The following is a 113,580-nucleotide window of genomic DNA, read 5'->3' as shown; positions in this document are numbered from 1 at the left end:
AAGCAGACTGCAAATGTACTGAATTTCATGTAATCAAAAACGCTGCCTGCGCGAAGCGCAAACAGAAGATACGTTCACTGACGCGGGGTCAGAAAACGTAACGATTACAGGTAACAATCAGCACATCGCACCTCAGGAAGAGTAAGTTGAACGGGTAATAACCATCCGCAGTGTAATGCGGATTGGATATTAATTAAACGAGTTTATCCGGTTTATTTGCAGAAAATCGCCGCGCAAATCAGACTACGATGCTCTGCAAAAACCGCAGCGCGATGGCACAACCGAAGATAATCAATACCCCCCCAGCGATACGCTCTACCCACAATATCCCTCTGGTTAACCATCGCTGGATCTGCGGCAAACCGATGAACATCACGATCAGCAGATCCCAAAACAGGACCACGCTGGTCATCCAGATCCCGCTCATGGTTTGTTGCAGCAGCGTCACCGACGGGCCGAGCAGGGCGGTCATCAGCGCCAGATAAAACAGTGCATTTTTGGGATTGAGCAATGATGAACCCAATCCCAGCAGCAGCTGTTTGCCAAATCCCGGACAGGTAGACCGGGCGTCCGCTCCGGTCAGCGTTTGCGGGCGGCTGCGTATCAGCAGGCTGCCAATCCACAACAAATAGAGCGCACCCAGCAGTTCAATAACCGTAAACAACAGGGGAAGCTGGCGCAGGATCCCCCAACCGATAATCGCCAGCAGGATATACAGCCCGTTGCCGAAAGCGATCCCCACGCACAGCCCGGCGCTGCCGCGCATCCGGTAACGTACGGCATAACCGACCAGTAAAAAGAAGTCCGGTCCGGGGCTGAGCAATGCGACAAAATGCGCCAGCGCCAGCGCGGGGAAAGCAGAAGGAAAAAGTTCAGTAAGCAACGACATAGCGACCTCAGAGAATGAATCTGAGATCACCGTACGTCTGGCGCAGCGCTAATTATTGTCTGATATTGATCGTCCCAACGCGTACTGGCGCGGTGTGGCTGCGGTGTAGCGAACAAAAGTGCGATGGAAATGGCTCTGGTCGGCAAACCCGCTCTGGTAGCCGACATCGGCAATCTCGTCTCCAGCCCGCAGACGCTGGCGGGCATAGTCAATCCGCAGAATGTTCAGATAACTTCCCGGCGTCAGCCCGGTGTCCTGCTTAAAAGTACGGATCAGCGTCTCTTTACGTATGTGACACTCATGTGCCAGCTCATCGAGTGAGGGCGGAGCGAGCAGGCTGGACTGCAAGCGCTCGCGCAGATACTGGCTGGTGGCGCTTAGGTTTTCTGGTGTTACCGACTGCAATGGCAGCGAGTGCAGCAATTTTCGTGCAGCATCTGTTATTAGCGTCGTTTGCCGTTGCGGCACGAGTGCCACAAGGTGCATATAACGCTGGAATATTTGCGCATCGCGGATAACGGGAGCACGCGTGCAAAGCAGTTGATTGTTGTTCTGCACAGCCAGATTAGCCAGACACCACCGGGCATCAAGGTAAAGCATGTGGTAGCTGCGAAACTGCCCGTTGACGGGATTACAGCTGTGAGGCACCAGCGGCGGGATCACAATCAGATCGCCCACCTGCAGATGGTATTCTTCGCCATCGCACAGACAGCACGTTTCCCCCTCGAGAATTGCCCCAATCGAGAGCTGAGAGTGGTGATGACGCTTATAGGCCTGCTGGCTTTGCCAGGTGCTGCGCAGCTCCAGCCACGGCAACTGCTCATCACGCCAGAACGATTGTGGAATATCCCGGGTATGCGTCACATCGAGTCCTCCATGAAAGTGATGATTTGTTATAGCACAGGCAGAGTGGTGAAAAAGTGGGAATGTGCATTGAGATAGCGATTCTGCGTGATGTGTTCCAGACAAATGCAGACGTTACATAAGGACGTATTTATCCCGGAAATCACCTCGCAAAGAGAGAAAGTTGCAGATGAGGGGACAGTTTTACGGCGCTACAGTTACGGCATCTTATTTCCAGGTGATGGATCGCCATGAACAAAGCTCCCACTTCAACACCGCACGATGCGGTTTTTAAAACGTTTTTACGCCACCCTGAGACTGCCCGGGATTTCCTACAAATACATCTTCCCGCCTCGCTACGCGAGCTTTGCGATCTTCAGACGCTGAAACTCGAGACAGATAGTTTTATTGAAGAAGATTTACGTGCGTACTATTCCGATGTGCTGTGGTCGGTGAAAACCACGGATGGGGATGGATATATTTATGTAGTGATTGAACACCAAAGCACACCGGATGCGCATATGGCATTCAGACTGATGCGCTATGCGATAGCGGCTATGCAGAAACATTTAGATGCCGGGTACCAGCAATTGCCGCTGGTGGTGCCGATGCTGTTCTATCACGGCGCTAAAAGCCCGTACCCTTATTCACTGTGCTGGCTGGATGAGTTTGCCAACCCGAAGCTGGCTCGTAAGCTGTATGCTGCGGCGTTTCCGCTGGTGGATATTACGGTCATACCGGATGACGAAATTGTGCAGCATCGACGTATGGCGCTGCTGGAGTTAATTCAAAAACACATCCGTCAGCGCGATCTTATGGGGCTGGTTGAGCAAATTGTTTCCCTGCTACTTACCGGACTGACTAATGACAGCCAGATAAAGACGCTGTTTAATTATATTTTACGAACTGGCGATGCACCTCGATTCAGTGAGTTTATTCGTGGGGTTGCTGAACGTTCACCGCAACATAAGGAGCATTTGATGACGATCGCGGACAGATTGCATGAGGCAGGGCTACAAAAAGGCAGGCTGGAAGGGCTACAGGAAGGACGACAAGAAGGAATTATAAAGGGGCGACATGATGAGGCACTGCGTATTGCTCGCACCATGCTGGCAGATGGCATTGATATCAGCACAGTACAAAAAATTACCCGGCTATCCGCTGAGGATATGTAGGGCTTAAGCCATTAGAGATGACTTAAACCGCCTAATCGCCTGCCCGGAAGCACCGGGCGCTTCGGTTTACTCTATCGCCGTTTTTACCGCCTCGCCGAGCTTTTGCATCACTTCCCGATGCTTCTCGTTTGGCGGCAACGCACAATTGATGCGCACGCAGTTGCGATACTTTCCGGATGCGGAGAACAGCGAACCCGGCGCAACCTGGATTTTCAGGCGACAGAGCTGCTTAGCGACGCAGACCATATCGACCTGGAGCGGCAGTTCGACCCACAGCATAAAGCCGCCTTTCGGGCGGGTGACGCAGATCCCGCAGGGGAAGTATTCCCGTACCCAGCAGGTGTAGATTTCCATATTGCGCTGATAAATCTGGCGCATACGCCGGATATGCCGATGATAATGACCTTCGCGCACAAAGGAAGCCGCTGCCAGTTGCGTAGCGGGAACGTTAGTTCCAATGACGGCGTACTTCATGTGTAGCAGCTTGTTGTAATAGCGACCGGGCACCACCCAACCCACGCGCAGTCCGGGGGCGACGGATTTGGTAAACGAACTGCAGAGTATTACCCGACCGTCGCTGTCCCAGGAGTGGATCGTGCGCGGGCGTGGGTACTCCGTTGCCAGCTCGCCATACACATCGTCTTCAAAAATAACGATGTCGTGCCGCTGGGCGAGGGCGAGCACTGCCCGCTTACGCGCATCCGGCATAATGAATCCGAGAGGGTTGTTGCAGTTGGGAACCAGCAGCACACCTTTGATCGGCCACTGATCCAGCGCCATCTCCAGCGCTTCAATGCTGATCCCGGTATCCGGATCGGTTGGGATCTCAATCACCTTGATCCCAAGGCCACGCAACAGCTGCATCGTGCCGTAATAGGCAGGCGATTCAACGGCGACAATGTCTCCGGGCTGGCAGACCGTCAGCAGCGCCAGCGACATTCCGCTCTGACTGCCGCTGGTGATCACAATATCATCTGCATTGACCACCGAACCGCCATCCAGCATCAGTCGCGCAATCTGCTGACGTAGTTCGCGGCATCCGGAGATTTCATCGTAGCCCAGTATCGCGCGCAGGTTGTGCTGCGCCACGCGGCTGAGTTCACGCCACAGCGGCTTCAGGCTGGGTTGATCAATGTCGGGCACGCCGCTGCTAAACGGGATTATCGATTTGTCCGCGTTGCCCTTTAGCATATCCAGCACCTGATCCCATTGCGTTATTTCGACCGGACGCTGCACCGGGCGCGACATCGGCGGCACGGGCGGCTGCGCTTTTTGTGGCGCGACAAAATAACCGGAACGTGGCTGCGGTGTGATCAGCTGGCGCTGTTCCAGCGTCTGATACGCCTGCTGGACGGTGCTGATGCTCACCCCGTGCTCCTGGCTCAGGCTGCGAACCGAGGGCAGTTTTTCGCCATGGCGATACAGCCCCTGCTCAATGCGTTCGGCCAGCAAATTGGCCAGATGTTGGTAACGCGTCATGCTGTATCCCTCATGGGTACCATACAGATTAAAAAACCAGTACAGATTAGCGTGTAAAAAGCGATGCAGAACTCTTTTTAACCAATCTGTATGTTAAATAAAAGTACTTTGTGAGTCTGTATTGTTTTGGGCTAAATCCGTGAAGATAAAGCCTCTGGCAAGGCGGGGAGGCAAGGTATGGAATTTCACGAGAATAAAGCAAAACAGCCGTTTATTGGGTTTGTATTGATCTGGCGGGCATACAAGGCGTGGCGGCTGCGGGCGCAAACGCGGCGCGTATTGCAACAGATGAGTGATGAGCGGCTGCGGGATGTCGGGCTACGACGCGATCAGGTGGAGTGATTTTCTTTTATCGACAGAGGCTGGGGCTTATCTCCCGGCCTTTTTATATTCACCGTATTTATCAATTCATGCTTCTGGATAACCTGTTCCTTGATACTTATCCTGATAAGTATTATTTTCTTTTCAGCGATGAGGGGAAAGTAAGATGACTGAAGATGAACTGTTTGCCCGCCGTCCAATGGGAATGCGCATGGCAATGGTGGTGCGCCAGTGGCGGGCCATTATTGATGCTGCCATCACCGATACTGGCCTGACGCAGTCCAGCTGGACGGTACTGATGCAGCTGTATCAACTGGGAGACAACGTCTCGGTCAGCGAACTGGCACAAATGCAGGGCATTGAATTGCCGCCGCTGATGCGCACCCTCTCACAGCTGGAAACGCAGGGGTATCTGCTGCGTTCCACATCGCCTTATGACAAACGCATCCGCCTGCTAACGCTGACCGCGCAAGGCCGCTTAAGGCTTGAAGAACTTAACCGGGTGATTGAGACATATCAACATCGCGTCACCTGTACTATTCCTGAAGCGGAACTTGCCTCCTTCAGCGCGACCTTAAATCAACTCGCCTGCAATTTGCGGACAATCCGCGAAGAAGACAATCAACACTAAAAAACTATGATGACCCCAGAACAAAAATTTGCCCGTTGGGTAAGGGTGAGTATTGCCGCTTTCCTGGTAATATTCGCCTGGTTTATCGTTGCCGATATCTGGATCCCGCTGACGCCGGACTCCACGGTGATGCGCGTGGTAACCCCTGTTTCCTCACGCGTTTCCGGCTACGTCTCGCAGGTGCATGTACACAATAATAGCCAGGTGAAGAAGGGCGATTTGCTGTACGAACTGGATCCGACGCCGTTTATCAATAAGGTCGAGGCTGCGCAAATCGCCCTTGAGCAGGCGAAGCTGAGCAACCAACAGCTGGATGCGCAGATAGCTTCCGTGCGCGCCAACCTGCGCACCGCGCAATTCAACGCCCGTAACGATAAGACCACCTTAGACCGTTATCAGCGCCTGAGTGCCATGCAGAACGTGTCGCAATCCGATCTCGACAAGGTGCGTACCGCCTGGCAGACCAGCGAGCAGTCGGTGGCGGCGCTCAATGCCAGTATTCAGAACCTGCTGATCCAGCGCGGCGAGCGCGATGATAAGCGTAACGTGACGCTGCAAAAATACCGTAACGCGCTGGAAGAGGCGCAACTGAACCTCGGCTGGAGCAAAGTGTATGCCCAGACCGACGGTACGGTGAGCAATCTCCAGCTTAGCCCCGGACTTTACGCCACCGCCGCCACGCCGCTACTGGCGCTGGTCAGCCACCAGACCGATATCGTGGCCGACTTTCGCGAGAAAAGCCTGCGCCACACTCGGGTAAATACCGATGCCGCCGTGGTGTTCGATGCCATGCCGGGCAAGGTTTTCTCTGCTCGCGTTACCAGCAGCGATGCCGGTATTCTGGCGGGCCAGGAGCAGGTGAACGGCCAGCTGTCGCAGCCGGAACAGTCCACCCGCTGGGTGCGTGATGCCCAGCGTATGCGCATTCACGTCGCGCTGAACGAACCGCTCGACACGCCGTTACCGACCGGGGCGCGCGCCACGGTACAGCTGTATAACAGCGAGGGGATGTTCGCCCGCACCTTTGCCGGGGCGCAGATCCACCTCGTCAGTTGGCTGCATTATGTCTATTAACACGCTGGCCCACGTCTTTACGCCGCACGGGAATATTGTCTATACCGCCAATGATTTTCGCCAGACCCTGCGTATCTCCGTTGCCGGGACAATCGCGCTGAGTATCTCGACCTTCTACAACGTGCAGTACGGCGTATTTTTTGTGGTTTATCCGCTGATGCTGCTGTCGCTGGTGCCGGTATTCAACCGCCATGTGGCAACACAGTTCGTGTTCAGCGCAGCGGTAAACTGCGTTGAAATGGTGCTGATTGTCGGTTATCTGTCGCAGTGGCCGCTGATGATGACGCTGGTGGTATTCGGCCTGTACGTGATGCGTTTTCGTTTTATGAGCAAAGGCCCGCTGTTTCTGCTCGGTTCGATGGGCGTGGTATGCCAGAGTACGATGCTCAACTTTATGAGCTATCCCACCACCAACTGGCATACGCTGATGTTCTCCAATATGGAAGCCTGCGTCATGGCGGTGGCGCTGAGCGCGCTGCTGCATTATCTGATTCCGGACGTGGAACCCCGCCAGCCACCGCCGCGCATTGAGAAAGATGCCGCCCGGGTGCGCCATGAATCGCTGCTTTCCGGCACGGTGGCGACGATGATTTTTGTGGTCTTCCAGATCTGCGATTTGAGTGATTCGCTGTCGGCGCTGATGGCAGGCATTTTGATCCTGTTTCCGATGCACTATCGCGGCGCGGTGATCAGCTCGATCTGGCGTGTGGTCGGCGTGGTGCTGGCCTGTCTGTATATTCTGCTGGTGCAGTTGCTTATCTATGATTTCAGCAATCATATGGTGCTGATGATGCCGCTGATTGGCCTTGGGCTGGCATTCAGCGCCCGCCTGCACGTAATGGAAAAAGTCGGCGCGGGCGTGGGGTTTGCCAGTATCACCACCATCGGCATTATGTTTGGCCAGAACCTGCACCCGGATCAGGACCTGGTGTTCAGCGATCTGTACCGCATCACCTCCGTCACCGTCGCGCTGGTGGCAACGTTAACCATGGTGTTTCTGGTGCACCGGGTGTTGAACTGCTTTGCCGCGACGCGGTTTGTGATTATCGAGTGAGTGGGGAGTCAGTGCCGAATGGCGGCTAAGCCTTATCCGGCCTTCAAAATTCAATTCCTGGTCGTCAAATTGTGAGGCTATTTCCAACAATCCAGGTATAATTGTAAGATAATTGTATATACGTTTTTGTATATACAATTAGGGATAAAATACATGCCAATGGAGTTTGAATGGGATGCAAACAAGGCGCAAAGTAACTACCGTAAACATGGTGTTCGCTTTGAGGACGCAGTATTGGTTTTCGACGATCCCCGGCATTTGTCCAGACAGGATCGTTATGAGAACGGTGAGTATCGGTGGCAGACCATAGGGATGATGTATGGTGTGGTGGTCATTCTGGTTGCCCATAGCGTTAGGTTTGAAAGTGGCGTTGAAGTCATTCGTATCATCAGTGCCAGAAAGGCAGACAGTAAAGAGAGGAATCGTTATGAGCATGGTTAAACATAAACGCGGCAGCGTATCCGCGCTGAGTGCTCAGCATGAGGCTGAACTGAAGGCGCTGGCGAATAAACCGGATGATGATATTGATTACAGTGACATTCCCGTGACCGAAGATAAGCAGTGGTCAGAGGCTAATCGCGGTAAGTTTTTCCGTCCGTTGAAAACGCAGGCATCGGTGCGAATTGATGCCGATGTGATGGAGTGGCTAAAGCGCCCCGGGAAGGGTTACCAGACGCGGCTGAATGCTATTTTGCGCGAGGCTATGTTGAGAGAGCAAAACAAGAAATAGTCTTATCCCGGGGCAGTAAGTACCGGATGGCGGCTGCGCCTTATCCGGCCTATGGGAAGGTGGAATTTCCAGGCCCGGTAAGCGTAGCGCCACCGGGCAATTCAGCAGGAGATTACTTCTTCAATCCCGCAAACGCTGCTCTAATCTCATCTTCCGGCAGGTTAATACCGATAAACACCAGCAGGCTGTGTGGTTGTTCGTCGCCCCACGGGCGGTCCCAGTCGGCGCTGTACAGGCGCTGGACGCCCTGGAACAGCAGTCGGTTCGGCTCGCCTTCAATCCACAGCATGCCTTTGTAGCGCAGTAGCCTCTCGGCGGATTCCAGCAGCAGGTTTTCCATCACTCGCGACACGTCGCTGATGTTGACCGGGTAATCCAGCTCGACGACGATCGAGGAGATATCGTTTTGCTTGTCGGCAATAAAGTGGAAGCGCGGTTTGGCGCTGACCACGTTCTCTTCCAGCATAAAACCGTTGGTGTCGAACAGCAGGGAGAGGTCGATGTCACCATGCGTCACGGTGTAAATCGGCGCACGGGCGTTGATGCGCGCCAGGCGTTCATGCAGTTTCTCGCTAACACCAGCGACGTCGGTTTTGGTCAGCAGGATGCGGTCAGCATAGCCTACCTGCGACTGGGCGATGGTGAACTGGTTCATCTGTTCATCAGCATGTACCGCGTCAACCAGCGCAATTACGCCGTCCAGCAGGTAGCGTTCGCAAATCACTTCATGGGAGAAAAAGGTCTGGATAATCGGGCCGGGGTCGGCCATGCCGGTGCACTCGATCACCAGACGGTCGAAATTGATGGTGCCTTTGTCGAGGTTATCGAGCAGGTCTAACAGTGCGTATTCCAGTTCACTGGAGCGGGTACAGCAAATGCAGCCGTTGGTCAGGGTTTTGATCTGCGTGGCGCGATCGCCAATCAGTTGATCGTCCACCGAGACTTCGCCGAATTCGTTTTCGATAACGGCAATCTTGTAACCGTGCTGCTCGTTGAGAATATGGCGCAGCAGGGTGGTTTTACCCGCGCCAAGAAAACCGGTGAGTAGGGTAACTGCAATCGGGGTCATTCACTTCTCCTTCTAACAGCAACTGCTTCCGCCGCTACCGTAGCGGGCTTCCTGGCGCTCGCGGAAGAATTCTTCGTAGGTCATGTACGGCTTATCGGGATGGTTGGTCTTCATGTGCTCGACGTAGTTGTCGTAGTCCGGAATACCAATCAGCATCTTCGCCGCCTGACCGAGATACTTTTTTGCCTGACCTAAAGTACCAAACATTCTATCGTCCTGTTAATGAATAAAGCCGGATGGCGGCTTGCGCCTGATCCGGCCTACGTTAACTGCGGCACTAAGTGATCCTGGCCAGGTAAGCGTGCGCCACCCGGCTTCAGGTTAGTGGTGTGAAGAGGTCTTCACGCCGCCTTCCGGCACCGGTACATACGGTGTCTCTTTATCAGAGCGACCGTTGATGGAGCGGGCTTTCTGCCAGGTACGGAACCCGTAGAAAATGATGCTGTACACCACCACCAGGAACAGAATACTCAGACCTGCGTTGGTGTAGTTGTTGATGACGATGTGGTTCATGTTGGCAATCTGCTGCGCGGTCAGTTCGCCGCCGTTAGCAATCTTCTCTTTGTACTGACTCGCCATGAAGAAGAAGCCTTCCATCTGCGGGTTGGTGCTGAACAGTTTCAGACCCAGCGCCCAGGTGGTGCAGATAAGCAGCCATACTGCCGGAACCACGGTAACCCAGATGTATTTGGTGCGCTGCATTTTAACCAGCACCACGGTGCCGAGAACCAGCGCCACGGCAGCCAGCATCTGGTTAGAGATGCCGAACAGCGGCCACAGGCTCTTAACGCCGCCCAGCGGGTCAACAACGCCTTGATACAGCAGATAACCCCACAGGCCGACGCAGCCCGCAGTACCGATGATGCCCGCAACCAGAGAATCGGTTTTCTTCAGGAACGGCACGAAGTTACCCAGTAAATCCTGCAGCATAAAGCGGCCAGAACGGGTACCGGCATCCAGTGCGGTCAGGATGAACAGCGCTTCAAACAGAATACCGAAGTGATACCAGAAGCCCATATCAGCCATCGGCAGCACTTTGTGGAACACGTGAGCGATACCCACGGCCAGCGTCGGTGCGCCACCTGCGCGGTTCAGAACGGACGGTTCACCGATGTCTTTCGCGGTCTGCAGGATCTGCTCAGGCGAAATCACGAAGCCCCAGGAGCTGACGGTCGCTGCCGCATGTGCGGTAACATCTTTCAGCTGCGCCATAATCAGCGGGGCGTTTTCGCCGCTCATTTCATGCAGGTTCGGCATGGTGATGCCAAGGCCCGCAGGCGGGGTGTTCATCGCGAAGTACAGACCCGGTTCGATGATAGACGCAGCAACCAGCGCCATAATCGCCACGAAGGATTCCATCAGCATCGCACCATAACCGATAAAGCGCGCATCGGTTTCACAGGCCAGCAGCTTCGGCGTGGTACCGGAAGCAATCAGCGCGTGGAAGCCAGATACCGCACCACAGGCGATGGTGATGAACAGGAACGGGAACAGAGCGCCTTTCCACAGCGGGCCAGTACCATCAACGTACTGCGTCATTGCCGGCATTTTCAGTTCCGGGTTGAGGATAACAATCCCCACCGCCAGACCGACGATAACGCCGATTTTCAGGAAAGTAGCCAGATAGTCGCGCGGGGCGAGGATCAGCCATACCGGCAGCAGCGCAGAGATAAACGCGTAACCGATCAGGGTAAAGGTGATGGTGGTGTCTTTAAAGGTCAGCGCCGGGCCCCAGTACGGGTCGTGCGCAATCACGCCGCCGAAGTAGATTGAGGCTACCAACAGCACAATACCAATCACCGACACTTCACCCACACGCCCCGGACGCAGGAATCGCATGTAGATCCCCATGAACAGTGCGATAGGTACGGTTGAGCAGACGGTGAACACACCCCACGGGCTTTCCGCCAGCGCTTTTACCACGATCAGCGCCAGTACCGCGAGGATGATGATCATGATTAAGAAGCAGCCGAACAGCGCAATGGTTCCTGGGATCGGGCCCATCTCTTCTTTGATCATCTCACCCAGAGATGCGCCGTTACGGCGGGAAGAGATAAACAGCACCATGAAGTCCTGCACCGCACCGGCCAGCACGACGCCTGCCAGCAGCCACAGCGTACCGGGCAGGTAGCCCATCTGCGCAGCCAGTACCGGCCCAACCAGCGGACCCGCACCTGCGATAGCGGCAAAGTGGTGACCAAACAATACGTTACGGTTGGTTGGAACGTAGTTCAGACCGTCATTGTTGATGACCGCCGGCGTGGCACGCGTCGGGTCAAGTTTCATCACCTTTTGGGCGATATAAAGGCTGTAGTAACGATAGGCCACCAGATAAACAGAAACTGAGGCGACCACGATCCACAGGGCGCTGATGTGTTCACCCCGACGTAATGCCACTACCGAGAGGCAGAATGCACCGATGATTCCGAGAATCACCCAGGGTATGTGCTTGAATAACTTTTTCGTATCCATAGTAAAACCTGGTTTTTTACCCGTCATACTTCAAGTTGTATGTGCGTTGGCTTCATTCGCTCACCCCAGTCACTTACTTTTGTAAGCTCCTGAGGATTCCCTCATTTGCCGCCTTCTTACAACTCGAATTATCTAGGGTACCTATTAATAATTGGCCGAAGCCGCGTGGGTTTGATCTTGTGTTTGAGGAGGTTATTTGACTGCTATGTTGGGGGGATCTTGCCAGAGAATTACGCGCGTAAAGTAAGGTAAATAAGTGAGCGGTTGTATGTCAGCTTAAGCGGTCCCAAATGTCAGTGAGCGGTAAGTAGTGGGGATGAGCGGGGAAATTTATGTGATTGAGATCACTAATAAACCTATTTAGATCTTTGGCTGGCGGTGGGCATCGACGAATCGTCGATGCTGAGATCGATTCAACTAGCACGAATTTCATAAAGTTTTCCCTTTCCAGGCCGAAAATTCTGACATCTGTCTAGCGGAAAGAGAAAACATGTTAAAACGAATGAAGATTGTTACCAGCTTACTGCTGGTATTGGCGCTGTTTGGCCTTTTACAGCTCGCCTCGGGCGGCTTGTTTTTTAACTCACTTAAGAATGACAAAGAGAACTTTACCGTTCTGCAAACCATTCGCCAGCAACAGTCTGCGCTGAACGCCACCTGGGTTGAGCTGCTGCAAACGCGTAATACCCTGAACCGGGCGGGCATTCGCTACATGATGGATCAGAGCAATATCGGCAGCGGCGCGACCGTTGCCGAACTGATGCAGGTAGCCAGCACGGCGCTGAAGCTGACGGAAAAAAACTGGGCGATTTACGAGTCGCTCCCGCGCGATCCGCGCCAAAGCGAAGCCGCGTTCCAGGAGATCAATCGCACCTATGACATCTACCACGGCGCGCTGGCGGAGCTGATCCAGTTATTGGGTGACGGGAAGATCAACGCGTTCTTTGATCAACCGACGCAGAGCTATCAGGATGGCTTTGAGAAGCAGTATATGAGTTACATGCAGCAGAACGATCGCCTGTATGACATCGCGGTGGAAGATAACAACAGTTCTTACAGCCAGGCGATGTGGGTGCTGATCTGCGTGCTGATTACCGTACTGGCGGCGATTATTGCGGTGTGGTTTGGTATCAAACTGACCCTTATCTCCCCAATGAACCGTCTGATCGACAGCATTCGTCATATCGCCAGCGGCGATTTGGTGAAACGTATTGAGGTGGAAGGTTCCAACGAGATTGGACAGTTGGCGGAAAGCCTGCGTCACATGCAGGGTGAGCTGATGAATACCGTGGGTGACGTACGTAACGGCGCCAACGCGATTTACAGCGGGGCCAGCGAGATTGCGATGGGGAATAACGATCTCTCTTCGCGTACCGAACAGCAGGCCGCATCTCTGGAAGAAACTGCGGCCAGCATGGAACAACTGACGGCGACCGTGAAGCAGAACGCCGAAAACGCGCGTCAGGCCAGCCATCTGGCGCTGAGCGCTTCTGAAACCGCGCAGAAAGGCGGCAAAGTGGTGGATAATGTTGTGCAAACCATGCGCGACATCGCTTCCAGTTCGCAGAAAATCGCCGACATTATCAGCGTTATCGACGGCATTGCCTTCCAGACTAATATTCTGGCACTCAACGCCGCGGTAGAAGCCGCACGGGCGGGCGAGCAGGGCCGTGGATTTGCGGTGGTTGCGGGTGAAGTTCGTAACCTGGCCCAGCGTAGTGCGCAGGCCGCGCGCGAGATTAAGAGCCTGATTGAAGACTCGGTCAGCCGTGTGGATGTGGGTTCAACGCTGGTTGAAAGCGCCGGTGAAACCATGGATGAGATCGTCAATGCGGTAACCCGCGTGACCGATATCATGGGTGAAATCGCCTCTGCTTCTGATGAACAGAGCCGCGGTATCGACCAGGTCGGTCTGGCTGTCGCTGAGATGGATCGCGTGACGCAGCAGAATGCCTCGTTGGTGGAAGAATCCGCCGCCGCCGCTGCGGCGCTTGAAGAGCAGGCCAGCCGTCTGACTCAGGCCGTTGCCGTGTTCCGTATTCAGCATGACCAACAGCGCGCGCGTGACGTTGCCGCCGCTAAACCGGTTTCAACGGCCCAGCCGCGTAAAGCTGCGGTAACGGATGCCGGGGATAACTGGGAAACGTTTTAAACCTGTGATGCCGGATAAGGCGTAGCCGCCATCGGGTAATCAACGCAACATCAGGCGCATGGCGCAGCGTAGTTCGTACGTCTGCCCGTGCGCCGCTTCTTCAGCTCTTTTTTCGCGCAATTCCGGCGAAAGCGTCTCGTCAGCCAGCATTTCAAATCCCAGTCGCGCGTACAATGGCGCATTCCACGGCACACCGCGGAAGGTGGTTAGCGTGAGCGACGTATAACCTTTCTCACGCGCCTGTTTGGCAACATAGTCAAGCAATCTGCGGCCAATTCCTTTTCCCTGCCACTCCAGATGCAGTGAAAGTTCAGCAATAAACAGCGATGACCCCAGCGCTTCGGCAACCAAAAAACCGACCGGACGCGCATCGACCAGCGCCAGCCAGCTCATGCCTGCGGCGGCAAATGCCCGATGCTGAGCAGCCGATATAATCTGGTCGTCAGCAATCCACGCCAGTTCGGGGATAAGTAAAAAACGTTGCCCCGCAGATCGTTCGATGGCGGGAAGAGCGGCAGTGTCTGCCAGAATAGTCGCGCGCAAGGTGATGTTCATACGAGGAGCATAACATGCCCGATAAGCGCGGTGTTATCGGGCATCTGAAGGATTAATCTTTACGCGGATCGCTGATGGGTTGGCGAACCAGGAAGATGTAGGCGAGGGCGCCCACCATGGTGACGCAGCCGCAGATGATCAGCGCCAGACGGAAAGAGTTGGTGGTATCAACAATAAATCCGGTGACGATCGGCGCAAACGACGCGCAGATAAAACTGGCAAAGTTCTGGATACTGCCCACGGAAGCGGTCATGCGTGAGGCGACGGCGACGTGGATCAGGCCCCAGCACGAGGTGCCGGCGAAGTGGATACAGAACAGCGCCATACCGATCAGTAACACGGCGGCCATCGACGTTGTGGCCTGCGGCACGACGAAGGTGAAGGCTGCTGAGCAGAACATCCCGGCGATAATACAAATCTTACGGCTCTTAATCGGCGCCATACCGCCTTTTACCAGCCAGTCGGTGACAAAACCGTTAATCAGCATGCCGGCTGCGCCAAACAAGAACGGGATCGCCGCCATTAAGCCGGTGCTTTTTAAATCCAGGTTGTAGGAGGTCTGTAGGTAGCCCGGCAGCCAGGCCAGGTATAGCCATGCGGTATAGTTGATGCCGCTAAAGCCCAGCATCATGCCCCACATAGTACGGTTGCGAAACAGGCTGCGCCATTCGGCAAAGCTCAGCGGATCGCGGCGGGCATTGACGCTGCCGGCGTTCAGGTACGCTTGTTCCGTGGCGCTCAACTCAATTTGCTCGCGGTTGCGATACAGCATGTACCAGCCGATGGCGAGGAAAATACCCAGCACGCCGATGGTAATAAACATCCAGCGCCAGCCCATTACCAGCATCATGGCGGCCAGAATCGGCGGGCTAATGGCAACCCCGATGGTCGAGGCGGCGTTAAACAACCCCATCGGGCGACCACGCTCTTTGATGTTAAACCAGTCGTTGATCACCTTTACGCCGCATGGGTTCATCGGCGCTTCGCCAATCCCCATCCCGATACGCACCAGCACAAACTGTGTGAAGCTGTGCACCATGCCGGACATCGCCTGAAACAGCGACCAGAAGAACATCCCGAGTCCTAACATAATGCGCGGACCTTTACGATCCAGCAGCGGGCCGCAGGGCAGTTGCGCAATACCGTAAGCGAGAGAGAAGACCGACAGCAGGACGCCGATTTGCGTGGCGCTCAGCCCCAGTTCTTCCCGAATTGTTAAGTTGGCGACCGATAATGAACTGCGGTCTAGGTAATTAATCACCGCAGCAAAAAATAATAAAATCATTGCTGTGGTCTGAATACGTTTTATTCGGCTACTGCGTTGCACCATGCCCTCAGGCGGAACATTAATATCCGCAGATGACGACGTGCCAAACGAAGAACTCGGGTCGAGGGTAATATTATTTTTTTCCACGCCGGACTCCTGAACCTCAATAATTTATTTTTCACACAGCCGGGCTGTGCAGTATTGAAAAAAATACCAGTGATGAATCAATTCGCTCATCACCGCTCACAAAAGTTTTTAATGCAGTCGACTTAGCGTGAGCATAGGCAAGAGGTATTTTTCAGGCGTTTTTATTTTTATAAAATCGTGCTCCCGGTAATGGTTTGCTGTTTTTTATCGGTACTTAATGGGCGGCGCTATGACTCTGGTTGATGGAGCGAATCATCGATTGTTTGGCTGAATTCAAATGGTTACAGAGCGCCAGGGTGGCATCCAGGTCGCTGCGACAGATCAGCGCGCTGAGGATGGTCATATGTTCATCGATGGCAATGATGTTGCGTTGTTTGAGGTCGCTCTCATCCCACTGATAGTGGAAGTGGAAAATCACGGAGATGATTTCAAGTGATTGATTGAAAAATATATTATCGGCAGCAGAGAGCAGCAAGGCATGAAACTCACGGTCTAACTGCGAGAACATACGAAAGCTGCTGCCGATGCTGTCGCGCAGGATCCGGTGGCGTTCCAGCAGCGTTTTAGCCTGCAGCCAGCGCGGGTCATCATCGGGCAGATTGAGAAAATGCTGCAGGGAATGGGTTTCCAACATTTCTCTGAGTTCAAACAGTTGCTCCGCATAGGCCTGATCGAACTGCTTCATGCTCCACTGACCGCGTTTTTCGTTTTTGATCAGGTTGTAACGTTCGAATTTTAAAAGATATTCCCGTACGACTACCGGACTGACGCCCGCGGCTCTGGCAAGCTGCAGTTCGGAGAAGCTCTCGCCTGCACGCAGCTGGCGCTGGTTGATCATGGTGAAAAACGCCTGCTCAAAAATCCGGTTTTGCTCGGTCATGGAGGCGGTGGTGCAGGCAAAACCGTCGTCATGGTCGGGTTTACGCACGATGACATAGTGGCTGCCGACCTGGGTCAGCACGCCGCACTCGCCTAAGTGGCTCAGCATATGGCGCACGGTGGTGCGGCTGATGTTGTACATCTCCGCTAATGCGCTTTGCGACGGGAGAGGGGAAGGGATATGACCACGCGCCATATCATCGATAATCTGGTTAATCACATTGTGACGTAAGTTCTGCGAACGGCTCATGGTTTCTCCTTTTTGCCTATTAAAACCCGATTTAAAACATTTTTATGCGTTGGAATTCACAGATTGTGTTTCTGCTTTCTCCGGCTTTTTTATTTTCGTTGATATCTGAGGCAACAAAAAAACAGGAGAGCAGAATCATGTCTACGATGAATACGTTGATTTGCCAGGAACCTAAAAAATTAGTCTGGAAAGAACGCGAAATACCTATTCCGGGTGAGGGAGAAGCATTAATAAAAATTAAATCGGTAGGGATTTGTGGTACCGATATTCATGCCTGGGGCGGCAATCAGCCTTTTTTCAGCTACCCACGTGTATTAGGTCATGAAATATGTGGGGAAATTGTCGGGCTGGGAAAAAATATACAGAATCTGAAAAATGGTCAGCAGGTGGCGGTTATTCCTTACGTGGCCTGCCAGCAGTGTCCGGCATGCCTGAGCGGACGTACCAACTGCTGCGAGAAGATTTCGGTGATTGGCGTACATCAGGATGGTGGTTTTAGTGAATATCTGTCCGTTCCGGTGACCAACTTACTGGACGCGCAGGGGATTGACCCGCAGGCGGCGGCGCTGATTGAGCCTTACGCCATCAGCGCGCATGCGGTACGTCGGGCGGCGGTGGCGCCAGGTGAGCAGGTGCTGGTGGTCGGTGCTGGTCCGATTGGTCTGGGCGCAGCGGCGATTGCCAAAGCCGATGGCGCACAGGTGGTGGTCGCCGATACCAGTCCCGCGCGTCGGGAGCACGTGTCTTCCCGGTTGGGACTTCCGGTTATCGACCCATCCGCTGAAGATTTTGATGCGCAGCTGCGCGCTCAGTTTGGCGGTTCGCTGGCGCAAAAGGTCATTGATGCCACGGGAAATCAGCATGCGATGAACAACACGGTGAATTTGATTCGCCATGGCGGCAGCATTGTTTTTGTTGGGCTGTTCAAAGGTGATTTGCAGTTCTCTGACCCCGAGTTCCACAAGAAAGAGACCACCATGATGGGCAGTCGCAACGCCACGCCGGAAGATTTCGCCAAAGTGGGCCGTCTGATGTCGGAAGGCAAACTGACCGCCGACATGATGCTCACGCACCGTTACGCGTTTGCCACACTGGCAGAAATCTACGAGCGGGATGTCATTAACAACCGTGAGCTGATTAAAGGCGTGATCACGTTCTGAGAGGGTAATTGCGATGAACACATTGAATCGACGTGATTTTCCGGGGGCCAGCTACCCAACGCGCGTGATCCAGTTTGGTGAAGGAAACTTCCTGCGGGCGTTTATCGACTGGCAACTGGATATCCTCAACGAGCACACCACTCTGAATGCTGGCGTGACCATCGTTCGCCCGATCAATACTGATTTTCCGCCGTCGCTGAATACTCAGGACGGGTTGTATACCACGCTGATACGCGGGCTTAACGAGCAGGGCGAAGCGGTGAGCGAAGCGCGGCTTATCCGTTCGGTGAATAACGAAATCAATCCGTACCAGGATTTCGCGGCGTATCTGGCGCTGGCGCACAATGCGGACATCCGATTTGTGTTTTCGAATACCACTGAAGCCGGAATTAGCTATCACGCGGCAGACTGCGTGGATGATGCCCCGCCGGTGAGTTTTCCGGCCAAACTGACGCGACTGCTGCTGGAGCGCTTTAACCATTTTGCGGGGGCGGTGGATAAGGGCTGGGTGATTATCCCCTGCGAACTGATCGACTATAACGGTGAGGCGCTCAAAACGCTGGTGCTGCGATATGCGCAGGAGTGGCAGCTTCCTCCGTCGTTTGCTGATTGGGTGGAAACGGCGAACACCTTCTGTTCGACGCTGGTCGACCGCATTGTTACTGGCTACCCGCGTGAAGAAGCTGCCGCGCTGGAAGCGACGCTTGGCTATCACGATGCGTTTCTCGATACCGCGGAGCATTTTTACCTGTTTGTGATCCAGGGGCCGCAGTGGCTGGCAGAGGAGCTGAAGCTGGTGCAGTGTCCGCTGAACATCCGGGTGGTGAGCGATATCAAACCGTACAAAGAGCGCAAGGTCGCCATTCTCAATGGCGCGCATACGGCGCTGGTGCCGGTGGCGTGGCTGTGCGGACTGGAGACCGTCGGTGAGGCGATGCAGGATGCCGATGTGCACCGCTTTGTCGAGCGGGCGATTGGCGAGGAAATTATACCGGTATTGGATCTTCCGGCGGATGAACTGCGAGAATTTGCCGACGCGGTAAGCGGGCGTTTTCAGAACCCTTACATTCGTCACCAGTTGCTTTCCATTGCGCTAAACGGCATGACTAAATTCCGTACCCGAATTTTGCCGCAGCTGCTGGCGGGTCAGCGAAATGGGCGCTGGCCCGTGCGGTTAACGTTTGCCCTCGCTGCGCTGCTGGCGTTTTATCGTGCAGAGCGCGACGGGGAACGCTATCCGATACAGGATGATGAACAGTGGGTAAGCCTGTATGCCAGCCTGTGGCCGAGAGTAGGCAATGATTTAACGCTGCGTGAACTGGTGGATGCCGTGCTCGGCGATACGGCGCACTGGGGTGAAGATTTAACGTTGCTGCCAGGGCTTGCCGGACAGGTGACGGCTAACCTCGAGATGATTCTGGTGCAGGGTATGCGCCAGGCGGTGAACGGTCTGGAATAAGGTTGCCATGCAGCGCCCGGTGTGGTGTTGGGCGCTGTTTTTTTTCAGGCAATAAATGGGGTTAACGATAGGCCTGATAAGCGAAGCGCTATCAGGCCTATCATGTTAAGAGCCCTGAGCTACTACTTTGATTTCAACCATCCCGATCCCCAGCTTACGCGGCGAGTGGCCGAGAATATTGCCCTCGTTGGTGGCGACCGGATCGGGTGGGACAATTACCAGCGTATTGGCATCCGCCGGGTTATCAAAATGCAAGGTGGTGGTGCTGACGTCATGGCCTAACACCAGCGTCTGTTCCTCGTTGCCAACGCGCACGGGGATCGGACGATTGGCGTTATCACCATAGGCTTTGGCGGTGATGACCAGATCGAATTTTTTCGGCAATGGCGCTTTGTATTCGATTTTTACCTCTTCACTGAGCTGCGCATTGGACCAGCGTCCCCAGGATTCGGGGCGTGATATGCCGCTAAACTGTTTGACCTCTTCAGGTGCGCCCGCCACGTTGAAGACGAAGCTATCGGCTTTGTAGCGAATGTCGTTATCGACAATTTTCAGCGTATCGACGTTACCTTTGTAGCGCTCCATGTCGATCACCGTGTCTTTAAAGACGGTTTTGCTTTTCCATTTGGCTTTGTCAACGTGCTGCACGATTTGCTGCCCGCCTAACTGACCCTGCGATACGCACCAGTCGGTAGAGAGCGCCAGCTCCGGCGCCCATAGCTGCGCCATTTTGTAGCAGCGATCGACCCAGACGAAGTTATCGCGTGGGGCGAAATCCGCCAACTGGAAGCGCAGCGGGGCCGAGTATTCGCTTTCCGGCAGCGGCTCGACGCGTTTATCCGACACGCGCAGCAGCAGCGGCAGGCGGAAATGGCTACCAGAGAAAGAGATCATGTTTTTGTCCTGGTCGACGGTGAACTCTTTCATCTCTTTCGGGAAATTCCACAGACGGATAATATCGGGCTTCCACGCCAGCATTTTTTCTTTGATGTTCAGGAACACTTCCGACACGGATTCGCTCGACAAACTGCTGCGGCCAAGGCCGATAAAGTTATCGCCGCCGAGAATATCCAGTACCGTTGCGCCGTTATCCATCGTGTTACGCTTCACCGCCAGCGTGTCCTGCTGCGGCTGGTCGCCGCGCAGCACGAAGAACAGGTTGTTGCGATCCTGCTTGTTCAGATACTTCCATGCGGTGTTGTTCATCGCCAGATGATCGGAAGAAACCACGATTACGGTATCTTTAAACCATGGCGATGCTTTGATTTTATTGATAAATTCGGCAATATTTTCCTGACTGCAGCTGACCGCGCTGAACGACTGGTTGGCCTTCCCGTCGATGTCATAACGTTTACGGTTGCAGCTACGTGAGATAAATCCATCCGGATGATGGGTATCCACAGTCAGCGTAAACAGTGAAAAACGCTGGCCCGAGCGCGAAAGCTCTTCGAATTTTTTCCACGCTTCGTCCAGTACGGTATCGTCGTAGAAGCCCCAGTCGTTGCGATAGGCCGGGTCTGCCACCACGCTTTTTAACTCTTCTGCGCCGTACAGATGGTCAAAGCCGTGAGATTTCAGGAACACGTCTTTGCCGGCAAAGCGCAGGTTGGCCCCCTGCACAAAGTAGTTCTGATAGCCGGAGTTTTTCAGGATATCGCCCAGACAGATATTGTTGGGGAAAAAGCTTGAGACCGACGCCGAGGCGTTGCCTTCAAATGGCGCAAACAGCGGAATACCGCACTGGGAGGCGACCATGCCAGCGATGGTGTAATCGGTGCCCGGAAGCTGCATGGTGTTGCTGAAATCCAGACCTTCATTTTTCAACGCGCCGAGTTCTGGGGTCAGATCCGGGAACGCGTCATTGTTAAAATAGGTGCGTTCGAGGCTTTCGCCGTAGATATAAACCAGGTTCAGCTTGGGGTTGGGAATGGTTTTCGATGGCTCTTTATAATACGTTGGGAAATCCGGATCGCCATCGCGCGACTGCGACTTCACCAGTTCGGTTATCTGGTGAAACGCCGGGCTGGCGTCAACGGAGGCCAGCGCCAGCAGCAGGGCCAGCAGACTGTAACCCACATGATGCGGATGATGGCGACGGCGGCGTAGGATCCAGCCGAGAGCGACAAAAACCGTCGTCAGCGCCAGCGCGATGCCGACCCCCGGCAAAATATATTTTCCAATCCCCGCGCCGGTCAGGCTGTTGGTCAGCGTGTAGAGTACCGCGTCATTGATCCCGTCGCCGGTGAAATAGTCACTGGCGTACAGCGTGATATTCAAGACAATAAAAATCCCCAGCACCGTTAACGTGGCGGCAAACCACCAGGTGTTGCGACCCGCTTTCCAGGCGTAAATCAGCACTGAAGCGAGAAACAGAGTGATGGAGATTAATTCTGACAACGGTCGATCCTCAATAAACCGGGCACATGCCTGGCAGGCTAATCATTAGGGGAAAGCACAATGTAATAGCGATGTTATATTGCTGCAATTGTAGTGACATTAAATTACGTTGTTATTCAGAATTGGTTTAGATATGCGTGTTTTTTGCAGGGGATTTGCTGGTTATTTGACGTGTGAATGTAATGGGGTGAAAAATTGATGCCGCGCAGGTAATACGCGGCATGTCGTGCATCAGGAAATGAAGTTCATACCCTGTTTTAACACCAGATCGCAGGCCTTGGTTTTTACCTGCTTCGCCAGCGAGCTATTGCCAATCGTGTTCAGGTCCAGTTGTTGACCATCTTTGGCGTTGAGCAGACCCTGAATACCGTCCATATAGTTGGTATCTTGCTTCTGCTCAGGAGCACTGAGCCCCAGTTTATCCAGCACCTGGTTTTTGATGTTTTGCGTGTCGGTGACCGAGGCCAGCTTCTGTTTCGCACAATATTCCAGGATCCCAGCGGCGTTATTCATACTGCTGGAAGTCAGCGACTGATTGCTGCCATTCAGCAGGCTGGTCAGGGAAGAGAGCGACGAGCTGCCCTGCGAGCCGGAGCTTTGTTTGCTCAGTTCGCTGGCCGCGCTGGAGAGTGAATCCTGCCAGGAGGCAGCAAAAACGCTGGTGGAGATGAGCGTGCTGGCGGCAAGCGCACAGCACAGCAGACGTTGGGGTGTTTTCATCATTATATGCAACTCGTGTTATGCCTTTTCAGCGCAGTATAGCGCTGGCAGTCTTAGGAGTGGTCCTAATACGTTAATACTCTTTACCGGTTACCCGACTACGGTAGCTTTCCCAGTTAAAGATTACCCACAGGCTGTTGCCAAGCCGCATGCGGTCCATTACCCGCTCGCCCAGCAGTTTGTTCATTTCATCCATATTACTGTTGGTTAACATGCCTGTTGGTCGTTTTGAAGACGAGCGGCGATCGACGATCTGATTGATGATCACTTTTTCGTAGCGCGATTCGGTTTGCATGCCGATCTCGTCGATCACCAGCAGATCCACGTTACTCAGATCGTTGAGTAACTGTTCTTCGCTGGTTTCACGATTACTGAAGGTTTCTTTCATCGCCGACATAATATCAGCCACGGTAATGATCAGCACCGACTTGCCGCGCAGCAGCAGTTCGTTGCAGATGGCGGCGGCCAGATGGTTTTTACCGGTGCCGGGCTTGCCGGAGAAGATAAAGCTGGCGATATTGCCGTCAAACTCTTCAACGTACTGACGGGCTTTGCTCAGGGCGTTCATCTGGCCCTCGCATTCCACCCGATAGTTATCGAATGAACAGTTCTGATGCAGCGGACGGATCCCGGAACGGTTGAAAGTGCGCTGCATTTTCATGGCCCGGTTTTCGCGGGCCAGGGCTGCGGCACGAATTTCACCTTGCTCTTTTTGCCATGCCAGCAGCTCCTCGCCCGTTTTAAAGGCAGGCTCGACATTAGCCGGCATCATTTTTTGCAGACGTTTCATCAGGTCGCCAACGTTTTTCATCGTTATCCTCTAAAACCCGGTGGTATATGGTTGTCAGGCTCGCTGACGCTGTTCACATCGCGCTTCGGCATTCCGCCATTGCTGGCCCGGCCAATCTGGATACTGCGCGCCAGTTTTTGCTGCCACTGAATATGGTGAAAAACTTTGCCTTCGGCCTGCCAGTAGGCGACAAATGAGGCCAGTTCTTCAGCGGTGACCGGTTCTCTTAACGCCACGCCCCACAGGGCGGCCTGGCGCTGAAAGTCGGCATCGGGCTGCCAGTCAGCGTACATCGCAAATTTCCCCATTGGTATGGCAACGGGGGCGGCTTGCGGCTCTTCATAAAATTGTGCATCCAGCGTCACATCGCTTCCCGGGCGTGACAGCTTCTCTTCAAGCGCCAACAACTCGGCCAGTCGCGCAGGCGTCACCGCGTAAAACGCTGGCGCGTTATTGGCGAAAACGGCTACGGCACCGCCTGCAGACCTGGCCAGCACCGCATGGTGATCGTGTAGTAAGGCGTCAATGCTAGTGACGTCCGGCGTCAAAATTTTGCTGGGCATAATGTTTCTCAATACTGAACAACAACCGAGAAGGGGGCTGCTTTTATAGTAACACAGAGAAGAAGGAGAGCAGCAGATGAGGGGGTGATTCCCCTCTCTGCGAGGTGCTAAAAAAGCGTGCCGCTACACGCGCGGGCGTTTGCGATACAGCCATAATCCCGGAACGGACAGCCCGATGGAGAGCGCGCCGACAATTGATGAGGCTTTGAGAAAATTGGTCAACAGGGTGATCATCAGCGCTTCGCTGTAGCCAAAATGGCCGATCTTTACCGCCGAGATCATGGCTGTGTAGGCGGAGATCCCAGGGAACATAGGGATCACCGCCGCAACCGTGAAGACTTTCGGATGTGCCAGATACCAGCGTGACCACTGGATCCCAATGCAGCCGACCAGCAATGACGCCATAAAGGTCGACCATTCGATATTAAACCCTGTGCTCATCATCACCGTTCGCGAACCGTGCCCAAGCGCGCCGAGTAACGCGCACCAGGGGAGCGCCCGATGCGGTACGTTAAATACCATGGCAAAGCCGAGCGCCGGGATCGCAGACAGGATCATGTCCTGCATCAGCACCAAAATGAAATCGATCACGCCCATCCGCGCAGCCCCCATAAGGTCATCGACATGACGACGCCAATGCAGGTCGCCAGCGTCAGCAGGCTGGCAATCGCCCAGCGGGCGAGTCCGGTATTAATGTGTCCCTTAAACATATCCGCGACGGAGTTGATCAGCGGAAAGCCCGGAACCAGCAGCAGTACGCTGGCGGCCATGGCGATGGTTGGAGTGTGGTTAAACGTCGGCAACGTCAGTAGCAGGCCTGAAATCGTGGTCGCCACAAACGCGGTGATGCAAAAGTTGATTTGCGGGTGCAAATGCCGGGACGCCAGAATCTGGCGGATATACATCGCCACCATGCTGGCGAAAAAGGTGATCACCGCGCCATCCCATCCGCCGTTATTGAGTTTACAAAAGCAGGCGCAGGACAAGCCGACCATCAAGGCGACCAGCCATCTTGGATAGCGCAGCGGTTTAATCTGGCTAAAGCGTTTCTCAACGCCTTTAATATCCAGCAGTTTGTGTTCCGCGAGAATAACGATGTGCTGCACCTCCGTCACGACGTGCATGTTAATCCCGCGATCCTGATTTTTTCGCGTTGAGGTCAGGCACTGCCCATCTTTAATGGTGGTCAGGACGATAGCGTTAGAGGAGATAGCGCTTTCTACGCTGTCCATGCCAAGCGCCAGCCCGAGGCGGGTGGATAGCTCGTCAACCAGCGCGCTTTCTGCCCCATGCTGAAGTAAAAAAAGACCGCATTGAATACATAACCGTGTAACCGTTCGCTGTGACGACTGCTCTGTTTGCATGGCTCGCTCTGACTGATAAGGATCTCTTTGCATGAAGGATGCCTTCTTTTTATCATGAAGCATGATCCTGTTGGCTCTGGCTAAGATCAATCTTTGCGTCGAAAAAAGACGCAGGTCTTACGCGTCTGGACGCCTTACCTGCTTATCAATAAAGACAACGCTTATGAAAATGTAGTGTTATTTATCAGGATGGCAAATACGTAAGCAACGCTAATGTTCTATTGTAGTTCTTTTAATTGTACATAGAATGTATTTATGCGTAATTTTGTAATAATGGTTCAATAGTTTGACGCTATTGGGATTGTAGCGCCATTACTTTATATTTGAATAAAAGCCAAGGATAAACAATTCACCTCGTCTATTGTTTAGAGGTTTTCTGTTAATTAATATTTTTAATTTATCAGGAAATTTTTAATAAGTGCGAATACGGACTGGTGAGTGTGGAGGAGATATGTTGCCAGGACGCCGCAAAAACGCAATTATTATTAGTAAATTACCAATCGTACAAACCGGACTTAAAGGTGTAATGCAGGGGCAGTTCGCTGATTACGAACTTACCTACTGTCGTTCCGTTGAAGAACTGACATTGTTGCAGCTGCGGTGCGCTGATTTGGTGGTTGCTGATTTATCCGGAGACTGTAATCACCCACGTTCAGTCTGCGAACAATATTACTCTTTATTATCTCAATACCGTGATATTCACTGGGTTTTTCTCGTTTCCCGTATTTTTTATCCTCTGGCCATTGAGCTGCTGATGTGTCCTGTCAGTTCGCTGTTATCTGATGCCGAGCCGATTGAAAGTTTAGTGAATGTTATTCACGCAGGAAATACTCGTGCTGAGAGAATTAGCAAGTCGCTGCTCTCTCCGCCCGTGATGCCAGAGTTAGCAGACCATAGCGCCCGCTCAATTGTACTTACGCTCTCGGAGAGAAAAGTACTGAGACTGCTGGGAAAAGGTTGGGGAATTAATCAGATTGCGACATTGCTGAAGAAAAGCAATAAAACAATCAGTGCCCAAAAGAACAGCGCTATGCGTCGCTTATCAATACACAGCAATGCAGAAATGTACGCATGGATAAACAGTTCTCAAGGATCGCGAGAACTGAATTTACCTTCAGTTTATGGAGAGACCACGGAATGGAAAGCAGAAGCATCAAAAGAAACGTCGCACTGGTAGAAAAGTGCGCGATGAGTAGTGTGGGTATTAAGAGTTTATTTAATACCATGCCGGATGACCGATATAAACTTCATCTTTTTTCTAATCAGCCTGCCTTTAGTCAGGCGATGTTAAAAACGCCATTTTCGGCAGTTATTTTCTCTCTCTCTGCAATCAGAACCGATCGCAGAGCTGGACTCGCCTATCTGACGGAGCTGGCGATTAATTTTCCGCGCATCAAGCGTGTGGTCATTGCCGATGATGATGCGGAGGCGCGCTTAATTGGCTCTCTGTCACCCTTGCCGCTAGATGGTGTTGTGAGTAAATCTTCCTCGTTAACGGTACTTCAGGACGCGCTATTTACGGCACTGAATTGCTCCAGCCGAGGAACCGAAGGTTCGAAAAACCATTGGTATATCAATCAAAGCCGGATGCTCAGCCCGACAGAACGCGAAATACTGCGCTTTATGTCGAATGGCTATTCAATGCCGCAGATTGCTGTGCAGCTTGAGAGGAATATTAAAACTATTCGGGCACATAAATTTAATGTGATGTCGAAACTTGGCGTGAGCTCAGATGCCGGACTGCTGGATGCGGCAGATATTCTGTTGTATCTGCGTGCAGGTGAACCGGCGCCTTTCCTGCAGGCTGCTTCTTAAGGGGTCATGTCAGATCGCCCCGTGCCGGGTTTTGCTACTGGCACGGGGCATGAAGCCTCACTGACACACATCCACCCAGGTGGCGGAAGTCAGCTCAGCCATCCTTTCCGGCGTGATTCGAACAGCGCTGTGGATGGCGCCTGCGGCGGGAAGCACTTCAGCGTAATGCTTTAACGAGACGTCGCAGTACACCGCAATCGGCGTTTCCAGTCCGAAAGGGCAAACGCCGCCAACGGGATGACCCGTCGCGTTCACCACCTCATCGCTACTCAACATACGGGCCTTGGCGCCGAACGTACTCTTTAGCTTTTTGTTATCCAGTCGGGCATCACCTTTGGCGACGACCAGAATAATGTCGTTCTTGACCTTCAACGAAAGCGTTTTCGCGATCTGACCGGGTTCGACGTTATGGGCTTTTGCTGCCAGATCGACGGTAGCGGTACTCTGATCTAATTCGATGATCTCAATATCTGGTGCATGTTGCGCTAAAAATTGGCGCACTGATTGCAAACTCATTCTTCTCTCCAAATCGCCTACAGGCAGCTGCGTACAGCAGAAAACCGCATGGTGTAATTTGTCATAGGGGCAAGCTCGCTGTAAATATTTTAATGTAACAACATGGCAACATTGGCAGTTTTTCGATCCTCTTCACAATCAAAGAAACCGGTTACAGTAACCGGTTGCAGAATGCTGAAATGACGATTAATACTGAAGTTGTCACTTCCTCTGTATCACATAATAAGAGCCAACTATGAAACTTAACTCAAAATGCAGTAGCGCTGGCGTTCCTCCCGGCACGGTTGCGAAAAGTGGTAATGGGCTTTACGTGGTGGTGTTAATGCCAGCACGGTTGCAGGGTTTTGCGCAACGGGAGAACGGCTATGTCTACTAATCATGCTGTGTTTAATGTAATTTTCCGCTTTGTTGAAAACTATGTCAGTCCTGTTGCCGGACGCATTTCTTCACAACGTCATGTGATGGCCATCCGCGATGGGTTTATTTCGGCGATGCCCTTTATGATCGTAGGCTCGTTTTTGCTGGTTTTTGCCTACCCGCCTTTTTCTCCTGATACGACCTGGGGGTTTGCCCGCGCGTGGCTGGATATGGCGAAACAGTTTGAAGGCCAAATCCTTACACCGTTTGATATGACGATGGGGATTATGTCGGTCTACATCTGTGCGGCTATTGCGTATAACCTGGGCAAGCACTATGTGAAGTCACATCAGTTAGATCCATTCATGTGCGCGATGCTATCGATCATGGCTTTTTTACTGATTGCTGCACCGAAAACCAAAGGCACGATGCCGGTTGATAGCCTGGGCGGTACGGGGATTTTCACCGCTATCCTGGTGGCCATTTACTGTGTTGAAATGATGCGCTTCCTGAAGGCGCACAACATCGGCATTCGTTTACCCGATCAAGTGCCGCCGATGATCAAAAACTCCTTCGATCTGCTGATCCCGGTGCTGGTGGTGGTGCTGACGCTGTACCCGTTGAGCCTGGTGATTCAGTCGCAGTTTGACATGCTGATCCCGCAGGCCATCATGGCCATCTTTAAACCACTGGTGTCGGCGGCAGATTCTCTCCCGGCGATACTTTTGGCAGTACTGATCGGCCATCTGCTGTGGTTTGCCGGCATTCATGGCGCGGCAATTGTGTCGGGAATGCTGCAAATGTTCTGGCTCACCAATCTCGGGATGAACCAGTCGGCGCTGGCGCAGGGGGCGCCTTTACCGCATATCTTTATGGAAGCATTCTGGACGTTCTTCATTGTGGTTGGTGGTTCCGGCGCGACGATGGGGTTGGTGATTTGCTATCTGCGGAGTCGCTCGGCCCATCTACGCTCGATCGGACGTTTGAGCGTGGTCCCCAGCATTTTTAACATTAACGAACCGGTGATTTTCGGTACGCCGATAGTCATGAACCCTGTGTTCTTTATCCCTTTCTTGCTGGCCCCGATGGTGAATGCGGTACTGGCGTGGGCGGCGATGAAACTGGATTTAATTGGGCGAGTGATTTCAGTCGTTCCCTGGACGGCCCCGGCACCGGTTGGCGCGGCATGGGCGTTAGGCTGGGATTATCGTGCGGCCATTCTGGTTGTTCTGCTGGCGCTGGTGTCTGCTGTTATCTACTTTCCATTCTTTAAGGTTTACGAAAAGCAGCTATTAGCGCAGGAAAAAGAAGAAGCGCAGCGTATAGAAGAGGAAAGCCAGCAGGTTGCATAAAGTGTTGGCGGGGGGCTACGGCTCCTCGCTTACTTCAGCGTGCAGTCACCGCACTGTTGAACATCGGGCAGGCGATAGCGCTGGCAGCAGGTTCTGCGCACCAGTAGTCCCTCGCGTGGAACAACGGTACGCCACAGGGGGTTATCCTGGCCGCAGGAGAGTTGTTTCTCAAAAAAGCAGGTCTGGCGCAACGTGTTCAACAGTTCTTCACCTAACAACGGCTTCATTTCCGTTAAGTACCAGTGAATTAAGTATCCCGTATTACTCCAGATAAGCTTCGCGTTGATCTCGCCTGTCGCTTCCAGCGCCTGCACAACCGGCGTCAGCGCTGTGAGAATCAGCGTTTCCATACGTTGTTGAGGAGACAGGACCGTGGCCTGGTGATCCTGATGCACATCGATCCAGAAACAGGCTGCACGGCCCGTTTCGTGGAATTCTACGTGCATGTGTTCAGGAGAGACATCGATAGCCTCTTTTTGCGTCAGCAGAGCTACCATGAGCGGAGGCATCATCAGGCCGATATACCACTGGGCCCAGAGAGAAATCAGCGGCTTATTTTCGCGTGTCAGCGTGGGCTGATTGCGATAAATATGGTCTGAATAAACCGCCAGCAATGAACTTAACGTCGTGGGTTGCGTCCATTCATGCAGCGTCATCGCACCTGGTACAGGTGTTTCGTCCAGACGAATGAAGTCCAGCAGGTGCTCACGGGTTTTGGCTATCGTTGCGCGTACGGCAGCAGCCAGCGAGGGGATCTTTGCCGGGAGATGGCTACGCCAGATGACATCTTCAACGATCGGTGCGGAACGATAAGCCATGTCGATATAAGGATGTTAATCTTAATGATAATGATTGCTAATCCTATAATTGGCGTTGAGCGATGGCAAGATCTTTGTCGCCATCTCGGGCGACACCGCACAGATAGCTCAGGCAGAAGGGCAGTTTACCCGCAGTTCATCGCTGACCAGCGTGCTGTTGCGCCCAAGGTTCTTGGCCTCATAAAGGGCTTTATCCGCTCGGGCAATAGCGGCCTCAATATCCTGCTCAACAAGAGGCGCAATGCCGATACTAACGGTTACGTTAGTTGCCACGCTCTCATTAAACATGTGGGGAATTTTAAGGTCGTACACTTTCTGGCGAATGCGCTCGGCAGCAGCCTGGGCCTGTTGGGGATCGACTGCGGTCAGCAGAACCATAAACTCTTCGCCGCCAAAGCGCGCCACCACGTCCCGGGAACGCACGGAGTCACGAATCGCGGCAGAAACCCGGATCAATGCCTGGTCGCCCATCATATGCCCGTAGTGATCGTTATAGGCTTTGAAATGGTCGATATCCAGCAGCAGGACGTAGTGTTTCGAATTACTCAGGGCCAGCAGTGTATCAAGTCTGTGTTGCAGCCCCCGGCGATTGTACAAACCGGTCAGCGGGTCGAGCATGCTGAGTCCGTTCAGGGTTTCCCGTTCTTCCAGCAGTTTATACATCAGCTGTTGGGCGAAGCCATCGTAGCGCTTTTGTATTACATGCTGGATGGCAATCCCGGCCATGGGCAGCGCCATAAAATAGAAAATTCGCAAACCATGCTCGCTGCCGTTCAGCCATAAACAGACGGCGACGGATGGCAATGAGTGAAGCGTAAACGCGATGATATTATTGGCAAAAGCGATAGATCCAATAAACAGCACGCTGAGAAGGGCGATCAATAGAAAATAATAATCATTATGACCCAGCGCGTTATATTTCAGGAAAATATGTAACGCCCATAGCAAGCCAAAAACGATTGAAATAAAAGGGAGATTAATTCTTTTGTCCGCATATTTCCCATGCCATGCCAGCAACAATGTACTCATTACAAGCATCAGCAGCGCCGGTACAGACAGAGCTTTCACCGCAAACAGTGGGAAAAAAAGCGTAAACAGTGCAGAGATTGCATTGAGCAGCAGAAACAGTCGTAAAGAGAGTTGGTATTTTTTGGTACGCAGAGTTCGCCAGGATTGTACTGTCATAGGTAAATATTGTTAGTTATCTGCAATGTACGAAGGTGTGTTGGTAAATAAAACAAATAACGAACGGGGTAACATTCGCTGAGGTTTTTATTGTTTTTAGTTGAAAAGCTAACCGGCGAGCAATTTATCACCTTAAATTATTTATGTCATCAATCGTTAAGTAAAACTCATATAATTGATAGTGCCCCATAGCTGACAAATGAGAAAATTTATCATATGATATTGGTTATCATTATCAATTTCATAGGTGATACCATGTTGCAACGTACGCTGGGCAGTGGATGGGGGGTTCTGCTGCCGGGAATACTTATTGCCGGGATGGCATTTAGTGACCTGTCGGTCTACGTATGGAAGGCGATGATTGTATTAGGATTACTTCTGACTTCGCTCATGTTGTACCACAAGCGTTTACGGCACTTTGTGTTGTTGCCTTCTTGCGCGGCGCTGATCGGCGGCATTGTTCTGATAATGATGAACTGGAATCAGGGATGAACAAAACAGGGAAGAAAACCGAGAGGGGAATAAGATAATTGGTGCGAGGGGGGGGACTCGAACCCCCACATCCTAAGGACACTAACACCTGAAGCTAGCGCGTCTACCAATTCCGCCACCTTCGCACAGTCATCTTATTTTTTTGATATCGCCTCGTTGGTGCGAGGGGGGGGACTCGAACCCCCACATCCTAAGGACACTAACACCTGAAGCTAGCGCGTCTACCAATTCCGCCACCTTCGCCCAGTGCGAGCAATATCAACGTGGATTATGGTGCGAGGGGGGGGACTTGAACCCCCACGTCCGAAAGGACACTAACACCTGAAGCTAGCGCGTCTACCAATTCCGCCACCTTCGCATACCATCGACACTCAAAAAGTATCGTTACCACGGGGGCGAATTCTAGAGATTTTATGCAGGGCGTCAACAGTTAATTATCGAACTTAACGTGATTGCCGAAAAAAAAGGCGTTTCTTCGGGGTTTGGCGTTTTATCCAGGCCGGATAAGCGCTAGCGCTATCCGGCGTTGATCGGTGTCACGTCGGATGGCGGTGTAAACGCCTTATCCGGCCTGGATCGGTCAGGCTTTTTTCGCCTGGCGCGTCATAACGGTGCGATAGACCTTAAAGCGCCCGGTCTGCGCGATAACTTCGTGGAAGCCAAACACTTCATCCAGTACCTTCGGATAAGGCAGGAAGGCGTTCGCCACGATACGCAGCTCACCGCCGCTGTTGAGGTGGCGCACTGCGCCGCGAATCAGCGTCTGCGCGGCATCGAGGCTGGTCTGCATCCCATCGTGGAACGGTGGGTTGGAGATGATCATATCAAAGCGACCCGTCACGTCAGAAAAGACGTTACTGGCGATGACGTCACCTTCAATCCCGTTGGCGGCAAGCGTTGCGCGGCTGGCTTCAACCGCGGCGGCGCTAACATCGCACAGGGTTAAGCGCACTTTTGGCGAGTGGCTGGCTAGCGCGACGGAGAGTACGCCCGCGCCACAGCCGACATCCAGAACTTTGCCTTTGGTGTGTGGCGTCAGCGTGGAGAGCAGCAGTTGGCTGCCAACATCCAGGCCGTCGCGGCTGAATACGCCCGGCAGCGTTTTGATGGTCAGATTTTCGGTCTGGTATTCATCCCAGTATTTTTCGGCATCAAAGACCGGCTGTTTTTCCAGACGACCATGGTACAGGCCACAGCGACGCGCGCTGTCGACTTTGTTCAACGGCGCGTATTCGGCCAGCATCTGCTCTGCGCTACGTACGCCGCTGCGGTTCTCACCCACCACAAAAATATCAGTACCTACCGGTAACAGCGAAAGAAGGTTCATCAACTGGAACTGGGCTTCCGGCTTATTCTTCGGCCAGTAGTAGATTAACGTATCGCTTTCGCCGACGTCATCGGCCTGCGCGACGAGGCTGAAGCGGACGTTGTCGCCCATCTGGCGGTTAAGCACCTGCCAGTGGTGAAGCTGCTGAGTGTGCGCACGGCTGGCGGCGCTTTCAAAATGGGCAGGCAGGTCATCCTGCAAATCACCGGCAAACAGAATACGGCTTTGTTCGAAATCATCACTGTGGCGCAGCAAGACTTCACTTGCCGGGGTAAAAGCAGACATGGAGTGCTCCTTAAATTGTACAGCGGGGGATTATAGTTGTTTGATGGCGCGGATTCGACAAATTTGCTATATTTGCGCCCCTGATTACAGGAGTGTTTCGCTATGACATCCCGACGAGACTGGCAGTTACAGCAACTGGGCATTACGCAGTGGTCGTTGCGTCGTCCTGGCGCATTGCAGGGCGAGATCGCGATTTCAATTCCTGCGCATGTCCGTTTGGTGATGGTTGCTGCACAGTTACCCGCGCTAACCGAACCGTTGATGAGCGATATTTTACGCGCATTAACCGTCAGCCCGGATCAGGTTTTACAACTGACGCCTGACCGTGTCGCCATGCTGCCGCAGGGCAGCCGCTGTAATAGCTGGCGGCTAGGAACCGATGAGCCGCTGCTGCTGGAGGGCGCTCAGGTCGCGAGTCCTGCGTTTAATGAATTACGGGAAAACCCAGCGGCCCGCGCCGCGTTATGGCAACAAATCTGCGCATATGAACACGATTTCTTCCCTCGAGCCGACTGATTTACCTGCAGCATTTCAGATTGAAAAACGCGCCCACGCTTTTCCGTGGAGTGAAAAAACATTTGCCAGCAACCAGGGCGATCGCTACCTCAATTTTCAGTTGAGGGTTGGCGACGTGATGGCCGCCTTTGCGATTACGCAGGTCGTGCTGGATGAAGCTACGCTGTTCAATATCGCCGTTGATCCTGACTTTCAGCGCCGGGGCCTGGGGCGTGAGCTGCTGGAGCACCTGATCGATGAGCTGGAAAAGCGTGGCATTTTGACCCTGTGGCTTGAGGTGCGCGCCTCAAATGCTGCTGCTATCGCGCTATATGAAAGCCTGGGCTTTAACGAGGCAACGATCCGGCGCAATTACTATCCGACGGCCGATGGTCATGAAGATGCCATTATCATGGCATTGCCAATCAGCATGTAAGACAAGGTGTAATGATGAAGAAGTGGGACTGGATTTTCTTTGATGCCGACGAAACGCTGTTTACGTTTGACTCGTTTACCGGCTTACAGCGGATGTTTCTCGACTATAGCATTACCTTTACCGCTGAAGATTTTCAGGACTACCAGGCCGTAAATAAACCGCTGTGGGTGGATTATCAAAACGGCGCGATTACCTCATTACAACTGCAGCATGCCCGTTTCCAGAGCTGGGCTGAACGCCTGAAGGTCGAGCCAGGCCAGCTTAACGACGCATTCATCAATGCGATGGCGGAAATCTGCTCGCCGTTGCCAGGGGCGGTTTCTCTGCTCAATGCGATTCGTGGTAAAGCGAAAATCGGCATCATTACTAACGGCTTTACGGCGTTGCAACAAATCCGCCTTGAGCGGACGGGGCTGCGCGACTATTTCGACCTGCTGGTGATTTCTGAGCAGGTTGGCGTGGCAAAACCCGATCCCCGTATTTTTGACCATGCGCTGGAGCAGGCGGGCAATCCTGACCGTTCCCGCGTGCTGATGGTGGGTGACACCGCAGAGTCCGATATTCTTGGCGGCATTAACGCCGGGCTATCCACCTGCTGGCTAAATACGCACCACCGCGAGCAGCCAGCGGGCATTCAGCCCACCTGGACCATAGCGTCATTAAGCGAACTGGAGCAACTCCTGTGTAAACACTGATTGCCTCCCCCCCGTTGATGGGTAAAATAGCCGCAATTTTTCGTATTCAACTTGCACGGCCCGTTGCCGTGCTTACCTAAGAAGATTTGACTATGACGTTGTCTCCTTATTTGCAAGAGGTGGCCAAACGCCGCACTTTTGCCATTATTTCTCACCCGGATGCCGGTAAAACGACAATTACTGAAAAGGTACTGTTATTCGGACAGGCGATTCAGACCGCCGGTACGGTAAAAGGCCGTGGCTCCAGCCAGCATGCCAAATCTGACTGGATGGAAATGGAAAAGCAGCGTGGTATCTCGATTACCACCTCCGTAATGCAGTTCCCGTACCATGACTGCCTGGTCAACCTGCTGGATACCCCGGGGCACGAAGACTTCTCCGAAGATACTTACCGTACCCTGACGGCGGTGGACTGCTGCCTGATGGTTATTGACGCCGCAAAAGGCGTTGAGGACAGGACCCGTAAGCTGATGGAAGTTACCCGTCTGCGCGATACGCCAATCCTGACCTTTATGAACAAACTCGACCGTGACATCCGCGATCCGATGGAGCTGCTGGATGAAGTCGAGAACGAACTGAAAATCGGCTGTGCGCCGATCACCTGGCCGATTGGCTGCGGTAAGTTGTTCAAAGGCGTCTATCACTTATATAAAGACGAAACTTACCTGTACCAGACGGGTAAAGGCCATACCATTCAGGAAGTCCGCATTGTTAAAGGTCTGAACAACCCGGAACTTGATGCTGCCGTGGGCGAAGACCTGGCGCAGCAGTTGCGTGACGAACTGGAGCTGGTGCAGGGCGCGTCTAACGAATTCGACCATGAGCTGTTCCTCGCAGGCGAAATCACCCCGGTCTTCTTCGGTACCGCGCTGGGTAACTTCGGCGTTGACCATATGCTGGACGGTTTAGTGGAGTGGGCACCTGCGCCGATGCCGCGTAAAACCGACACCCGCGTCGTTGAGGCTTCCGAAGAGAAGTTCACCGGCTTCGTGTTTAAAATTCAGGCCAACATGGACCCGAAACACCGTGACCGCGTGGCGTTCATGCGCGTGGTGTCCGGTAAGTACGAAAAAGGCATGAAAATGCGCCAGGTGCGCATTGGTAAAGACGTGGTTATCTCCGATGCGCTGACCTTTATGGCTGGTGACCGTTCTCACGTGGAAGAAGCGTATCCGGGCGATATTCTTGGTCTGCACAACCACGGCACTATCCAGATTGGTGATACCTTCACCCAGGGCGAAATGATGAAGTTCACCGGTATTCCGAACTTCGCGCCGGAGCTGTTCCGTCGTATTCGCCTGAAGGATCCGCTGAAGCAGAAACAGCTGCTGAAAGGGCTGGTTCAGCTGTCAGAAGAGGGTGCAGTGCAGGTCTTCCGTCCGATCGCCAATAACGATTTGATCGTGGGCGCTGTCGGTGTGCTGCAGTTCGACGTGGTGGTTTCACGCCTGAAGAGCGAATACAACGTTGAAGCGATTTATGAGTCGGTCAACGTGGCGACTGCCCGCTGGGTAGAGTGTTCTGACGTGAAGAAATTCGAAGAATTCAAGCGTAAAAACGAAATTCAGCTGGCGCTGGATGGCGGTGATAACCTGACCTATATTGCGCCGACCATGGTTAACCTGAATCTCACCCAGGAACGTTACCCAGACGTTCAGTTCCGTAAAACGCGCGAACACTAATCGACCTTCCAGGGCACGGTATCCGCCGTGCCCTGCAACTTTCCCTGTCTTTTAAATCCCTTGCGGAATGTTCTTAAAACCTCTCATTTTTCTTTTGTTTGCCTGTTTTTTAGTCAATCTGGACTGCGATCACGAAATCCTGAACTATATTTAACAATGTGATGACATAAATGTCGGCGTTAAATGCTTTTTAGGCTGCCTGTTGCAGCTTCTATTGCTGATATTTATTCCACTTACAAGATTAGTTGCTGGCTCAAGCCCTATAACGGCAGAGCATAGCTTTTAGCAAACATACAGGAATACATCGATGACAATGACAGGACTTAAGATTTCTAAAACGCTGCTGGCCGTGATGCTGACTTCCGCTGTTGCAACGGGTTCTGCTTTTGCAGAAAACTCCACGACGGATAAAGCGCAATCCGGCGTCGAAAGTGCGGGGCAGAAAGTCGATAGCTCTATGAACAAAGTCGGTAATTTCATGGATGACAGCACCATCACCGCGAAAGTGAAAGCCGCGCTGGTGGACCACGATAGCATTAAGAGCACCGATATTTCCGTCAAAACCGATCAGAAGGTGGTGACGCTAAGCGGGTTTGTTGAAAGCCAGGCACAAGCCGAAGAGGCGGTGAAAGTGGCGAAAGGCGTAGAGGGTGTGACCTCCGTCAGCGACAAATTACACGTGCGTGATAGCAAAGATACTTCTGTAAAAGGCTATGCGGGCGATACGGCAATCACCAGTGAGGTAAAAGCCAAACTGCTGGCCGATGATATTGTCCCTTCCCGCAAAGTGAAGGTTGAAACCACCGATGGCGTGGTACAGCTTTCAGGAACCGTTGAATCACAGGCTCAAAGCGATCGCGCTGAAAGCATCGCCAAAGCAATTGATGGCGTGAAAAGCGTCAAAAACGATCTTAAAACTCACTAATTAGACTTAATTCGTCCTCCTGACGTTTGTCGGGAGGCGTGTTGTGCACCACACTGAAAATATCGCCGATGGGCAGCCTGAGTGCTCATATCAAGCGGTGACATTAACTATGGTAAAGGAGAAGCACATGTTTCGATGGGGCATCATATTTCTGGTTATCGCGTTAATTGCCGCTGCACTGGGTTTTGGTGGACTGGCGGGTACCGCTGCAGGCGCAGCGAAAATTGTTTTTGTGGTGGGGATCATTCTGTTTCTGGTCAGCCTGTTTACCGGGCGTAAACGACCCTAGTAAGTAAACCGTAAAGATATCTTGCTACTCAGCCAGTCCAGCGGACTGGCTTTTACGGTTTTAGCGGCAGGCATTTTGCGTTACTTTGTTCTCCTATTACAAAAACAACAGGAAGGCAGAGGTGGGGCAGAGAATACCCGTCACGCTCGGTAATATCGCGCCGTTATCGTTACGTCCGTTTCAACCAGGCAGTATGGCGCTGGTGTGCGAAGGCGGGGGACAAAGAGGCATTTTCACCGCTGGCGTACTGGATGAATTCATGCGGGCGCAGTTCAATCCCTTTGATCTCTTCTACGGGACGTCCGCTGGCGCGCAAAACCTTTCAGCTTATCTCTGTAACCAGCCTGGTTACGGTCGTAAAGTCATCATGCGTTACACTACCCGACGTGAGTTTTTTGATCCGGTGCGCTTTGTGCGCGGGGGAAACTTAATCGATCTCGACTGGCTGGTGGATTCGACCGCCTCCCAGATGCCGCTGGCAATGGATAACGCCGAGCGCCTGTTTGCCGCAGGGAAAGCGTTTTATATGTGCGCCTGTCGGGGCGATGACTACACGCCGGGCTATTTTTCGCCGAATCGGCAAAATTGGCTCGATCTTATCCGTGCTTCCAGCGCGATTCCCGGATTCTACCGCACAGGAGTTGCGCTCGATGGCGTGAACTATCTTGATGGTGGCGTCAGCGACGCCATACCGGTGCAAGAGGCGGCGAAGCACGGAGCAAAAACGCTGGTGGTTATCCGCACAGTACCCTCGCAAATGTACTATACGCCACAGTGGTTCAAACGTATGGAACGCTGGCTGGGCGAAAGCAGTCTGCAACCGTTATTGAATCTGGTCCAGCACCATGAAGACAGCTATCGCGCGATCCAAAGTTTTATTGAGAAACCGCCGGGTAAACTGCGCATCTTTGAGATCTATCCACCCAAGCCGCTCCATAGTATGGCGTTGGGAAGCCGTATTCCGGCGCTGCGGGAAGATTACAAGACAGGACGCCTGTGTGGTCGTTACTTCCTGGCGACAGTCGGTAAACTGCTGGCGAAAAATGCGCCGCTGCCTCGTCAGACGCCGAAGATTGTGGTGCCGGGGCCGGTGGTGGTTCCTCCCGCGCCGGTGGCCAACGACGCCCACGCGCCTGTGGTAGCCAATGCGCCTCAGGCGAACGACACGACGTTTGATAATGAGGATTTGGCGTGAGTTATCGTTTTATCGATACGCATTGTCATTTTGATTTCCCACCGTTTACCGGCGATGAATCTGCCAGCATTCAGCGCGCGGCTGACGTCGGCGTGCAAAGCATTATCGTTCCGGCCACCCAGGCGGCGAATTTTCCCCGCGTACTGGCGTTAGCGGAACATTATCCTTCATTGTTTGCTGCCCTGGGGCTGCACCCGATTGTCATTGAACAGCATGGTGATGATTGCCTGGAACAGTTGCAGCAGGCGCTGGATAAGCGTCCCAAAAAGCTGGTGGCAGTAGGCGAAATTGGGCTGGATCTGTATCGGGACGATCCGCAATTCGACAAGCAAGAGCGGCTGCTGGAAGCGCAGCTTAAGCTGGCGAAGCGTTACGAATTGCCGGTGATCCTGCATTCGCGGCGCACTCATGACAAGCTGGCGATGCACCTTAAACGCCATGCTTTGCCACGAACAGGCGTGGTGCATGGGTTTTCCGGAAGCGTGCAGCAGGCCGAACGCTTTGTGCAACTGGGGTACAAAATTGGCGTGGGCGGCACCATTACTTATCCGCGCGCCAGTAAAACCCGCGAGGTTATGGCGCAACTGCCGCTGGACTCGCTGCTGCTGGAAACCGACGCGCCGGATATGCCGCTCAACGGCTTTCAGGGACAGCCCAACCGCCCTGAGCAGGTAGTCAGAGTGTTTGACGTCTTATGCGAGCTGCGCCCGGAACCTGCAGATGTGATCGCTGACGCGCTGTATCGCAATACGACCGCGTTGTTTACTGTGTGATTGTTGCGTGCCGGATGCGACGCAAAAGCGTCTTATCCGGCCTACGGACTGACCTCATGTGTAGGCCGGATAAGGCATAGCCGCCATCCGGCATTTCACAGGTACAGCGCTGGGAAGATCATATTATTCACACCGCGTTCGCGTAGCCCTTGCGCCAGTTGCTCGACATCCTCCGGCGTTGCACTCGGCCAGTCTTTCGCTTCGCCATACACCCCGTGCGCATGAAAGGCATTCAGCCGTACCGGTACATCACCTGCACGCTTGATAAACGCCGCCAGCGCATCGATATGCTGCAGATAATCCACCTGACCAGGAATCACCAGCAGGCGCAGCTCCGCCAGTTTTCCCTGCCCGGACAAAAAGGTAATGCTCTGTTTAATCAGCGTGTTATCGCGGCCAGTTAGCTGTCGATGACACTCGCTGTCCCAGGCTTTTAAATCAAGCATCACGCCGTCGCACACCGGCAACAATTTTTGCCAGCCGGTTTCGCTTAGCATGCCGTTGCTGTCTACCATGCAGGTCAGGTGTTGCAACTGTGGATCGGTTTTGATCGCGCTAAACAGCGCCACGATAAACGGCAACTGGGTGGTTGCTTCGCCGCCGCTGACCGTAATTCCCTCAATAAACAGCACTACCTTGCGAATATGCTCCAGCACCTCATCAACGCTCATGTTCTGCGCCATCGGCGTGGCCTGCTGGGGGCACATGTGCAGGCAGGTATCGCACTGCTGACACACGTCGGACTGCCACCATACTTTCCCCGCGCTCAGGCTCAGCGCTTCATGCGGGCAATGCAGTACACACTCCCCGCAGTCGTTGCAGCGCCCCATCGTCCACGGGTTGTGGCAATTTTTACAGCGCAGATTACATCCTTGCAGAAACAGAGCCAGGCGACTGCCCGGCCCGTCGACGCAGGAGAAAGGAATCAGCCTACTTACTGAAGCGCATCTGCTGTTCATGGCTAATCACGCGAGGTTGTCGTTCCAGAATGCGCGTATTGCGCGCGGCTTCTTCGCCAAGCCAGGTGGTGTTGGTGCGTGAACCTGCGGCACGATATTTTTCCAGATCCGACAGGCGGACCATATAGCCGGTGACGCGGACCAGATCGTTGCCGCTCACGTTGGCGGTAAACTCGCGCATTCCGGCTTTAAACGCCCCGAGGCACAGTTGCACCAGCGCCTGAGGATTACGTTTGATGGTTTCATCCAGCGTGAGAATGTCGCTGATCCCGGCGTGATAAAACGCGTGATGCGGCGCGACGGTTTGCAGATGGGTGATCGGGTCCGGCTCATCGCCGTAGGGCAGACGCGCGCCCGGCGTGGTGCCGATGTCAGAACTGATCCCTGACTGTGCATGCAGCATCGCACGCTGATTCCAGCCATATTTCACCGGAGTGCTTTCGACAAACTCCGCCAGTTGGGCGCTGATACGATAGCCGAGCTGATTGGCGAACGCATCTTTGCCGTAGCGCGCGTTCTCCCCCGCCTTATCGCACAGCAGGTTCACCGCCTCCGCCAGGCCATACATGCCGAACATAGGCACAAAACGTTCGGGATCAATCAACCCTTCCTGCACGAGGAAGCTATTCTCAAAGAAATGTGATTTTTCATAAAGGAATTCACATCGTGAATCAATGATGGCGATTTGCTGTTGGCAATAGTGCGGTAGGGTGCGCGTAAAGAAGTCATCGACAGAGGTACTGCGCTCTGCAATGGCTTTCAGATTAAGCCTGACCAGCGTGCTTCCGCCTCCGGCGAGCGGCAACGAGTTGTAACAGCTGACGACGCCATACTGACATTTTGTGAAAATTTTATCATTTTCAGGGCCGTTGGAAATGTGCGGCTTACTGCACTCGCAGATATTTTGCGCCACGTTGAGCAGCAGATCGTCAGGGGTAATTTGCGGATCATAAATAAATGTCAGATTAGGTGAAACCTGCTTTAGCTCTGCATCTGCACGTAAAATCGCTCGGGTGACTGGCGTATCGGCGGGGCCGATGTTGGCATGCATAAACGCGTCTGGCAGGGTTCTGTCGAGATAACGCCAGAAACGTTTTATTCGAATATCGATCTCTTCTTGTGTTAGAATTCTAACATATGGTTGCAACAGGGCGTCGAGCTGACCGAGATAGACCGGCATTGAGGTCACTGACGGAACGTGGTGGTACAGGATGGTGAGCAAGGACAACGCATCATCAAGATCGCTGGCGCCTTCCAGCTCCAGCCACGATGAACCGTTGGCCAGAAAACGCGCATAGTCGGGTAAGACATAGCGCGGTTTGAACGGGGCGTGACCTTCGTACATATCGCAGATCACCCCGTCATCCAGCGCCTGGCGTGCCTCAGCAGGCAGTTGCGGATAAGGCAGCGCGTTTTCAGCCTCCAGCGCCAGAAAATGGCGTTTCTGCTCAGGGCTGAGCACCGGACTGGTCACGATTTGTTGGCAACGCTGTTGCAGCGCGAGTTCGCTTGAAGTGGGCATCGTTGATTCCTTTTTATCCCGATGGTGTAACGCCATTGTAGAAAGCAACGCCGCCACAACCTTTGATCCGGATGCGCCTGATGCCACCGCATCCCCTCAGGAAAGGTTATTTATTTGAAGTAGATCTCATTAGAGTAATGCAAATCTGTATGTGGTTTTCATTAACTGTGATGTATATCGAAGTGTAATAGCGAGCGGATGTTAGAATACTAACAAACTCGCAAGGTGAAATTTTATACGGCGATGCCGTTGGAGAATGTTATGACCGATTTAACAGCAAGCAGCCTGCGTGCACTGAAACTGATGGACCTGACCACCCTGAATGATGACGACACCAATGAAAAAGTGATCGCGCTGTGTCATCAGGCGAAGACCCCGGTTGGCAACACGGCAGCAATTTGCATCTATCCACGTTTCATTCCTGTTGCGCGTAAGACTCTGAAAGAGCAGGGCACGCCGGACATCCGTATTGCCACCGTCACCAACTTCCCGCACGGCAACGACGACATCGAGATTGCGCTGGCTGAAACCCGCGCGGCGATAGCCTACGGTGCAGATGAAGTTGACGTGGTGTTCCCGTATCGTGCGCTGATCGCGGGTAACGAGCAGGTTGGTTTTGATCTGGTTAAAGCCTGTAAAGACGCGTGCGCGGCGGCAAACGTGCTGCTGAAAGTGATCATCGAAACCGGTGAACTGAAAGAAGAAGCCCTGATTCGCAAAGCGTCTGAAATCTCCATCAAAGCCGGTGCTGATTTCATCAAAACCTCTACCGGTAAAGTGCCGGTCAATGCGACCCCTGAAAGCGCTCGCATCATGATGGAAGTGATCCGCGACATGGGTGTTTCTAAAACCGTAGGTTTCAAACCGGCTGGCGGCGTGCGTACTGCAGAAGATGCACAGCAGTTCCTGGCGATTGCCGACGAACTGTTTGGCGCTGACTGGGCTGATTCTCGTCACTATCGTTTTGGCGCATCCAGCCTGCTGGCGAGCCTGCTGAAAGCGCTGGGTCATGGCGACGGTAAGAGCGCAAGCAGCTACTAAGTTTGAATTGCCCATCGTAGGCCGGATAAGGCGCAGCCGCCATCCGGCATCAGTACGACTGCCGGGTGCGCGTTGCTTACCCGGCCTACAACGGCTTGGATTATTAAGAGTAATCATTCATTGCAGTGGGTTTTCCGCAGCATTTAACCTGATTAATCGGGGGTTACCGTGTTTCTCGCACAAGAAATTATTCGTAAAAAACGTGATGGTCATGCGCTGAGCGATGAAGAAATTCGTTTCTTTATCAATGGTATTCGCGACAACACCATCTCTGAAGGACAAATCGCCGCCCTGGCGATGACCATTTTCTTCCACGATATGACAATGCCTGAGCGAGTTTCGCTGACCATGGCAATGCGTGATTCAGGAACCGTGCTGGACTGGAAAAGCCTGCAGCTGAACGGCCCGATTGTGGATAAACACTCTACCGGCGGCGTGGGTGACGTAACGTCACTGATGTTAGGCCCGATGGTTGCTGCCTGTGGCGGCTATATTCCGATGATCTCCGGGCGTGGCCTGGGGCACACCGGCGGTACGCTCGATAAACTGGAAGCGATTCCTGGGTTTGATATCTTCCCGGACGACGCGCGTTTCCGTGAAATTATTAAAGACGTGGGTGTGGCGATTATTGGGCAAACCAGCTCGCTCGCACCGGCGGATAAACGTTTTTATGCCACCCGCGATATTACCGCGACCGTGGATTCCATTCCGCTGATTACCGGCTCCATCCTGGCGAAAAAGCTGGCGGAAGGGCTGGATGCGTTGGTGATGGATGTGAAAGTAGGCAGCGGCGCCTTTATGCCGACCTACGAGCTTTCTGAAGCCCTTGCCGAAGCGATTGTCGGCGTGGCGAACGGGGCGGGTGTACGTACCACCGCGCTGTTAACCGATATGAACCAGGTACTGGCCTCGAGCGCTGGTAACGCGGTAGAAGTCCGCGAAGCGGTGCAGTTCCTGACCGGTGAATACCGCAATCCACGTCTGTTAGACGTCACCATGGCGCTGTGCGTGGAAATGCTGATCTCCGGCAAACTGGCGAAAGATGACGCTGAAGCCCGTGCGAAATTGCAGGCGGTGTTGGATAACGGTAAAGCGGCAGAGATTTTTGGTCGCATGGTTGCGGCGCAGAAAGGACCGACCGATTTCGTCGAAAATTATGCGAAGTACCTGCCGACGGCAATGCTCAGCAAAGCGGTATATGCTGATACCGAAGGCTTTGTTAGCGCCATGGATACTCGTGCGCTGGGAATGGCGGTCGTTTCCATGGGCGGCGGTCGTCGTCAGGCTTCGGACACCATTGATTACAGCGTTGGCTTTAGCGACATGGCGCGTTTGGGCGACAGTGTAGATGGACAGCGTCCGCTGGCGGTGATCCACGCGAAAGATGAAGCCAGCTGGCAGGAAGCGGCGAAAGCGGTCAAAGCGGCAATCAGCCTTGACGATAAAGCGCCAGAAATTACACCGACAGTCTATCGTCGTATAACCGAATAACTGTATACTGATCTGATCGCTTTTTTGCGGCGCAAAAGGTACGGAGATTAATATGAAACGTGCATTTATTATGGTGCTGGACTCCTTTGGTATTGGTGCGACTGAAGATGCGGATCGCTTTGGCGACGTAGGCTCAGACACTATGGGACACATTGCAGAAGCCTGTGCGAAAGGTGAAGCTGACAATGGTCGCAAAGGCCCACTGACTCTGCCTAACCTGACCCGTCTGGGCCTGGTGAAAGCTCACGAAGGTTCTACCGGTAAAATTGCTGCTGGCATGGACGGTAACGCGGAAGTCATTGGCGCCTATGCATGGGCGCATGAACTCTCTTCCGGGAAAGATACACCGTCTGGTCACTGGGAAATCGCCGGTGTTCCGGTTCTGTTTGACTGGGGTTATTTCTCCGATCATGAAAACAGCTTCCCGCAGGAACTGCTGGATAAGCTGGTAAAACGTGCCAACCTGCCGGGCTACCTCGGCAACTGCCACTCTTCCGGTACCGTGATTTTGGATCAACTGGGTGAAGAGCATATGAAAACCGGCAAGCCGATTTTCTATACCTCCGCTGACTCCGTGTTCCAGATTGCCTGCCACGAAGAGACTTTTGGCCTGGATAAACTCTACGAGCTGTGCGAAATCGCCCGTGAGGAACTGACCGAAGGTGGTTACAACATCGGTCGTGTTATCGCACGTCCGTTTATCGGTGATAAAGCCGGTAACTTCCAGCGTACCGGTAACCGTCACGATCTGGCCGTTGAGCCGCCAGCACCGACCGTGCTGCAGAAACTGGTCGACGAGAAAGACGGTCACGTGGTTTCCGTCGGTAAAATCGCGGATATCTACGCTAACTGCGGCATCACTAAAAAAGTGAAAGCCACCGGTCTGGACGCGCTGTTCGACGCCACCATCAAAGAGATGAAAGAAGCCGGTGATAAGACCATCGTCTTCACCAACTTCGTTGATTTCGACTCTTCATGGGGACATCGTCGCGATATCGCCGGTTACGCCGCGGGTCTGGAACTGTTTGACCGCCGTCTGCCAGAGCTGATGGAGCTGGTAGGAGAAGATGACATTCTGATCCTGACCGCCGACCACGGCTGCGACCCGAGCTGGACCGGCACTGACCACACCCGAGAGCACATTCCGGTACTGGTCTACGGCCCGAAAGTTAAACCTGGCTCTTTAGGTCACCGTGAAACCTTCGCGGATATCGGTCAGACGCTGGCGAGCTACTTTGGTACGTCGCCGATGGACTACGGTAAAAACATGCTGTAATACCCGTTGTCTTTCGCGCTGTAGATGCGTTGACTTCATTCGCTCACCCCGGTCACATAGTGAATCTATGCTCCCGGGGATACACGAATTCGTCGCCTTCCTACAACGCGAAATCCTTAGGGTATTTGGATACGTTTTGTAGGCCTGATAAGGCGTAGTCGCCATCAGGCAATAACAACGAAATAAGGATAAAAAATGGCAACTCCACATATTAATGCAGAAATGGGTGATTTCGCTGACGTCGTATTGATGCCGGGCGACCCGCTGCGTGCAAAGCATATTGCTGAAACTTTCCTCGAAGATGTTCGTGAAGTGAACAACGTGCGCGGCATGTTAGGTTTCACCGGTACTTACAAAGGCCGTAAGATCTCCGTAATGGGCCACGGTATGGGTATCCCGTCCTGTTCCATCTACACCAAAGAGTTGATCACCGATTTCGGCGTGAAGAAAATCATTCGCGTAGGTTCCTGCGGCGCTGTGCGTATGGACGTTAAACTGCGTGACGTGGTTATCGGTATGGGCGCCTGCACCGACTCCAAAGTTAACCGTATCCGTTTTAAAGATCATGACTTCGCCGCTATCGCTGATTTCGACATGGTGCGTAACGCGGTTGATGCGGCAAAAGCGCTGGGCGTAGACGCGCGCGTGGGCAACCTGTTCTCCGCTGACCTGTTCTACTCTCCGGACGGCGAAATGTTCGACGTGATGGAAAAATACGGCGTGCTGGGCGTGGAAATGGAAGCGGCGGGCATCTACGGCGTCGCGGCTGAGTTTGGTGCGAAAGCGCTGACCATCTGCACCGTATCCGACCATATCCGTACTCACGAGCAAACCACTGCGGCTGAACGTCAGACGACCTTCAACGACATGATCAAAATCGCACTGGAATCCGTTCTGCTGGGCGATAAAGAGTAAGCGTTGTTTGCCCGGTGGCTCTGAGCTGACCGGGCTTACCATTCTTCTCGTAGGCCGGATAAGGCGTCGCCGCCATCCGGCATTTTCAGGCCAGTGCTTAACGCACCGCTCCGGCAATCCATGCCGACAGCTCGCGTAACTCTTTTTCTTGCTCCGGGAAATCAACCAGCAGCGCCTCACACTCCTGTTGCAGCATATCCGCACGGTACAAGCATCCTTGCAGACGACCCGCCAGCGCTTCTAACGGCGCGGGATTGAGGCTGTCGGTAAACACCTGCGTACGTGTGATATAACCTTTCTCCACGTCGAAATGCAGCTCAACGCCGCCCCAGGTGAAACGCTCGTCAAGCAGGTGCGAGAATGCAGGTGCCTGACCAAAATTCCACTCCCAACTGCTCTGGCGGGCAAAGGTGTCGGCAAAGTTCGGCAGATCCGGCGTTTTATCCGGCGAGATCATTTCCGCTTCGACACGTTCGCCGTAGTGGGTAAAAAAGGCTTCCGTAATGGCCTGACAGACCTGTTGATGGGTAATGCCCGGCAACAGCTCCGTTAAATTCGCCACCCGCGAGCGAACCGAGGTGATGCCTTTGGCGGCAAGTTTCTTTTTATCGGGATTGAGATAGTTTGCCAGGCGGCTTAAATCCGCGTTCAACAGCAGCGTGCCGTGGTGGAATCCGCGATCTTTCGTTTCCCGATAAGCAGAGCCGGAAACCTTGCGATCGCCGTCTGGCGTTTTGACCACCAGATCGTTACGCCCGGAGGCGTCGGCCTCTACGCCCAATGCGTTCAAAGCATTGAGGACAATCGCGGTGGAGATGGTTTTGTCGTACTCTGGCTTACCGGCCATAAAGGTAAAGCAGGTATTGCCTAAGTCATGGAATACCGCGCCGCCGCCGCTACTGCGACGGGCGAGCCGCACGTTGTCTTCCTCCATACGCCGGGTATTACACTCTTTCCATGGGTTTTGCGCCCGGCCAATCACCACCGTATCGGCGTTACGCCATAAGAACAAGACGCGCTGCGTGGCGGGCATCTGGCGAAAAATGCACTCTTCGACCGCGAGGTTAAACCACGGATCGTAAGAGTCTGAGATAAGCAGGCGTAGTGTGGTCATGGTTGATTTCCCTTTATTTTACTGTTTTTACTCTTTTTTCTCGTTATCTTCTTCCTGCACCGGTTTGTTGGCGGTCAGCAGGAAAGGGGATTGCTGCCAGCGGGTACGCTTACCTTGCAATAAGGTACGGGTCAGCACCACGCCGATTGCCAGCGACAGAAGCAGCATCAGGCGTAAGATGTTGGTGGTGTTATCCACCTGCTTGGCTTCGGTCGCGAGCGTGTGGGTATCCAGCGTCAGGCGTAGATAGCCCAGCGGACCATTTTTCCCCTGGATGGGTTCGACAATCTGCTGGTTAAAATATCCCCCGGCTTTTTTGCCGTCGAGCGCCAGCCGGTCACGAACATTGACGCTCTCACCGGTGCGCGTAATCAGGTCTCCCTGTTCGTCGTACACGCCAGCGTCCAGAATACGGCTACTCTCCGTCAGTTGCGTGAGCACCGCCTTAATGCGCTTTTCATCCGGCGTTTCGGTACGCATCAATGGGGCGACGTTTAACGCAACCTGGCGAGCCAGCGTGCGCGCCAGCTCTTCGAGCTGAGGATTACGCTGCTGCTGGTGGCTTTGACTAAACCAGGAAGCCCCCTGCATCAGAGCGACGAGCAGCGCAAGGCAGGACAATACAATCACTGCACGATGAAGTCGGAATTTCAGTTTTGTGCGAGCCATATTCCACCTGCTGAAAATTTGAGACTTAATGTTGCCAGAAGCGCTGGTTACAGGGTAGCCTCATGCGTTATTTTCCCCTGATGATTCCGACCCGAACGATTTTACAGGAGCTTTAATGCCAAACATTACCTGGTGCGATCTACCTGAAGATGTCTCTCTGTGGCCAGGTCTGCCCCTCTCTTTAAGCGGTGATGAAGTGATGCCGCTGGATTACCACGCGGGCCGCAGTGGCTGGCTGCTGTACGGTCGTGGGCTGGATAAGCAACGGTTAACGCAATACCAGAGTAAACTGGGCGCAGCGATGGTGATCGTGGCGGCGTGGTGCGTTGAAGATTATCAGGTGATTCGTCTGGCGGGCTCATTAACGCCGCGCGCGGCAAAACTGGCGCATGACGCCAGACTGGATGTTGCACCGCTGGGTAAAATTCCACATCTGCGCACGCCGGGTTTACTGGTGATGGACATGGACTCGACGGCCATCCAGATCGAGTGTATTGATGAAATTGCTAAACTGGCCGGAACCGGCGAAATGGTTGCCGAAGTCACCGAACGCGCGATGCGTGGCGAACTGGACTTTACCGCCAGCCTGCGCAGCCGCGTGGCGACGCTGAAGGGCGCTGATGCCAATATTTTGCACCAGGTGCGCGAAACACTTCCGCTGATGCCTGGCCTGACTCAACTGGTGTTAAAACTGGAAACGCTCGGCTGGAAAGTGGCAATCGCCTCCGGCGGCTTTACCTTCTTTGCCGATTATCTGCGTAACAAACTGCGTCTGACGGCGGCTGTGGCAAACGAGCTGGAGATCATGGACGGTAAATTCACCGGCAATGTGATCGGTGATATCGTCGATGCGCAGTACAAAGCCAATACATTGACCCGACTGGCGCAGGAGTATGAGATCCCGATCGCGCAGACGGTAGCGATCGGCGACGGCGCCAACGACCTGCCGATGATCAAAACGGCCGGATTGGGTATTGCGTATCATGCCAAACCGAAAGTGAATGAAAAGACGGAAATTACTGTCCGTCATGCTGACCTGATGGGCGTGTTCTGCATTCTCTCCGGCAGCATGAACCAGAAATAACGAGGTAAAACGTGGCAAAAGCTCCAAAACGCGCCTTTGTTTGTAATGAATGCGGGGCCGATTACCCGCGCTGGCAGGGGCAATGCAGCGCCTGCCAGGCCTGGAACACCATTACCGAGGTACGCCTTGCCGCGTCGCCGACGGTGGCGCGTAACGAGCGGCTCAGTGGCTATGCCGGGAATGCGGGCGTCGCAAAAGTGCAGAAGCTGTCTGACATCAGCCTTGAGGAACTGCCGCGTTTTTCCACCGGATTTAAAGAGTTTGACCGCGTGCTGGGCGGCGGGGTGGTACCCGGCAGCGCCATTCTGATTGGCGGTAACCCCGGCGCGGGGAAATCAACGCTGCTGCTGCAAACGCTGTGCAAGCTTGCTGAGCAGATGAAAACCCTGTACGTCACCGGTGAAGAGTCGTTGCAACAGGTAGCGATGCGCGCGCACCGGCTTGGCCTGCCGACGGCGAATCTGAACATGCTGTCAGAAACCAGTATCGAACAAATTTGCCTGATTGCCGAAGAAGAACAACCGAAACTGATGGTGATCGACTCCATTCAGGTGATGCACATGGCGGATATTCAGTCTTCGCCGGGCAGCGTGGCGCAGGTGCGCGAAACGGCGGCCTACCTGACGCGTTTTGCCAAAACGCGCGGTGTGGCGATTGTGATGGTTGGTCATGTCACCAAAGACGGATCGCTGGCCGGGCCGAAGGTGCTGGAGCACTGTATCGACTGCTCGGTGCTGCTCGACGGTGATGCCGATTCCCGCTTCCGTACACTGCGTAGCCATAAAAACCGCTTTGGCGCGGTGAATGAGCTGGGCGTCTTCGCCATGACGGAACAGGGGCTGCGTGAAGTCAGTAACCCTTCCGCTATCTTCTTAAGCCGTGGCGATGAAGTCACCTCCGGCAGTTCAGTGATGGTGGTCTGGGAAGGCACGCGTCCGCTGCTGGTAGAGATTCAGGCATTGGTCGATCACTCAATGATGGCGAACCCACGTCGCGTGGCGGTCGGTCTGGAACAGAACCGCCTGGCGATTCTGCTGGCGGTGCTGCATCGTCACGGCGGCTTGCAGATGGCGGATCAGGACGTGTTCGTCAACGTGGTCGGCGGCGTAAAAGTCACCGAAACCAGCGCCGACCTGGCGCTGCTGCTGGCAATGGTTTCCAGCCTGCGCGACAGGCCGTTGCCGCAGGACTTAGTGGTCTTTGGCGAAGTAGGACTGGCAGGCGAAATCCGTCCGGTACCCAGCGGCCAGGAGCGTATTTCGGAAGCGGCAAAGCACGGCTTTCGTCGGGCGATAGTTCCCGCCGCCAACGTGCCGAAAAAAGTACCGGAAGGGATGCAGGTCTTTGGCGTTAAAAAGCTTGCGGATGCGTTAGGCGTGTTTGACGACTTATAATCCTCTGTTTGCAGTGATGTTGTATAATTTGCCGGATGGCGACGCAATGCGTCTTATCCGGCCTACGGATTGATGTTGTAGGCCTGATAAGCGAAGCGCCATCAGGCAGTGTTACGCGATTTTTCCAGCAGGAGGCTCTTGTGTCATCGTTCGACTATCTCAAAACCGCCATAAAGCAAAAAGGCTGTACCCTGCAACAGGTGGCGGATGCCAGTGGCATGACCAAGGGATACCTAAGCCAACTGCTGAATGCCAAAATCAAAAGCCCCAGTGCGCAAAAGCTGGAGGCATTGCACCGCTTTCTTGGGCTGGAGTTTCCACGCCAGCAGAAAAATATTGGTGTGGTATTCGGTAAGTTTTATCCGCTGCACACCGGTCATATCTATCTTATCCAGCGTGCATGTAGTCAGGTTGATGAACTGCATATCATCATGGGCTATGACGACACGCGCGATCGAAGCCTGTTTGAAGACAGCGCCATGTCGCAACAGCCTACGGTACCCGATCGTCTACGTTGGCTGCTGCAAACCTTTAAGTATCAGAAAAATATTCGTATTCATGCCTTCAACGAAGAGGGCATGGAGCCGTATCCGCACGGTTGGGACGTGTGGAGCAACGGGATCAAAACGTTTATGCAGGAGAAAGGGATCCAGCCAAACTGGATCTACACTTCTGAAGAATCAGATGCCCCGCAGTATCTGGAACATCTGGGGATCGAAACCGTGCTGGTGGATCCCAAGCGAACGTTTATGAGCATCAGTGGCGGGCAAATTCGTGAGAACCCGTTTCGCTACTGGGAGTATATACCGACCGAAGTGAAGCCGTTTTTCGTACGTACCGTGGCGATCCTCGGCGGGGAGTCGAGCGGCAAATCGACGCTGGTGAACAAGCTCGCCAATATCTTTAACACCACCAGTGCGTGGGAATACGGGCGTGATTACGTCTTCTCCCATTTGGGCGGCGATGAGATGGCGTTGCAGTATTCCGACTACGATAAGATCGCCCTGGGACAAGCGCAATACATTGATTTTGCAGTTAAGTATGCCAATAAAGTGGCGTTCATCGACACCGATTTCGTGACCACTCAGGCCTTCTGTAAAAAGTATGAAGGGCGTGAACACCCGTTTGTGCAGGCGCTGATTGACGAGTATCGCTTTGATCTGGTGATCCTACTGGAAAACAACACCCCGTGGGTGGCGGATGGTTTGCGCAGCCTTGGTAGTTCGGTTGACAGAAAAGCGTTTCAGACGCTGCTGGTTGAGATGCTGCAGGAAAACAATATCAATTTTGTGCACGTTCAGGAGCCTGACTACGACGGTCGCTTCCTGCGCTGCGTAGAGTTGGTGAAAGAGCTCATGGGCGAGCAGAGATAGTTTAAATGCCGGATGGCGGTGCTTATTTGGCCTACAAGTCGCACTAACCTCGTAGGCCGGATAAGGCGTAACGCCGCCATCCGGCGCTTAACGGTAATTACTTAGAAATACGCTTGTACTTAATACGCTTCGGCTCCAGCGCATCCGCGCCCAGCGTGCGTTTCTTGTACTCTTCGTATTCGGTAAAGTTACCTTCGAAGAACTCAACCTTACCTTCATCCTGGTAATCCAGAATGTGAGTCGCGATACGGTCAAGGAACCAACGGTCGTGCGAGATAACCATCGCGCAGCCCGGGAATTCCAGCAGGGCGTTTTCCAGCGCACGCAGGGTTTCAATATCCAGGTCGTTGGTTGGTTCATCGAGCAGCAGCATGTTGCCGCCAACCTGCAGCAGCTTCGCCAGATGCAGACGACCACGCTCACCGCCGGACAGCTCGCCGACGCGTTTGCCCTGATCCACACCTTTGAAGTTGAAGCGGCCCACGTAGGCGCGGCTTGGCATTTCGGTATTGCCGATACGCATGATATCCAGCCCGCCGGAAACTTCTTCCCATACGGTTTTGCTGTTGTCCATCGCATCACGGAACTGGTCAACGGAGGCCAGTTTGACGGTTTCACCCAGCGTGATGGTGCCGCTGTCAGGCTGTTCCTGACCGGACATCATACGGAACAGGGTTGATTTACCCGCGCCGTTCGGACCGATGATGCCGACAATGGCGCCTTTCGGTACCGAGAAGCTCAGGTCGTCAATCAGCACACGATCGCCGTAGGATTTACGCAGATTGGTGACTTCAACGACTTTATCGCCCAGACGAGCTCCAGGTGGGATAAACAGTTCGTTGGTTTCGTTACGCTTCTGATATTCGGTGTTGTTCAGCTCTTCAAAGCGCGCCAGACGGGCTTTGCCCTTAGACTGACGGCCTTTAGCGCCCTGACGTACCCACTCCAGCTCTTTCTCAATGGATTTACGGCGAGCCGCTTCCTGAGAGGCTTCCTGGGCCAGACGCTGATCTTTCTGCTCCAGCCAGGAGGAGTAGTTGCCTTCCCACGGAATACCTTCACCACGGTCAAGCTCCAGAATCCAACCCGCTACGTTGTCGAGGAAGTAACGGTCGTGGGTGATCGCCACTACGGTGCCTTCGAAATCGTGCAGGAAGCGTTCCAGCCATGCCACGGATTCCGCATCAAGGTGGTTGGTCGGTTCGTCGAGCAGCAGCATGTCTGGTTTTTCCAGCAGCAGGCGGCACAGCGCGACGCGGCGGCGTTCACCACCGGAGAGATTCTCAATTTTAGCGTCCCAGTCCGGCAGACGCAGGGCGTCGGCGGCACGCTCAAGCTGCACGTTCAGGTTATGACCGTCATGGGCCTGAATAATCTCTTCAAACTTGCCCTGCTGCGCGGCCAGTTTGTCAAAGTCAGCGTCCGGCTCGGCGTACTTCGCGTACACTTCATCCAGGCCTTTCAGCGCGTTAACCACTTCTGCAACCGCTTCTTCAACGGATTCGCGAACGGTATGTTCCGGGTTCAGTTTCGGCTCCTGCGGCAGGTAACCGATTTTAATGCCAGGCTGTGGGCGAGCTTCACCTTCGATATCGGTATCAATGCCGGCCATGATGCGTAGCAGGGTAGATTTACCCGCGCCGTTCAGACCGAGTACACCGATTTTGGCGCCAGGGAAGAAGCTCAGTGAGATGTTTTTAAGAATATGACGTTTCGGCGGAACGACTTTGCCGACACGATGCATGGTATAAACGAATTGAGCCACGTGGACTTCGCCTCTTTTATAGTGATGAATAGAGTTTTCAAAGGCGAAGTGTAGCCTTTTTCATTGCTCAATCCCAGCCAGCAGATCTCACTCGCAACAAAAGTAAAAAAGTGTCCGTGACGTGGCGCATTCTGCAATGTCTGGTTAGCATGAATGAATTAAGCGGCATGATGCTGCACAGACGTAACATGAGAAGAGGAAGAGCTTGTGGACAAAGCCAATCAATTTACCTGGCGCCTGCTGGCGGCCAGCGTATGTCTGCTGACGGTCAGTCAAGTGGCGCGAGCCGATTCCCTGGATGAGCAGCGCAATCGCTATGCGCAAATTAAGCAGGCCTGGGATAACCGACAGATGGATGTCGTCGAGCAGATGATGCCCGGCCTGAAGAACTATCCTCTGTATCCTTATCTGGAATATCGTCAGATTACGGACGATCTGATGAATCAGCCGACCATTACCGTCACCAATTTTGTGCGCGCCAACCCGACGCTGCCCCCAGCGCGTACTCTGCAATCACGTTTCGTGAATGAACTGGCGCGACGGGAAGACTGGCGTGGACTGCTGGCATTCAGCCCGGAAAAACCGGGTACCACGGAAGCGCAATGTAACTATTACTTTGCGAAATGGAGCACCGGGCAAATCGAAGAAGCCTGGCAGGGCGCGAAAGAACTGTGGTTGACCGGGAAAAGCCAGCCGAACGCTTGTGACAAATTATTCGGCGTATGGCGCGCCTCTGGCACCCAGGATCCGCTGGCGTATCTGGAACGTATTCGTCTGGCGATGAAAGCCGGGAATACCGGACTGGTCACCGCGTTGGCCGGACAGATGCCCGCGCAATATCAAACAATCGCTTCGGCGATCATTGCGCTGGCCAACGATCCAAATTCGGTGATGACCTTTGCTCGCACTACTGGCGCCACGGATTTCACCCGACAGATGGCAGCGGTGGCCTTTGCCAGCGTGGCGCGTCAGGATGTGGAGAATGCCCGCCTGATGATCCCGTCTCTGACACAAGCGCAGCAGTTGAATGACGAGCAAACTCAGGAGCTGCGCGACATTGTTGCCTGGCGTTTGATGGGCAACGACGTCACCGACGAGCAGGCCAAATGGCGCGATGACGCCATTATGCGTTCGAATTCCACCTCGCTTGTGGAGCGTCGCGTGCGCATGGCGCTGGGAACCGGCGATCGTCGTGGCCTGAATACCTGGCTGGCGCGTCTGCCAATGGAAGCAAAAGAAAAAGATGAGTGGCGCTACTGGCAGGCCGATCTGCTGCTGGAACGCGGACGCGAAGCGGAAGCCAAAGAGATCCTGCATCAGCTCATGCAGCAGCGCGGGTTCTATCCGATGGTGGCGGCACAGCGTCTGGGCGAAGAGTATGAGTTGAAAGTGGATAAAGCCCCAGCCAACGTTGACTCAGCGTTAACTCAGGGCCCGGAAATGGCGCGTGTACGCGAGCTGATGTACTGGAACATGGATAATACCGCGCGCAGTGAATGGGCGAATCTGGTCACCAGCCGCACTAAGTCTGAGCAGGCTCAACTGGCGCGTTACGCGTTCAATAATCACTGGTGGGATCTGAGCGTGCAGGCGACGATTGCCGGTAAGCTGTGGGATCATCTGGAAGAGCGCTTCCCGCTGGCCTACAAGGATCTGTTTACCCGTTACACCAGCGGCAAGGATATTCCGCCGAGCTATGCGATGGCGATAGCGCGTCAGGAAAGCGCCTGGAACCCGAAAGTGAAATCGCCGGTCGGCGCCAGCGGACTGATGCAGATTATGCCAGGCACGGCGACGCATACGGTGAAAATGTTCTCGATTCCGGGTTACAGCAGCCCGAGCCAGCTACTGGATCCTGATACCAACATCAACATTGGTACCAGCTATTTGCAGTATGTTTACCAGCAATTCGGTAATAACCGCATTTTTGCGTCGGCGGCCTATAACGCCGGACCGGGGCGCGTTCGCACCTGGCTTGGCAATAGCGCGGGCCGGATTGATGCCGTCGCGTTTGTCGAGAGCATTCCATTCTCAGAGACGCGTGGTTACGTGAAGAACGTGTTGGCTTACGATGCGTACTACCGCTATTTCCTCGGTGATAAACCGGAGTTGATGAGCGACGCAGAATGGCAACGTCGTTACTGATCGCGTCGGTTGTGTTATGCTATCGTACTCGTTAAAGAGTACAAAAGGGGGAAGCAAGCACGCTTCCCCCGCAACGATGGCGATATCTTATGACTCAGCAATCACCCTATTCAGCAGAGATGGCAGAACAGCGTCACCAGGAGTGGTTACGTTTTGTCGATCTGCTTAAACACGCCTATGAACAAGATTTACACCTGCCCCTGCTCAATTTGATGTTAACGCCGGATGAGCGCGAAGCGTTAGGCACGCGTGTGCGTATCATTGAAGAGCTGCTGCGTGGCGAGATGAGCCAGCGCGAGCTTAAAAACGAGCTTGGAGCGGGGATCGCCACCATTACGCGGGGGTCGAACAGCCTCAAATCCGCACCGGTGGATCTGCGCCACTGGCTGGAGCAGGTACTGCTCGGGAAAAATTGATCCGCCGGATGCGGCTTTGCCTTATCCGGCCTACGATTGAACATCCGGCACAATGCTATAAATACACCGCGTTATGAAATGGGCTGAGCGCCAGAATCACTGCCTGGTGGTAGACGCTCGAGCGCGTCAGCTTACCCGCGGTAAATACGCCGATTGCGCCCTCTTTACGGCCAATCTCATCAATACCCGTATAGTCCGACATCACCGGGCCGAGCGCTTCACCCTGGCGGACTCTGTCGAGAATGACAGCTGGCAATGGCAGTGTGGCTGAACGGGCTTCTCCACGCTGGATGCCGTTATCAATCACCACCCAACTGAAGGTGGCGTCATCGTCAATACCCGCTTCAATAGCGACCCAGAAATCAGCCTGCGGGTGCAGGCGGCGCGCGTTATCAACGCGATTTCGTGCGCCAGTGCGCGTTTCCTGGCTTCCGAAAGGTTGTTCCGGCACGCCACTCTCGACGGCGACGGGTTCAATATGGCAGGATCCTTCCCCGAAAATCTCTTCAAATGCCCGCAGAATTGCCTGAATTTTGGCAGGATTGGTGGTTGCAGAGATAACCTTGTGCATAATTAAGCTCAGTTTGAAAATTCATCGCAGAGTCTACTCAAAGTATGACGAGTATATAACGGAAAAAAAGCATGTTACAGGTATACCTTGTTCGCCATGGCGAAACGCAGTGGAACGCCGAGCGACGTATTCAAGGCCAGTCAGACAGCCCACTGACCGCTAAAGGTGAACAGCAAGCCATGCAGGTGGGAGAACGCGCCCGCTCGTTTGGAATTACGCATGTCATCAGTAGCGATTTAGGTCGTACACGACGCACCGCAGAAATCATCGCCCAGGCCTGTGGCTGTGATATCACCTATGACTCCCGTCTGCGTGAGCTGAATATGGGCGTGCTGGAGCAGCGTCATATTGATACGCTGACGCCGGAGGAAGAGGGCTGGCGTCGCCAGTTGGTGAACGGTACGGTGGATGGTCGTATTCCGGAAGGGGAATCGATGCAGGAGCTGAGCGATCGCGTCAACGCGGCGCTGGCATCCTGTCTGGAGCTGCCGCCGGGAAGTCGTCCACTGCTGGTCAGCCACGGTATCGCGCTGGGTTGCCTGGTGAGTACGATTCTGGGATTACCGGCCTGGGCTGAACGTCGCCTGCGTCTGCGCAACTGTTCTATTTCTCGCGTCGATTACCAGGAAAGCTTATGGCTGGCGCCGGGATGGGTGGTTGAAACGGCAGGGGACATTTCTCATCTGGATGCCCCTGCGTTGGATGAACTGCAGCGCTAGCGGCGAATCGGAATCAGGAATTCGCAGCGCAGGTTGATCGGGCGATCTCCCGCTTTGGCATCTTCTGCCGGGTAGTATCGCTCGATATCTTGCCCTTTACGGCGCGTCAGGTTCAGCATCGGCATGCATGTGCCGTAGACTGTCAAGATAAACTCCTGCACGCCGGTACCCAGCCCTTCATAGGTAAACATCACGTACTCGCCGCCCTGTAACAGGATAGGCTGCGCCGACGGCACATAGCCATTGGCTTGTTCCGGCGTCAGTGCCGTGGTGTAAAACACTTCCTGCTCGTCATCTTTTTCAATGCTCGGACGCGTTTCGTTCAGCCCGTACAGCACCGGCGGGATTGAAGGAGCATTAGCAAGGAAGTCGCGCCAGAACTGAATACGCATTTCATGCCGGAAATCTGAAATCTGTTCCAGCGAGCAGGAATAGCTTTGCGTGGTGCCAAGCAGTTGCGTATCTTCCAGCGTAACGAACTCGTGCGCAGGCATCGTAAATTCACCCAGTCGCATTGGCGGGCGAATACCGAACGCGCTCCATTCCGGGGAGCGGCGATACAGCGCAGGCGTCTGGGAAAACTGTTTCTTGAACGCGCGGGTAAAGGTTTGTTGAGAGTCAAAGCGATATTGCAGCGCAATATCCAAAATTGGGCGCGCAGTCAGGCGCAGCGCCACTGCAGATTTTGATAAACGACGGGCGCGGATGTAGGCGCCAATAGCATGGCCCGTCACGTCCTTAAACATTCTCTGCAGGTGCCACTTGGAATAGCCTGCTTTTGCCGCCACATTGTCAAGCGACAAAGGCTGATCCAGATGACCTTCCAGCCAGATTAATAGGTCGCGAATAATGCCAGCCTGATCCATAAAATATCCTCATCCTTTCAACAACGAGTACCTGACGTCAGGTATGTGGATAATAGCATTTTTTGCTGTTTTAGCATTCAGTGTTTTTTTTGCTCATAAATGCTTTTTTCGGACATACGAAAGCGTGATTATTGTAATCCTGTGATCTGTATACGTTTTATCTTAGAATGTCGAATAATTACACAGAGTAACTTTTAAGAATGGTAACAATATGAAATATAAGAGCTTAATCATTTCCTCAATTCTGCTGATGTTGGCGCAGGTCGCCCACGCGGAGCAGATTGGATCTGTCGATACGGTTTTCAAAATGTTTGGGCCGGATCATAAAATTGTGGTCGAAGCGTTTGACGATCCGGATGTGACCAACGTGACGTGCTACGTGAGCCGGGCGAAGACCGGCGGCATCAAAGGTGGACTGGGGCTGGCGGAAGATACCTCCGATGCCGCCATCTCCTGCCAGCAGGTAGGGCCGGTAGAACTGAGCGACAGAATCAAGAACGGCAAAGCGCAGGGCGAAGTGGTGTTTAAAAAACGTACCTCGCTGGTGTTTAAATCCTTACAGGTCGTGCGTTTTTACGACGCGAAACGTAATGCGCTGGCCTATCTGGCCTATTCAGATAAAGTGGTCGATGGATCGCCCAAAAATGCCATCAGCGCGGTGCCCATCATGCCGTGGCGGCAATAACAAGGAAGCAAAATGCAACAGCCGTTGATCTGGTTAGTTGAGGATGAGCAGGGCATCGCCGATACGCTTATCTACATGCTGTCGCAGGAAGGTTTTAGCGTGGAAGCGTTTGAGCGCGGGTTACCGGTGCTGGAAAAATCTCGCCAGCGCTGTCCTGATGCGATCGTTCTGGATGTCGGTCTACCCGATATCAGCGGCTTTGAACTATGCCGACGTCTGCTGGAGCGTCATCCGGCGTTGCCGATCCTGTTTTTGACCGCGCGCAGCGATGAGGTGGATCGCCTGCTGGGGCTGGAAATCGGCGCGGATGACTATGTTGCCAAGCCTTTCTCTCCACGCGAGGTGTGCGCCCGCGTGCGTACGCTCCTGCGGCGGGTGCAGAAATTCTCCGCTCCTTCATCAATGACGCGCTGTGGGGAGTTTGAGCTTAATGAACTGGCCGCGCAGATAACCTGGTTTGGCAGGCCGTTAAACCTGACGCGCTATGAGTTTCTGTTGCTGAAAACGCTGCTGATGTCGCCGGGGCGTATTTACTCTCGCCAGCAGTTGATGGATTTAGTCTGGGCCGATGCGCAGGATACCTTCGACAGAACGGTCGATACCCACATCAAAACGCTGCGCGCCAAGCTGCGGGCTATCAACCCCGAGTTTTCCCCTATCAATACGCATCGCGGTATGGGATACAGCCTGAGGAGCGTCTGATGCGCATTGGCATGCGTTTGCTGCTCGGCTATTTTCTGATTGTTGCCGTCGCCGCCTGGTTCGTTTTGTCGATCTTTGTGCAGGAAATTAAGCCAGGTGTTCGCCGGGCGACCGAAGGCACCTTGATTGATACCGCCACGCTGCTGGCCGCGCTGGCGCGCGATGACTTGCTCTCTGACTCTCCCGCCAACGGCAAGCTGGCGCAGGCATTTTCGCAGCTGCATAACCGTCCATTCAGCGCCAATATCAGCGGCATTAACAAAGTTCGTAACGAATACCATGTCTACATGACCGACGCGCAGGGCAAGGTATTGTTTGATTCCGCCAACCAGGCCGTCGGTCAGGACTATTCCCGCTGGAACGACGTGTGGTTAACCCTGCGTGGGCAATATGGCGCCCGCAGTACGCCGCAAAACCCGAACGATCCGGAAAGTTCGGTGATGTACGTTGCCGCGCCGATCGTTGACGGCGGGCGTATTATCGGCGTGCTTAGCGTCGGTAAACCGAATGCGGCGATGGCGCCGGTGATTAAACGCAGTGAACGGCGGATGCTGTGGGCCAGCGCCGTATTACTGGGCATTGCCTTAGTGATTGGCGTCGGGATGGTATGGTGGATAAACCGCTCTATTGCCCGGCTGGCGCGCTATGCCGACTCCGTTACTGAGAATCGACCCGTCCCACTGCCTGATTTAGGCAGCAGCGAGCTACGTAAACTGGCGCAGGCGCTGGAAAGTATGCGTCTGAAGCTTGAGGGCAAAAACTACATTGAGCAATATGTCTACGCGTTAACGCACGAGCTGAAAAGTCCGCTGGCGGCCATCCGTGGCGCCGCTGAAATTTTGCGCGAAGGTCCGCCGCCGAACGTGGTTGCGCGCTTTACCGATAATATTCTGACGCAAAATGCGCGCATGCAGGCGTTGGTCGAAACTCTGCTACGTCAGGCGCGACTGGAGAATCGACAGGACATAACGTTGATGGCGGTGGCAGTAGACGCGCTGTTTGCTCAGCTTAAAGAGGCACGCAGCGTGCAACTGGCGGCAAAAAACATCACGCTGACTATTATACCTTCATCGCTTAGCGTCGCCGCCGACCCTGCGTTACTGGAGCAGGCATTGGGGAATTTGCTCGACAACGCGATCGACTTCACGCCGCAGGACGGGACGATTACGCTGAGTTCGCATCAGCAGGAGGAGCGGGTCACGTTGCAGGTCATCGACAGTGGCAGCGGGATCCCCGACTTCGCGTTACCGCGTATTTTTGAGCGCTTTTACTCGCTGCCCCGTGAGAATGGGCATAAGAGCAGCGGTTTGGGGCTGGCGTTTGTCAGCGAAGTTGCGCGACTTCACGCAGGTACGGTGACATTGTCTAACCGACCGGAAGGGGGCGTACAGGCTCTGTTTACGCTTCACCGTCACTTCACATAACTTCAAATTCTCCGCACATAGCTGTTCTACCTTGCTGATATTGCAAAGGAGAACGCTATGTTTAAATCCCCCCTGTTTTGGAAAATCGTCACCTTAGGTGGCGCAATACTGCTGCTGTTAATTCCGCTGACGATGGTCAGGCAGATAATCGTTGAGCGATCGGATTATCGTGATGACGTCGAAGATGCTATCCGTCAGAGCACCAGCGGGCCGCAAAAGATGGTAGGGCCGCTGATTGCCGTTCCGGTGACTGAACTTTATACCTCGCTGGAGGAGGGCAAAGAGGTCCAGCGTAAACGCAGCTATATCCATTTCTGGCTGCCGGAATCGTTGGTCGTTGAGGGAAATCAGAACGTAGAAGCGCGTAAAATCGGTATTTATGAAGGCCAGGTCTGGCACAACGATGTTTCGGTGAAGGCCGAGTTTAACGCCGAGCGCTTGAGCGATTTAAACCATCCCAACGTCAGCGTCGGCAAACCGTTTATTGTGGTTGGTGTGGGTGATGCGCGCGGGATTGGCGTGGTAAAAGCGCCACAGGTCAATGGCACGTCGCTGGTCGTTGAGCCGGGGACGGGGTTGGATGGACGTGCGCAGGGAATTCACATTCCGCTACCTGACGCGAGCTGGGCGGAGCAACATCTGAGCCTGGTGTTGTCGCTCAATTTGAGCGGTACCGGCGATTTCTCCGTCGTACCGGTTGGGCGTAACAGTGAAATGACCTTAACCAGCAACTGGCCGCATCCCAACTTTCTTGGGGACTTTCTTCCGGCTAAGCGCGAAATCAGTGAATCAGGATTCAAGGCCCAGTGGCAAAGCAGCTGGTTTGCCAATAACCTCGGCGAGCGCTTTGATGGCGAAAAAATTGGCTGGGAGGGCATGCCTGCGTTTAGCGTCGCTGTCGCCACGCCAGCAGATCAGTATCAGTTAACGGACAGGGCAACAAAATATGCCATCCTGCTGATTGTGCTGACCTTTATGTCTTTCTTCGTGCTTGAATGCATGACCAGTCTGCGTCTGCACCCGATGCAGTATCTGCTGGTGGGGTTATCGCTGGTGATGTTTTATCTGCTTCTGCTGGCGCTGTCAGAACACATTGGTTTTACGGCGGCGTGGATAACGGCAAGCCTGGTTGGCGCGTTAATGAACGGGGTGTATTTGCAGGCGATATTGCAGGGCTGGCGGAACAGTATTTTGTTCACCGTGGCGCTACTGGCGCTGGATGGCGTGATGTGGGTGCTGCTGCGTTCACAGGACAGCTCTTTACTGCTGGGTACCGGTGTGCTGTTGTTTGCGCTGTGTGGGGTGATGTTCCTGACGCGTAATCTTGACTGGCACTCGCTGGCGCAGCCAAAACCAAAACCGTCAGAACTTCCGGCATCTCAGCCTGAGCAGAGTGACGCGTTTCGCTTATGGAAATAGACCCGTAGAGAAATGAAAAACGGCGCATAACGCGCCGTTTTTTTTACCCATCAGAATTGAATTAATCCTGCAGGTCGCCGCAGAAACGGTAGCCTTCACCGTGAATGGTGGCGATGATTTCTGGCGTATCCGGCGTTGATTCGAAATGTTTACGAATGCGGCGGATCGTCACGTCAACGGTACGGTCATGCGGCTTCAGTTCGCGACCGGTCATTTTTTTCAGCAGTTCTGCGCGAGACTGGATTTTGCCCGGATTCTCACAGAAGTGAAGCATGGCACGGAATTCGCTGCGCGGCAGTTTATACTGCTCGCCGTCAGGACCAATCAGAGAGCGGCTGTTGATGTCCAGCTCCCAGCCATTGAACTTGTAGCTTTCGACGCTACGGCGTTCTTCGCTGACAGTACCAAGGTTCATGGTACGGGACAGCAGGTTACGAGCACGGATAGTCAGTTCGCGCGGGTTAAACGGCTTGGTGATGTAATCGTCTGCGCCGATTTCGAGGCCGAGAATTTTATCGACTTCGTTATCACGGCCCGTCAGGAACATCAGCGCAACGTTAGCTTGTTCGCGGAGTTCGCGCGCTAACAGCAGGCCATTTTTCCCAGGCAGATTGATATCCATAATCACAAGGTTGATGTCATATTCAGAGAGAATCTGATGCATTTCCGCGCCATCTGTCGCTTCGAATACATCATAGCCTTCTGCTTCGAAAATGCTTTTCAACGTGTTGCGTGTTACTAACTCGTCTTCAACGATAAGAATGTGCGGGGTCTGCATGTTTGCTACCTAAATTGCCAACTAAATCGAAACAGGAAGTACAAAAGTCCCTGACCTGCCTGATGCATGCCGTAAATTAACATGATCGGCGTAACATGACTAAAGTACGTAATTGCGTTCTTGATGCACTTTCCATCAACGTCAACAACATCATTAGCTTGGTCGTGGGTAGTTTCCCTCTGGACCCGACAGTGTCAAAAACGGCTGTCATCCTAACCATTTTAACAGCAACATAACAGGCTAAGACATGCCGGACACCCAATAAAACTACGCTTCGTTGACATATATCAAGTTCAATTGTAGCACGTTAACAGTTTGATGAAATCAACGTATCCAAATGTTTGCTTTCATCACAAAATTGCAATATTACAACTAGTTGCACGAGCAAATTAATAAATGTAATGAATCCAACCAGTGCGATCCATTTTAAATTAAATTATCATGGATAAACAGAGGGATATGCAACTTTTGTTAACATAAAAAGCAATAGTACAGCCTGGAAATAGTTTAGCATTTTTTAACGTATGCGAAATGCTTTTTCAGTGATTTCTGTTAAAAATATGTAAATTCGCGCAGCGTAATATGTTGACCTACGTCACATAATCCCTTGCAGACTGGCCAAAAAGAGTATCGAAATGCGTTTAACAATTATTCTGGTTGCCCCCGCCAGAGCGGAGAATATCGGCGCGGCTGCCCGCGCTATGAAGACTATGGGGTTCACCCAATTACGGATCGTTGACAGCGAAGCCCACCTGGAACCCGCTACGCGATGGGTTGCGCATGGTTCGGGCGATATTATTGATAATATTAACGTTTTTCCAACGTTAGCGGAGGCGCTCCACGACGTGGATTTTACCGTCGCGACCACCGCGCGCAGCCGGGCGAAGTTTCATTATTACGCCACGCCGGTCGAACTGGTTCCCCTGTTGCAGGAAAAATTAACGTGGATGGAACACGCCGCACTGGTTTTTGGTCGCGAGGATTCGGGGCTGACCAACGAAGAATTGGCTCTGGCGGATGTGCTCACCGGTGTACCTATGGTGGCTGACTATCCCTCACTCAATTTGGGACAGGCGGTGATGGTGTATTGCTATCAATTAGCAGGTTTAATACAACAACCGGCTAAAAATAGTGAGGTGACGGATGAGCTTCAGCTACAGGCATTGCGTGCGCGCGTTTTACGTTTATTAGCCACGCTGAACGTTTCTGACGACATCAAGCTGACGGACTGGCTGCAACAGCGAATGGGTCTGTTAGGGCAGCGAGACACGGCAATGTTGCACCGTTTTTTACATGATATAGAAAAAAACATCACAAAATAAAATTTCGAGAAGTTTTTGTTACGTGGTTTTTTATTCTGGCTTCAAGTGGGGGAAACATGCTGTTTTGGTTGAAAGTAAAAGGGCAAGCAGTCGCTCGTGAACAAGTTTCGGAATGTGATCAATTTAAAAATTTATTGACTTAGGCCAGCAGATACTTTAACCCTAAAAGAATACAGCACAGACAGATAATAATTACAGAGCACACAACATCATGAAACGCATCAGCATCACTATTACCACAACCATCACCATTACCACAGGTAACGGTGCGGGCTGACGCGTACAGGAAACACAAGAAAAAGCCCGCACCTAAACAGTGCGGGCTTTTTTTTCGACCAAAGGCAATGAGGTAAACCATGCGAGTGTTGAAGTTCGGCGGTACATCAGTGGCAAATGCAGAGCGCTTTCTGCGGGTTGCCGATATTTTGGAAAGCAATGCCAGACAGGGGCAGGTCGCGACCGTACTCTCTGCCCCCGCAAAAATTACCAACCATCTGGTGGCGATGATTGAAAAGACCATCGGTGGTCAGGATGCTTTAGCCAACATCAGCGACGCCGAACGCATTTTCTCTGAACTGCTGGTGGGTCTGGCCGCTGCACAGCCGGGTTTCCCGCTGGCTCCGCTCAAAGCCTTTGTTGAACAAGAATTTGCCCAGATTAAGCACGTCCTGCACGGTATCAGCCTGCTGGGACAGTGCCCGGACAGTATCAATGCCGCGCTTATCTGCCGTGGTGAAAAAATGTCGATCGCCATCATGGCAGGCCTGCTGGAAGCGCGCGGGCACAACGTGACGGTCATTGACCCGGTGGAGAAATTGCTGGCAGTAGGCCATTACCTCGAATCTACCGTTGATATCGCCGAATCTACGCGCCGCATTGCCGCCAGCCGTATTCCTGCTGACCATATGATTCTGATGGCCGGATTTACTGCCGGAAATGAGAAAGGTGAATTAGTGGTGCTGGGGCGTAATGGCTCTGACTACTCTGCCGCCGTACTGGCCGCCTGTTTGCGCGCTGATTGTTGTGAGATCTGGACCGATGTTGACGGCGTATATACCTGCGATCCGCGTCAGGTACCCGACGCCCGGCTGCTGAAGTCGATGTCTTATCAGGAAGCGATGGAGCTTTCTTACTTCGGCGCCAAAGTTCTGCACCCGCGCACCATTACCCCTATTGCTCAGTTCCAGATCCCGTGCCTGATTAAAAATACCGGTAATCCGCAAGCGCCCGGTACGTTGATCGGTGCCAGCAGTGATGACGACGATTTGCCGGTAAAAGGCATTTCTAACCTCAATAATATGGCGATGTTTAGCGTCTCCGGCCCTGGGATGAAAGGCATGGTGGGTATGGCAGCGCGCGTTTTCGCCGCGATGTCGCGTGCGGGCATCTCGGTAGTGCTGATCACCCAATCCTCTTCTGAATACAGCATCAGTTTCTGCGTCCCACAGGGCGACTGCGCGCGTGCGCAGCGCGCCATGCAGGATGAATTCTATCTCGAACTGAAAGAAGGCCTGCTGGAGCCGCTGGCGGTGACTGAGCGACTGGCTATCATCTCCGTCGTTGGCGATGGTATGCGCACGCTGCGCGGCATCTCGGCGAAATTCTTTGCCGCGCTGGCTCGTGCGAACATCAACATCGTGGCGATCGCCCAGGGGTCGTCCGAGCGTTCTATTTCGGTGGTAGTGAACAACGATGACGCGACCACCGGCGTACGCGTTACCCATCAGATGCTGTTCAACACCGACCAGGTGATTGAAGTGTTTGTGATTGGCGTAGGCGGAGTGGGCGGTGCGCTGCTGGAACAACTTAAACGTCAGCAGACCTGGCTCAAAAAGAAGCATATCGATCTGCGCGTGTGCGGGGTGGCGAACTCGAAGGCTCTGCTGACCAACGTCCACGGTTTGAATCTGGAAAACTGGCAGACGGAGCTGGAAAGCGCGAAAGAGCCATTCAACCTTGGGCGCCTCATTCGTCTGGTGAAAGAATATCATCTGCTCAACCCGGTGATTGTCGACTGTACCTCAAGCCAGGCGGTGGCGGATCAGTATGCTGACTTCCTGCGCGAAGGCTTCCATGTGGTCACGCCGAACAAAAAGGCCAACACGTCGTCGATGGATTACTACCATCAGTTGCGTTTTGCCGCGGCGAAGTCGCGTCGTAAATTCCTGTACGACACCAACGTGGGCGCGGGCTTGCCGGTTATTGAAAACCTGCAAAATCTGCTCAGCGCGGGCGATGAACTGCAACGATTCTCAGGCATTCTTTCCGGTTCGCTGTCGTTTATTTTCGGCAAGCTGGATGAAGGCATGAGCTTCTCCCAGGCCACCACAATGGCGCGTGAACTGGGCTATACCGAACCCGATCCGCGTGACGATCTTTCCGGTACGGACGTGGCGCGTAAGCTGCTGATCCTGGCCCGTGAAACCGGTCGTGAGCTGGAGCTTTCTGACATTGTCATTGAGCCGGTCCTGCCAAAAGAGTTTGATGATTCTGGTGATGTTTCCGCGTTTATGGCGAAATTGTCGCAACTGGACGACGCCTTTGCCGCGCGCGTGGCGAAAGCCCGTGATGAGGGGAAAGTATTGCGCTATGTTGGCAATATCGAAGAGGACGGCGTTTGTCGCGTGAAAATTGATGCAGTGGACGGCAACGATCCGCTGTTCAAAGTGAAAAACGGTGAAAACGCGCTGGCATTCTATAGCCACTACTATCAGCCGTTACCGTTGGTTCTGCGCGGATACGGCGCGGGTAACGATGTGACGGCGGCGGGCGTCTTTGCCGACCTGCTACGCACCCTTTCATGGAAGTTAGGAGTCTGACATGGTGAGAGTTTATGCCCCGGCTTCCAGTGCCAATATGAGCGTCGGGTTTGATGTGCTCGGCGCGGCGGTAACCCCGGTGGACGGTTCGCTGTTGGGAGATGTGGTGTCCGTTGAAGCGGCCGACCATTTCAGCCTTAACAACCTCGGGCGCTTTGCCAACAAACTGCCGCCTGAGCCGCGAGAAAATATTGTCTACCAGTGCTGGGAGCGATTCTGTCAGGAGCTAGGTAAAAGCGTTCCGGTGGCAATGACGCTGGAAAAAAATATGCCAATTGGCTCCGGGTTAGGCTCCAGCGCCTGTTCCGTCGTGGCGGCGTTAGTCGCTATGAACGAACACTGCGGTAAGCCGCTCAACGATACGCGCTTGTTAGCGATAATGGGCGAGCTGGAAGGGCGTATCTCCGGCAGTATTCATTACGATAACGTCGCACCGTGCTTTTTGGGCGGCATGCAGTTAATGATCGAAGAAAACGGCATTATCAGCCAGCAGGTGCCAGGCTTTGATGAGTGGCTGTGGGTACTGGCGTATCCGGGGATTAAAGTGTCAACGGCAGAAGCACGGGCGATTTTACCTGCGCAGTATCGCCGTCAGGACTGTATCGCCCACGGGCGACATCTGGCTGGATTTATTCATGCCTGCTATTCCCGTCAGCCTGGGCTTGCTGCGAAGCTGATGAAAGATGTCATTGCTGAGCCGTATCGTACCCGCTTGCTGCCAGGCTTTAGTCAGGCGCGTCAGGCGGTAGCGGAAATCGGCGCGCTGGCCAGCGGTATCTCCGGGTCGGGGCCGACGCTGTTTGCCTTGTGCGACAAACCGGATACAGCGCAGCGCGTAGCAGATTGGCTGGGGAAAAATTATCTGCAAAATCAGGAAGGCTTTGTTCATATTTGCCGGCTGGACACGGCGGGCGCACGGGTACTGGGATAATCAATGAAACTGTATAATCTGAAAGATCACAACGAACAGGTCAGCTTTGCGCAGGCCGTCACGCAAGGACTTGGCAAGAATCAGGGATTGTTTTTTCCGCACGATTTGCCGGAATTCAATCTGACAGAAGTTGATGAGATGCTGGACCTGGATTTCGTTAGCCGCAGCGCGAAGATCCTTTCCGCATTTATCGGGGATGAGATCCCTCAGGAGATCCTGGAACAGCGCGTGCGCGCGGCGTTTGCCTTCCCGGCGCCGGTGGCCCAGGTTGCTGCGGATGTCGGCTGTCTGGAACTGTTCCACGGCCCAACGCTTGCATTTAAAGACTTTGGCGGTCGCTTTATGGCGCAGATGCTGACGCATATCAGCGGCGACAAACCGGTCACCATTCTGACGGCGACCTCCGGAGACACTGGGGCGGCGGTTGCACATGCCTTTTATGGCCTGAAAAATGTGCGCGTGGTAATCCTCTACCCGAACGGCAAGATCAGCCCATTACAGGAAAAACTGTTCTGTACGCTGGGCGGCAATATTGAAACCGTAGCAATTGATGGCGATTTTGATGCCTGCCAGGCGCTGGTGAAACAGGCGTTTGATGACGAAGAACTGAAGACGGCTCTGGGGCTGAACTCGGCTAACTCGATCAACATCAGCCGTCTGCTGGCGCAAATCTGTTATTACTTTGAGGCCGTGGCCCAACTGCCGCAAGAGGCGCGTAATCAACTGGTAATCTCCGTTCCCAGCGGTAACTTTGGCGATTTAACCGCCGGGCTGTTGGCGAAATCGCTGGGCTTGCCGGTGAAACGTTTTATTGCGGCGACCAACGTCAACGATACGGTTCCGCGTTTCCTTGCACAAGGTGAGTGGGCGCCGAAAGCGACTCAGGCGACGTTGTCGAATGCGATGGATGTCAGCCAGCCGAACAACTGGCCGCGCGTGGAAGAACTGTTCCGCCGTAAAATCTGGCGCCTGAATGAGCTGGGTTATGCCGCCGTTGACGATGCTACGACGCAGGATACGATGCGTGAGCTGCATGAGATGGGGTACACCTCAGAACCGCATGCGGCGGTGGCGTACCGTGCGCTGCGCGACCAGTTGAACCCTGGCGAGTACGGCCTGTTCCTCGGTACTGCGCATCCGGCGAAGTTTAAAGAAAGCGTTGAAGAGATTCTTGACCTGAAGCTGGCTCTGCCAAAAGAGCTGGCGGAACGCGCGGACCTGCCGCTGCTTTCTCATCACCTGCCTGCTGATTTTGCTGCGCTGCGTAAGCTGATGATGACTCGCGGTTAACGGTGGTGCCCGCTGGCGCTTTGCTTAGCGGGCCCCGCTATCCGGCATGTACGCTACTGCTCGTGGCGTTTAAACACCAGTTCGCCATTCCCTGACGCTTCTTCATCAAAGAAATAACCTTCGCTGTTAAAAGCGGTCAGTTGTTCTGGCTGCGTTAAGCGATTCTCAATAATGTAGCGACTCATCAGGCCGCGCGCTTTTTTGGCATAGAAGCTGATGACTTTGAACTTGCCGTTCTTCTCATCAAGGAAGACCGGTTTGATAAGCTCTGCGTTGAGCTTTTTCGGCTTCACGGATTTAAAATACTCATCCGAGGCGAGGTTAATCACCACGCTGTCGCCTTGCGCTTCAAGTGCTTCATTAAGTTTATCGGTGATGATATCTCCCCAGAACTGGTAGAGATCTTTACCCTTCGCATTGGCCAGACGAATGCCCATTTCCAGACGGTAAGGCTGCATCAAATCCAGCGGACGCAAAACACCGTAAAGCCCGGACAACATGCGTAAATGCTGCTGAGCGAAGTCGAAATCCGCCTCACTGAAGGTTTCAGCCTGCAGCCCGGTATACACGTCGCCTTTAAACGCCAGAATGGCCTGGCGCGCGTTTTCCGGCGTGAAGTCAGGCTGCCAGTCATGGAAACGCGTGGCATTCAGATCCGCCAGCTTGTCGCTAATCCCCATCAGCTTGCCAATCTGCGGGGCAGAGAGCTGGCGCGCCACGTGAATCAGCTGCTGGGAGTGATCCAGCAGTTCGGGCAACGTATGACGTGTCGTTGCCAGCGGACTTTGGTAGTCGAGCGTTTTTGCAGGTGAAATCAGAATCAGCATATCCAGTCCTTGCAGGAAATTTACTGCGACTTTAGCAAAAAAAACGACTGAATTGATCGATGGTTGCGATTGCCGCGCTATTCGCGCGGCGTTTCATCCCAGCTTTCGGGCGCAAGCTGTTGTCTGATATCAGGATAACGGCGCGGATCGAATTGCGGGCGCACCCCGAGTTTACGCTGGCGCAGATAGTCGCTGGCGATGGTATGTACAACTGGAGAAAGCAGCAAAATCGCCGTCAGGTTAGTGATGGCCATACAGGCCATAATGATGTCGGCCAATTGCCAGACCAGCGGGACACTGATTAACGTTCCGCCGACCACGGTGCTAACGGTGGCGATCCGTAATAGCCAGATGACGCGCATGTTGTCCATCTTCAGGAAAACGAGGTTATTTTCCGCGTAGATGTAGTTGGCGACGATAGAGCTAAAGGCAAACAGAATCACAATGAAAGCCACAAATCCGGCTCCCCATTCCCCCGTGAGTGTTACCATCGCTTTCTGAAGCAGTTGGATGCCTTCCATTGGCACATAGCTGGTGCCATTACCTGCCAACAGAACGATCATCGCGCTGGCGGTACAGAGAATCAGCGTATCAACTAATACTCCGATCATTTGCACAATGCCTTGTGCCGCCGGATGCGGGGGCCACGACGCTGCCGAGGCGGCGGCATTCGGGGTTGATCCCATCCCGGCCTCATTAGAAAACATACCGCGTTGAAAGCCGCTGGCAATGGCCTGGCTTAGCGTATACCCGGCGGCACCGGCCGCGGCCTCCTGCCAGCCGAAAGCGCTTTTTATAATGGTCATGATAATGCCGGGAAGCTGCCCGAAATGCCAAAGGCAGATGATGATACTGCAACCGACCCACAGCAGAGCCATCATCGGAACGAACCATTGCATCAGGCGGGCAACGCCTTTAATGCCGCCGACGATTGCCAGCAATGACACGATTGCCAGGGTGATACCGGAGAAGAGGGGAGGGATATCAAACGCAAAGGTTAGCGCACGAGAGACCGAATTTGCCTGAACGCTGTTAAAAATCAGCCCGTAGGCAATGAGTAAAAAGATGGCAAAAAGCACGCCCATCCAGCGCATGCCCAGCCCACGCGCCATATACCACGCAGGACCGCCGCGAAACTGTCCCTTGCTGTCGCGTTCTTTGTACAGTTGGGCAAGCGAGCACTCGGCAAATGACGTTGCCATGCCAATAACCGCCGAAACCCACATCCAGAAAACGGCTCCCGCGCCGCCGGCGGCAATCGCCAACGCCACGCCTGCCAGATTGCCGCTACCGATTCGTGCGGCAAGACTGGTGCATAAAGCCTGAAAGGAAGTTAAACCGCCCGGCTGCGGGCTGATGCTATTTTTAAGACTTTTGCCAAACTGGCGAATGTAGCGAAACTGAACGAACCCTGTACGCCAGGTGAACCAACATCCTGCGCCAAGCAGGAGGTAGATCATCACCGATCCCCAGAGTATTTCATTAATAAATGAGAAAAAATCAGGCATTAACATCCCTCTTGTTGATGCCGGTTAGCGCGAGGATTTCCGTGTAAGCGCTACCAATAATCGACCAGTATATACCTTGAAAGGTGATTGATTGCGGGAGTTTATCATAACAATCGTTATATCCTTAATTGCGCATCTCGGGCTTTGAGATGCGTAATCAGGGCTGAGCGGCTGGTCGGACAATCCAGGCGGTTGCGCTGAGAGTGCGTCGTGCTATCATCAGGGAAGATCGGTTACATCCCCCTAACAAGCTGTTTAAAGAGAATCGCTATCATGACGGACAAATTGACCTCCCTTCGTCAGTTCACCACAGTAGTGGCCGACACCGGAGACATCGCGGCAATGAAGCTGTATCAGCCTCAGGATGCCACAACTAACCCTTCTCTCATTCTTAACGCAGCGCAGATCCCGGAATACCGCAAGCTGATTGATGACGCTGTAGCCTGGGCTAAGCAGCAGAGCAACGACCGTGCGCAGCAGGTCGTCGACGCGACCGACAAACTGGCAGTAAATATCGGTCTGGAGATCCTGAAACTGGTCCCGGGTCGTATCTCCACTGAAGTTGACGCTCGTCTGTCCTACGACACCGACGCGTCTATCGCAAAAGCAAAACGCCTGATCAAAATGTACAACGATGCTGGTATCAGCAACGATCGCATTCTGATCAAACTGGCTTCAACCTGGCAGGGCATCCGTGCCGCTGAGCAGTTGGAAAAAGAAGGCATCAACTGTAACCTGACTCTGCTGTTCTCCTTCGCGCAGGCGCGTGCATGTGCAGAAGCTGGCGTATACCTGATTTCTCCGTTCGTTGGCCGTATTCTTGACTGGTACAAAGCCAACACCGACAAAAAAGAGTATGCGCCGGCAGAAGATCCGGGTGTGGTTTCCGTAACGGAAATCTACGAGTACTACAAACAACACGGTTACGAAACTGTGGTGATGGGTGCGAGCTTCCGTAACATTGGCGAAATCATTGAGCTGGCAGGCTGCGATCGTCTGACGATTGCACCGGCACTGCTGAAAGAGCTGGCGGAAAGCGAAGGCGCTATCGAACGTAAACTGTCCTTCTCCGGCGAAGTGAAAGCGCGCCCTGCACGCATCACTGAAGCTGAGTTCCTGTGGCAGCACAACCAGGATCCGATGGCTGTAGACAAACTGGCGGACGGTATCCGTAAGTTTGCTGTAGACCAGGGTAAACTGGAAAAAATGATCGGCGATCTGCTGTAATCATTAGCGCGTGGCCCTGATATGGGTCACGCTACCTCTTCTGAAACCTGTCTGTCCTTCCCTTCGCAGTGTATCATTCTGTTTAACGAGACTGTTTAAACGGAATAATCATGAATACTTTACGCATTGGCCTGGTTTCCATTTCTGACCGTGCTTCCAGCGGCGTTTACCAGGATAAAGGTATCCCAGCCCTTGAAGAGTGGCTGGCGTCTGCCCTTACCACCCCTTTTGAGCTGCAAACGCGGTTGATCCCGGATGAACAGGCGATCATCGAACAGACCTTATGCGAGCTGGTGGATGAAATGAGCTGTCATCTGGTACTGACTACCGGCGGAACGGGTCCGGCCCGTCGCGACGTGACGCCTGATGCCACGCTGGCCGTAGCCGACCGCCAGATGCCGGGCTTTGGCGAGCAGATGCGCCAGATAAGCCTGCATTTTGTGCCAACGGCTATTCTCTCCCGCCAGGTTGGCGTGATTCGCAAGCAGGCGCTGATCCTGAATCTGCCTGGACAGCCGAAGTCGATCAAAGAAACGCTGGAAGGTGTGAAAGATGCCGACGGTAAAGTTATCGTACCGGGTATTTTTGCAAGTGTACCGTATTGTATACAGTTGTTGGATGGGCCGTATGTGGAAACCGCACCGGCTGTTGTAGCATCTTTTCGCCCTAAAAGCGCAATTCGCGATACAAACCCCTGAAAGTAGCGCGATCGTGACATAAGTGCCAATGACAGTGGAGTATTGAATTGTTTACGATATAGTAATTTTTGCTTTACATATATCGACAGACAGATTCAATTACTCCACTGACTCATGGTTTGCTATGTCACAACACACTCGACCGCTGAATCGCCAGGATTATAAAACCCTTACGCTTGCTGCCCTCGGCGGTGCGCTTGAGTTTTATGATTTCATTATCTTCGTCTTCTTTGCCGCTGTTGTTGGCGAACTCTTCTTTCCGGCAGACATCCCTGAATGGCTACGCCAGGTGCAAACCTTCGGCATTTTTGCGGCCGGATATCTGGCGCGTCCGCTGGGTGGCATTATCATGGCGCACTTTGGCGATCTGGTCGGGCGCAAGAAAATGTTTACCCTGAGCATTTTGCTGATGGCGATACCAACGCTGGCGATTGGGCTATTGCCTACTTACGCCTCAATGGGGATCCTCGCGCCGCTGCTGTTACTGCTGATGCGCATTTTGCAAGGCGCTGCCATCGGCGGAGAAGTGCCGGGCGCGTGGGTGTTCGTGGCCGAGCACGTACCGGAGCGCCGCATCGGTATTGCCTGTGGCACACTAACCGCCGGGCTGACGGTGGGAATTCTGCTGGGGTCGGTAGTTGCGACGCTGGTGAACACCAGCCTGACGCAGCAGGCGGTGCATGACTACGGCTGGCGTATTCCATTCCTGCTGGGGGGCGTATTTGGGCTGGTGGCAATGTACCTGCGCCGCTGGCTGCAGGAGACGCCTATATTCCTCGAAATGCAGCAACGTAAAGCGCTGGCGCAAGAGCTACCGGTGAAGTCGGTGGTGAGCAAACATAAAAAAGCGGTGGTCATTTCCATGCTGCTGACCTGGCTGTTGTCGGCCGGGATTGTGGTGGTGATCCTGATGTCGCCAGTGTGGTTGCAGAAACAGTATGGCTTTGCGCCGGCGTTGACGTTACAAGCCAACAGTGTCGCGACTATTATGCTGTGCGTGGGTTGTCTGCTGGCCGGGTTTATTGTCGACAGGGTCGGCGCCAGCAAAACCTTTGTTGTCGGCAGCCTGCTGTTGGCCTGTTCAAGCTGGTTTTTCTATCACCTGACCGGCAGCCATCCTCAGCACTTGTTCCTGTTGTATGGGCTGGTGGGGTTGTGCGTTGGCGTGGTGGGGGCTGTGCCTTATGTCATGGTTCGAGCGTTTCCGGCGGAAGTCCGCTTTACCGGAATATCCTTCTCTTACAACGTGTCGTACGCCATTTTTGGTGGTCTGACGCCAATCGCCGTGACGATGTTAATGCGCGTGTCGCCAATGGCTCCGGCCTGGTATGTGCTGGCGCTATCGCTGGTGGGGTTAGGTCTGGGAATTTGGCTGCGACAGGATATTTATCATCGCGATTCGAACGTGCAGGCAGAGTTACAGCGCTTGTAAGGAATATCCCCCCGTCAGGGGGGATAACGTCAGATTAGTGCGCTTCACCAATCGGCAGGATGGTACGGCCAAACTGTTCGTTCAGCACTTCACCCATCGCCAGGTAAATGGCGCTTGCGCCACACACTAAGCCAACCCAGCCAGCAACGTGAATGATCGCTTCGTTACCAGCAATGTTGCCAACAGCCAGCAGCGCGAACAGCACCGTCAGGCTCAGGAAGACAAACTGCAACGCACGAGCCGCTTTCAGCGTGCCGAAGAACATGAACAGTGTGAACACGCCCCACAGACCCAGATACACGCCCAGGAACTGACCATTGGTTGCATCCGCCAGGCCCATTTTCGGCATGATCAGGATCGCAACCAGCGTCAGCCAGAACGAACCGTAGGAGGTAAAGGCGGTTAAACCGAAGGTGTTGCCTTTTTTATATTCCAGCAGACCGGCAAAAATTTGCGCGATACCGCCGTAGAAAATGCCCATCGCCAGAATAATAACGTCAAAGGCGAAGAAACCCGCGTTGTGCAGGTTAAGCAGAATGGTGGTCATGCCAAAGCCCATCAGGCCCAGCGGTGCCGGATTAGCCAACTTAGTGTTGCCCATAATTCCTCAAAATCATCATTGATTGAATGGTGAAATAGTTTCCCCGAATAACGATCGCAGTCTTCGGGGCGCGGCATGATAATCAGGGGAGAGGGCACTGTCTATGATCTAACGAAGGGAAAATGAATTATTTTCCCTGTGATGGGCATCACGCTTGCGCGTGGGCGATCATTCTGCGCAGGCAGGCGATTTGAAGTACCGCCGGAATCGTCACGCGATAGGCGCTGCCGCTCACCGCTTTAACTCCGTTTAATGCGGCGCCGACCGGGCCGCCAAGTCCGGCTCCACGCAGTAATCCGTGTCCGATGACGCTGACGGCGGCGTGTGTTCTTAGGATCTTGCTAAGCTGGCTGGAGAGCAGGTGAGATACACCTGTCGCCAGATGACGGTCCTTCATTAATAGTGGCAAAAGTTCTTCCAGTTCAGAGACTTTTGCATCAACGGCCTGTAAAAAAGTCCGCTTGTGTTCCGTATCCATTTTTTGCCAGGCATTACGTAAAAAGTGTTCCAGCAGATATTGTTCAATTTCGAATGTGGACATCTCTTTGTCGGTTTTCAGCTTCAGACGCTTCGAAACATCCAGCAAAATCGCCCGATACAGTTTTCCATGGCCGCGGAGTTTATTGGCAATGCTGTCGCCGCCATAATGCTGAAGCTCGCCGGCAATCAGCTGCCAGTTGCGGCGATGTTGTTCCGGGTGTCCTTCCATCGATTTAAATAAATCGTTGTGGTTTAGTACGCTCGACAGACGGGCTTTCCCTTTTTCATTATGCGTGAGCAGGCGGGTAATATTGGCGAGTTGCTCCTCACTACAATGCTGAAGAAAGTCGAGGTCGTCGTCATTCAAATACGTGACATTCATGTTTTCTATGGCTTCTGAATAAAAGTGTGCGGAATTAGTCGTCGCCGATGATTTTCAGCGTCGCCATATCAGAGGAGTTCACCGTATGGCCGGAGAAGGTGATTTTTTTGACGCAGCGCTTATTGTCGTTGTCACTATTAATGTTGATCCAGTTGGTCGTTTGCCCTTCTTTGATGGAGGAAGGCACATTCAGACTTTGGCTGGACATGCGGGCAGCCTTGAAATAAACAGATGCGCCACTGAGCTGTAAATCACCATGATCGGCCGTGAGTTGAATGCGTTTCACCACGCGACAAACGGGAAGTTTTAGGGTCAGATCGTTGGTTTCGTTACGGGGCATGGCAATCATACCCAAAACTTTATGATCGTTAGCGTGCGCGGCGCTGCTCAGCAGCAGGCCCATAAACAGGCTGGCGGAAAGGGTTAACGAGGATTTCATGGGATTTCTCTTTGACGGCTGCAAAAGTGCGTGACTTCAGAGCATCTTACCGCCGTCGGAAAAATGATTCATGCTCGTAATCTTTTCTTTTTATTACAATTTTTATGTGAATGGCTTTATTTATTTAATTGCTGGTGTGAATTAATTCTGGTTGGAAACTATTCATTTTTTATCTTTTAGCCTTTTTTCTGTGATTTTATTGCCACAAGGCTAAAAAAAATTTTCATTCCCCCCTTGATGAAGTGGGTTACGACCCCATCTTGTAGACAACCGCAGTGGTGAGTCTGAAAAAAAACGATTCAGGGTAGTTGAAACCGCACGTTTCGCCCTTATTACAGATTCACAACCACATGATGACCGAATTTTTAGTGGAGACGTTTAGATGGGTAAAATTATTGGTATCGACCTGGGTACTACCAACTCTTGTGTAGCGATTATGGATGGCACTACTGCACGTGTGCTGGAGAACGCCGAGGGCGATCGCACCACGCCTTCTATCATTGCTTATACCCAGGATGGTGAAACTCTGGTTGGTCAGCCGGCTAAACGTCAGGCAGTGACAAACCCGCAAAACACCCTGTTTGCGATTAAACGCCTGATTGGCCGCCGCTTCCAGGACGAAGAAGTACAGCGTGATGAAGCCATCATGCCGTACAAAATCATCGGTGCTGACAACGGTGATGCATGGATTGACGTAAAAGGTCAGAAAATGGCACCGCCGCAGATTTCTGCTGAAGTGCTGAAAAAAATGAAGAAAACGGCTGAAGATTACCTGGGTGAACCGGTAACTGAAGCGGTTATCACCGTACCTGCATACTTTAACGATGCTCAGCGTCAGGCAACCAAAGACGCCGGTCGTATCGCAGGTCTGGAAGTAAAACGTATCATCAACGAACCGACCGCAGCCGCGCTGGCTTACGGTCTGGATAAAGAAGTCGGCAACCGTACTATCGCGGTTTATGACCTCGGTGGTGGTACTTTCGATATCTCTATTATCGAAATCGACGAAGTTGACGGCGAAAAAACCTTCGAAGTTCTGGCAACCAACGGTGATACCCACCTGGGCGGTGAAGACTTCGACAGCCGTATGATCAACTACCTGGTTGACGAATTTAAGAAAGATCAGGGTATCGACCTGCGTAACGACCCGCTGGCGATGCAGCGTCTGAAAGAAGCCGCTGAGAAAGCGAAGATCGAACTGTCTTCCGCTCAGCAGACCGACGTGAACCTGCCGTACATCACTGCAGACGCGACCGGTCCGAAACACATGAACATCAAAGTGACCCGTGCGAAACTGGAAAGCCTGGTTGAAGACCTGGTTAACCGTTCTATCGAGCCGCTGAAAGTCGCTCTGCAGGACGCTGGTCTGTCTGTTTCCGACGTTCAGGACGTTATCCTGGTCGGTGGTCAGACTCGTATGCCGATGGTACAGAAGAAAGTTGCTGAATTCTTCGGTAAAGAGCCGCGTAAAGACGTTAACCCGGACGAAGCAGTGGCAATCGGTGCTGCCGTTCAGGGTGGTGTATTGACCGGTGATGTGAAAGACGTGCTGCTGCTGGACGTTACCCCGCTGTCTCTGGGTATCGAAACCATGGGTGGCGTAATGACTCCACTGATCGCGAAAAACACCACTATCCCGACCAAGCACAGCCAGGTGTTCTCTACCGCTGAAGACAACCAGTCTGCGGTAACCATCCACGTGCTGCAGGGTGAACGTAAACGTGCCGCTGATAACAAAGATCTGGGTCAATTTAACCTGGATGGTATCAGCCCGGCTCCGCGCGGTATGCCGCAGATCGAAGTGACTTTTGACATCGATGCCGACGGTATCCTGCACGTTTCCGCGAAAGACAAAAACAGCGGTAAAGAGCAGAAGATCACCATCAAGGCTTCTTCTGGTCTGAACGAAGAAGAAATTCAGAAAATGGTTCGCGAAGCAGAAGCGAACGCAGAATCTGACCGTAAGTTTGAAGAGCTGGTTCAGACCCGTAACCAGGGTGACCATCTGCTGCACAGCACTCGTAAGCAGGTTGAAGAAGCAGGCGACCAACTGCCGGCTGATGACAAAACTGCCATTGAGTCTGCACTGTCCGCGCTGGAAACTTCTCTGAAAGGCGAAGACAAAGCAGATATCGAAGCGAAAATGCAGGCGCTGGCACAGGTTTCCCAGAAACTGATGGAAATCGCTCAGCAGCAGCACGCACAGCAGCAGGCTGGCGCAGCAGGCGCTGATGCTTCTGCAAACAACGCGAAAGATGACGACGTTGTCGACGCCGAGTTTGAAGAAGTGAAAGACAAAAAATAATCGCCCTTTGAACGGGTAATTACTGGCACGGGCGAAGAGGTTTCCTCTCCGCCCGTGCACGCATGTTAGGGGCAGATAAAAAGAGATGGCTAAGCAAGACTATTACGAGATTTTAGGCGTTTCCAAATCAGCGGAAGAGCGTGAAATCAAAAAGGCCTACAAGCGCCTGGCCATGAAATATCACCCGGACCGCAACCAGGGTGATAAAGAGGCCGAAGCCAAGTTTAAAGAGATCAAAGAAGCGTACGAGATCCTGACCGATGCGCAAAAACGTGCGGCTTACGATCAGTACGGCCATGCAGCGTTTGAGCAAGGCGGCATGGGCGGCGGCGGCGGTTTTGGCGGCGGGGCTGACTTCAGCGATATCTTTGGTGACGTGTTTGGCGATATCTTTGGCGGCGGTCGTGGTCGTCAGCGCGCCTCACGTGGTGCTGATTTACGTTACAACATGGATCTCACTCTGGAAGAAGCCGTGCGTGGCGTCACCAAAGAGATCCGTATTCCGACGCTGGAAGAGTGTGATGTCTGCCACGGCAGCGGTGCGAAGGCAGGGACTCAGCCGCAGACCTGTCCAACCTGTCACGGTTCCGGTCAGGTACAGATGCGTCAGGGCTTTTTTGCCGTACAGCAGACCTGTCCACACTGTCAGGGTCGCGGTACGCTGATCAAAGATCCGTGCAACAAATGCCACGGTCATGGTCGCGTTGAGAAAAGCAAAACGCTGTCCGTTAAGATCCCGGCAGGGGTTGATACCGGCGACCGTATTCGTTTAGCGGGTGAAGGTGAAGCCGGTGAACATGGTGCGCCAGCGGGTGATTTGTATGTTCAGGTGCAGGTGAAACAGCACCCAATTTTCGAACGTGAAGGCAATAACCTGTACTGCGAAGTACCGATTAACTTTGCGATGGCAGCGCTGGGCGGCGAAATTGAAGTCCCGACGTTGGACGGTCGCGTGAAGTTAAAAATTCCGGGCGAAACGCAAACTGGCAAACTTTTCCGCATGCGTGGAAAGGGCGTCAAGTCTGTACGCGGTGGCGCTCAGGGCGATCTGCTGTGCCGCGTGGTGGTTGAAACCCCAGTGGGCCTGAACGACAAGCAGAAGCAACTGCTCAAAGATCTGCAGGACAGCTTTGGCGGCCCGACCGGCGAGCAAAACAGTCCGCGCTCTAAAAGCTTCTTCGATGGTGTGAAGAAGTTCTTCGACGATCTGACGCGCTAAGCTTCAGTGTTGAACTCCTCTGAACCTGGGCAAATAGCCCAGGTTTTTTTATCCTCAACGTAATGCCTAATTCGCTATCGATTTTCATGCCTTAATGCCGTGCATGAGAAATATCATTTCTCTTCTTTGATACGCTGTGCTGACAGATGATGCACTGTGATTTTTCTCATCTTATTAATGCGCATAAACTCCAGCTGTAAACACTATTTCGCTAAAAACTGGAGTGTTAATCATGGCTATTTCAAATCATTTAGCTACGTCTGAAGTTGTGCTGCTGGAACTGGAAGTGTTAATGACGGTAATTGCAATTGGCGCCTGGGGAGGTGTAGTCAGCTTTCTGCTGAGAAAAGAAAATAGAGAAAAACGAAGTATTTTCGATAAAATCAGGTATTGCTTAACACAGATGGTTATTTCGTGTTTTACCAGCTTCCTGTTGAGTGCTCTGGCGATTGAAAAAGAGCTCAGCTTTAATATGGTGTTATTGGCCGCTGGCCTTGGTGGTGTCTTTGCTGGACCCATTCTGAAGGTTCTTGGAGATAAGATAAAACGTATGCTTGATAATGCGAAAGCTTAAATATTCTTTTATTCTTTAAGCAGGCTCCTCCATGAGCCGGGGGATAACATAATTGAGTATGTTATGAGACTCGATTTTTCATCCAGCCATAAATAAATTCTTCATTTTGTTGGTTTTTCTCGGCGAGACTCAGATACCAGGCCCCCTGGCTACAATTTAGCGCTTTCACCAATACCTCCTCACCTTCTTTGCCACGTACGGTCAGGTAATATTGCAGCGTTGCCATGGTGTATGGGCCGATTTTTCCGTCCACGACAATATCCTGATAGCTTCTCTCTTCTCGGTTGAGAACATTTAACCAGCGCTGTAACCATAAAACAGGATGATGTTGTCCAATGTTGACTGCCGCATCACATAGCTCAAATGCAATAGATTCGGATAGGTTTGCAACATCTTTAAACCCTGGTTTAATCCAGTAATCCTCTTCGAGGATAGCGTAGGCTTCGCTGCGAGTTAAATCTCGCATATCATTCAAGAACCCATGTTTACGGGCGGTTGCCTCAGTAATTCCCCAGTTGGTTGCACCACCTTTGTCTTTCGGGTTATCAACATAACCCCCTTCCAGTATCAAAATGTTCTCCAGAGTCTTATTCATGATGCGTTTTCCCCAATTGGCCTACATATATCTGACAAGTGCGAATGAAATTGTGAGCAATAAAGTGATTAGAAATATTGCCTGTAATGTTTTATTTTTTATTGCTGGTGAGGTATAGCTGGTTGGGGTATCATTGAAAGTGATATTAATATCATCATTAATTTTTAATCCTTGGCGTGGCAATGTTGTGAACAATTCGTCCAAACCAATTTGTTTTAAATCACGACGTAACAGATAAAGCAGTTGGGTCAGGCTGGCGTCACTGATAAATTTCCCTTTTTGCCCCCAGACGGCTTCTGTGACCATCTCGCGCGTAATCAGATCTCGCTTTGCATTGCGAAGCAAAAAGCTTAAGCATTGTGCCCGCATATGCGTCATTTTTATTATCGTTTTATCTTGTAATGATGTGATTTCTCGTAATGACTCATTATAAATAATCGTATCGTTGATTTTATACTGTTTCATTAATTTATTGCGCCTCACTAACATAATAAGAAAATACAGGTTATCAGTATTTAATATGCCGCCTGTAAATCCACTCGTTGGTTAATATCAGACTTTAGGCTAGATTAAGTCCTGAGTGTTGAGAAATCATTTATTGTTAATTTAGATAAACAACAATTGTGATAATGTTTTTATCTTTTTTTATTACGGTTGATGTGCGTTTTTTGTACATGCATTTACGCTATGAATCTTGATGGCGAGTCTGATACTTATAAAGTAGGTAATTACAATAGTATTGTTTATTTATAACTTGTTATCTGGTAATTTTATTGTAATAAATTATCCCCGAAGGTAATCTGTTGCCGCGATAAAATTTTCATATTGATACAGGGATACGTGAATGGTTGTTGGAAAGAAACATTACCAAAATCTTGATTTCAACCTGATTAAAGTATTTGATGCTGTTATCACGGAGGGAAATGCAACCCGGGCAGCTCAAAAATTGGAGGTGACGCCAGCGGCGGTTTCTCATGCTCTTGTCAGGCTGCACACCATCTATGACGAAGATCTCTTTATCAGAACCCGAGATGGTCTGGTGCCAACTGTGGCAGGAAAAGATTTGCACCAGGTGTTTCGGCAAGTTATTTCTGCTATCGATGCAACCCTCAATAGCCAACATCACGCCAAAGAAGATAATGAGATCATTATTTTAGGGGGTGATATTATTGAGAGTTACTACTTTTCTGTATTTAATGATTGCGATTTATTCAGTAATTATATTATTAACCACTACTCAGCCAGGAAAAATGAAAAAAACGCGTTAAGTACGATGCTGATAAAGGGACGTATCGATATTTCTTTTGGTCTCACAGCCATTGAACATCATTTGGTAGATGTTCATCTTATTGATTATATTGAAGACTATGTGTGCATATGTGGTAGTCATAATTTACTGTATGAGTTAGATGCACTGTCGCTGCATAATTTCTATGCCAGTAAACATGCAATGTATCATACGGATATCTTTACCCCAGCAGCGGCGGACGTGGTTGATTTGTATGAGAACACAGTTTTTTGCAAAGGACGCAGGAATGCGGGTTATCATAGTGATTCATTAGTTGGGGTTTTTAATGTTGTGGAACGAAGCGATATGATTGCGCTGGTACCTTTAAATTATGCTTTGTATTTTCGTGATGTCAGAAATTACAAAGTGAAAATTATGCGACCACCCAGTGAGTTTTCATTTAAAAAAATGCCTGTCTATGCCTGCATATCTGTTAAAAGTGAGCGTTATCAAGTAGCAAAAGATTTTATTCTATTACTGCAATCTATTCTTGATAAAAATAAAATGTCATGACATATCCCTATGTCCATTATGAGATGCCTGTTATAGGTTCTAATGATTGACCCAGTGATTAATGAATGAATATGAATGCCAGAACGGAGAAAATAATTAACACAGTAATAAATAGTATGTTTTTACACAACCGCTGATGAAGCCATAATTTTTTCACCGGTTTATTGATAATGATGTCAGCATTAACTTTTACACCTAGCCTCGGGATGGTAGAGAAAAAATCATGCAGACCACATTCTCTGAGATCTCTACGCAATAAATATAATAGCTGAGTCAGGTTTGCGTCGTTCACAAACTGGCAGCGTTCTCCCCATAGAGCCTGCGCAAGCTGTTTCTTGTGAATAACTTCCTCGTGTGAATTTTGGATCATATATCTTAGACATCTTACCCTCATACTTGTCATTATTAATCTATCTGAGCTTTTCAGATTTTTGATTTCATGAGTTTTATCATCATAAGTACATTGATTGTTGATTGTATATATGGTCATGATTCTATTTACCATTGGTTTCCTGTGGGTTCTGCATCGTAGGCGGAGATTTTGTATTCTTCAATAGATGAGAATTGTCTGCACTATGAATTATTTTAATATAGAGCGTTTAATCACGGTTTATGGCGGGAGTTGAGCGTAGCTAATATTCTGTTTTTAGTGGAAGTTGTAATAAAAAGCAATTGCTGTGCTTTTAGTTGTCGTTATTGATTGTGCCAACTTGCCTATACTCTCTATGGCAAATGACCGATATTAAATATTATTAATAAATAGTCGATATCAAGAATAGGTTGATGTTCTGTTGAAACGACGCAGAGCTTCACAAACTCATGGCCAAGGCCAGGTGAGATTTGAAGCATGATCTCGCGCATTGTCCTGCCAGGCACGTTGCCTGAGCAATGAAGATATCATCGTAAAAACCGACCTATTCATCATGAATAATCTAATTTTAACGAGCTTTTTGAGGGTGTAAGATAGTATTTACGAAGTATTCACCCAATAGAGAGAATAAAAGTGAAACATCTGCATCGTTTTTTTAGTAGTGACGCCTCGGGGGGCATCATTCTGATCATCGCTGCCGTGGTCGCTATGCTGATGGCAAATATCGGGGTGACCAGTGGATGGTACCACGCCTTTCTGGAAACGCCCGTTCAACTAAGGGTTGGCGCGCTTGAGATCAACAAAAATATGCTGCTGTGGATCAACGACGCGTTGATGGCGGTGTTTTTCCTGTTGATTGGTCTGGAAGTGAAGCGCGAGTTGATGCAAGGTTCACTGGCCAGCCTGCGTCAGGCGGCGTTTCCGATCATTGCCGCAATCGGGGGCATGATTGTCCCGGCGCTGCTGTATCTGGCATTCAACTATGCCGACCCTGTCACCCGTGAGGGGTGGGCTATCCCGGCGGCAACGGATATCGCTTTTGCATTAGGCGTGCTGGCGCTGTTGGGCAGTCGTGTTCCACTGGCGTTGAAAATTTTCCTGATGGCGCTGGCGATTATCGATGACCTCGGCGCTATCGTCATCATCGCGCTGTTCTATACCAGCGATCTCTCGCTGTTGTCGCTGGGCGTAGCCGCGTGCGCGATCCTCGTTCTGGCGGCATTGAATCTGTGCGGTGTAAGACGCACCGGTATTTATATTCTGGTTGGCGTAGTGTTGTGGACGGCCGTACTGAAGTCAGGCGTGCATGCGACGCTGGCGGGCGTGATCGTCGGCTTCTTCATTCCGTTGAAGGAAAAACACGGGCGTTCACCGGCGAAGCGACTGGAGCATGTTCTGCACCCGTGGGTGGCATACCTGATCCTGCCGCTGTTTGCCTTCGCTAACGCGGGCGTTTCATTGCAGGGCGTTACTGTTGATGGACTGACCTCGGTGTTACCGCTGGGGATCATTGCCGGCCTGTTGATCGGCAAACCGCTGGGTATCAGCCTGTTTTGCTGGCTGGCGTTACGCCTTAAGGTGGCGCAATTGCCGGAGGGAACGAACTTCCAGCAAATTATGGCGGTCGGCATTCTGTGCGGCATTGGCTTTACGATGTCAATTTTCATCGCCAGCCTGGCGTTTGGGAACGTCGATCCTGAGCTGATTAACTGGGCGAAATTGGGGATCCTGATCGGTTCCTTGCTGTCGGCGGTAATAGGTTTCTGCTGGTTACGCACCCGGTTGAACGCGTCAGCCTGACGGGATAACCCTTTTGTGACAATTTTCAGGGAGTGAGTATGTCTCATATAAACTACAACCACCTGTACTACTTTTGGCATGTCTATAAAGAAGGTTCGGTGGTTGGCGCTGCAGAAGCACTTTATCTGACGCCGCAAACCATTACCGGACAGATTAAAGCGCTTGAGGAACGTTTGCAGGGAAAGCTATTCAAGCGCAAGGGGCGTGGGCTGGAGCCAAGCGAGTTAGGCGAATTAGTTTTTCGTTATGCGGATAAGATGTTCACGTTAAGCCAGGAAATGCTGGATATCGTGAACTACCGCAAAGAGTCGAATTTACTGTTCGATGTCGGTGTGGCAGATGCGTTGTCCAAACAGCTGGTCAGCAGCGTGCTGGATGCCGCAGTTGTTGAAGATGAACAAATCCATTTGCGCTGTTTTGAATCAACGCACGAGATGCTGCTTGATCAGCTGAGCCAACATAAGCTGGATATGATCATCTCCGACTGCCCGATCGATTCAACGCAGCAGGAAGGGTTATTCTCTGTGCGGATTGGCGAATGCAGCGTGAGTTTTTGGTGCACCCAGCCGCTGCCTGAGAAACCATTCCCGGCTTGTCTGGAAGAGCGTCGATTGTTAATCCCCGGGCGTCGTTCGATGCTCGGGCGTAAGCTGCTGAACTGGATTAACTCACAAGGACTGAACGTTGAAATCCTCGGCGAGTTTGACGACGCCGCGCTGATGAAAGCGTTTGGCGCAACGCACAACGCTATATTTGTTGCGCCTACGCTCTATTCGCACAATTTCTATGCCGATGATTCTATTGTTGAAATTGGACGCGTAGAGAATGTGATGGAGGAGTATCACGCCATATTTGCGGAAAGAATGATCCAGCATCCGGCGGTGCAGCGTATTTGCAATGCGGACTACTCGGCATTATTTAAGCTGCAGTAAGCCAGAACGTCATAATCCTTCCGGCTGCGGTGGTTGCCCGCAGCCGGAATCAATCTACAGCCTTAACAAACCCCGGTACTGACCATCTTCGCGGATAAATACCGGTATTCTGTTCAGTGGTGCGGCATAGCGCAGCGTTTGCCCTCCAGAATAACTTTCGCCGGTCGCAAGATCCGTCCATGTTTCCCCTTCTGGTAGCCAAACGTCACGCTCGCGCATACCTTCATGCATGACCGGCGCAATCAGCAGGTCGGGGCCAAAACAGTATTGATCGGTAATCTCCCAACTTGTTGTCTGTTCTGGGAATTCAAAAAACAGGGTGCGCATTACCGGCGCATTGCGTTCGTGCGTTTCCGCCATTACCGCTTTGATGTACGGCTTTAACTTTTCACGCAACGTCAGACAGCCGGTCAACACTTCGCACACCTCTTCACCATAGCTCCACACTTCGTTCGCCGCACCGGTCGGACACTGGGCAATACCATCACGGTAAGGATGTTCTGGTAAAATCTGCGGATCGCGGTTGCCGTGCAGGCGCATCACCGGGCTAAAGACGCCCCACTGGAACCAGCGAATCAGCAACTCATGGAATTTGGGGTCGTGAATATTACCGCCATGAAAACCACCGATATCCGTTGTCCACCACGGTATCCCCGCGATCCCCATATTGAGTCCGGCGGCAAACTGATTGCGTAGCGATCGAAACGAAGAGTGAATATCACCGGACCAGACCAGCGCGCCATATTTCTGGCTGCCGGCCCAGGCGCAGCGCAGCAGGTTTATAACCTGGTCTTCGCCATCGGCTTTCATACCATCAAAAAAAGTTTTGGCGTACATTCGTGGGTAGATATTACCCACTTCCAGTACCGGCCCGGCGTAATAGCGATAGTTGTCGTAATCGTAAACGCTGAATTCAGGTTCGGCTTCATCTAGCCAGAAGAGCGTTACGCCTTTATCGTAATAGTTGCGCTTAGCTTTACCCCAGACGTAATCGCGCGCACCAGGATGGGTGGCGTCAAAAAACGTCGTGTTGCCGAGGAAATCCATATTGATCGGCAATCCGCGTTCCGTTTGCACCAGCCAGCCGTTTTCGCGCATCTCCCGATAGCTCTCGGTGCGATTATCCACCGTCGGCCAGACGGAGACCATCAGCTCAATACCCAGTGATTTTAGTTCGGCGATCATGGCGTCGGGATCGGGCCAGTCGCGCGGGTCAAACATCCAGTCACCCTGGTTAGGCCAGTGGAAGAAATCAATAACGATAACCGAGATGGGCAGGTTGCGTTGTTTATATTCGCGGGCGACCGCCAGCAGCTCTTCCTGGGTTCGATAGCGGAGTTTACACTGCCAGAAGCCCATGGCGTAATCCGGCATCATCGGCGGTGTGCCGGTAGCGAGCGCGTAAGCCTGGCTGATTTCCGCAGGGGTATCGCCAGCGGTGATCCAGTAGTCCAGTTGTTCGCTGACCTGAGCTTCCCATTCGGTTACGTTGTGAGCGAACGTTACGCGACCCACTGCCGGGTTGTTCCATAAAAATCCGTAGCCTAGGCTTGAGAGCATAAACGGTACAGAGGCCTGGGAGTTACGCTGTGCCAGTTCCAGAACGCATCCTTTGAGATCCAAATTGGCCTGCTGATACTGGCCCATGCCATAGATTTTTTCCCCTTCGGCGGCTTCGAAGCGGGCTTTAATCGAATATTTTCCTCCCGGAATAGGGCGGAACTCGCGCCCCTCCAGGTTTAGCGCGCTGACGTACTGCCCGTGTGAAGACTCGTCCTCGCCGATTTCACCCCGCAGACGCCAGAACTCCTGTAACAGAGGCTTATGCGGATGGCGGTAAAAGGAGACCTGCCCTTTTTGATTGACGATAGCGGTGATTTTACCGTTGGTCAGCGTCGCCTGGTGGTGCTCATAAACTATGTGGCAGAGGCTTTCTGCGACGGGCTCATTCAATGCCCAGTCTTCATTTCTCATTACCGCGAGATGACGACCGCTGCGTACGCGCAGACTGTTCTCGCCCCAGGGTTCAATCCACAAATAGCGATCGTTTTGCTGCCAGACCAGACGACGCGGATCATGTTGCACAAATGGCATGGTGGTGCCTCCCGTATTTCGAGGGTGAAGGTAAGTTATTGGTTGATAGTTTCCAGATCGTGGCGAATCTTCTCTTCCATCGCTTCGTATTTACGGAAGAAAAGCAGCGGGATCGCCGCGAGAGCGAAGAGCAGGGCGGGCGCCCAGATAAAGGCCCAGGTAATTCCCTCCAGACCTGCAGCATTCTGGGCGTGGTTCGGAACATAGCCAAAACTGTTCATGATCCAGGCGGCGAATGCAGTACCCAAACCACTGCCCATCTTGATGCAAAAAGTACTGCCGAAGGCGATAAGAATGCCGGTAGCCTTGATACCCGTCTTCCATGCGCCGAAGTCGACGGCGAAGCCCAGCATGGCAAACGGCATTGAACAGGCGATACCGCTGCCTATATTACCAAGTACCCAGGCGGCGATGAGGAAAGGAATGTTGTCCGCAGCCAGCCACATCATGACGCCGCCAAGCGTGGCGACCAGCAGACCACCTACCCATATCCAGGTTTTAGCGAGGTATTTGCTAAAGAAAGGAATGGCGATGATAAACAGGATCTGAATTGTCGCCAGGCTGTTAATCAGCGGAACCAGATCTTTGCGGTCGAGGTTGTAGGTCAGATAGTAGACAATGGTCGTGGAGCGCTGTTGTAGGGCAATCCAGAAGATCAAATTTGCCAGCACCATTAAGATCCATGGCCAGTTACCTTTCATCGCCGCGAAGCTTTTTTTCATCGGCAATCTGGGTTCTTGCTGAATTTTATCCGCATCCATTTCGCGGATATTTTTAAAGGCGAAAAGCGTTAACGAACAGGATATGACGGCAAACAAAATTGCCGTATAAATAAAACCTGCATGGTCGTTTCCATTACCTAAAAATGCAACCAGGGGCAACGCAGTGGCATTCATTAATAACACCCCAATTTGCCCGCCGGTCATTCTCCAGGAATTTAATACCAGACGCTCCTTAGGGGACAGGGTCATCAAGGGTAATATTGCGCTGAGAGGTGTATTAAGTCCGGTAAATAGAATACTGGCGATCATGTAGGATATTGCTGCATAGATGGCTTTTCCTGTCATACTGATATCAGGAGACCAAAATGACAGCGCGCTAAATACACCAAAAGGCAGCGGTAACCATAAAAACCAGGGGCGGCATTTACCGTAACGCGAACGCGTTTTATCGATGATGATCCCCCAGATGGGGGCGTCTATGCCGTCTACAATACGCGCCAGCAGTAGGATAACCCCGGCTACGGCTAGGCTGATACCCGCAACATCGGTGTAGAAATATAAGATGTAGGTTGAACCGAAACAGTACAGCAGATTACCCGCCACATCCAAAGAGCCGTAGCTAATACGCTGCAGTAAAGATAATGATGCTGACCCGCAAGACTGGGTATCCTCAATAACAGAACTCATAATGATAACTCCGATATTGGTGCGATACGCCCAGAAAAACAGCTTTTACTTTCTAAGCAGTAGGGTGTTTTTTATTTTTTGTTGCCAGGAAACGTTCACCTTTGGATTGAAATAGTGGTTAATTGGTTTTGTGAAAAATAGTTAACCCAGGCATCGCGATCAATTATCAAATCTTACTTCAGGATTGCGTTTATTCGTTTTTGGCTAAGTTATTATGTCATTTGTTATGGTGGTCACAATTTCCCCTACAATGAAATTAAAAAAGTTAAACAGTGAAAGAAAATAACTTTCATGTATCTGGTGGGACGGCTGGCTGACAGGAGAAACGGGCAGGAGTGGGGATGAACAAGTTCAGCAAATGAGGGGGCTGTCGAAGCGGGCTGCAAACGACAGACATAAAAAAACCCGCTTGCGCGGGTTTTTTCACAAAGCGACAACAAGCAGGCGATTAAGCCAGTTTGTTGATCTGTGCAGTCAGGTTTGCTTTATGACGTGCAGCTTTGTTTTTGTGGATCAGACCTTTAGCAGCCTGACGGTCCACGATTGGTTGCATTTCGTTAAATGCTTTCAGTGCAGTAGCTTTGTCGCCAGCTTCGATAGCTGCGTATACTTTCTTGATGAAAGTACGCATCATAGAGCGACGGCTAGCGTTGTGCTTGCGGGCCTTTTCAGACTGAACGGCGCGCTTCTTAGCTGATTTGATATTAGCCAAGGTCCAACTCCCAAATGTGTTCTATATGGACAATTCAAAGGCCGAGGAATATGCCCTTTTAGCCTTCTTTTGTCAATGGATTTGTGCAAATAAGCGCCGTTTAAATTGCAGCACTCGTTGCGTAGTGATGGCGCAGGATTCTACCAGCTTGCGTGGCGTGAATACAGCTTTTCCACGAGAAAAATTGCATTAGCGTGCCGCAGAAGGTCTGCAATTTGTTTCATAACAATGAAAACAATCCTCTTTCTGTTTCGTAGAAACAATCGCCGGTTAACGTTGACCGCGGTACAGGGTATACTTTCACGATTTTCACTGTTTTGAGCCAGACATGAAGCTGATACGAGGCATACATAATCTCAGTCAGGCCCCGCATGGGTGTGTGCTGACTATTGGTAATTTCGACGGCGTGCACCGTGGCCACCGCGCGTTGCTGCAGGGCTTACGGGAAGAAGGACGCAAACGCAATTTACCGGTGATGGTGATGATTTTCGAGCCGCAGCCGCTTGAGCTGTTTGCGACGGACAAGTCACCTGCGCGCCTCACCCGCCTGCGGGAAAAACTGCGTTATCTGGCAGAGTGCGGCGTTGATTACGTGCTGTGCGTGCGTTTTGACAGGCGCTTTGCGGCATTAACGGCGCAGACCTTCATCAGCGATCTGCTGGTTAAGCGCCTTGGTGTACAATTTCTTGCCGTTGGCGATGATTTCCGCTTTGGCGCTAGCCGTGCGGGCGATTTCTTGTTATTACAGGAAGCGGGCGCTGAGTATGGTTTTGATATCACCAGCACCCAAACCTTCTGTGAAGGCGGTGTGCGCATTAGCAGCACCGCGGTACGTCAGGCGCTGGCAGAAGATAACCTGCAACTGGCCGAAAGCCTGCTTGGGCATCCTTTTACTATCTCAGGACGCGTCGTTCACGGTGATGAGTTAGGGCGCACCATTGGTTTTCCGACGGCAAATTTACCGCTTCGTCGCCAGGTTTCTCCGGTGAAAGGGGTTTATGCGGTTGAAGTGATAGGACTGGGTGACAAACCGTTGCCCGGCGTCGCCAATATCGGTACCCGCCCGACGATAGCAGGGGTACGCCAACAGTTGGAAGTGCATCTATTGGACGTTGTAATGGACCTGTATGGTCGCCATATAGATGTAGTGCTGCGTAAAAAAATACGCAGCGAACAGCGATTTGCCTCGCTGGATGAACTAAAAGCGCAGATTGCGCGTGATGAGTTGACTGCCCGCGAATTTTTTGGGCTTACAAAACCGGCTTAATGCCTATACGAGTTTTAAATACGGAACCGAGAATCTGATGAGTGACTATAAATCAACCCTGAATTTGCCGGAAACAGGGTTCCCGATGCGCGGCGATCTCGCCAAGCGTGAACCGGGAATGCTGGCGCGTTGGACTGATGATGACCTGTACGGCATCATTCGTGCGGCCAAAAAAGGCAAAAAAACCTTCATTCTGCATGATGGCCCTCCTTATGCGAATGGCAGCATTCATATTGGTCACTCGGTTAACAAGATTCTGAAAGACATTATCGTGAAGTCCAAAGGACTCACGGGCTATGACTCGCCCTACGTTCCGGGCTGGGACTGCCACGGTCTGCCAATCGAGCTGAAAGTAGAGCAGGAATACGGCAAGCCGGGCGAGAAGTTCACCGCCGCGGAGTTCCGCGCCAAATGCCGTGAATACGCTGCTACGCAGGTTGACGGTCAGCGTAAAGACTTTATCCGTCTTGGCGTGCTGGGCGACTGGTCACATCCGTACCTGACCATGGACTTCAAAACTGAAGCCAACATCATTCGCGCGCTGGGTAAAATCATCGGCAACGGTCACCTGCACAAAGGTGCGAAGCCGGTGCACTGGTGCGTTGACTGCCGTTCCGCGCTGGCGGAAGCGGAAGTTGAGTATTATGACAAAACCTCCCCGTCCATCGACGTGGCGTTCCACGCTGCCGATCAGGACGCGGTGAAAGCGAAATTTGGTGTTTCTGACGTCAACGGCCCGATCTCACTGGTTATCTGGACCACCACCCCGTGGACGTTACCCGCGAACCGCGCAATTTCTCTGGCGCCTGATTTTGACTATGCGCTGGTGCAGATTGACGGGCAGGCCGTGATTCTGGCGAAGGATCTGGTTGAAAGCGTCATGCAGCGTATTGGCGCGGCTGAATACACTGTTCTTGGCACGGTGAAAGGCGCTGAACTGGAACTGCTGCGCTTTACCCATCCGTTTATGGGCTTTGACGTGCCGGCAATTCTTGGCGATCACGTTACGCTGGATGCGGGTACCGGTGCGGTCCATACCGCTGGCGGTCACGGTCCGGATGACTACGTCATCAGCCAGAAATACGGTCTGGAAATCGCTAACCCGGTTGGCCCGGACGGCGCATACCTGGCGGGTACCTATCCGGAACTTGACGGTGTGAACGTCTTTAAAGCTAACGACAAAATTGTTGCGCTGCTGAGCGAAAAAGGCGCGCTACTGCACGTTGAGAAGATGCAGCATAGCTATCCGTGCTGCTGGCGCCACAAGTCGCCGATCATCTTCCGCGCGACGCCGCAGTGGTTCGTCAGCATGGATCAGAAAGGTCTGCGTGCGCAGTCGCTGAAAGAGATCAAAGGCGTGCAGTGGATCCCTGACTGGGGTCAGGCGCGTATTGAATCGATGGTTGCCAACCGTCCTGACTGGTGTATCTCCCGTCAGCGTACGTGGGGTGTGCCGATGTCTCTGTTTGTTCACAAAGACACTGAAGAGCTGCATCCGCGCGCTGTCGAACTGATGGAAGAAGTCGCCAAACGCGTTGAAGTTGACGGCATTCAGGCGTGGTGGGATCTCGATCCGAAAGATATCCTCGGCGACGAAGCTGACCAGTATGTCAAAGTCCCGGATACACTGGACGTGTGGTTCGACTCTGGTTCAACCCACTCATCCGTCGTGGACGTGCGCCCTGAGTTTGCAGGCCATGCGGCCGATATGTATCTGGAAGGCTCTGACCAGCACCGCGGCTGGTTCATGTCCTCTCTGATGATCTCCACCGCCATGAAAGGCAAAGCACCTTATCGCCAGGTACTGACCCACGGTTTCACCGTTGATGGTCAGGGCCGTAAGATGTCCAAGTCTATCGGTAACACGGTTTCTCCGCAGGATGTGATGAACAAACTGGGCGCGGATATTTTGCGTCTGTGGGTCGCTTCAACCGACTATACCGGTGAAATGGCCGTTTCTGACGAAATCCTGAAACGTGCTGCCGACAGCTATCGTCGTATCCGTAACACCGCGCGCTTCCTGCTGGCGAACCTGAACGGGTTCGATCCGGTAAAAGATATGGTGAAACCGGAAGAGATGGTGGTACTGGACAGGTGGGCGGTAGGTTGTGCGCAAGCGGCGCAGGAAGAGATCCTGAAAGCTTACGAAGCCTATGACTTCCACGAAGTGGTACAGCGTCTGATGCGCTTCTGCTCTGTAGAAATGGGTTCGTTCTACCTCGACATCATCAAAGACCGTCAGTACACCGCGAAAGCGGACAGTGTGGCGCGTCGTAGCTGCCAGACTGCGCTGTTCCATATTGCAGAAGCGCTGGTTCGCTGGATGGCGCCGATCATGTCCTTCACCGCCGATGAAATCTGGGGCTACCTGCCGGGCGATCGTGAGAAGTACGTCTTTACCGGGGAATGGTACGAAGGTCTGTTTGGTTTAGGCGAAACCGAAGCGATGAATGACGCCTACTGGGACGAGCTGCTGAAAGTGCGCGGCGAAGTGAACAAGGTCATCGAGCAGGCGCGTGCGGATAAGAAAGTCGGTGGTTCTCTGGAGGCGGCAGTGACCCTGTACGCTGAACCAGAACTGGCGGCGAAACTGACCGCGCTGGGCGAAGAGTTGCGTTTTGTTCTGCTGACCTCCGGTGCGACGGTTGCGGATTATGCAGCGGCTCCTGCTGATGCTCAGCAGAGCGAACTGCTCAAAGGTCTGAAAATCGTTCTCGGCAAAGCCGAAGGTGAGAAATGCCCGCGCTGCTGGCATTACACTACCGACGTCGGCCAGGTGGCGGAACACGCAGAAATCTGCGGACGCTGTGTCAGCAACATCGCCGGTGATGGCGAACAACGTAAGTTTGCCTGATGAGTAAGCCTCTTTGTTCAACAGGACTACGCTGGCTGTGGCTGGTGGTAGTCGTGCTGATTATCGATTTAGGCAGCAAATACCTGATCCTCCAGAACTTTGCTCTGGGGGATACGGTGTCGCTGTTTCCGTCGCTTAATCTGCACTACGCGCGTAACTATGGTGCGGCGTTTAGCTTCTTAGCTGACAGCGGCGGCTGGCAACGTTGGTTCTTTGCCGGTATCGCTATTGGTATCTGCGTTATCCTGATGGTGATGATGTATCGCTCGAAGGCAACGCAGAAGCTAAACAACATCGCGTATGCATTAATCATTGGCGGTGCGCTGGGCAACCTGTTCGACCGCCTGTGGCACGGCTTCGTGGTTGATATGATTGACTTTTACGTCGGCGACTGGCATTTCGCGACATTCAATCTGGCCGATACAGCTATCTGTATCGGGGCGGCATTGATTGTTCTCGAAGGCTTCCTGCCGTCGAAAGAGAAAAAAGCCGCATAAAAAAATGCCGGATGGCGCTATGCTAATCCGGCTTACAATATACTGCGATCCTTGTAGGCCCGGTAAGCGTAGCGCCACCGGGCAAACAGGCGGCAGCAATTTTAAAGAGCAACCTGCATGTCTAAATCAGTACAGAGTAACAGTGCGGTGCTGGTGCACTTCACCCTTAAGCTCGACGATGGCTCCACCGCAGAGTCAACCCGCAATAACGGCAAGCCTGCGCTGTTTCGCCTGGGCGACGGTTCTCTGTCTGAAGGACTGGAACAACACCTGCTGGGGTTAAAAGAAGGTGATAAAACCACTTTTGCTCTGGAACCGGATGCCGCCTTTGGCGTGTCAAGCCCGGACTTAATTCAGTATTTCTCGCGTCGGGAATTTATGGACGCGGGTGAGCCAGAAATTGGCGCTATCATGCTCTTTACCGCAATGGACGGCAGTGAGATGCCTGGCGTGATCCGCGAAATTAACGGTGACTCGATCACGGTTGATTTCAACCATCCGCTGGCCGGGCATACCGTTCATTTTGATATTGAAGTGCTGGAAGTCGAACCGGCACTGGAGGCGTAAAATGCAGATCCTGTTGGCCAACCCGCGCGGTTTTTGCGCTGGTGTAGACCGCGCTATCAGCATTGTGGAAAACGCGCTGGCTATTTACGGCGCGCCGATTTATGTCCGTCATGAAGTGGTGCATAACCGCTATGTGGTGGATAGCCTGCGCGAGCGCGGCGCTATTTTTATCGAGCAAATCAGCGAAGTGCCGGATGGCGCGATCCTGATTTTCTCCGCTCATGGCGTATCTCAGGCGGTACGTAACGAGGCCAAAGGCCGTGACCTCACGGTTTTTGATGCGACCTGCCCGCTGGTAACGAAAGTGCATATGGAAGTTGCCCGCGCCAGCCGTCGCGGTGAAGAGTCAATTCTCATCGGTCACGCCGGTCACCCGGAAGTCGAAGGCACAATGGGCCAGTACAGCAACCCGCAAGGGGGAATGTATCTGGTTGAATCACCAGAAGATGTGCTGAAACTGGACGTCAAAAATGAAGGAAAATTATCCTTCATGACGCAGACCACGCTCTCCGTCGACGACACCTCTGACGTCATTGACGCGCTGCGCCAACGCTTCCCGAAAATTGTCGGGCCGCGCAAAGACGATATCTGTTATGCCACCACCAACCGTCAGGAAGCGGTTCGCGCGCTGGCGGAACAGGCTGATGTTGTGCTGGTGGTCGGCTCGAAAAACTCCTCTAACTCCAACCGTCTGGCTGAACTGGCCCAGCGAATGGGGAAAGCAGCGTATTTGATTGACGATGCGACCGACATCCAGGAAGCGTGGGTGAAAGAAGCTACGTGCGTAGGCGTGACGGCCGGAGCCTCGGCGCCGGATATCCTGGTGCAAAACGTGATTGCTCGCCTGCAAGAGCTTGGCGGTGGAGAAGCTATTCCGCTGGAAGGCCGTGAAGAAAACATTGTTTTCGAAGTACCGAAAGAGCTGCGTGTGGATGTTCGTGAAGTAGAGTAAGTCTTTCCGGTTACGATTATGAGAAGATGCCAGACTTAACGTCTGGCATTTTTTTATGGAGAAACCATGCGCTTACCGATCATTCTTGATACCGATCCCGGCATTGATGATGCCGCCGCTATTGCCGCCGCGCTGTTTGCCCCTGAGCTGGATCTGCAACTAATGACCACGGTAGCAGGCAATGTGTCGGTGGAAAAAACCACCCGTAATGCGTTGCAACTGCTGCACTTCTGGAATGCGGATGTTCCGCTGGCGCAGGGAGCATCGATGCCGCTGGTGCGACCGCTGCGTGATGCCGCTTCCGTACACGGCGAGTCCGGTATGGAAGGGTATGAGTTTGTCGAGCACGATCGCCAGGTGATGGCAAAACCCGCCTTCCAGGCGATTCGCGATGCACTGATGCATGCCCCGCAGCCCGTGACGCTGGTGGCGATTGGCCCGCTGACCAACATTGCGCTGCTGCTGACCCATTATCCTGAATGCGTATTCAACATTCAGCGTCTGGTGATTATGGGGGGGTCAGCCGGGCGCGGGAACTTCACGCCAAACGCCGAGTTTAATATTGCTATCGATCCCGAGGCTGCCGCGAAAGTTTTCCAGAGCGGGCTGGAGATTGTGATGTGTGGGTTGGATGTCACTAATCAGGCCATGCTCGCCCCAGACTATCTGGCGACGTTGCCTCAGCTTAACCAGACGGGAAAAATGCTGCACGCGCTGTTTAGCCATTACCGTAGCGGCAGCATGAATACGGGGCTGCGAATGCACGACCTGTGCGCTATTGCCTGGCTGGTGCGCCCAGAACTGTTTACCCTGCAGCCGTGCTTCGTGGCGGTTGAAACCCAGGGCGAATATACCTCGGGTACGACGGTGGTGGATATTGAAGGGCGTTTGGGTCATTCGGCAAATGCCCAGGTCGCGCTGGGCCTTGACGTTGAGGGGTTCCAGCAGTGGGTGGCAGAGGTGCTGGCGCTGGCGCCATGAGGCTGTGATCCGGCCCGCAATATGCAAACAGAATTAGCAGGTTAATCGATTAATCTGCTAATCTTACCCTGTTGTTCTCCTCGGGCCGGAGACACATATGAACCTTTCTTTTATCCAGCCACCGCAGGTGGCGTGGGCAAGCGGCGCTTTGGCCGATGGCCCGTTATTGCGCAAATCCACCCGTATTCAGGATCTTACTCACGTTTTTGCCGATGAAAGCGCCCGTCAGCAACTGGCTGGCGAGCAGGTCGTGTATGACGTTGAGATGCTGGATACATCTCCCGCAGATGGTGAACTCTACACCGGCGTTACTCATCTTTATCCTGGCCGGGTCGGCTGCGAATATTTTATGACCCGCGGGCATTTCCATGCGCGCCGCGAACAGGGGGAAGTCTATTTTGGCTTGCGTGGCACCGGTTTGCTGCTGTTGCAAACCGAACAGGGCGACACGAGGCTGGAAAAGGTATTCGCCGGATCCGTCCATATTATCCCTGGCTTTACCGCACATCGGTTAATCAACACCGGGGAGGAGGTGCTGTCGGCGCTCGCCGTATGGCCGGGGATTGCGGGACATGATTATGCGGCGCTTGCCAGGGGCTTCAGAATAAGAGTCTTTGAAGAAAATAAGAGGGTTCAGGCGAAGGAGGTACAGAATGGCTGACTTAGCGCATTCTTACGGCCTCGATATGACGGTTCATCATTGCCCGCTTGGTTTTAGCTATGGGGATGAGGTTACCGGGCCGATGCCGGAAATTCGTCAACTCGATGACATCCGCGCCTCGCTGCGCGATCCATACTGTGAAGGGCCGCAAGAGGTGTATGCCATTGCGATGGATGTGGCGCGAATGCAGGATCGTGAAGAGTTGAAAAAGCGGATGCTGTTGTTTGGCGTGGTGACCTATGCGGCGGGACGGCTGGGGGAGGAGCCGGTGCGTAGTCAGGGACATATTCATCGTATCAGTCAGCACAGCGGCTGGTCCCCGCCGGAGCTTTACGAAATCTGGCAGGGAAAAGCGATAATCTATATGCAGGAGTATGTTGAGGACGACCCGGGCCGCTGTTTCGCTGTGATCGCTGAACCCGGTGAGAAAGTGCTGGTACCACCCGGTTGGGGACATGCGACCATATCCGCAGACCCGAATGTACCGTTAACTTTTGGCGCGTGGTGCGATCGTGAATATGGTTTTGAGTACGAGGCCGTTCGTGCGCATAAAGGGTTGGCGTGGTATCCGTTACTGCAGGGAAACAACGTTATCTGGCAGCATAATCCGCGTTACACTCCTGGACGACTGCAGGCCGTAACGCCCCGACAATATACCGAGCTTTCGATTACTTCCGCACCTGTTTACCAGCAATTCATCGAGGACCCGGCGCGTTTTCAATTTATCTCGCGCCCGGACAAGCACCCTGAGTTGTGGCAAAACTTTCATCCATAAAATAACCGGGGTATAGCCCCGGTACTGATTTTGCCGGATAAGCGGATGCGCCATCCGGCAAATGACAGGCACATGTGAGAGGCTACCCTGCAAACAGGCCCGTGGCGACGCCGATGGCGGCCAGTATCAACAGTAAAATCATCGCTTTCACTGGCGACACACCACGTTTGGCCATCAGATACCAGGTGCCAAGCACCACAATCAGCGGCAGTAACTGCGGGAAGATACCGTCCAGCATTTGTTGAACGTGGATATTCACCCCATCTTTGGTAATAAATTCCAGCCCGGTACCCAGTTTAACGTAGCTTGCCGCCACGCCTCCCATAACAAACACGCCCAGCAGCGATAACGCTTCTCGCAGACGGGCAGACTTGCTGCTCACCAGCATTTCCACCGAGCCGGAACCCATCTTGTAGCCTTTCAGGAACAGGAACCACGAACCGGGAATGATGATAGCCAGCCAGGCAACAGTATAAAACAGCGGCCCCAGAATGTTACCGCCGGCCGCCAGGGCCATACCGATGCTGAGCAGGATAGGGATCAACATGCCAGGGATCATTGAATCGCCGATCCCGGCAATAGGCCCCATCAGACCAACCTTCAGGGTATTGATGGTCTCCCCATCGATCGGCTCACCGTTCGCTTTTTTCTCTTCCAGCCCCAGCACCATGCCATTTACGATCGCGCCTATCTGGGGTTCCGTATTATAGAACGAGGCGTGGCGGCGCAGCATCTCAGTACGCTGGGCTGCGTCGGGATAGAGCTTTTTCGCCACCGGGAGCATACTCAGGCAAAAGCCAAAAGATTCCAGACGTTCAAAGCTCATCGATGACAAGTTGTGCATCATCCATGCGCGCCAGCAGCGGCGAAGATCTTTACGTGTAAGTGTACGTTCTTCCATCAGAATTCATCCTCATCATCATCGGCTACCGACTTTGCATTCGCGGCCTGCGGCGGTTCCGGTTTGTAGTTGTAATGGATCAACGCCAGCAGCGAACCGACGATCACCAGCGCGACCATGTTGAGTTTTAAAAAGACGATGCAGACAAAACCGACGAGGAAGTAGATCAGCATGGTGTAGTTTTTGATGATCTGCTTGAGCAAAATCGCGATCCCGACGGCGGGTAAAATGCCGCCCAGTACGTTCATCGTCGACAGAACAATTTTCGGTAAACTGTCCATAAAACCGCTGATGTATTGTGCCCCGAAGTAGACTGCAATAAAGGTCGGTACAAAGCGCAGGACAAAGTTTGTCACCTGTGGCCAGATGGCGCTGTTCAGGTAAATGCCGCGTTCGTCGCCCCGTTCCAGCGCCACATCTGCCCGGTGATTCCAGAAGGAGTTCAGTACCATCATCGCGTTAAACAAAATGGTTCCGGCGATACCGATGGTGGCTGCCAGCGCAACCGCGACCTCGGGGCCTTTTCCGGAAAGGATCCCTAAAGCAATTGCCGGATAAGCCACAAAGTTGAGGTCGGCGGGCATCGAACCGCCGGGTGTAACCATCGCGATATACACCGCCTGAACCGCAACGCCAATCATGATCCCGGTTTTAATGTCGCCGAGGATAATCCCGACCAGCATTCCGGAAATCAGCGGGCGGGTGATCAGGTACCAGCCGCCGGTCAGTCCCAGCAGCCAGGGGCTGCTGAGGGCGCCGAGATAGCAAAGTATGCCAATCAACGTAGCTTCGATAATCATCGTGCGCTCCTTATTTCAGCTTCTGACGTGCGTCCTGCCAGCTGTAGCAACTGGCATCAGGAACCAGGCGAAACTCAACCAGGTGCCCATGCTGCGTCAGCCAGTCAAAGGCGGCAATTTCATCCCCGTTGACCGACTGATTCGGGCCGATGGTGGTGGTATCAGCACGGGCACTCATTGGACCCACATTAATCTTGCCGTTGGCATTTTTCAGGCTGATACCGGCTTCTTCAATGCGTTTGAGCGTCATGGGGGATTTGCCAATGACGAAATAACGCTTCTCGCTGGCAATGACTTTCGGCAGTTTTTCAATCGCGGTGGCCGTATCAAACAACCAGACTTTGGTGTCCTGCACGGCGCCTTTCATCACCGAAGAGAGCAGAGGGTCGGCCGCGACGGCGTCGTCTATCGCGACAATTCCGTCACAGGGCAGCTCTTTGGCCCAACGTGTCACGAGCTGCCCATGGATTACGCGGTCATCGATACGTACAAAAGAAATACTCATAGTGGTTTCCTTTAAAAATCGTCGGACTGAACGGATAAAACCGGGGCGGCTTTAATCAGCGTGGGTACCGTCAACGCCAACAGCTCGACGGCTGCGGCGTGAACGTCCGTTAAATGGCAGATCTCCTCGCTTTGTAACAGCATCGGGAAATTAACTCCCGCTACCACGGCAACGGGAGGAACCGTTTGTGCAGAAAACGCATGATGGCAGGCGACATTCCACGGCGTACCGCTTTGCATGTCACACAGCACCAGAACGCCGTCAGCGTCTTTCCCGGCACTTGCGAGAACCTGAGAGAACGTCTGTTTAAACCCTTCGATACCTGCCTGTTCGCTCAGCGTGACGGGATAAACATGTGGTAATTCTCCGTAAACCATACGACCGCTGGCGAGAAGCGCGTCCGCCAGGGGACCATGGGTGGCAACAATAACGTTAATCATGCGCTTATCCTCTGACCCAGGCCTTAATCGTGGCTAGCTGTTGTCCGATGCCTTTGCCAAACGGCGAAATGCGATACTCTCCAACGGCGGCTGGGATGATAAAGGTCTCTGCATAGTTGACGACAAACGGGGCAAACGCGCCGCTCGGGCTTTCGACAACGGCCTGCGCGCCTTCGACCAGGTTCAGGACGTTTACGCCGCCATGGGTATGGTGAGTGACCGGTGCCGTAAACCAGTGGCGGCGCGTTTCGATAAATTCGCGTTCGTGCATTCCGGTTCTTTCTTCTCGCCAACCTTCTCCTTCAGCGAGGGGTTCAATACGGTTGACCAGGTTGTCGTGTACCCATTGCGTGTCACGCTGCCAGTCAATAACCTGCTGACCGTGATCCAGATGTACCGGGCGCGGTAAGCCGTCTAACCCTAAGCGACCCCAGTCCCACAGTTTGAAAGTGAAAATATACGGCGTTGCGCTGATCTCCAGCACCATGGTGCCTGCTCCCGAACAGTGAACGGTTCCGGCGGGGATCAGGAAGTGATCGTGTTTATGCGCAGGGATCTGATTCACGAATCGTTCATCATCAAACGTTTTTTCACCACGACCCGCGGCACGCAGATCGTCGAGCATATCCTGCGGCGCGATCCCGGTTTTGGTGCCGAGATACACCACGGCGTCCGGCTCGGCTTCGAGAATGTAATAGCTCTCATCCTGGGTATAGTGCATGCCAAACTGCTGCTGAATGTATTCGGTGAGCGGATGAACCTGAAAGCTCAAATTCTGACCGCCAATGGTGTCAAGAAAGTCAAAACGGATAGGGAATTCCGCGCCAAAGCGCGCATGGACTTTTTCGCCTAACAGGGGGCGGGGACAGGTCAGCACCAGATCCTGAGAGGGGATCTCGATCCGCACGTTGCCAAAACGCAGTAATAGGCTGTTTTCCTCGGGCACGCAATCAAAACACCACGCGTAATTGGGGGCTGAGGGATCGAGATCGAAGCGTTGTTTCATCCATTGCCCGCCCCAGACGCCGGGGTCAAAGAAAGGGGCAACGCGAAACGGTTGTTGGGTGGTTTGTTGCAGACCGGCGCGTAGCGCGTCGCCGCTGACCATCGCAGGACTATTTTCTACCGTGGTATCGAGCAAATAATCGGCGCGTTTGAGTAACGGCGTTTTGTGTTTGTCGAAGACCCGCCATTCAATGAAAAAAGCACGTTTGTAACGACGAAGAATATCTTCATCCTGGTTTTCTGCCCCCCAGTTACCCAGCCCGTTATGGCGCATGCGTTGCTGAATTTCCCAGCGCGGAAGGTCAGCATAAACCAGCACGTCACCCGGGTGCGCCAATGCAGCGCCAGAGCCGTATACCACGACCAGTCCTTCACTAACGGCATCAATCTGTTGGCGGAGCTGGCTGAGTTTGTCGCTATCAAAAAATTCATCCAGGTGATGACAGGAAAGCACGCCGAATACGCGATCGTCGGTCAGGTTACGTGCCAGTAAATCATGCAGGGCCTGCTCATCGCGACGAGCGGATTCAATATTCAGTACCAGAGCGGTATCAAACGTCCTGATAAGCTGTTGCTCCAGCTCGTCAAGCCGCACGCCCGGATAGCAATCCACGATCAATACGGTTTTGGCTGCGCCAGAAACCCTGGTGTTAAGCACAGAATGGATTGACGACCAACCCTGCCAGGCGTGGTTGTCATAGCCCTGAACGTTAACCTCAGGGTATTTATTATAGGTTGTACGCATTTTCTTTCTCCGTGTTGGCTTATTTAAGATTAATCGATTAACCTTGTTTTCATAGTGTGGTTAACGCGATTAACCCGCCATAATCAGAATCCAGTGCGGTGAAATACGCGTTAGCGTGATGTGAATCACAGGTAAAAAGACAAGATTTCGGTTATTCGATTAACCTTCGTAATAAATCAGGAGAAGTCATGACAACAGTCACGTTGGCGCAGGTAGCTGAACGCGCGGGAGTCTCCACGGCAACCGTTTCAATGGTGTTGCGTAACCGGGGGCGCATTTCTCAGGGCACGCGTGACCGGGTGCTCAAAGCGCTGGATGATGCTGGGTACGTTTATAACCAAACTGCCGCCAACCTGCGTAACCGGAGCAGTAATCAGGTCGGATTGTTGTTACACGATATCACTAACCCTTTTTACGGTGAGATGACGGCAGGGCTAAGCCACGAGATGGAACGGCATGACCTGCTGTTGTTTCTGGCAAACAGCGAAGAGTCAGGAGAGCGGCAGCAAAAATTTGTTGATTCGTTGATGCGCAATAATGCCTGCGGCATGGTGCTCTGTGCGGCGCGCGAAACGCCGACATCCTTCTTTGAAGCGCTGAAAAGGCGCAATATTCCCGCCATCATGGTGGTCCGTCCCCTTAGCGATCCTGATTTTGATTTTGTGGGCACCGATAACTTTCTCGGTACGCAAATGGCGACCACCCATTTAGTCAAAATGGGGCACAAGAATATTGCGTTTATTGGCGGAAGCCCAAGTTCCGGCAGCCGGGCGCAGCGTATCGGCGGATTCACCAGCACATTGCTGGAGCATGGAATATCGCCGAATCCGCAATGGATTGTGGCGACGCAGGCCAGCCAAATTGACGGCGCAAAAGTGGCGGAGTCTCTTCTTCTGCGTTTCCCGCAAATTACCGCCGCCGTTTGCTATCAGGATATCGTGGCGCTTGGGGTCATGCAGGCATTGCGTAAGATGGGGCGTGAACCAGGACGCGATTTTGCGCTGGTGGGGTTCGATGACATCACCGAAGCGGCGCTGGTACAACCTGCGCTCACCACCGTGTCGGTGGCGGCAAAAGAGATAGGTCGCAAGGCTGGAGAGCTACTTTACAGTCGCATTCAGGGAAATGACGAACCACCGAAACGTATTATTCTGCCGCCTGCGCTGGTGGTCAGAGAATCATGTGGTTTTAGCTGATCGTCATGCCTTTTACTGATATCTCTGCCTGTTTATCATTAAATTCTAATTATCGACGTTTTCGGCTGGCGGCGCAGCGTTGCGCTGGTTAATCTGAAAACGATTTACGTAAAATTAACAAAAGAGAATAGCTATGCATGATGCACAAATCCGCGTTGCCATCGCGGGAGCCGGAGGACGCATGGGGCGTCAGTTGATTCAGGCCACTCTCGGCATGGATGGCGTACAGCTCGGCGCGGCGCTGGAGCGCGAAGGATCTTCCTTACTGGGAAGCGATGCTGGAGAGTTAGCGGGAGCCGGGAAAACGGGCGTTACCGTACAAAGTAGCCTTGAAGCGGTGAAAGATGATTTCGATGTTTGCATCGATTTTACCCGCCCGGAAGGCACGCTGGCGCATCTGGCGTTTTGCCGCCAGCACGGTAAAGGGATGGTGATTGGCACCACCGGCTTTGATGACGCAGGTAAACAGGCTATTCGCGATGCCGCGCAGGAGATTGCTATCGTTTTCGCCGCGAACTTTAGCGTTGGCGTCAATGTCATGCTTAAGCTGCTGGAGAAGGCGGCGAAAGTGATGGGTGATTACACCGATATTGAGATTATTGAAGCCCACCACCGCCATAAAGTGGATGCGCCGTCAGGCACTGCGCTGGCGATGGGCGAGGCGATTGCCGGGGCGCTGGATAAAGATTTAAAAGAGTGCGCGGTCTATTCGCGTGAAGGTTACACCGGTGAGCGCGTACCGGGCACGATCGGTTTTGCCACAGTGCGGGCGGGGGATATCGTCGGTGAGCATACCGCGATGTTTGCCGATATTGGCGAGCGTATTGAGATCACGCATAAAGCGTCCAGCCGTATGACCTTTGCCAATGGCGCAGTGCGATCGGCGATTTGGCTGAAATCAAAGTCAAATGGTCTTTTTGATATGAAAGATGTGCTTGATTTACGCAATTTATAGCTTTTATTACCCTTCGTGATGTGGTTATTGTAATCATAATTATTTGATTACATAGGGCAATATTTTATTGCCCTTTTATTTTTTTGCTTTTAAGTGTATTTTTTCTTTTAATCTGGCATTTGTCTGTGTTTTGTTGAGTTATTCTGTTATCTCAATGTAAATTTTGACCAAATGGTCCACTTTTTTCTATCATACTTCATGTTTTTACACTCTTTGCCTGCCGCAAGCGTTTTCCACCCCGAGTTAGCTGATCTTTTTGCCTGTTAAATCGTGTGATTTATCCCAGTGGCGTAAAATAATAATAAAAAATGCCCTTTTGGGTAGACTTTTACGTGGGCTATCTCTAGAATGCCGCCGTTTGCCAGAAATCCATAGGTAAGCAAATTTGCATTGATTCATGAGGTGTTAATGAATTAATATGCAAATAAAGTGAGTGAATATTCTCTGGAGGGTGTTTTGATTAAGTCAGCGCTATTGGTTCTGGAAGACGGAACCCAGTTTCACGGTCGGGCCATAGGGGCAACAGGTTCGGCGGTTGGGGAAGTCGTTTTCAATACTTCAATGACCGGTTATCAAGAAATCCTCACTGATCCTTCCTATTCCCGCCAAATCGTCACTCTTACTTATCCTCATATCGGTAATGTCGGCACCAACGAAGCCGATGCAGAATCTTCTCAGGTACATGCGCAAGGCCTGGTCATCCGCGACCTGCCGCTGATTGCCAGCAACTTCCGCGATACTGAAGACCTCTCTTCTTACCTCAAACGCCATAACATTGTGGCGATTGCCGATATCGATACCCGTAAGCTGACGCGTTTGCTGCGTGAAAAGGGCGCACAAAACGGCTGCATCATCGCGGGCGATAACCCGGATGCGGCGCTGGCACTGGAAAAAGCGAAAGCCTTCCCGGGTCTGAACGGTATGGATCTGGCGAAAGAAGTGACCACCGCGGAGCCTTATAGCTGGACGCAGGGGAGCTGGACGCTGGCCGGTGACCTGCCGGAAGCTAAATCCGCCGATGAACTGCCGTTCCACGTTGTGGCTTACGATTTCGGCGCCAAACGTAACATTCTGCGTATGTTAGCGGACCGCGGCTGCCGCCTGACGGTGGTTCCGGCGAAGACCTCCGCAGAAGACGTGCTGGCGATGAATCCAGACGGCATTTTCCTGTCCAACGGCCCTGGCGACCCGGCGCCGTGCGACTACGCGATTACCGCGATTCAGAAATTCCTCGAAACCGATATTCCGGTATTTGGCATCTGCCTCGGCCATCAGCTGCTGGCGCTGGCGAGCGGTGCGAAGACCATTAAGATGAAGTTTGGCCACCACGGCGGCAACCATCCGGTAAAAGATATTGATAACAACACCGTGATGATCACCGCGCAGAACCACGGTTTTGCGGTCGATGAGGCTTCCATGCCTGCCAACCTGCGCGTGACCCATAAGTCACTGTTCGACGGCACCCTGCAGGGGATTCATCGTACCGACAAACCGGCGTTCAGCTTCCAGGGTCACCCTGAAGCGAGCCCTGGCCCGCACGATGCCGCACCGCTGTTCGATCACTTCATCGAACTTGTAGAGCAATACCGTAAGACCGCTAAATAATCAGGAGCTGAGAAGACAATGCCAAAACGTACAGACATAAAAAGCATCCTGATCCTCGGCGCGGGTCCGATTGTTATCGGTCAGGCGTGTGAGTTTGACTACTCCGGCGCGCAGGCGTGTAAAGCGCTGCGTGAAGAGGGTTACCGCGTTATTCTGGTGAACTCCAACCCGGCAACCATCATGACCGACCCGGAAATGGCCGATGCCACCTACATCGAGCCGATTCACTGGGAAGTGGTGCGTAAAATCATCGAAAAAGAGCGCCCGGACGCGGTGCTGCCAACCATGGGCGGTCAGACGGCGCTAAACTGCGCGCTGGAACTGGAACGTCAGGGCGTACTGGCTGAGTTCGGCGTGACCATGATTGGCGCGACGGCAGATGCCATTGATAAAGCGGAAGACCGTCGTCGCTTCGACATCGCGATGAAAAAAATTGGTCTTGATACCGCGCGTTCAGGCATCGCCCACACCATGGAAGAAGCGCTGGCGGTTGCCGCTGACGTTGGCTTCCCGTGCATTATCCGCCCTAGCTTCACCATGGGCGGCACCGGCGGCGGTATCGCCTACAACCGCGAAGAGTTCGAAGAAATCTGCGAACGTGGTCTGGATCTTTCCCCAACCAACGAGCTGCTGATTGATGAATCGCTGATTGGCTGGAAAGAGTACGAGATGGAAGTGGTGCGTGATAAAAACGACAACTGCATCATCGTCTGCTCCATCGAAAACTTTGACGCAATGGGTATCCATACCGGTGACTCCATCACCGTAGCACCTGCCCAGACGCTGACCGACAAAGAATATCAAATCATGCGTAACGCCTCGATGGCGGTACTGCGTGAAATCGGCGTGGAAACCGGCGGTTCTAACGTCCAGTTTGCGGTAAACCCGAAAAACGGCCGCCTGATTGTCATCGAGATGAACCCGCGTGTATCCCGTTCTTCTGCGCTGGCATCTAAAGCCACCGGTTTCCCGATTGCGAAAGTCGCCGCCAAGCTGGCGGTGGGCTATACCCTCGACGAACTGATGAACGACATCACCGGCGGCCGTACTCCGGCTTCATTTGAGCCGTCCATCGACTACGTTGTGACCAAAATTCCACGCTTCAACTTCGAGAAATTCGTTGGCGCTAACGACCGTCTGACCACGCAGATGAAATCTGTCGGTGAAGTGATGGCGATTGGCCGCACCCAGCAGGAATCGCTGCAGAAAGCCCTGCGCGGTCTGGAAGTGGGCGCGACCGGCTTCGACCCGAAAGTAAGCCTCGACGATCCGGAAGCATTGACCAAAATCCGCCGCGAGCTGAAAGACGCGGGCGCTGAGCGTATCTGGTACATCGCCGATGCCTTCCGTGCGGGCCTGTCCATCGATGGCGTGTTCAACCTGACCAACATCGACCGCTGGTTCCTGGTGCAGATTGAAGAGCTGGTGCGTCTGGAAGAAAAAGTCACCGACCTTGGCATCAACGGCCTCGACGCTGACTTCCTGCGCGTACTGAAGCGTAAAGGCTTCGCTGATGCGCGTCTGGCGAAACTGGCCGGCGTACGCGAAGCGGAAATCCGCAAGCTGCGTGACCAATTTAATCTGCACCCGGTCTACAAGCGTGTGGATACCTGTGCGGCAGAATTTGCCACCGATACCGCCTACATGTACTCCACTTATGAAGATGAGTGTGAAGCGAATCCGTCCGTCGACCGCGACAAGATTATGGTACTGGGCGGTGGTCCAAACCGTATCGGCCAGGGTATTGAGTTCGATTACTGCTGCGTACACGCCTCGCTGGCGCTGCGTGAAGACGGTTACGAGACCATTATGGTCAACTGTAACCCGGAAACGGTTTCTACCGATTACGACACCTCTGACCGCCTGTACTTCGAGCCGGTCACGCTTGAAGACGTACTGGAAATCGTGCGCATCGAGAAGCCAAAAGGCGTCATCGTGCAATACGGCGGCCAGACCCCGCTGAAGCTGGCGCGCGCGCTGGAAGCGGCGGGCGTACCGGTTATCGGCACCAGCCCAGATGCCATCGACCGCGCGGAAGACCGCGAGCGTTTCCAGCAGGCGGTTGACCGTTTGAAGCTGAAACAACCGGCGAACGCTACCGTAACCGCCATTGAGATGGCCGTTGAGAAGGCGAAAGAGATTGGTTACCCGTTGGTGGTGCGCCCGTCCTACGTACTTGGCGGCCGCGCGATGGAAATCGTCTACGACGAAGCCGACCTGCGTCGCTACTTCCAGACTGCGGTCAGCGTTTCTAACGATGCGCCGGTGCTGCTGGACCGTTTCCTTGATGATGCGGTTGAAGTGGACGTGGATGCTATCTGCGACGGCGAAATGGTGCTGATTGGCGGCATCATGGAGCACATCGAACAGGCGGGCGTGCACTCCGGCGACTCCGCATGTTCTCTGCCAGCGTACACCCTGAGCCAGGAAATTCAGGATGTGATGCGCCAGCAGGTGCAGAAACTGGCCTTCGAGCTGCAGGTTCGCGGTCTGATGAACGTCCAGTTTGCCGTGAAGAATAACGAAGTTTACCTGATTGAAGTGAACCCGCGTGCGGCGCGTACCGTTCCGTTCGTCTCCAAGGCAACTGGCGTACCGCTGGCAAAAGTCGCGGCGCGCGTGATGGCCGGGAAAACGCTGGCACAGCAGGGCGTAACCAAAGAAGTTATCCCGCCTTACTACTCGGTGAAAGAAGTGGTGCTGCCGTTCAACAAATTCCCGGGCGTTGACCCGCTGTTAGGGCCAGAAATGCGCTCTACCGGGGAAGTGATGGGCGTGGGCCGCACCTTCGCGGAAGCGTTCGCCAAGGCACAACTGGGCAGTAGCTCCACCATGAAAAAGCAGGGTCGTGCGCTGCTCTCCGTTCGCGAAGGCGATAAAGAGCGCGTGGTTGACCTGGCGGCGAAGCTGCTGAAGTTTGGCTTCGAGCTTGATGCGACGCACGGGACCGCGATTGTGCTGGGCGAAGCGGGTATCAATCCACGTCTGGTGAACAAGGTGCATGAAGGCCGTCCGCACATTCAGGACCGTATCAAGAATGGCGAATATACTTACATCATCAACACCACCGAAGGTCGTCAGGCGATTGAAGACTCCAAGCTGATTCGCCGTAGCGCACTGCAGTATAAGGTGCATTACGACACTACCCTGAACGGTGGTTTCGCGACGGCGATGGCGCTAAATGCTGACGCTACCGAGAAGGTGACCTCGGTTCAGGAAATGCACGCGCAGATCAAAAAGGCATAAAAAAAGGGTCCGGTGATAATTGCGTTAACCGGACCAGCAATATAATTTTGAAAGGGTTTCTGTAAAGAAACCCTTTTTTAATCTCGTGTAAGGTCATTCCTGGCCAAATGCGCTTTCATAACCACATTTTCAATGTAATAAGCACGATGTTGCTCACACTAATCAACATTCAAGTCGCATACTATCTTTTATATCCACAATTTTAATATGGCTTAGTTTTTATTAATTTGGACAGGCCGTAGCCAGATTTTTAATTTGTGAAATGGTGTGCTTATGTGTGAAAAATATGTTGAAAGACCGCTTTATTTGTTAATCGCTGACTGGATGATGGCTGAGGATCGTTGGATCACCGCAAAGGAAATTTCCCGCCATTTTGATATTGAACACTGCAAAGCAATTAATACGCTCTCTTATATTCTGTCGGAAGTGGGAGAAATTGTTTGTGAAGTTAAGATGATCCCTAATCAGATTGCGGGCCGTGGTTGCCAGTGCCAGCGTCTGGTGAAAGTCATCAGTATTGATTCTCACCTCTACAGACGATTGAATCACAATTTGCAGGAAAAAAAGGTGAGCATGGCGAAAACGCCGCGCCTGTCAGCGGTTCCTCCAACAGAGCTCAACCGTGAGCAGAAATGGCAGATGATGCTCTCCAAGAGTATGCGTCGCTAATTGTCAGTTTGCCTGATGGCGGCATAAACGGTGATTGACTCACAGGCCGGATAAGCGTGAGCGCATCCGGCATCAATTACTGTGCTGATTTTGGTTTCACGTCCGTCGTGCCTTTCAGGCGCGGCCGGTTTTCTTCGACCCGCGTTAAAGGCTGCGTTTCGTGTAGGCCTGTCTGGCAGCGGATAGCAAGGTCCTGATACTCTTTCGTGTTCAGCCGTTTCCAGTGAAGTTCCTGGTCCGTGACTTCGCGTAGAACGCGAACCGGTGAGCCAACCAGCATCTGCCTTGCCTCCCCCTGAAATCCGGCTTTGACAAAGCTCATGGCGGCGACAATGCTCTCTTCGCCAATCACCGCGCCGTCCATAATGACGCTGTTCATACCGATCAGCGCATCTCTGCCCACCACGCAACCGTGCAGGATCGCGCCATGGCCGATGTGTCCATTTTCATGCACGACGGTATCTGTGTCGCAGTAGCCATGCATGATGCAGCCATCCTGCAGATTAGCGCCTGCCTCCAGGATCAAGCGTCCATAGTCTCCGCGCAATGACGCGTGCGGACCAATATAAACTCCAGCCCCCACAATGACATCGCCAATCAGCACGGCGCTGGGATGGACAAAAGCATCCGGATGTACCACCGGAATCAAACCCTCAAAGGCGTAGTAGCTCATCGTTTTATCTCGGTTTTATGGCCGGATAAGCGAAGCGCTATCCGGCATTGGCACATTAACGACCTTTCCATACCGGATCGCGTTTTTCGGCAAACGCCTGCGGTCCTTCGAGCG

111 protein-coding genes, 3 tRNA genes and 1 other annotated feature (1 of these 115 cut by a window edge) are annotated in these 113,580 nt (G+C 52.9%); of the genes, 66 read left to right on the top strand and 48 right to left on the bottom strand.

All coding sequences use genetic code 11. The annotated features are described in order from the left end of the window. Window positions 1-238: 238 nt before the first annotated feature. Both WHR59_RS20500 and WHR59_RS20495 read right to left on the bottom strand, forming a co-directional pair. Window positions 239-889 (bottom strand): LysE family translocator, encoded by a 651-nt coding sequence (locus tag WHR59_RS20500; RefSeq protein ID WP_080625769.1) that lies wholly within the window; start codon window positions 887-889, stop codon window positions 239-241. 48 nt (window positions 890-937) lie between these two features. After that, complete coding sequence (locus WHR59_RS20495; RefSeq protein WP_043018304.1) at window positions 938-1,753, bottom strand: AraC family transcriptional regulator; 816 nt, start codon at window positions 1,751-1,753, stop codon at window positions 938-940. 230 nt (window positions 1,754-1,983) lie between these two features. On the opposite strand from WHR59_RS20495, the gene WHR59_RS20490 reads away from it, so the two are divergent. Beyond that, window positions 1,984-2,907 carry an Rpn family recombination-promoting nuclease/putative transposase gene (locus WHR59_RS20490; protein WP_338843408.1) on the top strand — a complete coding sequence of 308 codons (924 nt, stop codon included), beginning with the start codon at window positions 1,984-1,986 and terminating at the stop codon, window positions 2,905-2,907. 66 nt (window positions 2,908-2,973) lie between these two features. On the opposite strand, the gene WHR59_RS20485 is transcribed toward WHR59_RS20490, so the two are convergent. Next, on the bottom strand, window positions 2,974-4,386 hold the full coding sequence (locus WHR59_RS20485) for a PLP-dependent aminotransferase family protein (protein WP_338843407.1): 1,413 nt from the start codon (window positions 4,384-4,386) through the stop codon (window positions 2,974-2,976). A gap of 177 nt (window positions 4,387-4,563) precedes the next feature. Between WHR59_RS20485 and WHR59_RS20480 the strand changes: the two genes are divergently transcribed. From WHR59_RS20480 to WHR59_RS20455, 6 genes are all read left to right on the top strand, one after another. Continuing rightward, window positions 4,564-4,728 (top strand): DUF1127 domain-containing protein, encoded by a 165-nt coding sequence (locus WHR59_RS20480; RefSeq protein WP_008786105.1) that lies wholly within the window; start codon window positions 4,564-4,566, stop codon window positions 4,726-4,728. A 145-nt stretch (window positions 4,729-4,873) separates the two neighbouring features. Next, window positions 4,874-5,338 (top strand): MarR family transcriptional regulator, encoded by a 465-nt coding sequence (locus WHR59_RS20475; protein ID WP_193145959.1) that lies wholly within the window; start codon window positions 4,874-4,876, stop codon window positions 5,336-5,338. 6 nt (window positions 5,339-5,344) lie between these two features. Then, window positions 5,345-6,412, top strand: a complete 1,068-nt coding sequence (locus tag WHR59_RS20470) for an HlyD family secretion protein (protein WP_080625764.1) — start codon at window positions 5,345-5,347, stop codon at window positions 6,410-6,412. Next, window positions 6,402-7,466, top strand: coding sequence for a DUF2955 domain-containing protein (locus WHR59_RS20465; protein WP_043018309.1), 1,065 nt, complete (start codon window positions 6,402-6,404; stop codon window positions 7,464-7,466). The genes WHR59_RS20470 and WHR59_RS20465 overlap by 11 nt, the downstream gene beginning before the upstream one ends. 153 nt (window positions 7,467-7,619) lie before the next feature. Next, the gene (locus WHR59_RS20460; RefSeq protein WP_043018310.1) at window positions 7,620-7,907 is read left to right on the top strand and encodes a BrnT family toxin; all 288 of its coding nucleotides are present in this window, start codon (window positions 7,620-7,622) and stop codon (window positions 7,905-7,907) included. Next, window positions 7,894-8,196 carry a BrnA antitoxin family protein gene (locus WHR59_RS20455; protein WP_043018311.1) on the top strand — a complete coding sequence of 101 codons (303 nt, stop codon included), beginning with the start codon at window positions 7,894-7,896 and terminating at the stop codon, window positions 8,194-8,196. Before WHR59_RS20460 ends, WHR59_RS20455 begins: the two co-directional genes overlap by 14 nt. A gap of 112 nt (window positions 8,197-8,308) precedes the next feature. Here WHR59_RS20455 and yjiA read toward each other — a convergent pair whose 3' ends face one another. The 3 genes from yjiA to btsT form a co-directional block, all read right to left on the bottom strand. Next, a complete protein-coding gene (gene yjiA, locus WHR59_RS20450; protein ID WP_338843406.1) occupies window positions 8,309-9,265 on the bottom strand; it encodes a GTPase in 957 nt (318 codons plus the stop codon). Window positions 9,266-9,277: 12 nt separating this feature from the next. Further along, entirely contained in the window at window positions 9,278-9,472 is a 195-nt protein-coding gene (locus tag WHR59_RS20445; protein ID WP_003830038.1) for a YbdD/YjiX family protein, read from the bottom strand. A 114-nt stretch (window positions 9,473-9,586) separates the two neighbouring features. Then, window positions 9,587-11,737: a pyruvate/proton symporter BtsT gene (btsT, locus tag WHR59_RS20440; RefSeq protein ID WP_043018313.1), complete on the bottom strand. Its 2,151-nt coding sequence runs from the start codon at window positions 11,735-11,737 to the stop codon at window positions 9,587-9,589. A gap of 490 nt (window positions 11,738-12,227) precedes the next feature. Here btsT and tsr point away from each other — a divergent pair, with 490 nt between their 5' ends. After that, window positions 12,228-13,889 carry a methyl-accepting chemotaxis protein gene (gene tsr, locus WHR59_RS20435; RefSeq protein WP_043018314.1) on the top strand — a complete coding sequence of 554 codons (1,662 nt, stop codon included), beginning with the start codon at window positions 12,228-12,230 and terminating at the stop codon, window positions 13,887-13,889. 39 nt (window positions 13,890-13,928) lie between these two features. On the opposite strand, the gene WHR59_RS20430 is transcribed toward tsr, so the two are convergent. From WHR59_RS20430 to WHR59_RS20420, 3 genes are all read right to left on the bottom strand, one after another. After that, a complete protein-coding gene (locus WHR59_RS20430) occupies window positions 13,929-14,444 on the bottom strand; it encodes a GNAT family N-acetyltransferase (RefSeq protein ID WP_172862665.1) in 516 nt (171 codons plus the stop codon). A 52-nt stretch (window positions 14,445-14,496) separates the two neighbouring features. After that, window positions 14,497-15,858 carry an MFS transporter gene (locus WHR59_RS20425; RefSeq protein ID WP_003845612.1) on the bottom strand — a complete coding sequence of 454 codons (1,362 nt, stop codon included), beginning with the start codon at window positions 15,856-15,858 and terminating at the stop codon, window positions 14,497-14,499. A 214-nt stretch (window positions 15,859-16,072) separates the two neighbouring features. Continuing rightward, entirely contained in the window at window positions 16,073-16,987 is a 915-nt protein-coding gene (locus tag WHR59_RS20420) for a GntR family transcriptional regulator (protein ID WP_003019148.1), read from the bottom strand. Window positions 16,988-17,124: 137 nt separating this feature from the next. On the opposite strand from WHR59_RS20420, the gene WHR59_RS20415 reads away from it, so the two are divergent. Next, on the top strand, window positions 17,125-18,147 hold the full coding sequence (locus WHR59_RS20415; protein WP_032942306.1) for a zinc-binding alcohol dehydrogenase family protein: 1,023 nt from the start codon (window positions 17,125-17,127) through the stop codon (window positions 18,145-18,147). 13 nt (window positions 18,148-18,160) lie between these two features. Next, the gene (locus WHR59_RS20410) at window positions 18,161-19,606 is read left to right on the top strand and encodes a tagaturonate reductase (protein ID WP_172862667.1); all 1,446 of its coding nucleotides are present in this window, start codon (window positions 18,161-18,163) and stop codon (window positions 19,604-19,606) included. Window positions 19,607-19,711: 105 nt separating this feature from the next. On the opposite strand, the gene opgB is transcribed toward WHR59_RS20410, so the two are convergent. The 6 genes from opgB to WHR59_RS20380 form a co-directional block, all read right to left on the bottom strand. Further along, window positions 19,712-22,003 (bottom strand): phosphatidylglycerol--membrane-oligosaccharide glycerophosphotransferase, encoded by a 2,292-nt coding sequence (opgB, locus tag WHR59_RS20405; protein ID WP_047406389.1) that lies wholly within the window; start codon window positions 22,001-22,003, stop codon window positions 19,712-19,714. A gap of 231 nt (window positions 22,004-22,234) precedes the next feature. Then, complete coding sequence (locus tag WHR59_RS20400) at window positions 22,235-22,726, bottom strand: DUF2501 domain-containing protein (RefSeq protein ID WP_338843405.1); 492 nt, start codon at window positions 22,724-22,726, stop codon at window positions 22,235-22,237. Window positions 22,727-22,796: 70 nt separating this feature from the next. Continuing rightward, complete coding sequence (dnaC, locus tag WHR59_RS20395; RefSeq protein ID WP_043018319.1) at window positions 22,797-23,534, bottom strand: DNA replication protein DnaC; 738 nt, start codon at window positions 23,532-23,534, stop codon at window positions 22,797-22,799. A gap of 2 nt (window positions 23,535-23,536) precedes the next feature. Further along, window positions 23,537-24,076: a primosomal protein DnaT gene (gene dnaT / locus WHR59_RS20390; protein WP_043018320.1), complete on the bottom strand. Its 540-nt coding sequence runs from the start codon at window positions 24,074-24,076 to the stop codon at window positions 23,537-23,539. A gap of 123 nt (window positions 24,077-24,199) precedes the next feature. Beyond that, window positions 24,200-24,673, bottom strand: a complete 474-nt coding sequence (locus WHR59_RS20385; protein WP_047406380.1) for a threonine/serine exporter — start codon at window positions 24,671-24,673, stop codon at window positions 24,200-24,202. Then, window positions 24,664-25,440 (bottom strand): threonine/serine ThrE exporter family protein, encoded by a 777-nt coding sequence (locus WHR59_RS20380; RefSeq protein WP_043018522.1) that lies wholly within the window; start codon window positions 25,438-25,440, stop codon window positions 24,664-24,666. The genes WHR59_RS20385 and WHR59_RS20380 overlap by 10 nt, the downstream gene beginning before the upstream one ends. Before the next feature lie 451 nt (window positions 25,441-25,891). Between WHR59_RS20380 and WHR59_RS20375 the strand changes: the two genes are divergently transcribed. Continuing rightward, complete coding sequence (locus tag WHR59_RS20375; RefSeq protein ID WP_043018322.1) at window positions 25,892-26,617, top strand: helix-turn-helix transcriptional regulator; 726 nt, start codon at window positions 25,892-25,894, stop codon at window positions 26,615-26,617. After that, window positions 26,578-27,255 (top strand): DNA-binding transcriptional activator BglJ, encoded by a 678-nt coding sequence (gene bglJ / locus WHR59_RS20370; RefSeq protein ID WP_051642787.1) that lies wholly within the window; start codon window positions 26,578-26,580, stop codon window positions 27,253-27,255. The genes WHR59_RS20375 and bglJ overlap by 40 nt, the downstream gene beginning before the upstream one ends. A gap of 57 nt (window positions 27,256-27,312) precedes the next feature. On the opposite strand, the gene WHR59_RS20365 is transcribed toward bglJ, so the two are convergent. Then, complete coding sequence (locus tag WHR59_RS20365) at window positions 27,313-27,771, bottom strand: YbaK/EbsC family protein (RefSeq protein WP_043018324.1); 459 nt, start codon at window positions 27,769-27,771, stop codon at window positions 27,313-27,315. A 235-nt stretch (window positions 27,772-28,006) separates the two neighbouring features. Here WHR59_RS20365 and WHR59_RS20360 point away from each other — a divergent pair, with 235 nt between their 5' ends. Together WHR59_RS20360 and WHR59_RS20355 are read left to right on the top strand one after the other, a co-directional pair. Then, a complete protein-coding gene (locus WHR59_RS20360) occupies window positions 28,007-28,147 on the top strand; it encodes a hypothetical protein (RefSeq protein WP_170928017.1) in 141 nt (46 codons plus the stop codon). Next, window positions 28,137-29,480 (top strand): PTS sugar transporter subunit IIC, encoded by a 1,344-nt coding sequence (locus tag WHR59_RS20355; RefSeq protein WP_043018325.1) that lies wholly within the window; start codon window positions 28,137-28,139, stop codon window positions 29,478-29,480. Before WHR59_RS20360 ends, WHR59_RS20355 begins: the two co-directional genes overlap by 11 nt. Before the next feature lie 29 nt (window positions 29,481-29,509). Here the strand turns inward: WHR59_RS20355 and fhuF are convergent, their stop codons facing one another. Continuing rightward, the gene (fhuF, locus tag WHR59_RS20350) at window positions 29,510-30,298 is read right to left on the bottom strand and encodes a siderophore-iron reductase FhuF (RefSeq protein WP_047406377.1); all 789 of its coding nucleotides are present in this window, start codon (window positions 30,296-30,298) and stop codon (window positions 29,510-29,512) included. Between the two features lie 108 nt (window positions 30,299-30,406). Continuing rightward, entirely contained in the window at window positions 30,407-31,483 is a 1,077-nt protein-coding gene (locus WHR59_RS20345; RefSeq protein WP_043018327.1) for a GGDEF domain-containing protein, read from the bottom strand. A 216-nt stretch (window positions 31,484-31,699) separates the two neighbouring features. Between WHR59_RS20345 and WHR59_RS20340 the strand changes: the two genes are divergently transcribed. After that, entirely contained in the window at window positions 31,700-31,975 is a 276-nt protein-coding gene (locus tag WHR59_RS20340) for a DUF1435 domain-containing protein (RefSeq protein ID WP_043018328.1), read from the top strand. Between the two features lie 39 nt (window positions 31,976-32,014). Here the strand turns inward: WHR59_RS20340 and WHR59_RS20335 are convergent. From WHR59_RS20335 to rsmC, 4 genes are all read right to left on the bottom strand, one after another. Next, a tRNA-Leu gene (locus tag WHR59_RS20335) sits at window positions 32,015-32,100 on the bottom strand. Window positions 32,101-32,132: 32 nt separating this feature from the next. Beyond that, window positions 32,133-32,218, bottom strand: a tRNA-Leu gene (locus WHR59_RS20330). 28 nt (window positions 32,219-32,246) lie between these two features. Next, a tRNA-Leu gene (locus tag WHR59_RS20325) sits at window positions 32,247-32,333 on the bottom strand. 222 nt (window positions 32,334-32,555) lie between these two features. Next, complete coding sequence (gene rsmC, locus WHR59_RS20320; RefSeq protein WP_213733371.1) at window positions 32,556-33,587, bottom strand: 16S rRNA (guanine(1207)-N(2))-methyltransferase RsmC; 1,032 nt, start codon at window positions 33,585-33,587, stop codon at window positions 32,556-32,558. Between the two features lie 102 nt (window positions 33,588-33,689). On the opposite strand from rsmC, the gene holD reads away from it, so the two are divergent. The 8 genes from holD to WHR59_RS20280 all read left to right on the top strand — a co-directional run bounded on the left by holD (window position 33,690) and on the right by WHR59_RS20280 (window position 40,077). After that, window positions 33,690-34,103 carry a DNA polymerase III subunit psi gene (holD, locus tag WHR59_RS20315; RefSeq protein ID WP_047406371.1) on the top strand — a complete coding sequence of 138 codons (414 nt, stop codon included), beginning with the start codon at window positions 33,690-33,692 and terminating at the stop codon, window positions 34,101-34,103. Continuing rightward, the gene (gene rimI, locus WHR59_RS20310; RefSeq protein WP_043018331.1) at window positions 34,072-34,518 is read left to right on the top strand and encodes a ribosomal protein S18-alanine N-acetyltransferase; all 447 of its coding nucleotides are present in this window, start codon (window positions 34,072-34,074) and stop codon (window positions 34,516-34,518) included. The genes holD and rimI overlap by 32 nt, the downstream gene beginning before the upstream one ends. A 14-nt stretch (window positions 34,519-34,532) precedes the next feature. Beyond that, the gene (gene yjjG / locus WHR59_RS20305) at window positions 34,533-35,213 is read left to right on the top strand and encodes a pyrimidine 5'-nucleotidase (protein WP_080625753.1); all 681 of its coding nucleotides are present in this window, start codon (window positions 34,533-34,535) and stop codon (window positions 35,211-35,213) included. A gap of 92 nt (window positions 35,214-35,305) precedes the next feature. Continuing rightward, complete coding sequence (gene prfC, locus WHR59_RS20300; protein WP_016151601.1) at window positions 35,306-36,895, top strand: peptide chain release factor 3; 1,590 nt, start codon at window positions 35,306-35,308, stop codon at window positions 36,893-36,895. Between the two features lie 307 nt (window positions 36,896-37,202). Beyond that, the gene (gene osmY, locus WHR59_RS20295; RefSeq protein WP_043018333.1) at window positions 37,203-37,820 is read left to right on the top strand and encodes a molecular chaperone OsmY; all 618 of its coding nucleotides are present in this window, start codon (window positions 37,203-37,205) and stop codon (window positions 37,818-37,820) included. A 127-nt stretch (window positions 37,821-37,947) separates the two neighbouring features. Next, entirely contained in the window at window positions 37,948-38,109 is a 162-nt protein-coding gene (locus WHR59_RS20290; protein WP_003019081.1) for a DUF1328 domain-containing protein, read from the top strand. Between the two features lie 121 nt (window positions 38,110-38,230). Beyond that, window positions 38,231-39,304 (top strand): patatin-like phospholipase family protein, encoded by a 1,074-nt coding sequence (locus WHR59_RS20285; protein ID WP_043018334.1) that lies wholly within the window; start codon window positions 38,231-38,233, stop codon window positions 39,302-39,304. Then, complete coding sequence (locus WHR59_RS20280; protein WP_075145241.1) at window positions 39,301-40,077, top strand: metal-dependent hydrolase; 777 nt, start codon at window positions 39,301-39,303, stop codon at window positions 40,075-40,077. The genes WHR59_RS20285 and WHR59_RS20280 overlap by 4 nt, the downstream gene beginning before the upstream one ends. Before the next feature lie 95 nt (window positions 40,078-40,172). On the opposite strand, the gene WHR59_RS20275 is transcribed toward WHR59_RS20280, so the two are convergent. Both WHR59_RS20275 and WHR59_RS20270 read right to left on the bottom strand, forming a co-directional pair. Continuing rightward, the gene (locus tag WHR59_RS20275; RefSeq protein WP_181634099.1) at window positions 40,173-41,036 is read right to left on the bottom strand and encodes a YjjW family glycine radical enzyme activase; all 864 of its coding nucleotides are present in this window, start codon (window positions 41,034-41,036) and stop codon (window positions 40,173-40,175) included. After that, a complete protein-coding gene (locus WHR59_RS20270; RefSeq protein ID WP_338843404.1) occupies window positions 41,008-42,558 on the bottom strand; it encodes a YjjI family glycine radical enzyme in 1,551 nt (516 codons plus the stop codon). Before WHR59_RS20270 ends, WHR59_RS20275 begins: the two co-directional genes overlap by 29 nt. A gap of 261 nt (window positions 42,559-42,819) precedes the next feature. On the opposite strand from WHR59_RS20270, the gene deoC reads away from it, so the two are divergent. The 4 genes from deoC to deoD all read left to right on the top strand — a co-directional run bounded on the left by deoC (window position 42,820) and on the right by deoD (window position 47,281). Beyond that, window positions 42,820-43,599 (top strand): deoxyribose-phosphate aldolase, encoded by a 780-nt coding sequence (gene deoC, locus WHR59_RS20265; protein WP_042312514.1) that lies wholly within the window; start codon window positions 42,820-42,822, stop codon window positions 43,597-43,599. A gap of 168 nt (window positions 43,600-43,767) precedes the next feature. After that, the gene (gene deoA, locus WHR59_RS20260; RefSeq protein ID WP_043018339.1) at window positions 43,768-45,090 is read left to right on the top strand and encodes a thymidine phosphorylase; all 1,323 of its coding nucleotides are present in this window, start codon (window positions 43,768-43,770) and stop codon (window positions 45,088-45,090) included. Window positions 45,091-45,142: 52 nt separating this feature from the next. After that, the gene (gene deoB, locus WHR59_RS20255) at window positions 45,143-46,366 is read left to right on the top strand and encodes a phosphopentomutase (protein ID WP_043018340.1); all 1,224 of its coding nucleotides are present in this window, start codon (window positions 45,143-45,145) and stop codon (window positions 46,364-46,366) included. Window positions 46,367-46,561: 195 nt separating this feature from the next. Beyond that, window positions 46,562-47,281 carry a purine-nucleoside phosphorylase gene (gene deoD / locus WHR59_RS20250; protein WP_000224864.1) on the top strand — a complete coding sequence of 240 codons (720 nt, stop codon included), beginning with the start codon at window positions 46,562-46,564 and terminating at the stop codon, window positions 47,279-47,281. 97 nt (window positions 47,282-47,378) lie between these two features. Here the strand turns inward: deoD and lplA are convergent, their stop codons facing one another. Both lplA and WHR59_RS20240 read right to left on the bottom strand, forming a co-directional pair. Next, on the bottom strand, window positions 47,379-48,395 hold the full coding sequence (lplA, locus tag WHR59_RS20245) for a lipoate--protein ligase LplA (RefSeq protein ID WP_338843403.1): 1,017 nt from the start codon (window positions 48,393-48,395) through the stop codon (window positions 47,379-47,381). 27 nt (window positions 48,396-48,422) lie between these two features. Further along, entirely contained in the window at window positions 48,423-49,064 is a 642-nt protein-coding gene (locus tag WHR59_RS20240) for a YtjB family periplasmic protein (protein WP_043018342.1), read from the bottom strand. A gap of 115 nt (window positions 49,065-49,179) precedes the next feature. On the opposite strand from WHR59_RS20240, the gene serB reads away from it, so the two are divergent. From serB to nadR, 3 genes are all read left to right on the top strand, one after another. Next, window positions 49,180-50,148, top strand: a complete 969-nt coding sequence (gene serB / locus WHR59_RS20235; RefSeq protein WP_338843402.1) for a phosphoserine phosphatase — start codon at window positions 49,180-49,182, stop codon at window positions 50,146-50,148. 11 nt (window positions 50,149-50,159) lie between these two features. Continuing rightward, the gene (gene radA / locus WHR59_RS20230; protein WP_043018344.1) at window positions 50,160-51,542 is read left to right on the top strand and encodes a DNA repair protein RadA; all 1,383 of its coding nucleotides are present in this window, start codon (window positions 50,160-50,162) and stop codon (window positions 51,540-51,542) included. Window positions 51,543-51,682: 140 nt separating this feature from the next. Further along, complete coding sequence (nadR, locus tag WHR59_RS20225; RefSeq protein WP_043018345.1) at window positions 51,683-52,915, top strand: multifunctional transcriptional regulator/nicotinamide-nucleotide adenylyltransferase/ribosylnicotinamide kinase NadR; 1,233 nt, start codon at window positions 51,683-51,685, stop codon at window positions 52,913-52,915. A 97-nt stretch (window positions 52,916-53,012) separates the two neighbouring features. Here nadR and ettA read toward each other — a convergent pair whose 3' ends face one another. Then, window positions 53,013-54,680 carry an energy-dependent translational throttle protein EttA gene (ettA, locus tag WHR59_RS20220; protein ID WP_043018346.1) on the bottom strand — a complete coding sequence of 556 codons (1,668 nt, stop codon included), beginning with the start codon at window positions 54,678-54,680 and terminating at the stop codon, window positions 53,013-53,015. Between the two features lie 207 nt (window positions 54,681-54,887). On the opposite strand from ettA, the gene sltY reads away from it, so the two are divergent. Together sltY and trpR are read left to right on the top strand one after the other, a co-directional pair. After that, the gene (gene sltY, locus WHR59_RS20215; protein WP_338843401.1) at window positions 54,888-56,825 is read left to right on the top strand and encodes a murein transglycosylase; all 1,938 of its coding nucleotides are present in this window, start codon (window positions 54,888-54,890) and stop codon (window positions 56,823-56,825) included. A gap of 89 nt (window positions 56,826-56,914) precedes the next feature. Beyond that, complete coding sequence (gene trpR / locus WHR59_RS20210; protein WP_005123945.1) at window positions 56,915-57,241, top strand: trp operon repressor; 327 nt, start codon at window positions 56,915-56,917, stop codon at window positions 57,239-57,241. A gap of 55 nt (window positions 57,242-57,296) precedes the next feature. Here the strand turns inward: trpR and yjjX are convergent, their stop codons facing one another. Further along, window positions 57,297-57,812, bottom strand: coding sequence for an inosine/xanthosine triphosphatase (gene yjjX, locus WHR59_RS20205; RefSeq protein ID WP_043018348.1), 516 nt, complete (start codon window positions 57,810-57,812; stop codon window positions 57,297-57,299). Between the two features lie 71 nt (window positions 57,813-57,883). Between yjjX and gpmB the strand changes: the two genes are divergently transcribed. Then, entirely contained in the window at window positions 57,884-58,531 is a 648-nt protein-coding gene (gene gpmB, locus WHR59_RS20200) for a 2,3-diphosphoglycerate-dependent phosphoglycerate mutase GpmB (RefSeq protein WP_005123948.1), read from the top strand. Here gpmB and robA read toward each other — a convergent pair. Next, on the bottom strand, window positions 58,528-59,397 hold the full coding sequence (gene robA, locus WHR59_RS20195) for an MDR efflux pump AcrAB transcriptional activator RobA (RefSeq protein WP_087052205.1): 870 nt from the start codon (window positions 59,395-59,397) through the stop codon (window positions 58,528-58,530). The genes gpmB and robA overlap by 4 nt on opposite strands. 211 nt (window positions 59,398-59,608) lie before the next feature. Between robA and creA the strand changes: the two genes are divergently transcribed. From creA to creD, 4 genes are read left to right on the top strand one after another with little or no spacing between them, the layout of a single operon-like run. Beyond that, entirely contained in the window at window positions 59,609-60,082 is a 474-nt protein-coding gene (gene creA, locus WHR59_RS20190; protein WP_043018350.1) for a protein CreA, read from the top strand. 12 nt (window positions 60,083-60,094) lie between these two features. Further along, complete coding sequence (gene creB, locus WHR59_RS20185; RefSeq protein ID WP_043018351.1) at window positions 60,095-60,784, top strand: two-component system response regulator CreB; 690 nt, start codon at window positions 60,095-60,097, stop codon at window positions 60,782-60,784. Then, on the top strand, window positions 60,784-62,208 hold the full coding sequence (gene creC / locus WHR59_RS20180) for a two-component system sensor histidine kinase CreC (RefSeq protein ID WP_043018352.1): 1,425 nt from the start codon (window positions 60,784-60,786) through the stop codon (window positions 62,206-62,208). Before creB ends, creC begins: the two co-directional genes overlap by 1 nt. Before the next feature lie 57 nt (window positions 62,209-62,265). Further along, complete coding sequence (creD, locus tag WHR59_RS20175; RefSeq protein WP_227093370.1) at window positions 62,266-63,627, top strand: cell envelope integrity protein CreD; 1,362 nt, start codon at window positions 62,266-62,268, stop codon at window positions 63,625-63,627. Window positions 63,628-63,688: 61 nt separating this feature from the next. On the opposite strand, the gene arcA is transcribed toward creD, so the two are convergent. Beyond that, window positions 63,689-64,405 carry a two-component system response regulator ArcA gene (arcA, locus tag WHR59_RS20170; RefSeq protein ID WP_001194359.1) on the bottom strand — a complete coding sequence of 239 codons (717 nt, stop codon included), beginning with the start codon at window positions 64,403-64,405 and terminating at the stop codon, window positions 63,689-63,691. Window positions 64,406-64,500: 95 nt separating this feature from the next. Here arcA and yjjY point away from each other — a divergent pair, with 95 nt between their 5' ends. The 6 genes from yjjY to thrC all read left to right on the top strand — a co-directional run bounded on the left by yjjY (window position 64,501) and on the right by thrC (window position 70,767). Further along, window positions 64,501-64,641: a protein YjjY gene (gene yjjY / locus WHR59_RS20165; protein WP_042998021.1), complete on the top strand. Its 141-nt coding sequence runs from the start codon at window positions 64,501-64,503 to the stop codon at window positions 64,639-64,641. Window positions 64,642-65,040: 399 nt separating this feature from the next. After that, window positions 65,041-65,727 carry a tRNA/rRNA methyltransferase gene (locus WHR59_RS20160; RefSeq protein WP_338843400.1) on the top strand — a complete coding sequence of 229 codons (687 nt, stop codon included), beginning with the start codon at window positions 65,041-65,043 and terminating at the stop codon, window positions 65,725-65,727. 206 nt (window positions 65,728-65,933) lie between these two features. Beyond that, window positions 65,934-66,060: a sequence feature (Thr leader region), on the top strand. Continuing rightward, window positions 65,939-66,004, top strand: a complete 66-nt coding sequence (gene thrL, locus WHR59_RS20155; RefSeq protein ID WP_032337689.1) for a thr operon leader peptide — start codon at window positions 65,939-65,941, stop codon at window positions 66,002-66,004. It overlaps the preceding feature by 66 nt. Before the next feature lie 23 nt (window positions 66,061-66,083). After that, a complete protein-coding gene (gene thrA / locus WHR59_RS20150) occupies window positions 66,084-68,546 on the top strand; it encodes a bifunctional aspartate kinase/homoserine dehydrogenase I (protein ID WP_043018355.1) in 2,463 nt (820 codons plus the stop codon). 1 nt (window position 68,547) lies between these two features. After that, window positions 68,548-69,477 carry a homoserine kinase gene (gene thrB / locus WHR59_RS20145; RefSeq protein ID WP_016155645.1) on the top strand — a complete coding sequence of 310 codons (930 nt, stop codon included), beginning with the start codon at window positions 68,548-68,550 and terminating at the stop codon, window positions 69,475-69,477. Between the two features lie 3 nt (window positions 69,478-69,480). Next, the gene (gene thrC / locus WHR59_RS20140) at window positions 69,481-70,767 is read left to right on the top strand and encodes a threonine synthase (protein ID WP_043018356.1); all 1,287 of its coding nucleotides are present in this window, start codon (window positions 69,481-69,483) and stop codon (window positions 70,765-70,767) included. Between the two features lie 53 nt (window positions 70,768-70,820). On the opposite strand, the gene yaaA is transcribed toward thrC, so the two are convergent. After that, on the bottom strand, window positions 70,821-71,594 hold the full coding sequence (yaaA, locus tag WHR59_RS20135; protein WP_043018357.1) for a peroxide stress protein YaaA: 774 nt from the start codon (window positions 71,592-71,594) through the stop codon (window positions 70,821-70,823). 77 nt (window positions 71,595-71,671) lie between these two features. Next, the gene (locus tag WHR59_RS20130; protein ID WP_043018358.1) at window positions 71,672-73,102 is read right to left on the bottom strand and encodes an alanine/glycine:cation symporter family protein; all 1,431 of its coding nucleotides are present in this window, start codon (window positions 73,100-73,102) and stop codon (window positions 71,672-71,674) included. A 273-nt stretch (window positions 73,103-73,375) separates the two neighbouring features. Here WHR59_RS20130 and tal point away from each other — a divergent pair, with 273 nt between their 5' ends. From tal to WHR59_RS20115, 3 genes are all read left to right on the top strand, one after another. After that, a complete protein-coding gene (gene tal / locus WHR59_RS20125) occupies window positions 73,376-74,329 on the top strand; it encodes a transaldolase (protein ID WP_016151631.1) in 954 nt (317 codons plus the stop codon). Between the two features lie 110 nt (window positions 74,330-74,439). Continuing rightward, the gene (gene mog / locus WHR59_RS20120) at window positions 74,440-75,027 is read left to right on the top strand and encodes a molybdopterin adenylyltransferase (RefSeq protein WP_043018359.1); all 588 of its coding nucleotides are present in this window, start codon (window positions 74,440-74,442) and stop codon (window positions 75,025-75,027) included. A gap of 124 nt (window positions 75,028-75,151) precedes the next feature. Beyond that, a complete protein-coding gene (locus tag WHR59_RS20115) occupies window positions 75,152-76,459 on the top strand; it encodes an MFS transporter (protein ID WP_338843399.1) in 1,308 nt (435 codons plus the stop codon). 34 nt (window positions 76,460-76,493) lie between these two features. Here the strand turns inward: WHR59_RS20115 and satP are convergent, their stop codons facing one another. The 3 genes from satP to WHR59_RS20100 all read right to left on the bottom strand — a co-directional run bounded on the left by satP (window position 76,494) and on the right by WHR59_RS20100 (window position 78,361). After that, a complete protein-coding gene (gene satP, locus WHR59_RS20110) occupies window positions 76,494-77,060 on the bottom strand; it encodes an acetate uptake transporter (protein ID WP_006686623.1) in 567 nt (188 codons plus the stop codon). Between the two features lie 148 nt (window positions 77,061-77,208). Next, window positions 77,209-77,922 (bottom strand): acidic protein MsyB, encoded by a 714-nt coding sequence (gene msyB / locus WHR59_RS20105; RefSeq protein ID WP_075145234.1) that lies wholly within the window; start codon window positions 77,920-77,922, stop codon window positions 77,209-77,211. Between the two features lie 34 nt (window positions 77,923-77,956). Further along, window positions 77,957-78,361, bottom strand: a complete 405-nt coding sequence (locus WHR59_RS20100) for a DUF2541 family protein (protein WP_043018362.1) — start codon at window positions 78,359-78,361, stop codon at window positions 77,957-77,959. A gap of 382 nt (window positions 78,362-78,743) precedes the next feature. On the opposite strand from WHR59_RS20100, the gene dnaK reads away from it, so the two are divergent. The 3 genes from dnaK to WHR59_RS20085 all read left to right on the top strand — a co-directional run bounded on the left by dnaK (window position 78,744) and on the right by WHR59_RS20085 (window position 82,459). Next, complete coding sequence (gene dnaK / locus WHR59_RS20095; RefSeq protein WP_047406333.1) at window positions 78,744-80,666, top strand: molecular chaperone DnaK; 1,923 nt, start codon at window positions 78,744-78,746, stop codon at window positions 80,664-80,666. 85 nt (window positions 80,667-80,751) lie between these two features. Beyond that, window positions 80,752-81,885, top strand: a complete 1,134-nt coding sequence (gene dnaJ, locus WHR59_RS20090; RefSeq protein WP_008786151.1) for a molecular chaperone DnaJ — start codon at window positions 80,752-80,754, stop codon at window positions 81,883-81,885. A gap of 232 nt (window positions 81,886-82,117) precedes the next feature. Beyond that, a complete protein-coding gene (locus tag WHR59_RS20085) occupies window positions 82,118-82,459 on the top strand; it encodes a phage holin family protein (RefSeq protein ID WP_080625745.1) in 342 nt (113 codons plus the stop codon). Between the two features lie 61 nt (window positions 82,460-82,520). On the opposite strand, the gene WHR59_RS20080 is transcribed toward WHR59_RS20085, so the two are convergent. Together WHR59_RS20080 and WHR59_RS20075 are read right to left on the bottom strand one after the other, a co-directional pair. Beyond that, window positions 82,521-83,054 carry a glycoside hydrolase family 108 protein gene (locus tag WHR59_RS20080; RefSeq protein ID WP_043018364.1) on the bottom strand — a complete coding sequence of 178 codons (534 nt, stop codon included), beginning with the start codon at window positions 83,052-83,054 and terminating at the stop codon, window positions 82,521-82,523. Window positions 83,055-83,075: 21 nt separating this feature from the next. Continuing rightward, complete coding sequence (locus WHR59_RS20075; RefSeq protein ID WP_043018365.1) at window positions 83,076-83,519, bottom strand: winged helix-turn-helix domain-containing protein; 444 nt, start codon at window positions 83,517-83,519, stop codon at window positions 83,076-83,078. 379 nt (window positions 83,520-83,898) lie between these two features. Between WHR59_RS20075 and WHR59_RS20070 the strand changes: the two genes are divergently transcribed. Then, window positions 83,899-84,855 (top strand): LysR family transcriptional regulator, encoded by a 957-nt coding sequence (locus tag WHR59_RS20070; RefSeq protein ID WP_051642788.1) that lies wholly within the window; start codon window positions 83,899-83,901, stop codon window positions 84,853-84,855. 58 nt (window positions 84,856-84,913) lie between these two features. On the opposite strand, the gene WHR59_RS20065 is transcribed toward WHR59_RS20070, so the two are convergent. Next, the gene (locus tag WHR59_RS20065; RefSeq protein ID WP_230586361.1) at window positions 84,914-85,225 is read right to left on the bottom strand and encodes a transcriptional regulator; all 312 of its coding nucleotides are present in this window, start codon (window positions 85,223-85,225) and stop codon (window positions 84,914-84,916) included. A gap of 633 nt (window positions 85,226-85,858) precedes the next feature. Between WHR59_RS20065 and nhaA the strand changes: the two genes are divergently transcribed. After that, window positions 85,859-87,025: a Na+/H+ antiporter NhaA gene (gene nhaA / locus WHR59_RS20060; protein ID WP_043018366.1), complete on the top strand. Its 1,167-nt coding sequence runs from the start codon at window positions 85,859-85,861 to the stop codon at window positions 87,023-87,025. Between the two features lie 38 nt (window positions 87,026-87,063). Further along, a complete protein-coding gene (nhaR, locus tag WHR59_RS20055) occupies window positions 87,064-87,957 on the top strand; it encodes a transcriptional activator NhaR (RefSeq protein ID WP_043018367.1) in 894 nt (297 codons plus the stop codon). 54 nt (window positions 87,958-88,011) lie between these two features. Here nhaR and WHR59_RS20050 read toward each other — a convergent pair whose 3' ends face one another. From WHR59_RS20050 to rpsT, 3 genes are all read right to left on the bottom strand, one after another. Further along, entirely contained in the window at window positions 88,012-90,051 is a 2,040-nt protein-coding gene (locus tag WHR59_RS20050; RefSeq protein WP_172862676.1) for a TIM-barrel domain-containing protein, read from the bottom strand. 35 nt (window positions 90,052-90,086) lie between these two features. Beyond that, on the bottom strand, window positions 90,087-91,460 hold the full coding sequence (locus WHR59_RS20045; RefSeq protein WP_043018369.1) for an MFS transporter: 1,374 nt from the start codon (window positions 91,458-91,460) through the stop codon (window positions 90,087-90,089). 448 nt (window positions 91,461-91,908) lie between these two features. After that, the gene (gene rpsT, locus WHR59_RS20040; RefSeq protein ID WP_003018940.1) at window positions 91,909-92,172 is read right to left on the bottom strand and encodes a 30S ribosomal protein S20; all 264 of its coding nucleotides are present in this window, start codon (window positions 92,170-92,172) and stop codon (window positions 91,909-91,911) included. A 105-nt stretch (window positions 92,173-92,277) separates the two neighbouring features. On the opposite strand from rpsT, the gene WHR59_RS20035 reads away from it, so the two are divergent. From WHR59_RS20035 to WHR59_RS19995, 9 genes are all read left to right on the top strand, one after another. Continuing rightward, window positions 92,278-92,493 (top strand): DUF2575 family protein, encoded by a 216-nt coding sequence (locus WHR59_RS20035; protein WP_072033398.1) that lies wholly within the window; start codon window positions 92,278-92,280, stop codon window positions 92,491-92,493. Window positions 92,494-92,500: 7 nt separating this feature from the next. Beyond that, a complete protein-coding gene (gene ribF / locus WHR59_RS20030) occupies window positions 92,501-93,439 on the top strand; it encodes a bifunctional riboflavin kinase/FAD synthetase (RefSeq protein ID WP_338843398.1) in 939 nt (312 codons plus the stop codon). Window positions 93,440-93,476: 37 nt separating this feature from the next. After that, window positions 93,477-96,293, top strand: a complete 2,817-nt coding sequence (ileS, locus tag WHR59_RS20025; protein WP_043018371.1) for an isoleucine--tRNA ligase — start codon at window positions 93,477-93,479, stop codon at window positions 96,291-96,293. After that, window positions 96,293-96,790, top strand: a complete 498-nt coding sequence (gene lspA / locus WHR59_RS20020) for a signal peptidase II (RefSeq protein ID WP_003018932.1) — start codon at window positions 96,293-96,295, stop codon at window positions 96,788-96,790. The genes ileS and lspA overlap by 1 nt, the downstream gene beginning before the upstream one ends. 117 nt (window positions 96,791-96,907) lie before the next feature. Continuing rightward, on the top strand, window positions 96,908-97,357 hold the full coding sequence (gene fkpB, locus WHR59_RS20015) for an FKBP-type peptidyl-prolyl cis-trans isomerase (RefSeq protein WP_003018929.1): 450 nt from the start codon (window positions 96,908-96,910) through the stop codon (window positions 97,355-97,357). 1 nt (window position 97,358) lies between these two features. Continuing rightward, on the top strand, window positions 97,359-98,309 hold the full coding sequence (gene ispH, locus WHR59_RS20010; RefSeq protein WP_043018372.1) for a 4-hydroxy-3-methylbut-2-enyl diphosphate reductase: 951 nt from the start codon (window positions 97,359-97,361) through the stop codon (window positions 98,307-98,309). A 66-nt stretch (window positions 98,310-98,375) separates the two neighbouring features. Further along, a complete protein-coding gene (rihC, locus tag WHR59_RS20005; protein WP_047406313.1) occupies window positions 98,376-99,290 on the top strand; it encodes a ribonucleoside hydrolase RihC in 915 nt (304 codons plus the stop codon). Window positions 99,291-99,387: 97 nt separating this feature from the next. After that, window positions 99,388-99,951, top strand: a complete 564-nt coding sequence (locus WHR59_RS20000) for a glucose-6-phosphate isomerase family protein (RefSeq protein WP_220771653.1) — start codon at window positions 99,388-99,390, stop codon at window positions 99,949-99,951. Next, window positions 99,944-100,726: a glucose-6-phosphate isomerase family protein gene (locus tag WHR59_RS19995; protein WP_213731778.1), complete on the top strand. Its 783-nt coding sequence runs from the start codon at window positions 99,944-99,946 to the stop codon at window positions 100,724-100,726. The genes WHR59_RS20000 and WHR59_RS19995 overlap by 8 nt, the downstream gene beginning before the upstream one ends. A gap of 82 nt (window positions 100,727-100,808) precedes the next feature. On the opposite strand, the gene WHR59_RS19990 is transcribed toward WHR59_RS19995, so the two are convergent. The 5 genes from WHR59_RS19990 to WHR59_RS19970 are packed head-to-tail and all read right to left on the bottom strand — an operon-like array spanning window position 100,809 to window position 105,122. Next, complete coding sequence (locus WHR59_RS19990; protein ID WP_043018376.1) at window positions 100,809-101,627, bottom strand: PTS system mannose/fructose/sorbose family transporter subunit IID; 819 nt, start codon at window positions 101,625-101,627, stop codon at window positions 100,809-100,811. Further along, a complete protein-coding gene (locus WHR59_RS19985; protein WP_016151644.1) occupies window positions 101,627-102,427 on the bottom strand; it encodes a PTS mannose/fructose/sorbose/N-acetylgalactosamine transporter subunit IIC in 801 nt (266 codons plus the stop codon). The genes WHR59_RS19990 and WHR59_RS19985 overlap by 1 nt, the downstream gene beginning before the upstream one ends. 10 nt (window positions 102,428-102,437) lie before the next feature. Next, window positions 102,438-102,932 (bottom strand): PTS system mannose/fructose/N-acetylgalactosamine-transporter subunit IIB, encoded by a 495-nt coding sequence (locus WHR59_RS19980; protein WP_043018378.1) that lies wholly within the window; start codon window positions 102,930-102,932, stop codon window positions 102,438-102,440. Between the two features lie 11 nt (window positions 102,933-102,943). After that, window positions 102,944-103,372: a PTS sugar transporter subunit IIA gene (locus WHR59_RS19975; RefSeq protein WP_075145223.1), complete on the bottom strand. Its 429-nt coding sequence runs from the start codon at window positions 103,370-103,372 to the stop codon at window positions 102,944-102,946. A 4-nt stretch (window positions 103,373-103,376) separates the two neighbouring features. Continuing rightward, the gene (locus WHR59_RS19970) at window positions 103,377-105,122 is read right to left on the bottom strand and encodes a class I mannose-6-phosphate isomerase (protein WP_043018380.1); all 1,746 of its coding nucleotides are present in this window, start codon (window positions 105,120-105,122) and stop codon (window positions 103,377-103,379) included. Window positions 105,123-105,310: 188 nt separating this feature from the next. On the opposite strand from WHR59_RS19970, the gene WHR59_RS19965 reads away from it, so the two are divergent. The 5 genes from WHR59_RS19965 (at window position 105,311) to caiF (ending at window position 112,793) form a co-directional block, all read left to right on the top strand. Beyond that, window positions 105,311-106,318: a LacI family DNA-binding transcriptional regulator gene (locus tag WHR59_RS19965; protein ID WP_047406294.1), complete on the top strand. Its 1,008-nt coding sequence runs from the start codon at window positions 105,311-105,313 to the stop codon at window positions 106,316-106,318. A gap of 133 nt (window positions 106,319-106,451) precedes the next feature. Beyond that, window positions 106,452-107,273 (top strand): 4-hydroxy-tetrahydrodipicolinate reductase, encoded by an 822-nt coding sequence (gene dapB / locus WHR59_RS19960; protein WP_200008005.1) that lies wholly within the window; start codon window positions 106,452-106,454, stop codon window positions 107,271-107,273. A 456-nt stretch (window positions 107,274-107,729) separates the two neighbouring features. After that, window positions 107,730-108,878, top strand: a complete 1,149-nt coding sequence (gene carA, locus WHR59_RS19955; RefSeq protein ID WP_043018383.1) for a glutamine-hydrolyzing carbamoyl-phosphate synthase small subunit — start codon at window positions 107,730-107,732, stop codon at window positions 108,876-108,878. Between the two features lie 18 nt (window positions 108,879-108,896). Continuing rightward, window positions 108,897-112,124 carry a carbamoyl-phosphate synthase large subunit gene (gene carB, locus WHR59_RS19950; protein ID WP_047406289.1) on the top strand — a complete coding sequence of 1,076 codons (3,228 nt, stop codon included), beginning with the start codon at window positions 108,897-108,899 and terminating at the stop codon, window positions 112,122-112,124. 273 nt (window positions 112,125-112,397) lie between these two features. Beyond that, window positions 112,398-112,793 (top strand): carnitine metabolism transcriptional regulator CaiF, encoded by a 396-nt coding sequence (gene caiF / locus WHR59_RS19945; RefSeq protein WP_043018385.1) that lies wholly within the window; start codon window positions 112,398-112,400, stop codon window positions 112,791-112,793. Between the two features lie 76 nt (window positions 112,794-112,869). On the opposite strand, the gene caiE is transcribed toward caiF, so the two are convergent. Both caiE and caiD read right to left on the bottom strand, forming a co-directional pair. Continuing rightward, window positions 112,870-113,466 carry a carnitine operon protein CaiE gene (gene caiE, locus WHR59_RS19940; RefSeq protein WP_047406286.1) on the bottom strand — a complete coding sequence of 199 codons (597 nt, stop codon included), beginning with the start codon at window positions 113,464-113,466 and terminating at the stop codon, window positions 112,870-112,872. Window positions 113,467-113,521: 55 nt separating this feature from the next. Continuing rightward, window positions 113,522-113,580, bottom strand: partial view of a crotonobetainyl-CoA hydratase gene (gene caiD / locus WHR59_RS19935; RefSeq protein WP_043018387.1) — the 3' end only. 727 nt of this gene lie beyond the right edge of the window; the window shows 59 of its 786 coding nt (coding positions 728-786); its start codon lies beyond the right edge, outside the window; its stop codon occupies window positions 113,522-113,524.

This window comes from Citrobacter europaeus (genome assembly GCF_037482245.1).
Lineage (GTDB): Bacteria > Pseudomonadota > Gammaproteobacteria > Enterobacterales > Enterobacteriaceae > Citrobacter > Citrobacter europaeus.
Note: the sequence above shows the minus strand (reverse complement) of the source record. Positions and strands in the feature narration are given on the sequence as shown.

Bases quoted from the DNA above. Each gene is read 5' to 3' on its own strand.
- WHR59_RS20500 (WP_080625769.1), bottom strand. From the start codon at position 889: ATGTCGTTGCTTACTGAACTTTTTCCTTCTGCTTTCCCCGCGCTGGCG.
- WHR59_RS20490 (WP_338843408.1), top strand. From the start codon at position 1,984: ATGAACAAAGCTCCCACTTCAACACCGCACGATGCGGTTTTTAAAACG.
- WHR59_RS20485 (WP_338843407.1), bottom strand. From the start codon at position 4,386: ATGACGCGTTACCAACATCTGGCCAATTTGCTGGCCGAACGCATTGAG.
- WHR59_RS20480 (WP_008786105.1), top strand. From the start codon at position 4,564: ATGGAATTTCACGAGAATAAAGCAAAACAGCCGTTTATTGGGTTTGTA.
- WHR59_RS20475 (WP_193145959.1), top strand. From the start codon at position 4,874: ATGACTGAAGATGAACTGTTTGCCCGCCGTCCAATGGGAATGCGCATG.
- WHR59_RS20470 (WP_080625764.1), top strand. From the start codon at position 5,345: ATGATGACCCCAGAACAAAAATTTGCCCGTTGGGTAAGGGTGAGTATT.
- WHR59_RS20465 (WP_043018309.1), top strand. From the start codon at position 6,402: ATGTCTATTAACACGCTGGCCCACGTCTTTACGCCGCACGGGAATATT.
- WHR59_RS20460 (WP_043018310.1), top strand. From the start codon at position 7,620: ATGCCAATGGAGTTTGAATGGGATGCAAACAAGGCGCAAAGTAACTAC.
- WHR59_RS20455 (WP_043018311.1), top strand. From the start codon at position 7,894: ATGAGCATGGTTAAACATAAACGCGGCAGCGTATCCGCGCTGAGTGCT.
- yjiA (WP_338843406.1), bottom strand. From the start codon at position 9,265: ATGACCCCGATTGCAGTTACCCTACTCACCGGTTTTCTTGGCGCGGGT.
- WHR59_RS20445 (WP_003830038.1), bottom strand. From the start codon at position 9,472: ATGTTTGGTACTTTAGGTCAGGCAAAAAAGTATCTCGGTCAGGCGGCG.
- btsT (WP_043018313.1), bottom strand. From the start codon at position 11,737: ATGGATACGAAAAAGTTATTCAAGCACATACCCTGGGTGATTCTCGGA.
- tsr (WP_043018314.1), top strand. From the start codon at position 12,228: ATGTTAAAACGAATGAAGATTGTTACCAGCTTACTGCTGGTATTGGCG.
- WHR59_RS20430 (WP_172862665.1), bottom strand. From the start codon at position 14,444: ATGAACATCACCTTGCGCGCGACTATTCTGGCAGACACTGCCGCTCTT.
- WHR59_RS20420 (WP_003019148.1), bottom strand. From the start codon at position 16,987: ATGAGCCGTTCGCAGAACTTACGTCACAATGTGATTAACCAGATTATC.
- WHR59_RS20415 (WP_032942306.1), top strand. From the start codon at position 17,125: ATGTCTACGATGAATACGTTGATTTGCCAGGAACCTAAAAAATTAGTC.
- WHR59_RS20410 (WP_172862667.1), top strand. From the start codon at position 18,161: ATGAACACATTGAATCGACGTGATTTTCCGGGGGCCAGCTACCCAACG.
- WHR59_RS20400 (WP_338843405.1), bottom strand. From the start codon at position 22,726: ATGATGAAAACACCCCAACGTCTGCTGTGCTGTGCGCTTGCCGCCAGC.
- dnaC (WP_043018319.1), bottom strand. From the start codon at position 23,534: ATGAAAAACGTTGGCGACCTGATGAAACGTCTGCAAAAAATGATGCCG.
- dnaT (WP_043018320.1), bottom strand. From the start codon at position 24,076: ATGCCCAGCAAAATTTTGACGCCGGACGTCACTAGCATTGACGCCTTA.
- WHR59_RS20385 (WP_047406380.1), bottom strand. From the start codon at position 24,673: ATGGGCGTGATCGATTTCATTTTGGTGCTGATGCAGGACATGATCCTG.
- WHR59_RS20380 (WP_043018522.1), bottom strand. From the start codon at position 25,440: ATGCAAACAGAGCAGTCGTCACAGCGAACGGTTACACGGTTATGTATT.
- WHR59_RS20375 (WP_043018322.1), top strand. From the start codon at position 25,892: ATGTTGCCAGGACGCCGCAAAAACGCAATTATTATTAGTAAATTACCA.
- bglJ (WP_051642787.1), top strand. From the start codon at position 26,578: ATGGAAAGCAGAAGCATCAAAAGAAACGTCGCACTGGTAGAAAAGTGC.
- WHR59_RS20365 (WP_043018324.1), bottom strand. From the start codon at position 27,771: ATGAGTTTGCAATCAGTGCGCCAATTTTTAGCGCAACATGCACCAGAT.
- WHR59_RS20360 (WP_170928017.1), top strand. From the start codon at position 28,007: ATGAAACTTAACTCAAAATGCAGTAGCGCTGGCGTTCCTCCCGGCACG.
- WHR59_RS20355 (WP_043018325.1), top strand. From the start codon at position 28,137: ATGTCTACTAATCATGCTGTGTTTAATGTAATTTTCCGCTTTGTTGAA.
- fhuF (WP_047406377.1), bottom strand. From the start codon at position 30,298: ATGGCTTATCGTTCCGCACCGATCGTTGAAGATGTCATCTGGCGTAGC.
- WHR59_RS20345 (WP_043018327.1), bottom strand. From the start codon at position 31,483: ATGACAGTACAATCCTGGCGAACTCTGCGTACCAAAAAATACCAACTC.
- WHR59_RS20340 (WP_043018328.1), top strand. From the start codon at position 31,700: ATGATATTGGTTATCATTATCAATTTCATAGGTGATACCATGTTGCAA.
- rsmC (WP_213733371.1), bottom strand. From the start codon at position 33,587: ATGTCTGCTTTTACCCCGGCAAGTGAAGTCTTGCTGCGCCACAGTGAT.
- holD (WP_047406371.1), top strand. From the start codon at position 33,690: ATGACATCCCGACGAGACTGGCAGTTACAGCAACTGGGCATTACGCAG.
- rimI (WP_043018331.1), top strand. From the start codon at position 34,072: ATGAACACGATTTCTTCCCTCGAGCCGACTGATTTACCTGCAGCATTT.
- yjjG (WP_080625753.1), top strand. From the start codon at position 34,533: ATGAAGAAGTGGGACTGGATTTTCTTTGATGCCGACGAAACGCTGTTT.
- prfC (WP_016151601.1), top strand. From the start codon at position 35,306: ATGACGTTGTCTCCTTATTTGCAAGAGGTGGCCAAACGCCGCACTTTT.
- osmY (WP_043018333.1), top strand. From the start codon at position 37,203: ATGACAATGACAGGACTTAAGATTTCTAAAACGCTGCTGGCCGTGATG.
- WHR59_RS20290 (WP_003019081.1), top strand. From the start codon at position 37,948: ATGTTTCGATGGGGCATCATATTTCTGGTTATCGCGTTAATTGCCGCT.
- WHR59_RS20275 (WP_181634099.1), bottom strand. From the start codon at position 41,036: ATGAACAGCAGATGCGCTTCAGTAAGTAGGCTGATTCCTTTCTCCTGC.
- WHR59_RS20270 (WP_338843404.1), bottom strand. From the start codon at position 42,558: ATGCCCACTTCAAGCGAACTCGCGCTGCAACAGCGTTGCCAACAAATC.
- deoC (WP_042312514.1), top strand. From the start codon at position 42,820: ATGACCGATTTAACAGCAAGCAGCCTGCGTGCACTGAAACTGATGGAC.
- deoB (WP_043018340.1), top strand. From the start codon at position 45,143: ATGAAACGTGCATTTATTATGGTGCTGGACTCCTTTGGTATTGGTGCG.
- deoD (WP_000224864.1), top strand. From the start codon at position 46,562: ATGGCAACTCCACATATTAATGCAGAAATGGGTGATTTCGCTGACGTC.
- lplA (WP_338843403.1), bottom strand. From the start codon at position 48,395: ATGACCACACTACGCCTGCTTATCTCAGACTCTTACGATCCGTGGTTT.
- WHR59_RS20240 (WP_043018342.1), bottom strand. From the start codon at position 49,064: ATGGCTCGCACAAAACTGAAATTCCGACTTCATCGTGCAGTGATTGTA.
- serB (WP_338843402.1), top strand. From the start codon at position 49,180: ATGCCAAACATTACCTGGTGCGATCTACCTGAAGATGTCTCTCTGTGG.
- trpR (WP_005123945.1), top strand. From the start codon at position 56,915: ATGACTCAGCAATCACCCTATTCAGCAGAGATGGCAGAACAGCGTCAC.
- yjjX (WP_043018348.1), bottom strand. From the start codon at position 57,812: ATGCACAAGGTTATCTCTGCAACCACCAATCCTGCCAAAATTCAGGCA.
- gpmB (WP_005123948.1), top strand. From the start codon at position 57,884: ATGTTACAGGTATACCTTGTTCGCCATGGCGAAACGCAGTGGAACGCC.
- robA (WP_087052205.1), bottom strand. From the start codon at position 59,397: ATGGATCAGGCTGGCATTATTCGCGACCTATTAATCTGGCTGGAAGGT.
- creA (WP_043018350.1), top strand. From the start codon at position 59,609: ATGAAATATAAGAGCTTAATCATTTCCTCAATTCTGCTGATGTTGGCG.
- creB (WP_043018351.1), top strand. From the start codon at position 60,095: ATGCAACAGCCGTTGATCTGGTTAGTTGAGGATGAGCAGGGCATCGCC.
- creC (WP_043018352.1), top strand. From the start codon at position 60,784: ATGCGCATTGGCATGCGTTTGCTGCTCGGCTATTTTCTGATTGTTGCC.
- creD (WP_227093370.1), top strand. From the start codon at position 62,266: ATGTTTAAATCCCCCCTGTTTTGGAAAATCGTCACCTTAGGTGGCGCA.
- arcA (WP_001194359.1), bottom strand. From the start codon at position 64,405: ATGCAGACCCCGCACATTCTTATCGTTGAAGACGAGTTAGTAACACGC.
- yjjY (WP_042998021.1), top strand. From the start codon at position 64,501: ATGACTAAAGTACGTAATTGCGTTCTTGATGCACTTTCCATCAACGTC.
- WHR59_RS20160 (WP_338843400.1), top strand. From the start codon at position 65,041: ATGCGTTTAACAATTATTCTGGTTGCCCCCGCCAGAGCGGAGAATATC.
- thrA (WP_043018355.1), top strand. From the start codon at position 66,084: ATGCGAGTGTTGAAGTTCGGCGGTACATCAGTGGCAAATGCAGAGCGC.
- thrB (WP_016155645.1), top strand. From the start codon at position 68,548: ATGGTGAGAGTTTATGCCCCGGCTTCCAGTGCCAATATGAGCGTCGGG.
- thrC (WP_043018356.1), top strand. From the start codon at position 69,481: ATGAAACTGTATAATCTGAAAGATCACAACGAACAGGTCAGCTTTGCG.
- yaaA (WP_043018357.1), bottom strand. From the start codon at position 71,594: ATGCTGATTCTGATTTCACCTGCAAAAACGCTCGACTACCAAAGTCCG.
- WHR59_RS20130 (WP_043018358.1), bottom strand. From the start codon at position 73,102: ATGCCTGATTTTTTCTCATTTATTAATGAAATACTCTGGGGATCGGTG.
- tal (WP_016151631.1), top strand. From the start codon at position 73,376: ATGACGGACAAATTGACCTCCCTTCGTCAGTTCACCACAGTAGTGGCC.
- mog (WP_043018359.1), top strand. From the start codon at position 74,440: ATGAATACTTTACGCATTGGCCTGGTTTCCATTTCTGACCGTGCTTCC.
- WHR59_RS20115 (WP_338843399.1), top strand. From the start codon at position 75,152: ATGTCACAACACACTCGACCGCTGAATCGCCAGGATTATAAAACCCTT.
- satP (WP_006686623.1), bottom strand. From the start codon at position 77,060: ATGGGCAACACTAAGTTGGCTAATCCGGCACCGCTGGGCCTGATGGGC.
- msyB (WP_075145234.1), bottom strand. From the start codon at position 77,922: ATGAATGTCACGTATTTGAATGACGACGACCTCGACTTTCTTCAGCAT.
- WHR59_RS20100 (WP_043018362.1), bottom strand. From the start codon at position 78,361: ATGAAATCCTCGTTAACCCTTTCCGCCAGCCTGTTTATGGGCCTGCTG.
- dnaK (WP_047406333.1), top strand. From the start codon at position 78,744: ATGGGTAAAATTATTGGTATCGACCTGGGTACTACCAACTCTTGTGTA.
- dnaJ (WP_008786151.1), top strand. From the start codon at position 80,752: ATGGCTAAGCAAGACTATTACGAGATTTTAGGCGTTTCCAAATCAGCG.
- WHR59_RS20085 (WP_080625745.1), top strand. From the start codon at position 82,118: ATGGCTATTTCAAATCATTTAGCTACGTCTGAAGTTGTGCTGCTGGAA.
- WHR59_RS20080 (WP_043018364.1), bottom strand. From the start codon at position 83,054: ATGAATAAGACTCTGGAGAACATTTTGATACTGGAAGGGGGTTATGTT.
- WHR59_RS20075 (WP_043018365.1), bottom strand. From the start codon at position 83,519: ATGAAACAGTATAAAATCAACGATACGATTATTTATAATGAGTCATTA.
- WHR59_RS20070 (WP_051642788.1), top strand. From the start codon at position 83,899: ATGGTTGTTGGAAAGAAACATTACCAAAATCTTGATTTCAACCTGATT.
- WHR59_RS20065 (WP_230586361.1), bottom strand. From the start codon at position 85,225: ATGATCCAAAATTCACACGAGGAAGTTATTCACAAGAAACAGCTTGCG.
- nhaR (WP_043018367.1), top strand. From the start codon at position 87,064: ATGTCTCATATAAACTACAACCACCTGTACTACTTTTGGCATGTCTAT.
- WHR59_RS20050 (WP_172862676.1), bottom strand. From the start codon at position 90,051: ATGCCATTTGTGCAACATGATCCGCGTCGTCTGGTCTGGCAGCAAAAC.
- WHR59_RS20045 (WP_043018369.1), bottom strand. From the start codon at position 91,460: ATGAGTTCTGTTATTGAGGATACCCAGTCTTGCGGGTCAGCATCATTA.
- ribF (WP_338843398.1), top strand. From the start codon at position 92,501: ATGAAGCTGATACGAGGCATACATAATCTCAGTCAGGCCCCGCATGGG.
- ileS (WP_043018371.1), top strand. From the start codon at position 93,477: ATGAGTGACTATAAATCAACCCTGAATTTGCCGGAAACAGGGTTCCCG.
- lspA (WP_003018932.1), top strand. From the start codon at position 96,293: ATGAGTAAGCCTCTTTGTTCAACAGGACTACGCTGGCTGTGGCTGGTG.
- fkpB (WP_003018929.1), top strand. From the start codon at position 96,908: ATGTCTAAATCAGTACAGAGTAACAGTGCGGTGCTGGTGCACTTCACC.
- ispH (WP_043018372.1), top strand. From the start codon at position 97,359: ATGCAGATCCTGTTGGCCAACCCGCGCGGTTTTTGCGCTGGTGTAGAC.
- rihC (WP_047406313.1), top strand. From the start codon at position 98,376: ATGCGCTTACCGATCATTCTTGATACCGATCCCGGCATTGATGATGCC.
- WHR59_RS20000 (WP_220771653.1), top strand. From the start codon at position 99,388: ATGAACCTTTCTTTTATCCAGCCACCGCAGGTGGCGTGGGCAAGCGGC.
- WHR59_RS19995 (WP_213731778.1), top strand. From the start codon at position 99,944: ATGGCTGACTTAGCGCATTCTTACGGCCTCGATATGACGGTTCATCAT.
- WHR59_RS19990 (WP_043018376.1), bottom strand. From the start codon at position 101,627: ATGGAAGAACGTACACTTACACGTAAAGATCTTCGCCGCTGCTGGCGC.
- WHR59_RS19985 (WP_016151644.1), bottom strand. From the start codon at position 102,427: ATGATTATCGAAGCTACGTTGATTGGCATACTTTGCTATCTCGGCGCC.
- WHR59_RS19980 (WP_043018378.1), bottom strand. From the start codon at position 102,932: ATGAGTATTTCTTTTGTACGTATCGATGACCGCGTAATCCATGGGCAG.
- WHR59_RS19975 (WP_075145223.1), bottom strand. From the start codon at position 103,372: ATGATTAACGTTATTGTTGCCACCCATGGTCCCCTGGCGGACGCGCTT.
- WHR59_RS19970 (WP_043018380.1), bottom strand. From the start codon at position 105,122: ATGCGTACAACCTATAATAAATACCCTGAGGTTAACGTTCAGGGCTAT.
- WHR59_RS19965 (WP_047406294.1), top strand. From the start codon at position 105,311: ATGACAACAGTCACGTTGGCGCAGGTAGCTGAACGCGCGGGAGTCTCC.
- dapB (WP_200008005.1), top strand. From the start codon at position 106,452: ATGCATGATGCACAAATCCGCGTTGCCATCGCGGGAGCCGGAGGACGC.
- carB (WP_047406289.1), top strand. From the start codon at position 108,897: ATGCCAAAACGTACAGACATAAAAAGCATCCTGATCCTCGGCGCGGGT.
- caiF (WP_043018385.1), top strand. From the start codon at position 112,398: ATGTGTGAAAAATATGTTGAAAGACCGCTTTATTTGTTAATCGCTGAC.
- caiE (WP_047406286.1), bottom strand. From the start codon at position 113,466: ATGAGCTACTACGCCTTTGAGGGTTTGATTCCGGTGGTACATCCGGAT.